This is a genomic window from Streptomyces sp. NPDC048442, from assembly GCF_040651475.1.
Taxonomy (GTDB): domain Bacteria; phylum Actinomycetota; class Actinomycetes; order Streptomycetales; family Streptomycetaceae; genus Streptomyces.
This window is the reverse complement of record NZ_JBEZKB010000013.1, coordinates 112,701-221,436: the sequence shown is the minus strand read 5'-3', so window position 1 is coordinate 221,436 and position 108,736 is coordinate 112,701. Positions and strand designations below refer to the sequence as shown.

Sequence of the window (108,736 nt, the reverse complement as noted above, 5' to 3'; positions counted from 1 at the left end):
GCCCACCCCTACTTCACGAGGTCGGCGAAGAAGATGATGTTGTCAGAACGGTGGCCGTCGCGGATCGGGCCCCCGCAAGTAAGGACCGGTAGCGAACAACGCGACGCGTGCGTGCGGCGCCCCGCAACGCAAATCAGGCCTGGTGTTTCAGCTGTCGGGGTGGCGGGATTTGAACCGGCTGGTCTCCGGTGGCCTGGGGGATCTTCAGACGGAAGATCATCTCCTAGGTTTCTCCCAGACCCATGTGTTCTCGGAGTGCGGTGTTGTTCCTGCGGGCCATTGCGTGAGCAAGTTTGCATGCGGCCATGGCGCTCGCTCTCTCTGCTGGATGGTGCTCTGAACAGGCTGGCGTCCCTTTCGGGCGGGAGCTGCTCCAGTGCCGCCTGGAGGCCATTGGCATGTCAGTCTTCGGGTGCCGCGGCCACGACGGGGCGCAGCGCAGGCCCTTCGAGTTCGACCTGCCGGCTCACCCATGCGTCGTCTGTCTGCCTCCGTTCGAACCTGAGCGACGGACTCTGGTGGGACCCCGCACCCACCCTTGTGCAACAACTTTTAGTCGACTGTCGCCGGCGCTCGCCTGACGATGTCGGCAAGCGGTCCCCGATATGTAGTGCCGAGTTTTCTCACCACGCCCAGCATGGGACCGGGGCCGTTGCGCAACCGGCTCAAATAGTTCTCGGGAAGCAGCACTCGATCACCGATCTTGAGCGGCTCGCTTCCGCACCAGCGGTAGGCATACCCGCCGACATCCACCACCTGATCGCCGGCGACTTCATACACGCGTTGGGCGTCATCCAGTTGTTTCTCAAGTTCTGTCACGCGTTGCTCCAGCCGTCGGATGCGCCGAGATCTCGAACGCGCTGTGGTTTGCTGCGACGGTGACGAGCACGTCCTCAACATCGGTGATCACGCGGCTGCGGGCCAGCCGGATCCGGTTCCACTCGGTGTCGTCCTCCCCGCTCACCCTGAGCAGCCCGAGGAAGAAGTCCCCCTTTGCCCGCCCGCTGTACTTCAGGTGGTAGCCCTCGGGCGCGCGCTGCCGTGCCGCGTCGAACGCCCGACGGTAGCGAGCACGCTCCGCCTCGCTGAGGTCCGGGATCCGGAGGAACCGTCCTGCTTGCTGGACCTCAGAGATCAACGCGGCGCCGACTTCCGCAGGCGATGACCGAGGGGGCTTCGCGCTGCGCCGAGGTGCCGGCTTCGGCTTGGACTCGACCAAGGATCGCTGCTGGGGCGGCGAAGGCGTCGCCTGCTGCTTGCGTGGTGTCGGATCCGGCCGGTCCGGATGGTGACCGTTCTCCAGATAGAAGCGCCCGGCCTCGGCGATCTGTGCCTGCCACTTCCCGCCCTGCCGGGGCATGGTGATCAGACCGCGCGCCTTGAGCGCCCGGGCGGTGACGGCCAGCTCGGGGTTGTCGGAGGTGACGGGCGTGGACCCGTCACCGATGCGGGTCAGGAGTGCGAGTTGGCGGTCGTTCAGCGGTGACCATGGATGCATGGCGGTTTCGTACCGGCTGGCACCTCCTGGGCACAAGCTGTGGGGTGCGATTCCGACTGAGTGAGCGCGGAGTCGCCGCTCGGGAGCCGGACCCTGGATTGGACTCCCCGATGGCTCCCAGAACCGCTGCTCGTTCAGATGCCGAGGCGCCCGTCAACGCTCTGCGGACGTACTGGACCCTTCCCCGACGGCGGCCTGCGCCATGGCGACAAAACGAGAGATCAGAGGGTGCGCGCCGTGCCGTGAGTAGACAAGGTTGAGGGGGACGCGTGGCGCGTCGGGGATGGTGAGGAAAGAGACGAAGGAATGGATGTGCTGCCGGCCGACGAACTCGGGGACCACCCCTACCCCTTTGTTTGCGGCAACGGCCTCCAGCCATTCATCGAAATTGCGGCAGACGGCAGACACTGTGGGTTGGTTGTCCGCAGGCCAATCGGTCAAATCGGTCGTGCCGCTCACCTCGTTGATGACCAGGCCAAGGTTGGCGATCTCCTGCCAGCCGATCTCCTCGCGCCCGGCGAGATCGGATCGCGTGGAGACCGCCGCCACTCTGCGTTCGTGCAGCAGGGGGACGATCTCCACGTCGGGGGCTACTATCCGGCCCCGCAGGATCGCAAGGTCGGTATCACCGCTATCGACTCCGGCGAGTTGGGCATCGTGTCGGTGCACGCGTACGGAGGTGCCGGTCTCTTCCTCGAAGCCCGCGATTACTTCTTGCGGCCAGTCTGTGGGGAAGCCCCAGGCGAATCCGACTCGGAACGTGTCGTCGCCGGCTTCGGGACGCAGTACTGCTTCCAACCTGGGTATGAGGAAGCGGAGTTGTTCGTGGAGGCTCTCGCCGTCTGGCGTGAGATGGACCTGGCGGGTGGTCCGTTCCAGTAGACGGCGGCCGAGCAACTCTTCGAGGCGCTGAATGTTACGGCTGAGAGTCGGCTGGGACACGTTCATCCGCTTCGCTGCCCGGGTGAAGTGCTTCTCCTCCGCCAGGGCCAGAAACCCGCGGAGGTGATGTAGCTCGATACTCATGGACAGCAGCATATGCAGTGCCGCGAAAGTGCTCTCAGCTCCTGGGCGCCCTCGACTCCACGATGCCGAACCCACCCGCGCCCACCTTCGCCTCTCCCGACGAAGAGCCCCGGGGCAGGCCCGGAGCTCCTCAGTACGACGCTCTCCTTGGGGCTCCCGGCCCTCGCGGGGTTGTGGTCAGCCCCGGTACTCCTCGTCCGTTACGTGTTCCTTCCACTCCGTAGGGCCGTCCGTGACCGCGATGTGCGTCATGAATGTGCCCGGAGTCGCGCCGTGCCAGTGCTCCTCGCCGGGGTGGCAGACCACCGTGTCACCGGCCCTGATCTCCTGGCGTTCGGCGCCACGGGCCTGTACATAGCCCACGCCTTCGGTAACGTGCAGCACCTGCCCTGCAGGGTGCCGGTGCCAAGCGCTGTGAGAGCCGGGTGTGAACAGCACGTTGCGTACCTCGGTGTTGGCGGTGGCGCCGATCTGGGGCCAAAGCCAGACATCGCCCAAGAACCGGTCCTCGGGTCCGTGGGTTGCGTCTCCGGGGTGACGGATGACGTCCATGGCGTTCTCCTTCGTGGTCATGCGTGGTGTGGGTTGGTTGTTTCGGGCTTACCGGCGAGCAGGATCAGCGCTGAGGCGGCGATCGATACCGCGGCCAGGATGGTGTTGGTGGTGGTGAAGGCAGCCTTCGGTGCCCCACTGCGCGTGACGAGGTCCAAGTAGACGGTCCCGAAGACGGCCACGCCGAGGGTGCCGCCGACCTGCAACGTCGTGTTGAACAGGCCGCTCACGTCAGGCGCGTACTCGGCTTCGACGGAATCGGTCAGACGGGCCAGGGATCCGCTGAACGCGGCGCCGTAGCCGACACCGCCGATGCCGAGGAGCAGGATGAGCCAAGCAGTGCTCTGGGCGCCGGCCGCCACTGCTGCGAAGCAGATCGCCATCAGCAGGCCGCCCACCGGTGCCGCGAGCCTCCGGGCACGGGCTCCCATCCGGCCGAGAGCCGGACCGACCATCGCGAATGTCGCCACCCACGCAATGGGGAGGAGGCCCGAGTAGACCGGGCTCTTACCGAGCCCTTGCTGCAGATAGAGCGCGAGGACAAACAGGATCGCGAAGTAGTTTGCCCGGGTCACGGCCTGGGAGACGAGCACCAGGGAGACCTGCCTGCGGGCAAGCAGTGAGACATTCATCAGTGGGTCGCCCGCACGCCGTGCTATGCCCCGCTCCACCTTGGCGAAGAGGACAAACACCGGCAGGGACCCGCCGAGGCACAGCCATGTCCACAAGGGCCACCCAGCATCCTGACCGAGCACCAGTGGCGTCACCAGCAGAAGCAGCCCGAGCGAGAGAAGTCCGACGCCGCGCATATCCAGCGTCTTCTGCCGCGAAATCACGTCGTCCGGGAGGAAGACGAACGAGGCGATCAGCAAGACGACACCGATCGGCACATTGATCAGGAAAATAGGCCGCCACCCCGAGCCGAGAATGTCCGCTGACACGAGGACGCCGCCCAGCGCCTGACCGACGACTGAACTCACCCCGAGGACACCGGTGTACGCCCCTAGGGCCCGTCGGCGCGCGCCGTCCTTGAAGTGCACTTGGATGCCCGTCAGGACCTGCGCGACCATCAGAGCCGCGCCAAGTCCCTGTACGACACGTGCGCCGACCAGGGCGGTGCTGGTGGGCGCGAGACCGCAGGCGAGTGACGACACTGTGAAGACGGAGAGTCCGAGCAGGTACGTCCACCGCCGTCCGCGGATCTCGCCGATCCTGGCTCCGGTGATCAGCAGAACCGCGTACGCGAGGGTGTACCCCGAAACAATGAGTTCCAGTTCGCCACTCGTTGCGTGCAGGTGATCGCGGATGGATGGGATCGCGACGTTCACCACCGCAATGTCGACGTTCCCGAGGAACATCCCGCCGAGCAGACAGACCAGTAGCCAGCCCGGCCTCCTGACGGCGAGGGCCTGCCGCCTCTCGGCCCGCGCCGGCTCAGTTGAAACAGACGTCTTCAAGAAACCCACCTGACTGTGACTGGGAACTACAGGGACAGGCGCTTAGACGGCGTCCCGCTGAACCAGCTGGAACTGGATCCCGTTGGAGGACTCGGGCTGGGTCCAAGCGTTGAGGTTCGGGCCGACGGGGACGGGTGCGCTCGTGGTGAGCTCGATGCCGAGTTGCTGGACCGCCTTCATAATCTGGGGCACGTCGTCGACCTCGACACCTATGTGTTCCAACCGGGCCTGGTTTCCCTCCCCGAGTCGGTTGCGGCGGGCTTCCTCGGTGGTGGGCTCGATGAGCTCGATGCGGCCGTCTCCGCAGTGGTAGAACGCGATCTTCACGTTCCTTTCGGGAACCTCCTGTGCCCGCTCCAGTTGCATTCCAAGGCTTTCCAGGAGCGCCCTTGCTGCGGTGATGTTGTCGACGACCACACCGATGTGATCAATCCTCTGGAACATTTCGCCTCCTATTTTCTCGGTTGTGATTACGCGTGCTCTTTTGAGAAGTTGTTGTGCAGGGCGGCCAGTTGGGGCAGGTTCGACATATTGAGAAGGAGCAAGTCCCCTGAATCTTCCTGATTCTCGAAGTAATGCACCTGCCAAGCCGGTATGAGCATGATGTCGTCCGTGCTCAACTCGACCGATTCCCTGGACTTTTCGAATACCACGGTGCCCGATCCGGCCCGTACGAAGTAGAGGTGCCACCAGGAGTGCGAGTGAGGGGTAGTACGCTCGCCGGGACGGACAGATTGAAAAGTCATGGAAGTTCCCGGGACAACTTCGTGGTTGCCGTCGGGGGTGGCCAGGGTCAGCGTGCCGTATGGAGTGTGCTCAGCCGCTTCGATTTCTTTGGCCAAGAAACCCCAGTTCCAGACGATGGGACTCTGTTCAACCCGTGCGTGGCGTTTACGGAATTCAGGGTAGGGAAACTGATTTCCGGTCTGAATTGGCATGCTGCTCCTCCGAGGTGGCAGTGCTTGCCTGTCGTATATGGGCGATCATGTCCCGCACGGAGACATCGGCATCGGTGCTGAATTGTGAGGGCATTCCCTGCCGGGGCAATGCATGGGTGTAGAACCTCGGGCCCTCGACGGGATAGCCCACTGCCCATGCAGTACGAAGCGGCTCGTTGGCTGCCGTGATCGGCCGGCCCCGCTCATCGATGTCCAAGCCGCCTGGCTTGAACGTGCCGTTGGTGTAGGGGCGGATGAGGCCGCGGCGGAGCAGGTTCGCGGTCAGTGGTGATCTGTCGCGCTCGGGGTGGCACGCGTCAAGCCGCGCAATGACCAGCGCGTCGGCGTGGCAGGTGGCTACCCCGTCCGGGTATTCGGTCCGGATCGCGAACCGCGCCGCGTCCCGGTCCAGGCTCACCCGGCTCCCCGGCCCCCCGGCCAGGTCCACGACCCCTGCCCGGAACAGTGCGAGGAGCTGGTGGTTGCGGTGCCGGGGCGGGCCGAACGAAACCCTGTTCATGACCGGGACGTACGTCGTGTTGAACGTCGCATGGGAGGCGGGGGTGAGCCGTGAGAACTCCACGGCCTCGCGCAGGCTTGCGCGGGTATCGCGGATAACGTCGGTAGCAGCCTTTACGGGACTCGTCATGTTGCCGAGCTCCGCATGCATCAGGTCACTCTCGACGTAGTCGAGGAAGAACTCTCTGAAGGCGTGCTGGTTCTTGAACTCCCGCCCACGCAATGGGTCGATGATCTCCTCGATAAGGCGCCGGTCGGTTGAGGTGACCTCGTACTCCTCGGGAGAAGCTGAGCCGCCCTCCTCTGCCGATCGGTAGGCGTACGCCATTTCCTTCAGCAGGAGCGGCAGGACCTCCTCCTCGAAGTCGAGTTGGGGGCTGCTCCGGTGATGGGTGGCTTTCTCCTGCAGGAGCCGCACGGCTTCCTTGGTGAAGAACTGCGCGCGGTGTCCGCCGGTGAGCCCCTTCTGGTTCACCCCCCGCGCGGCGAACGGCAGACATTGACGGGAGAACAGGTGGATCTGCGGCTCTCGCCCCGACGGGAGGTACTCCGTCCCCGAGCCGGCGCCGCGGAACTGACCACCGCGGCCGACGGTGAGTTCGGAGATGACATCGTGTGCGGTCAGCCCGAACCCCTGGACGGCTACGGAAGAGCCAGGGGCGATCTCCTGGAGCCGGTCAACCGGGTAGGGGGTGGGGCAGTAGACGAGCCGAGGGTTTCGGTCGGCGTACTGACCGGCGAACTCCTCGTATGCACGGTCCTCTTCGGTCGGAGTCCGCTCGCAGTGCCCCGTAGCCAGGAAAACGTAGTCGATCGAGAGGATGAATCCCTTCGCAAGATGGACGGCGAAGCTCTCGTCGTCCCGCGCTTCGATGTCCAGAGCCCGGTCGCGGTGGTGGATCACGCGGACCTGAGACGGTGCGGATCGCACTGTCCGATCGAAGACCTCACTGAGGTATGAGCCGAGGATCTGCCGTGGCAGATACGCATGTTCTCCTACTGGCTCGCCCCCGTCCCCGCCGGTGCGGTGGAACTCGGTATGGAACTCTCGGTAGCCGCTGCCCGCCGCCCATTCTGTGAACGAGGGCCCCTGGCCGCCGGCGAACATCGTCACCTGGCTGGCTACGGTGTTGGTCAGCAGATGTGCCGGCTGACGCGTGGAGTGGACGCCCTGGCCCCCGTCGCCCGGATCGATGAGATGCACGTCCAAGTCGGTGCCAGGGGGCAGTTGACCGGCGAGCTCGGAGATCCGCTGCAGGATACTCAGCCCACGTGGCCCCATGCCGATCACGGCCACCTGGAAGGCCTTCATCGCGCGGCCACGTGCACGGCTGCGGCGGTCTCGATGCTGTCCAGTGCAGGTTCGTGGAGGCAGACCCAGTCGTCCGCGCCGCTGAGCCGTGGGAAGCGCTGCGCCACCTGCGGATCATGTCCGGGGATGATGTGGTCGTCGCCGTCCGCCAGTGCCTCGATCTTGTCGTACCCGTCCAACATTGGCGTGAGCTGGTCGAGGATCGGAAAGGGGCTGCGCAGACGAATGTTTGCCCAAAGGTGACTGGCGTCGCTTGCCAGGACCACCCAGCCGCGCGCGGTCGGAACCCGGACGACTTGGGTGCCCGGTGTGTGACCCGGTACGGAGTGCACCGTCACACCAGGGAGAACCTCGGCCTCTCCGCGATGCAACACCAATTGGCCCTCGAACAGCCTTTGGACTGCGGCCTGGACGTTGACGGGCTCGAAAGGCTTGCGCACGATGTGGTGTCGCATCGCGGGCCCCGTGCAGAACTGGAGCTCCTCCTCCTGCAGATGAATGCGCGCGTGGGGGAACCGATCGAGGTTTCCCGCGTGGTCGTAGTGCAGGTGCGTGATCACGACGTCCGAGACATCGCCTGCTGCGACGCCGAGATCGGTCAGTGCGTCGACGGGGTCACGAAAGAGAGTCCGCCCTCGGCGCAGCGCCATCTCCTCGGGAAATCCGGTGTCCACCAGCAGGAAGTGCTGCTCGTTGCGGACCACCCAGAAATAGAAGTCCATGGGCATGTCCGTGCCCTGGGTGAACTGGCCTTCGTCGACAAGAAAGTTGTCGCGGGCGGGTCGGTCGGCGTGCGTGCCGAACCGGAGTGCCAGCACTTCGTACGTCGGAAACGTGCTCTCAGACATGCCCTCACACCCCTACGAGGTCAAGCGGTTGGCTGAGGACCGAGGGGTCGGCGGTGGCAGTCTCGTCCTCGAAAAAGAACCGAGGCTCACCGAAGGCCGGGACGAGCTGGTCGAACCATGTGGCTTGGGGGTCGAACTTTGCGTAGAAGGGACGGCGGACGAGGCCGCCCTCACGCGCCTGGAGGAACTGCAGGGCGAAGACCTTCTCGCCCCGAATCGTCGGCACGCCGTCGATGAGCACCTTGCCGGGGAACGCGCTCATCGAGGGGCCGCGCACCGTACGCGAGAGCCCGGAGACAGATCCATAGGCGGTCCGGAAGATGTCGTACGCCTCGACCAGCGGCAGCTCGAAGTAGGCACGAGCACCGGTGTCGCGCTCGACGAACATGTAGTACGGAATGGCGCCCAGCTTCACACCCTGAGTCCACAACTCGTGCCAGGCGCTGGGGTCGTCATTGATGTGCCGGAGAACGGGGGACTGCATGCGGACGACGGCGCCCGTTGCGGTGATGCGCCGCAGAGCCTCCTGCGCGATGGCAGGGCGCAGTTCGGCCGGGTGATTGTAGTGGCCCATCAGCGCAAGGTGCTTTCCAGCACCGACGACGCGCTCGAAGAGGCGAAGCAGGTCGTCGGCGTCCACGTCGCTGACGAATCGCTGCGGCCAGTAGCCCACGGCCTTGGTGCCGATCCTGATGTTCTGGATGTGGGCCAGGTCAGGCGACAGGAGCGGTTCGAGGTACCGCTCGAGGTTTGCCGTCCTCATGATCATGGGGTCGCCACCGGTGATCAAAACATCGGTTACCTCGGGATGACGCTTGAGGTACGCGGCCAGCCCTGAGGCGTCGCGAGCCGCGAAGTGAAGGTCTTCTTCACCGACGAACTGAGGCCACCGGAAACAGAACGTGCAGTACGCGTGGCACGTCTGGCCGGCGCTCGGGAAGAAGAGAACCGTCTCCGCATATTTGTGCTGGATTCCCGGGACGACTTCTCCGTCCAGTTCCGGCACGTTGTGTGTGAGCTGTCCGGCAGGGTGTGGATTCATGCTTGAACGAACTGCGTGGATCTGCTTTGCCAGTTGCTTCTTGTCGCCCGAGCGTAGGACATCACGCAACGTGGCGTAGTCGTCAGGGGCGAGCATCGACTCGTGCGGGAAATTGAGCCGGAAAATCGGGTCGTCCGGTATATGGTCCCAATCGATTAGCTCGTCGAGAACATACTGATTCGTCCTGAAGGGGAGGACATGGGACACCACGTCGACTGCTTCGCGCAGGTCACGTGGCATGCGCTCCCAGTGGGGCGTCCGCTGAATCGAGGAACGGTTGTAAGGCTTGTATTTGGCAGGGCCGAAACTATCCACGCGAAGTCCTTAGATGTCGGACGGAAAAGGTATCGACGATCACCGCAGTGTGAAAGGTGAGGTGCGAACTCGGAGGCTCCCGCGCATTTCTGCTCCTCGGCTCGCTGAGTCACCAGGCTATCCACGCGGCTGTGTCAGTGGGAAATAGACCGCAAGGGGAATTGATTCAGCTACTGCATTAATGGCTTCTATGGCTCCACCGAATGAATCTCCCGCCCGATGCATTAGTGCATTTGTCGACGGCTAGGCTCGGCAGCTGCTCGATCAGGCACAGAGGATGGGGATTTTCGTTGAACGGTCAGCTCAGTGTCGGCATCGTGGGGATGGGGCCACGCGGGCTCATCACGCTGGAGCGGCTATGCGCCAATGCGGCGGCGGACTTGAGTGCCGAACCGGTGACCGTACACACCATCGATCCGGCCCCGGCAGGGGCCGGCCGGGTCTGGCGGACGGATCAGCCCGTGCAACTGTTGATGAATACGGTCGCGGAGCAGATCACGGTGTTCACGGACGAGAGCGTCTCGTGCGCCGGTCCTGTGGTCCCGGGTCCCAACATGTACGAGTGGGCGGCGCTGCTCACCCTCATGGGCTCGTCGGAGGGGTACGCAGACGACGTGCTTGAGCAGGCGCGGACTTTGGGGCCGAACTCATATCCCACACGTGCTCTGTACGGGCACTACCTGCAGTGGGCTTTCCGTCGGGCCGTGGAGACCGCGCCCCAGCACGTGAAGATACGAGTCCACCGGGACACCGCGGTCGCACTGGACGAGCGCGGTGCACGTCAAGTGCTGCGGCTCGCCGGCGGTGACAACCTACTGCTCGACGCAGTTGTCCTGACACAGGGACACCTGCCGACCACGATGTCCTCCCGCAAGGCCCTGGCCCGCCGAAACAGCGCTCGCCGCATTGGACCGGGCAACCCAGCAGACGAAGACCTGAGCTCCATTGCCCCCGGGGAGCCAGTGGCGCTGCGCGGCCTGGGGCTCACCTTCTTCGACTACTTGATCCTGTTCACGCAAGGACGCGGCGGCACATTCGAGGAACGTGCGGACGGCTGCCTCGACTACCGAGCCTCGGGCCGGGAACCGCTTCTGCACGCGGGCTCTCGACGCGGGGTGCCGTACCAAGCACGGGGTGACAATCAGAAGGGCATGAGTGAACGCCACCAGCCGGTGCTGCTCACCGCGCCGAGGATCCGCGCTTTGCGGGAACGCGCAGCCTCACACGGCGACGTCCACTTCCGCAGAGACGTATGGCCGTTGATTGCCCGCGAGGTCGAGACCGTCTATTACCGCGCGTTGCTGCGTCGACGCGGCGTGCCGACCGAGGCCATAGCGTCCTTCCTTCGACACTTCCCACTCACTCTTGACGGCAGCCCGGAGGAGGAGCGACTACTGCAGTGCCACCATGTACCTGAGAATGATCGCTGGAGCTGGGAAGCCATCGAGAGTCCTTACGATGAGCAAGCTCTCTCCAGCGCAGAAGAGTTTAGGCTCTGGCTCATCGGACATCTTGAGCGCGATGCCAAGTTCGCCAAGGGCGGCAACGTCGATGACCCACTCAAGTCGGCGCTCGACGCATTGCGTGACCTGCGGAATGAGATCCGGCTGGTCGTTGACCACGCGGGGATCAACGGGAACTCCTACCGCGACGAACTGGACGGGTGGTACTCGCCGTTCAACGCGGGCCTCTCCATCGGCCCCCCGAGGCGCAGGATAGCCGAGATGGCCGCACTCATTCGTGCTGGAGTGCTCAAGCCCTTGGGGCCGGGAATGCGCGTGACGCCCCTGACGGAATCCAGAGGTTTCCTGGTCTCGTCGTCGGTGGTCTCGGGCCCGCCGATTGAAGTCACCACCCTCATTGAGGCTCGCATCCAGACTGCGGATGTCCGCGTGACTGCCGACCCGCTGCTGCGTGGACTTCTCGACAGCGGCAGGGCGGCGCCGTACCGCATTCCGAATCCGGACGGGAGCCACTACGAGACCGGGGCACTCGCGGTGACGGAGCGGCCGAGCCGGCTCCTGGACGTGGGCGGAAGAGCACACCCGCGACGATTCGCCCTCGGTATCCCCACGGAAGGCGTGCACTGGGCGACGGCTGCGGGTGTGCGGCCGGGCGTTGACTCCGTCACCCTGGGTGACGCGGATGCGGTGGCCCGCGCGGCTCTCGCTTGCGGGGTGGCCGATCCAGCCGAACAGGCGGAGGCACGCGTCTCGTGAACACGCTTGCTTTTGCCGGCCGTCGAGAACAGACACACTCGACACCCCCTGATCGGGCTGGTCTGTCCACGGCATTGCGCGTTGCGGCAGTCACCGTCCTCACGTCGTTGCCGGTCTTCCTGCCGGGGGCCGCCAATGGATTGATCTCCGCTGAATTCGGGTGGAGTTCGGTACGCATGGGCGCCATCCTTGCCGTGTACTGGCTGGCCTCTCTCTCGGGCGCTTTTGTCAGCAAACGGGCCGTGCTCCCTATGAACGGGGAACGCACTCTGGCCATGGCACTGTGCGTCACGTGTGTGGGGCTCTTCTCCGCAGCGCTGATGCCTGTCGTGGGCCTGTGGGTCAGCTCGGTCTTCGGAGGCGCCGCCTACGGATACACCCAGCCGCACACCAACGGCTTGCTGATGCGCCGATGCGCGCCGCGATTGCGTGCGCTCGCCTTTGGTATGAAACAGGCTGCGGTGCCAGCTGCGACCCTCCTCGCCAGTATGGCGATGCCCATGCTGGCCGGTCCGTCCGGCTGGCGACCAGTGTTCGCCGGTACTGCAGTGCTGTGCGGTGCCGGTGGTGCTCTCCTGATGCGAGGTACTCCCTCGGGTGTCAGCCCGGCGTCGACGACGAGGCGGCGCAATACTCCCCTGCGGGGACGCGCATTTTTGATCGCAGTCAGTTGCGCAGGCTTCTTTGGCGCGATGGTGGGCAATGGCCTGGGGGGTTTCCTGGTGATTGCTCTTACGGACCGTGGCGCATCGCTGACCGTCGCCGGCGCGGTGGCGACAGCGGGCGCCGCGCTGAACATCGCCGTTCGCCTGGCTGCGGGCTGGCTGGTCGGTCGCGTGCCTCAGGCCGCGTGGGTGGCGCTGACGGGCCTGTTTGTGGTCGGTGCAGCGGGCACGGCGCTCCTGGCAAGTACGGCGCTCACCGTAGCCGCTGTAGGGGCTCTGCTCGCTTACGGAGGAGGCTGGGGCTGGGCGGGCCTGCTGCACTATGTCATCGGCCTGCCCTACTCCGGTCAAGAGCAACGGGCAACGGCACACAGTCAGATGGGCGTCTCCCTGGGCGCTGCAGTCGGCCCACTGCTGTGTGGCCTCTTGTTCAGCATTCATCCGGCCTCGGCCTGGTGGACGCTAACCGGAGCGGGAGTTGCTGCCGCCGCCTGCGCGCTCGCGGCCAGGAGTTGCACTCCTGGGGAGAGGTAGTGCGCCGATTCTCGGTGGAGGTCGCCTGGTGTCTCAACTGGCGGGGTGGTGGCATGTGAACCTGTGGCCTGTTGCGATCACCCGATGCGGCGCTGACGCCGGCGCAGGGAGCTGATCCCGACTGCCTGCCGCTCGTGAGCGTTCCACCTGGGAGTTGTGACGAGATGAAAAGTGCCAATCTGTGCGGGACCGGCGGGATGACATATCTCGACCCGCCCCTCTTCACCGACCAGGGCATCGACGTCATCCCATTCCAGGTGCCGACTGGCGGCCTTTGGCAGCAGGCCCGCAGTCTCAGCGCCGTCCACACTCTGATGCAGCTCGGCCCCAACCGCCTCGCCGCCGAGCTGCGCGACATCACCTCTCGCTGCCTGAACCGCACCGCTTCAGCCGTCAACTAGGAGTCCCCGCGTGAGTGATCGGCCCAACCAGCAGGCCGAGAAGCTCTTCCTGTACGTCGTCGTGTGCGCGTCCGGCATCGCTGGTGATGTCGGCAAGCTGATCACCGCAGCCCAGGAGGCGAATCGGGATGCGGGCGTCATCGCTACCCCGCAGGGCCTCGGCTTCATCGACGCCGAGGCTGTGGAGACTCAGACGGGTTTCCCGATCCGCTCGGCCTGGCGTGCGCCTGGCGACCCACGCCCGCTGCCGCCTGCCGGCGCCATCGCGGTGGCGCCGGCCACCTTCAACACGATCAACAAGTGGGCCGCCGGGATCTCCGACCAGCCAGAGCCTTGCGCGGCTACGCGAGATGGGCGTCCTGATCGGCTCCTGCGAACCGCACCGGCCGAAGGCCGGCGGCGGAGCCGACCGCTTCCGCTGGGAGGAAGCGCTGGAACTGCTCACGCCCACGCTGTCCGCTCGGTCGTGAGCAGCGCCATCCCCACGCACATCAGGCCCGGTACTGATTTCTCAGTACCGGGCCTGACCTGCTGTTTTGGCTGTCGGGGTGGCGGGATTTGAACCCACGACCTCTTCGTCCCGAACGAAGCGCGCTGCCAAGCTGCGCTACACCCCGATGTCCACCGCGTTGCCGTGGCGACATCGATTACTTTAGCCCACCGGCGCGCGTAGGCGAAATCCGGTTTTCGCGGCTTCGTGGGCGGGGGCGGACGTGGTCCAGGGCGACCAGGGCCAGGGCGAGGGCGTAGAAGACCAGGCCGAGGACCAGGGCATTCGTGGCAATGCCGGCGTAGCCGTGGCGGGCGGCGTCCAGGAAGGGGTACGGGTAGCGGGCCTCGGCGTCGGGGGCGAGGGCGGCGCCGCGGATCAGGGCGAAGGCCAGATAGGCGGCGGGGTAGAGGAGCCACTGGGCCGCGTACCGGAAGAGGAGGCCGCCGGGGGCGGTGAGCAGGAGCCAGTCCAGGACCGCGCCGATCGGGGTGACGGTGTGGAGGAGCTGGTTGGAGACGCTGCGCCAGCCGGTGATCGTGTGCTCGGGGTCTCCGGTCATGGAGAAGCCGCTGGAGTCGTTGGCCAGGATCAGGTGGTAGACGAGGCCGGTGATGACGATGAAGAGGAGCGCGCCGCCGGTCAGCCGGGGGGAGAGGGGCGGGCGGCCCTGTCCGGCGCGGACCGCGGACCAGCCGAGGGTGAGTGCGAGCAGGGCGTTGGACTGGATCGTGAAGTAGACCGGGACGCGCAGGGGGTCGCCGATCGTCAGGTCGATCACGATGCCGGTGACGGCCGCCGCGCACAGGAGTGCGCGGAAGGCGGCGGCATACGGGCGGCGGTGGGGCGGCACGACAACGGAGGCGGGCACGCCCGTGGGGGTCGGGGCGGTCATGATCCCCACGGTAGGTCAGTTCGTCCGGATATGGGGTGGAGGGGGAAGCCCTCAGCATATGGGGCGGAGGGGGAAGCCTCCGGCCTGGAGGTCAGGTGCGGGGGGCCGGGCCCGGGGTCAGGGTCAGGAGGGTGGCCTCCGGGGGGCACGCGAAGCGGACCGGGGTGTAGCGGTTGGTGCCGCAGCCCGCCGAGACGTGGAGGTACGAGCGGTGGCCGCCCGCCTCGTGCGTGGAGAGGCCCTTGACGCGCTCGGTGTCCAGGTCGCAGTTGGTGACCAGGGCGCCGTAGAACGGGATGCAGAGCTGGCCGCCGTGGGTGTGACCGGCGAGGACGAGCGGGTAGCCGTCGGCGGTGAAGGCGTCCAGGGTACGGAGGTACGGGGCGTGGACCACGCCGATCGAGAAGTCGGCGGAGGCGTCCGGGCCGCCCGCGACCTCGGCGTACCGGTCGCGCTTGATGTGCGGGTCGTCGAGGCCGGTGAATGCGAGGTCGAAGCCGTCCGCGGTGGGGAGCTTGAGGCTGCCGCGGGTGTTGGTGAGGTTGACCCAGCCGGCGGCGTCGAAGCCGTCGCGGAGGCCTTCCCACGGGTTGTGGACGGCGCCGGTGACGGGCTCGTTGCCGTTCAGGCCGTGCTTGCCCTGGACCTTTTCGATCAGGTAGCGGGCGGGGTTGCGCAGCTTCGGCCCGTAGTAGTCGTTGGAGCCGAAGACGTACACGCCGGGGAACTGCATGAGCGGACCGAGCGCGTCCAGTACCTCCGGCACGCCCTCCGGGTCGGAGAGGTTGTCGCCTGTGTTGACCACGAAGTCGGGGCGCAGACCGGCGAGGGACTGGAGCCAGCGCTGCTTCTTGCGCTGCCCGCTCACCATGTGGATGTCGGAGACCTGGAGCACGCGCAGTGGCTTCGCGCCCGGCGGCAGGACGGGGATCGTCACCCGTCGGAGCCGGAAGGACCGGGCTTCGAACCCGGCTGCGTAGGCGAGGCCGGCCGCGCCAACGGCCGTGATTCCCAGGGGTACTCCGTAACGTGCGCGCATGCGCCCATCGTCGCAGACCGGTGCGGGGCCGGGCACCGAGCGGGGCCGCCGGTGGAAATGTGCGGGCGGCAGGGCCGTATGACCTGCCACACTTGCGCCATGACCACGCCCAAGTCCCCGCTCAAGGCCCAGCTCCACGAAGACCTCACCGCCGCGATCCGGGCGCGTGACGGACTCCGTTCCTCCACGCTCCGGCTCACCCTCGCCGCCGTCCAGGTCGAGGAGGTGTCCGGCAAGGAGGCCCGCGAGCTCTCCGACGCCGAGGTGGAGAAGGTGATCGCCAAGGAGGCGAAGAAGCGCCGCGAGGCGGCCGAGGCTTTCGCCAAGGGCGGCCGGGCCGAGTCGGCCGCGCAGGAGAAGGCCGAGGGCGAGATCCTCGCTGAGTACCTCCCGCAGCCGCTGGGCGACGACGAGTTGACCGCCATCGTGGCGCAGGCCGTCGCGGAGGCGAAGGCGCAGGGCGCCGAGGGGCCGCGTGCGATGGGCGCGGTCATGAAGATCGTCAACCCGAAGGTCGCGGGCCGCGCCGAGGGCGGCCGGGTCGCCGCCGCGGTGAAGCAGCTCCTGGCGGGCTGAGCGGCGGATAGCCGTGCGCGGCTCGCACCGCGCGGCTCGGGCCTCGTAGTACGCGGCTCTTGGCTGTCGCTCGTAGCCGTCGCTCGTAGCTGTAGCTCGTAGCTGTACGAGGAGGGGGCTCCACCCGACACCGGGTGGAGCCCCCTCCTCTTCTGCTTGCGCTGCGGCACGCCTACCGGCTCACCGGCTTACGGCCAGTCGCCGCCCAGGAGGTCGCCCCAGCCGCCGTCGCCGTTGCCCCCGCCGTGGTCACCGTTGTCGCCACCGGGGCCCTGGCCCGGGTCCGTTTTCGGGGGCTTGTTGTCGCCCGGACGGTTCTTGTCCCGGTCCTTGTTCTTGTCCTTGTTCTTGTCTTTTTCCTTGTCCTTCTCGGGGTCCGGGATGTCGATGATGTTGAAGCCGGGGGCCTCCTTGCCGTCCAGCGCGTTGCTCATCGCGTCGCGCCAGATCGGGCCGGGGACCTGACCACCGAAGACCTTCTCGTGGTACTGCCCGCCGATGTTGATGGACTCCATCCGCTTCGCGTGCTGGGGGTCGCCGACCCAGACCGCACCGGCCATGTTCGGGGTGTAGCCCACGAACCAGGCCGCGTACCGGAAGTCCGTCGTACCGGTCTTGCCCGCGCTGGCCCGCCCACCGCCGAGGCCGGCCTCCTTGCCCGTGCCGTCCTCGACGACGCCCTTCAGCAGCGTGTTGATGGTGTCCGCGGTGGTCTCGGCCATCGCCCGCGAACACTGCGACTTCGGGACGGGCATCGGCTTCTTGTCCGGACCGATGATGTTCTCGATGGCGACCGGGGTGCAGTACGTGCCCCGGCTGGCGAACGTGGCGTACGCCGACGCCATGGTCAGCGGCGACATCTCCTGCGTGCCGAGCGTGATCGACGGCACCTGCGACATCTGCTTGCCGTCGGCCCGCTTGAGCCCCATCTTCGCGGACATCTCGGTGACCGGGCAGATGCCGATCTGGCTGATCAGCTGCACGTAGTAGGTGTTGACCGACTTCGCGGTCGCTTCCTTCATGGCGTACGGGCCGACCTCGGAGTCGTTCTCGTTCTCCACCGGCACGCCCTTGTCGGACCACGGGCCCTTGCAGGTCTGCACCGGGCTCGGGTACGTCATCTTGTACGGCGAGGAGTACTGCTGGGTCGGCTGGATGCCCTGCTCCAGCGCGGCCGCCGCGACGATCGGCTTGAAGGTCGACCCCGGCTGGTAGCCCGCGCCGCCGCCCATCCTCTGGTCGACGGACAGGTTGATCTGGGTCTCGTTCTTCTCGAAGCCGTACGGGCGGGACTGGCCCATCGCGAGGATCTTGCCGGTGCCGGGCTGGACGATGGACATCGCGGTGGCCACCGGGTCCGACTTGTAGACGTGCTCCTTCACCGAGGCCTGGAGCGCCTTCTGCGACTGCGGTTCCAGGGTCGTACGGACCGTCAGCCCGCCCTGGTTCCAGACCTTGGCCCGGTCCTCCTTCGTCTTGCCGAAGACCGGGTCGTTGAGGAAGATCTCGCGGACGTAGTCGCAGAAGAAGCCGGCGCCGTTGACGGAGGTGATGCAGCCGTTCTTGGCCTTGCTGACCTTCAGCTTCAGCGGGGCGGCCTTGGCCTTGGCCGCTTCGGCGGGCGAGATCTCGCGGATGTCGGCCATCCGCTGGATCACGATGTTGCGGCGCTTGGTGGCCTCCGCCGAGTCGTTGACCGGGTCGTACCTGGTCGGCGACTGGACGAGTCCGGCCAGCACGGCGGCCTCTTCGAGCTTCAGGTCCTTGGCGTGCTTGCTGAAGTACCGCTGCGAGGCGGCCTCGACGCCGTACGCCTGCTGCCCGAAGAAGGTGATGTTGAGGTAGTTCTCCAGGATCTTCTTCTTGCCGAGCTCCTCCTCGACCTGGATCGCGTACTTGAGTTCGCGGATCTTGCGGCCGAGGGTCTGCTGGGTGGCCTGGGCGACCTTGTCGGGGTCGTCGCCGGCCTCTTCGACGAAGACGTTCTTCACGTACTGCTGGGTCAGGGTCGAGGCGCCCTGCGCCGTGCCGCCCGACTGCACGTTCCGGTTGAGCGCGCGCAGGATGCCCTTGAGGTCGACCGCGCCGTGCTCGTAGAACCGGTTGTCCTCGATCGCGACGATCGCCTTCTGCATGTACGGCGAGATGTCCTTGAGCGGGACCACCGTCCGGTCGCGCGAGTACACCGTGGCGATCCTGCCGCCCTGGCTGTCGAGGATGGTGGTGCGCTGGCTCAGCGGCGGGCGCTTGAGATTCGCCGGAATCGTGTCGAACCCGTCGACCGTTCCCTTGGCCGCGAGGCCCAGCGCTCCGGCGGCGGGCAGGGCGATGCCCGCCAGCACGGCTCCGGAGAGCACGCTGACACCGAGGAATTTGGCGGCCTGCTGGGTCCGTGTGAGACCCCCGCCCGAGCGCGTTTTTGCCATGGGGCGAAGCCTACGTTCTCATTCGCCGGACACATGTAAAGGCTCTGGCCTAAGCTGCTCTCAACTGTCACAGCAGTGAGGTTCCGCATCAAGGTGCGGGAGCCGATTCGAGAGACCCCGCGGTGGGCCCCGAGGCCGCCGCGACCCAGCTGAACTGTCCCGCTTTGTCGGGAAGGTGACGCATGTCCCCAGGTCACTCCGTTGGGTGATCTGCCGCATACGCATAGTCCGTTCGGGCCATTCAAGATTGGGCCCGAAGGGGGTGTTGCGCTGTGCCCACCTTCCGTAACGTCCTCAACTGGCACCGGTGAATATGCCGCTGCCGCCGTGGGGGAGCCTCGATTCGGGAGAGGACGGCGCCGGGATGGGCTGGGTAACCGACTGGAGTGCGCAGGCAGCCTGCCGCACTACCGATCCGGATGAACTGTTCGTACAAGGAGCAGCGCAGAACCGGGCCAAGGCGGTGTGCACCGGATGTCCGGTGCGTACCGAGTGCCTGGCCGATGCGCTGGACAACCGCGTCGAGTTCGGCGTGTGGGGTGGCATGACGGAGCGGGAGCGCCGCGCACTGCTGCGCAGGCGGCCAACGGTCACCTCGTGGCGCAGGCTCCTGGAGACCGCGCGCACGGAGTACGAGCGCAGTGCGGGGATCCTGCCCGCGGTGCTCGAAGACGCCGAGGTCTACGAGGAGACGTACGCCGCGGTGGGCTAGCCCAATCGTGGCGTGCTGCGCCGAGTGGTGTAGCAGACCGATCGGCGTAGCAGGCCGAGTGGCGTGGCAGGCCGATCGTCGGTCGGCGGATGACGTCGGTCGGTGGACTAGGCCGAAGGCGACGGCGTGGAAGGTGACGGATCGGGCGGGGATGCCTGACCGGTCGCCAGTCGCTCGCCGATGGTCCGAAGTCCGGCCAGATCGTGTACGTCTCCGGGAAGGGCGGCGACCTCGGTCACTGCCACCTCGGGGTGGAGCGCCGTGAAGCGGTCGCGCGTTCGCTGTTCACGCGCGAGGACCTGCATGCGTTCGGCATGCAGCCGCAGCAGGCCCGCGGTCAACTGCTCGACGCCGTTGACCGCGCTCGGGCCATTGACCGCGTCCGGGCCGTCGCCCGTGCTCGGACCGTCGACCGCGTCCGGATGCTGGGGAGTTCGGGGTGTCTCGGGAGAAGGCGTCCCGGGAGAGGGTGTCTCGGAAGAGGCGGCCGTGGAGCCACGAACTCCAGCATTCCCGTCCCCCTGATCCACAATGCCGTGCTCTCCAAGATTTTCTGCGGCGGCGAGCGCCCGCTCGGCCGACAGCTGAGGGGCGCCGCTGCCGTGCACCCGGTTCAGTACGAGACCGGCCAGCGGCATCTCCTCCGCCGCGAGCCGCTCGACGAAGTACGCCGCCTCGCGCAGCGCGTCCCGCTCCGGGGCGGCGACCACCAGGAACGCCGTACCCGGCGCCTGGAGCAGCCGGTACGTGGCGTCCGCACGCGTCCGGAACCCGCCGAACATCGTGTCCATCGCCGCCACGAACGTCTGGACGTCGCGCAGCAGTTGGCCGCCCATCAGCTTGCTGAGCGTGCCCGTCATCATCGACATGCCGACATTGAGGAACTTCATCCCGGCCCGGCCGCCCACCTTCGCCGGCGCCATCAGCACCCGGATGAACTTCCCGTCCAGGAAGGACCCGAGGCGCTTGGGGGCGTCGAGGAAGTCGAGTGCGGAGCGGCTCGGCGGGGTGTCCACGACGATCAGGTCCCACTCGTCGCGCGACCTGAGCTGTCCGAGCTTCTCCATCGCCATGTACTCCTGCGTACCGGCGAACCCGGCCGACAGGGACTGGTAGAAGGGGTTCTCCAGAATGGCGCGGGCCCGGTCCGAGTCCGCGTGCGCCTCGACGATCTCGTCGAAGGTGCGCTTCATGTCGAGCATCATGGCGTGCAGCTCGCCACCGGCCGCGTCGTCGACGCCCTTCACCTTGCGCGGCACGTTGTCGAGGGAGTCGATGCCCATCGACTGCGCGAGCCTGCGGGCGGGGTCGATGGTCAGCACCACCGCGCGCCGCCCGCGCTCCGCGGCCCGTACGCCCAGGGCGGCGGCCGTCGTCGTCTTTCCGACCCCGCCGGACCCGCAGCACACGATGATGCGGGTCGCCGGGTCGTCCAGCAGCGGATCGATGTCCAGCAGCGGCGCCGTGTCCATGCCAGAGGCCGCGTCCATGCCAGGGGCCGCGTCCATGCCCGGCGCGGGATTGCCTCCCGGTGCTGTGTTCGTCCCCGGCGACTTGTCCGTGCTCATGCCGTCCTCCCTGCCCGGTCCGTACCCAGGTGGGTGCGGAGTGCCGCCGCCAGCCGGTAGAGCCCGGCCAGGTCCAACCCCTCGCCGAGGAGCGGGAGTTCGTACGTGTCCAGGCCGAGCCCGGCCAGGGCCGCCCGCTGCTCCCGCTCCAGCTCGACCCGCTGCGCGTGCTCCGCCGCCTGCTCCAGGAGCGGGTCCACCAGGCGCTCCGCGAGCCCGCCGCGGCGTGCCCCGCCCAGGCCCGCCCGGGACAGCGCCTGTGCCACCGCGGTGCGCTGCTCGCCGGCCGCCGAGCGCAGGGCGTCCTCGTCCACCAGGTGCGGGCGGACCATGTTCACGATGACCTTGCCGACGGGCAGTTCGGCGGCCCGCAGTTCGGCGATGCCGTCGGCGGTCTCCTGGACCGGCATCTCCTCCAGGAGGGTCACGAAGTGCACTGCCGTCTCGGGGGACTTGAGCACCCGCATCACGGCCTGCGCCTGGTTGTGTATCGGGCCGAACTTCGCCAGACCCGCGACCTCGTCGTTCACGTTCAGGAAGCGGGTGATGCGGCCGGTCGGCGGCGCGTCCATCACCACGTAGTCGTAGACGTACGCGTTCTTCTTGTCCCGCCGGCGGACCGCCTCGCAGGCCTTGCCGGTCAGCAGGACGTCCCGCAGTCCCGGTGCGATGGTCGTCGCGAAGTCGATCGCGCCGAGTTTCTTCAGCGCGCGGCCGGCGCCCCCCAGCTTGTAGAACATCTGGAGGTAGTCGAGGAGCGCGCGTTCGGCGTCGATCGCGAGGGCGTACACCTCCCCGCCGCCCGATGCGACAGCGATCTTGCGCTCCTCGTACGGAAGGGCTTCCGTCTCGAAGAGCTGCGCGATGCCCTGTCTGCCCTCGACCTCCACCAGGAGGGTGCGTTTGCCCTCGGTGGCGAGGGCGAGCGCGAGTGCTGCGGCGACCGTGGTCTTGCCGGTACCGCCCTTGCCGCTGACGACCTGGAGCCTGCTCACGGCACCGAGCCTAACCAGTCGCCCGGCGGCCCAATCAGGAGGCCGTCCTTCCGTCGTCCCCGCACCGACTACAGTCGGCCGCATGACCAAGTGGGAATACGCGACCGTGCCCCTTCTCGTGCACGCGACGAAGCAGATTCTGGACACCTGGGGCGAGGACGGCTGGGAGCTCGTCCAGGTCGTCCCCGGGCCGAACAACCCGGAGCAGCTGGTGGCCTACCTCAAGCGGGAGAAGGCCGCATGAGCGCCGTCGAGGAGAAGCTCGCCTCGCTCGGCCTGACCCTTCCGGAAGTGGTCCCGCCGCTCGCCGCGTACCAGCCGGCCGTGCAGTCCGGCGTGTACGTCTACACCGCGGGCCAGCTCCCGATGGTGGACGGCTCGCTTCCGGTCACCGGCAAGGTCGGCGCGGAGGTCACCCCCGAGGAGGCCAAGGACCTGGCACGGATCTGCGCGCTGAACGCCCTGGCCGCCGTGAAGTCCGTCGTCGGTGACCTGGACCGCATCGCGCGCGTCGTGAAGGTCGTCGGCTTCGTCGCCTCGGCCCCCGACTTCACCGGCCAGCCCGCGGTGCTCAACGGTACGAGCGAGCTGCTCGGCGAGGTCCTCGGCGACAAGGGCGTGCACGCCCGCAGCGCCGTCGGCGTAGCCGTCCTGCCGCTGGACGCACCGGTCGAGGTCGAGATCCAGGTGGAGCTCGTCAGCGCCTGATCCCCTCGGCCCCGGGTACGTGCAGGACGCAACTGCCTCTCGAACATCGAGGCGGTTGCCCGTAGCATCCGGCCATGTCCAATGGTCAGTGGTACCCGCCCGAATGGCCCGACCGCATCCGCGCGCTGGCGAGCGGCGAGCTCCTTCCCGCGGCCCCGAAGCGGGCCGCGACCGTGCTGCTGCTGAGCGACAGCGCCACGGCCGGCGGCCACGGCGGACTGTCCGTACACATGCTGCGCAGACGCGCCTCCATGGCTTTCGCCGGAGGCGCGTACGCGTATCCGGGCGGCGGCGTCGACCCCCGGGACGACGACTCGTCGGTGCGCTGGGCCGGGCCCTCCCTGGCCCGGTGGGGCGAGCGGCTGGGCCTGCCCGACGACCTGGGCGCGGCCCAGGCGGTGGTCTGCGCGGCGGTCCGCGAGACCTTCGAGGAGGCGGGCGTCCTTCTCGCCGGGCCCACCGCGGACACGGTGGTCGACGACACCACGGGCGAGGACTGGGAGGCGGACCGGCGGGCCCTGGTCGCCCGGGAGCTGGCCTTCGCCGAGTTCCTCGACCGGCGGAAGCTGGTGCTCCGCTCCGACCTGCTGGGCGCGTGGGCACGCTGGATCACCCCGGAGTTCGAGCCCAGGCGGTACGACACCTGGTTCTTCGTGGCCGCGCTGCCGGCCGGACAGCGGACCCGCAACGCCTCCACGGAGGCGGACCGCACCGTGTGGATCGCCCCCGCCGAAGCGGCCGCCGGATACGACAGGGGCGAGCTGCTGATGATGCCGCCCACCATCTCCACGCTGCGCCGCCTCCAGCCGTACGGGACGGTGGCGGAGGTCCTGGCGGGCGCACCCGGTCAGAACATGGCGCCCGTGCTCGCCCAGGCACGCCTCGTGGACGGCGAGCTGGTGCTGAGCTGGCCGGGACACGACGAGTTCACCAAGCACATCCCGGCGGGAGACGCTGGGGAGGCTCCCGCCGCAGGAGGCACCCAGTGACGGACGCGGCCGCCCTGCCGGGCCAGCCGAGGGGCGGGGTGCTGTCGGGGCGGGCCACCGCGCGCGCGGTCAACGTGCTCGCCCCCAACCCGTCGGCGATGACGCTCGACGGCACCAACACCTGGATCGTCTCCGAGCCGGACTCCGACCTGGCCGTCGTCGTGGACCCGGGCCCCCTGGACGACGTACACCTGCGGACGGTGATCGCCACGGCGGAGAAGGCGGGCAAGCGGGTCGCGCTGACCCTGCTGACGCACGGGCACCCCGATCACGCGGAGGGCGCCGCACGGTTCGCGGAGCTGACCGGGACGTCGGTGCGGGCGCTGGACCCCGCGCTGCGGCTGGGGGACGAGGGGCTGGGCGCCGGTGATGTCATCACCACCGGCGGACTCGAAATGCGGGTGGTGCCCACGCCGGGGCACACCGCCGACTCCCTCAGCTTCCATCTCCCGGCCGACCGGGCGGTGCTGACGGGGGACACGGTCCTGGGGCGCGGCACGACGGTGGTGGCGCACCCGGACGGGCGGCTGGGGGACTATCTCGACTCGCTGCGGCGGCTGCGGTCGCTGACGGTCGACGACGGGGTGCGTCTCGTCCTGCCGGGGCACGGCCCCGTACTCGACGACGCGCAGGGCGCGATCGAGTTCTACCTGGCGCACCGGGCGCACCGGCTGGCGCAGGTGGAGACGGCCGTGGAGAGCGGGCAGGTGAGCGCGTCCGAGGTGGTGGCGCGGGTGTACGCGGACGTGGACCGGTCCCTGTGGCCGGCGGCGGAGCTCTCGGTGCGGGCGCAGCTGGAGTACCTGCGCGAGCACGGCCTGATCTGAACGTGCACGACCTGCTCTGAACGACCCTCTACGACCCTCTACGACCCTCTACGACCCTCTACGACTCTGTACGACTCTGTACGACTCTGTACGACGACGGGGCGCCCCCTCCGCAAAGGGGGCGCCCCGTCGTCGTGCGTACGGGAGAAGCCGTCAGCGGCCCTCGTGCGTACGGAAAAGCCGTGTCAGCGTGAGCGCTTCGCGAGGCGCTCCACGTCCAGCAGGATCACGGCCCGCGCCTCCAGGCGCAGCCAGCCGCGGCCCGCGAAGTCCGCGAGGGCCTTGTTGACCGTCTCGCGGGACGCGCCGACCAGCTGGGCCAGCTCTTCCTGCGTGAGGTCGTGCACGACGTGGATGCCCTCTTCGGACTGCACGCCGAAGCGGCGCGACAGGTCCAGGAGCGCACGGGCCACCCGGCCGGGCACGTCGGAGAAGACCAGGTCGGACATCTGGTCGTTGGTCTTGCGCAGCCGGCGGGCCACCGCGCGCAGCAGCGCGGTCGCGACCTCCGGGCGTACGTTCAGCCAGGGCTGGAGGTCGCCGTGGCCGAGGCCCAGCAGCTTGACCTCGGTCAGGGCCGTCGCGGTGGCGGTGCGCGGGCCCGGGTCGAACAGCGACAGCTCGCCGATCAGTTCACCGGGGCCGAGGACGGCCAGCATGTTCTCCCGGCCGTCGGGGGAGGTGCGGTGAAGCTTCACCTTGCCCTCGGTCACCACATAGAGGCGGTCACCGGGGTCGCCCTCGTGGAAGAGGGCGTCACCGCGTGCGAGGGTCACCTCGCTCATGGAGGCGCGCAGCTCCGCGGCCTGCTCGTCATCGAGCGCCGCGAAGAGCGGGGCGCGCCGCAGAACGTCGTCCACGTGTTCTCTCCTTGTCGACCTGCTCAGGGGACCGTGGTCCCCATGATGCCGGACGGTAAAACAGTGCGATCAATCACTAAGGATGACTTACCGCAGGGCCTGGTCGTGCTTCAGGGGGCCGATTGGGTAGGCATCGGGTCGTGACCAAGGTGGATGTCGGTGCCTGCCTCTAGGCTGGACGGGTGTCCAACAAGCCGGTGAGAGCGCAGGTCAAGGGGGCTGGACAGGTGGCAGCAGACCGTAATTCCGCCGTGGGCGAACAGGCTGCGGAGACGCCCGAGAAAGTTGTGGCGAAGACGAAAAAAGCCGTGAAAACGGCCGGGAAGACGCCGGCCAGGACCAAGCCGGCCAAGCCCGAGTCGGTCCCGGCCAGGACCAAGTCGGCCAAGCCTGAGTCGGTGAAGTCGGTCAAGCCCGAGTCGGTCCCGGCCAGGACCAAGTCGGCCAAGCCGGAGTCGGTGAAACCGGTCAAGCCGGCCAAGCCCGAGTCGCACCTCGCGATGGTCCGGCGGGCCCGCAGGATCAATCGCGAGCTTGCCGAGGTCTATCCGTACGCGCATCCCGAGCTGGACTTCGAGAACCCCTTCCAGCTGCTGATCGCCACGGTCCTCTCCGCCCAGACCACCGACCTGCGGGTCAACCAGACCACCCCGGCCCTCTTCGAGAGGTACCCGACGCCCGAGGACATGGCGGCGGCGGTGCCGGAGGAGCTGGAGCAGATCATCCGGCCGACGGGCTTCTTCCGCGCCAAGGCGAGGTCCCTGCTCGGGCTGTCCGCAGCACTGCGGGACAACTTCGGCGGGGAGGTGCCCGGCCGGATCGAGGACCTGGTGACGCTGCCCGGAGTGGGCCGCAAGACGGCGAACGTCGTCCTCGGGAACTATTTCGGGGTCCCCGGCATTACTGTCGACACGCATTTCGGCCGCCTGGTGCGCCGCTGGAAGTGGACCGACGAGGAGGACCCGGTGAAGGTCGAGGCGGTGGTCGCCGAGATCTTCCCGAAGAGCGAGTGGACGATGCTCTCGCACCGCGTCGTCTTCCACGGCCGCCGGATCTGCCACTCCCGCAAGCCCGCCTGCGGCGCCTGCCCGATCGCCACGCTCTGCCCTTCGTACGGTGAGGGCGAGACGGACCCGGAGAAGGCCGAGAAGCTGCTGAAGTACGAGAAGGGCGGCTACCCGGGGCAGCGGCTGAAGCCCCCGCAGTCCTTCCTGGACGCCGGTGGCAAGCCCGCGCAGCCGATGGGAGCGGGACCGGCCGGAAAGTGACCCCGGCCGGGCTCCGGATTCCGAAACGGCGGCGGAGTCCTGAACGATATTTCCGAACGCCGGCGGAGTCCGGAACGATCGTGGCGGGGGCGGACGTTGGGAACGTACGGGGGTGGGCCATGAGACAGACAGGCGCGGCAAGTACTGCGGCGGTGAGCGCGGCGAGTGAGACGTACAAGAGCAGCGGGACGTACAAGAGCAGCGGGACGTACGAGAGCAGGGCGGCGACCGGAGTGACGGCAGAGGCAGCACAGGACACCGTCAGCGACCGGGGCCTGCCCGCCTGGCTGGACCCGGTGGCGGAGGTCGCCCGCAGTGTCCGCCCCGAGCAGCTCAGCAAGTTCCTGCCGCCGGAGAGCGGGTCCGGCCGGCAGTCCGCCGTTCTCGTGCTCTTCGGCGAGGGGGCGGAGGGTCCCGAGCTGCTCCTGATGGAGCGGGCGAGCAGCCTCCGCTCGCACGCCGGGCAGATCTCCTTCCCCGGTGGAGCCCTCGACCCCCAGGACGGCGATCCGGAGACCACCGGTCCGCTCCGGGCCGCCCTGCGGGAGGCCGAGGAGGAGACCGGACTGGATCCCTCCGGTGTGCAGGTCTTCGGCGTGCTGCCCCGGCTCTACATTCCCGTCAGCAGCTTCGTGGTGACGCCGGTGCTGGGCTGGTGGCGCGAGCCGAGCCCGGTCGGCGCCGTCGACCAGGGCGAGACCGCGAGCGTCTTCACGGTCCCCGTGGCGTACCTCACGGACCCGGCGCACCGGGCGACGAGCGTGCACCCGCGCGGCCACCGCGGTCCCGCCTTCCTCCTGGAGTCCGGGCTGCTGTGGGGATTCACCGCAGGGGTGGTCGACAAGGTGCTGCACTTCGCGGGCTGGGAGCGGCCCTGGGACCGCTCCCGCGAGGTCCCGCTCGACTGGCACGCATGACGGACATGACAGGGTGGCGGGCGTGAACGTCCTGGACATTGTGTTGCTGGTCGCGGCGGTGTGGTTCGCGGTCATCGGGTACCGCCAGGGATTCGTCGTCGGCGTGCTGTCGGTGATCGGATTCCTCGGCGGCGGACTCGTCGCGGTCTATCTGCTCCCGGTGATCTGGGGGTGGTTCTCCGACGGCTCGTCCCTCGGCGACTCCACGACCGGGATCCTGGTGGCGGTCGTGATCGTGATCGTCTGTGCCTCGGTGGGGCAGGCCTTCACCACCCACCTGGGCAACAAGCTGCGCAGACACATCACCTGGTCCCCGGCGCGCGCCCTGGACGCGACCGGCGGCTCGCTGGTCAACGTCGTCGCGATGCTGCTGGTGGCCTGGCTGATCGGCTCGGCCCTCGCGGGCACCTCGCTGCCCACCGTCGGCAAGGAGGTGCGCAGCTCCAAGGTGCTGCTCGGGGTGTCCCGGGTGGTGCCGGGCGAGGCCAGCACCTGGTTCGCCGACTTCAGCTCCGTCCTCGCGCAGAACGGCTTCCCGCAGGTCTTCAGCCCGTTCTCCAACGAGCCGATCACCGAGGTCAAGCCGCCGGACCCGAAGCTCGCGGGCAGCCCGGTCGCGGCCCGCGCCAAGAAGTCGATCGTCAAGGTCGTCGGCACGGCGCCGGGCTGCGGCAAGGTCCTGGAGGGCACCGGCTTCGTGTTCTCCGAGCGCCGCGTGATGACCAACGCGCACGTCGTGGGCGGGGTCAGCGAGCCGACCGTCCAGATCGGCGGCGAGGGCAAGCTGTACGACGCGAAGGTCGTGCTCTACGACTGGAAGCGCGACATCGCCGTGCTGGACGTGCCGGACCTGCGGGCCGAGCCGCTCCGGTTCACCGAGGGCGACGCCCGCAGCGGCGACGGGGCGATCGTCGCCGGCTTCCCGGAGAACGGTTCGTACGACGTCCGCTCCGCCCGCGTCCGCGGCAGGATCAACGCCAAGGGTCCCGACATCTACCACCGGGACACGGTCCGCCGCGATGTGTACTCGCTGTACGCGACGGTCCGCCAGGGCAACTCCGGCGGCCCGCTGCTGACCCCCGACGGCAAGGTGTACGGCGTCGTCTTCGCCAAGTCCCTGGACGACCCGCAGACGGGGTACGCACTGACCGCGGACGAGATCCAGAACGACATCAGGGCAGGCCGCGCCGCCAACCAGCAGGTGGACACCCAGGGCTGCGCGCTCTGAGACGGCCCCGCTCCCTGGCGGGCTGCGGACTGCGACCGTTCGGAGACTGCGATCAACCCGTGGGTGGAGGCCGAAAGCCAACCCGCGGGTTGATCCGTACCGGCGCCCCGACCTGAGAGGCTGAAGCATGCGACTGACGATCCTGGGCGGCGGCGGATTCCGCGTCCCTCTGGTGTACGGAGCGCTGCTGAGCGACCGTGCCGAGGGCCGCGTCACCCATGTCACCCTGCACGACCTCGACCCGGCCCGGCTGGCCGCCATCGCCCGGGTCCTCACCGACCAGGCGGCCCGTGCCCGTGCCGAGGGCGTCCCCGACGCGCCCCCGGCACCCGAGGTCACGGTCACCACCGACCTGGACGAGGCGCTGCGCGGCGCGGACTTCGTCTTCTCGGCGATCCGGGTCGGCGGCCTGGCGGGCCGCGCCGCCGACGAACGGGTCGCCCTGGACGAGGGCGTGCTCGGCCAGGAGACCGTCGGCGCGGGCGGCATCGCCTACGGACTGCGTACGGTCCCGGTCGCCGTCGACATCGCCCGCAGGGTGGCCCGGCTGGCTCCCGACGCCTGGGTCATCAACTTCACCAATCCGGCCGGTCTGGTCACCGAGGCCATGTCCCGCCACCTCGGGAGCCGTGTCATCGGCATCTGCGACTCCCCGGTGGGCCTGGCCCGCCGGGTCGCCCGCACCCTCGGCGTGGCGGACCCCGCCGCCGCGCGCGCCGACTACGTGGGCCTCAACCACCTGGGCTGGCTGCGCGGGCTGTACGTCGACGACCACGACGTGCTCCCGGAGCTGTTCGCCGACACGGACCGGCTGGCTTCCTTCGAGGAGGGCAGGCTCTTCGGCACCGACTGGCTGCGCTCGCTCGGCTCGGTGCCCAACGAGTACCTGCACTACTACTACTTCAACCGCGAGGCGGTGACCGCCTACCGGCAGGCGAAGCAGACCCGCGGCGCCTTCCTCCGCGACCAGCAGGCCCGCTTCTACGACGAGCTTGCGCCCGGCCACGGTCCTGCCGCACGCGAAGTACGGGAAGGCGCGGCCTGGGACGCCTGGGACCGTACGAGAGCCGAGCGCGAGGCGACGTACATGGCGGAGAACCGGGAGGCGGCGGGCGCGGGCGAGCGCACTGCCGACGACCTGGAGTCCGGCGGGTACGAGTACGTGGCGCTGGCCCTGATGCGGGCCATCGCGCGCGACGAACGCACGACGCTGATCCTCAACGTCCGTAACAGCGGTGTGCTGAGCATCCTCGACGAGGCAGCCGTCGTCGAAGTCCCGTGCGTGGTCGACGCGACCGGTGCCCGCCCCGTCGCGGTGTCGCAGCTCACCGGCCACGAGGCGGGCCTGGTGACCGCCGTGAAGGCCGTGGAGCGCTGCGTGCTGGCAGCGGGGGAGAGCGGGTCGGCACAGGAGGCGGTCAAGGCGTTCGCCCTGCACCCGCTCGTCGACTCGGTCCAGGTGGCGCGCAGGCTGCTGGAGGGCTACCGAGGCGCACACCCGGGACTTGGCTACCTCAGGAAGGACTGACCCGCGGCGGGCCCGCCCTCGAAGGAGCGTCAGCTCCGCTGATGCCTCAGCCGCGCCGACATCCACCGGGCGCGTCGCCGGAGGATGTGTGGAATGCCGATCGCCCGACCGGGATGGTGGCGGCCCTCATGGGGGCGTCCCCTCTCGTAGGCGATCGGCGCTGTGGCCGAGTGGCGGTTGCGTGCTGCGTCACCGTAGTCGTGCGTCCAGCCCATACCCCGACGTGTGCCCGGGGTCCAAGGTCGGTAATCACCTGACGGGCCGCCAATTGGCCTATGCGGGAGGCATTGGCTGTTCGTAGTACAAGAGTTCCGGTGGAGGGTGCCCCCCCTGTCCCGGAGCCAGGTGTTTACCGGTCCGGCTCCGGGTCCTTCAGCCACTCCACCAGCTCGGTGGAGAAGGTCTCCGGGTCCTCCTCGTGCGGGAAGTGCCCGAGCCCGTCGAGCAGCCGCCACTGGTACGGCGCCTCGACGTACTCGCCGGAGCCCGCCGCGCTGCGGGCGCGCAGTACCGGGTCCAGCGACCCGTGCAGATGCAGCGTCGGCACCCGCACCGGCGTCTTCATCCGCCGGTTGAACTGCAGCCCGTCGGGCCGCGCCATCGACCGCACCATCCACCGGTACGGCTCGATCGAGCAGTGCGCCGTCGAGGGGATCGTCATCGCCCGCCGGTAGGCGTCGATCGTCTCGTCGTCCGGCTGCCGGGGCCCCGACCAGTCCCGGATCAGCCGCCCGGTCAACGCCGCGTCGTCCGCGACGAGTTGACGCTCCGGCACCCACGGCCGCTGGAATCCCCAGATGTACGATCCGGCCCGCGACTGCGAGAAGTCCGACAGCATCGCCGAGCGCCAGCGCCTCGGGTGCGGCATCGACGAGACCACCAGCCGGCGCACCAGCTTGGGCCGCATCGCCGCCGCCGTCCACGCCAGGTACCCGCCCAGGTCGTGTCCGACGAGCGCCGCGTCCGGCTCGCCCAGGGACCGTACGACGCCGGTGATGTCCAGCGCGAGGTTCGCCGGGTCGTAGCCACGGGGCGTACGGTCGCTGCCGCCCACCCCGCGCAGATCCATCGCCACCGCCCGGAAACCGGCGTCGGCGAGTGCCGTCAGCTGATGCCGCCAGGTCCACCAGAACTGCGGGAACCCGTGCAGCAGGAGTACCAGCGGGCCGTCTCCCATTTCCGCGATGTGGAAGCGTGCGCCGTTGGCCGCCACGTCCCGGTGCGTCCAGGGGCCGTCGAGACGTACGACGGAGGAGGTGGACGTCGGGGACGGGAAGGAGGCGGACGAAGCGGAAGTACCGGAGCCGTTGGTATCAAGGGCGGTCATACGGACGAGCGTGCCACAACGGCCGTGTTGTCCTGCATCTGGCGGGGGTGCGGCTTCGCATTACCGAGAACGGCGGCCGTCTCCTTGGCGGCCGCGGCGGCCTTCTGCGGACCCCGGCCCTTCTTGGCCTTCTTCGCGAAGACGACGCCGACCAGCGCGAACAGGCCCGCGACCAGTACGTTCGCGGCGAAGGAGAGCAGGAAGCACACGGCGAGGTTCCAGTCGCTCCACGTGTGGATCCCGTACGCCAGTGCGAAGCTCAGCATCGGCAGCGAGAAGATCAGCACGGCACCTGCCGCGCCGAACGCCCCGCCGCCGACCGCACCGCGCTTCACGTCCTGCCGGATCTGGATCTTGGCCAGCGCGATCTCGTCGTGCACGAGCGCGGACATCTCGGTGGTCGCCGTGGCGACCAACTGACCGAGGCTGCGCTCGGCGCTCTCGACGCCGTGGGCGTTGCGGGCGGGGTCGCTCATCGCTCTCTCCCTCTTTTGTTCAAGCTCTTCTGTTCAAGCTCATCGGATCTGCAGTCAGATCATGCCGGACCGGTGCCGTCGTCGCGCGACGCCCCCAGCACTTCTCCGTTGTTCCCGCTACCCGCGCACTGCGCGGCCAGCCGTCGGTGCTCCGCGGCCTTCGCGTCGTAGATCTCGGCCATCCGCAGGTGGTAGTCCGGCTTGCCCACCTCGTAGATGTCCGGGATACCGTCCATGTCCTCGTCGCGCTCTTCCTCGTCGTAGAGCGCACGGTACTTGCGGACCCGCAGTTTCAGCAGCACGCCGGACAGGATCGCGGCGATCAGCGAGCCGATCAGGACCGCCGCCTTGACCTCGTCGGCCAGCGCCAGGTCCTCGGTGAAGGCGAGTTCGCCGATCAGCAGCGAAACGGTGAAGCCGATTCCGGCCAGTGAGGCGATCGCGAAGACGTCGGGCCAGACCAGGTCTTCGTTGAGTTCCGCCTTGGTGAAGCGGGCCGCCAGCCACGTACCGCCGAAGATGCCGAGCGCCTTGCCGACCACCAGACCCAGCACCACACCGAGCGTCTCCGGCTTGGTGAACACATCGGCGACCGCCCCGCCCGACACCGACACACCGGCCGAGAACAGGGCGAACAGCGGCACCGCGAGGCCCGCCGACACCGGCCGCACCAGGTGCTCGATGTGCTCGCCCGGCGAGTGGTCCTCGCCCTCGCGCCGGCTGCAGCGCAGCATCAGGCCCATCGCGACACCGGCGATCGTGGCGTGCACGCCGCTGTTGTACATCAGGCCCCAGATCACCAGGGCCAGCGGCACGTACACGTACCAGCCGCGCACATTCGCGCGCAGCAGCAGCCAGAAGACGGCCAGGCCCACGACGGCCCCGCCGAGCGCCGCGAAGTTGAGGTCGTTGGTGAAGAAGACCGCGATGATCAGGATCGCGAAGAGGTCGTCGACGACGGCGAGGGTGAGCAGGAAGGCCCGCAGCGCGGACGGCAGCGAGGTGCCGATGACGGCGAGGACCGCGAGCGCGAAGGCGATGTCGGTCGCGGTCGGGACCGCCCAGCCGTCGGTGTTTCCGTCGCCGATGACGTTCACGAGTACGTAGACGAGGGCCGGGGCCGCCATGCCGCAGAGGGCGGCGATCACGGGGAGGGCGGCGGCCTTCGGGTCGCGCAGTTCGCCCGCGACGAGTTCGCGCTTGAGCTCGATGCCGGCGACGAAGAAGAAGATCGCGAGGAGGCCGTCGGCCGCCCAGTGCTGGACGGACAGGTCGAGGCCGAGGAAACCGGGGCCGAAGTGCAGGCCGCGCAGCGACTCGTAACTCGCTCCGAAGGTGTTCGCCCAGATCAGCGCCGCGACGGCGGCCACGAGGAGCAGGACGCCGCCGACCGTCTCGGTGCGCAGGGCGTTGGCGACGTACGTCCGCTCGGGGAGCGGGAGCCGTCCGAGGAACGTGCTCTTGGTGGGGGGAGTGGGCGCGGCCACGGGGGAATACCTCCGGTCGGTGGGCAGCATGAAGCACATTGCCGACCAGACTTCCCGGCGCACCTGTTGAGTTTTGACGCGTTCCTGACGCGTAGGCAACTCTACCGGTGGTGCGCAAGGGCGTATCCGGCGATCTTCACTTTACGAGCGAAAAGGGCACCCGGCGCGGGGAGCGCGGGGTGCCCTTGAGCTGTTCAGGGGGCCGGAATCAGTCCTCGTCGCCGGCCGGGCTCGGCAGCTTCGCCTGGATCAGCCCCATCACGGACGCGTCGGTGAGCGTCGAGACGTCGCCCAGCTCCCGGTCCTCGGCGATGTCGCGCAGCAGCCGGCGCATGATCTTGCCCGAGCGCGTCTTCGGCAGCTCGGCCACCGGCATGATCCGCTTCGGCTTGGCGATCGGGCCGAGTACGGCACCGACGTGGTTGCGCAGCTCGGCGACCAGGGTCTCGGTCTCGGACGCCGTACCGCGCAGGATCACGAACGCCACGATCGCCTGACCGGTCGTCTCGTCCGCCGCACCGACCACGGCCGCCTCGGCGACCGCGGGGTGCGAGACGAGGGCCGACTCGACCTCGGTGGTCGAGATGTTGTGACCGGACACCAGCATCACGTCGTCGACCCGGCCAAGCAGCCAGATGTCGCCGTCCTCGTCCTTCTTCGCGCCGTCACCGGCGAAGTACTTGCCCTCGAAGCGGGACCAGTAGGTGTCGATGAAGCGCTGGTCGTCGCCCCAGATCGTACGGAGCATGGAGGGCCACGGCTCCGTCAGCACGAGGTAGCCGCCCCCGCCGTTCGGCACCTCGCGCGCCTCGTCGTCCACGACCGTCGCGGAGATTCCGGGCAGTGCGCGCTGCGCCGAACCCGGCTTGGTCTCGGTGACGCCCGGCAGCGGCGAAATCATCATCGCGCCGGTCTCGGTCTGCCACCAGGTGTCCACGATCGGGCACTTGTCGGCGCCGATGTGCTTCCGATACCACATCCAGGCCTCGGGGTTGATCGGCTCGCCGACCGACCCGAGGACGCGCAGCGACGACAGGTCGAACTTCGCGGGGATGTCGTCGCCCCACTTCATGAACGTACGGATCGCGGTCGGCGCGGTGTAGAGGATCGTCACGCCGTACTTCTGCACGATCTCCCAGAAGCGCCCCTGGTGCGGGGTATCGGGGGTGCCCTCGTACATGACCTGCGTGGCGCCGTTCGCGAGCGGCCCGTAGACGATGTACGAGTGGCCGGTCACCCAGCCGATGTCGGCGGTGCACCAGTAGACGTCGCTCGAAGGCTTGAGGTCGAAGACCGCCTGGTGGGTGTAGGCCGCCTGGGTGAGGTAGCCGCCGGAGGTGTGCAGGATGCCCTTGGGCTTACCCGTCGTGCCCGACGTGTACAGGATGAAGAGCGGGTGCTCGGCGTCGAATGCTTCGGGGGTGTGCTCGGCCGACTGGCGGCCGACGATGTCGTGCCACCACACGTCACGGCTGTCGTCCCACGCCGTCTCCTGCTTGGTGCGCTGTACGACGAGTACGTGCTCGACCTGCGGACACTTCGTCACGGCCTCGTCGATCGCGGGCTTCAGCGCGGACGGCTTGCCGCGCCGATAGCCGCCGTCGGAGGTGATGACGAGCTTGGCGTCGGCGTCCTGGATGCGGGAGGCGACGGCGTCGGCGGAGAAGCCGCCGAAGACGACCGAGTGCGCGGCGCCGACACGGGCGCAGGCCAGCATCGCGATCGCGGCCTCGGGGATCATCGGGAGGTAGACGGCGACGCGGTCGCCCTTGCGTACGCCCAGCTCGGTCAGGGCGTTCGCGGCGCGCGACACCTCGTCCTTGAGCTCCGCGTACGTAAGGGCGCGGCTGTCGCCCGGCTCGCCCTCGAAGTGGATGGCGACGCGGTCGCCGTTGCCGGCTTCGACGTGGCGGTCCACGCAGTTGTACGCGACGTTGAGCTCGCCGTCCGCGAACCACTTCGCGAAGGGCGGGTTCGACCAGTCGAGCGTCTCGGTGGGCTCGGTCGCCCAGGTGAGCCGGCGTGCCTGCTCGGCCCAGAAGCCGAGGCGGTCGGCCTTGGCCTGCTCGTACGCCTCCGCGGTGACGTTGGCGTTTGCGGCCAGCTCGGCGGGAGGAGCGAATCGACGCTCTTCCTTCAAAAGATTGGCCAAGCTCTCGTTGCTCACGACATCTCCCATTCCCAGGGCGCCCGATGTGTCCCGGGACCTAGCTCATCAGTCCGGGGCCCTGGTGACAAGAGCCATCCGGAAATTGGTTTAGACCTATCCGGCCAGTGAGCTGCTGCGCCTTGGCTGCGTGAGCTGCTGGGACGCCCGTACGGCCCCCTCCGCGGCAGTGCGCGAAGAGGGCCGTACGGTCTCACGGACGTACACCCCGTCCACGGACGTACACCTGGGTCCACGGACGTACACCCGGAAAGGTTCAGGCGCTCAGGCCCTCCAACTCCGTGTGCGACGAGGGTGCGACCCGGTCGAAGACCTCGCTGGTCTCCCCGATCCGTGCCCCGTCGACCAGCAGGTATGCCTGTGCCTCGGCCACGTGGAAATACATCCCGTGCAGTTCGAGCGTCCCTTCGGCGAGGCGGCGCTTCACCGATTCGTGCTGGCGCAGATGCTCCAGCTGCTGCACCACATTGGTCAGGCACAGCTGCTCCACGGCGTCGGTGGGCAGCCGCCCGGAGATCCGCGCCCATGAGTGGTGACGGCTCTTCATCCGGCGCAGGCTCGGCGCGCCGTGCCGCAGCCAGCGCCGCAGCGGGGTGCTCTCGCCGCCCTCCGCGGGCCCGTTGAGCAGGGCCTGCATCGCACCGCACCCGGAGTGCCCGCAGATGGTGATCGACTCGACCGCCAGCACGTCCACCGCGTATTCGATGGCCGCGGCGACCGAGTCGTCCGCGGCCTCGGCGCCCGGCGGCGGAACCAGGTTTCCCACATTTCGTACGGTGAAGAGGTCGCCGGGGCCGCTCGACGTGATCATGCTCGTGACCAGACGGGAGTCCGCGCAGGTCAGGAAGAGCTGCGAGGGGCTCTGGCCCTCCCGGGCGAGGCGTGCCAGCTCGTCGCGCACCAAGGGTGCGGTGTTGCGCTGGAACGCGCTGAGCCCGCTGGCCAGTTGACGCGCCGGGCGCGCCTCGGGAGTGGTGACGGGTGCGGTGTGCTCGCCGCAGTGGTGGTTGCGCCAGGCCGTCCAGGGCCGGCAGCAGGTGTGCGCGGCGCTGGTCACGGGCCCGGCGACCCGGATCCCGGACCTGCCGGTGACCTCGACCCTGCCGCCCTGGGCGACGTGGCCGTCCTGCCAGCCCTGCAGCGCTTCGTACGCCGCGTGGTCCATGAAGGAGCCGTCCAACTCCACGACGGCATGCGCCCCTTGGGGCACCTGGCCCAGGATCCGGGTCAGCCGGGGAACGGCCAGGAAGGTCAACTGCCCGCGCGCCCGTACGTGATGGACGCCGCCGGAAGTCGTCTCGGTGACGATGCGGGTCCTGGCCAGCCGGTGCAGGGCGACGGCGACGGCGACCGCGACCCCCAGGGCCACGCCCTCCAGCACGCCGAGCAGTACGACACCGGCGACCGTGGTGCCGTAGACCAGGAATTCGCGGTGCTTATGGACATTGCGGATGTGCGCGAAACTCACCATCTGGATGCCGACCATCATCACCAGGGCGGCCAGTGCCGCCAGCGGAATCCACTCCAGTACGCCGACGAGCAGTCCGGCGGCGAGCAGCACCCACACGCCGTGCAGCACGGTGGCGGCCCGGCTGACCGCGCCCGTACGGACGTTGGCGGTGGAGCGGACGGCGCCGCCGGAGATCGGCAGTCCGCCGAGCAGCCCGGACACCATGTTGGAAATGCCCTGGCCGCGCAGCTCGCGGTCCAGGTCGGAGCGCGGTGGGGGCGCCGCGCCTGGCGCTCGGGAGCGCTCGGCGGCCAGCTTGTCGACGGCGACCGCGGACAGCAGCGACTCCAGGCTCGCCACCAGCGTGACCGTCAGCACCGCCGCGGCCAGTGCGAGCACCGGGCCCTGCGGCATCTCGGGCAGTGCGTGACTGCGCCAGGACGGCAGGTCGACCCGGGCGATCGAGGGGGCCGCGACGGCGGCGACCGCGGTGGCGATCGCGACAGACGCGAGCGCGGCGGGGGTCTTGCGGAGGAATCTCCCCGTACGCCCCGGGAGGCGCGGCCACAGGATCAGTACGGCGATGGTGAGCGCGCCGATCAGGGGTGCGGCCGGGCCGAGGTGGGCCAACTGCGCGGGCAGTGCGAGGGCGTTGGCGGTGGCCGAGCTCTGTGGGGAGCCGCCGAGCACGATGTGCAGCTGGGCGAGCGCGATGGCGACGCCGATGCCGGCGAGGGTGCCGTGCACGATGGCGGGGCTGACGGCCAGGGCGTTGCGCGCGGCCCTGAGTGAGCCGAGCAGGATCTGCACCAGGCCGGCGCAGATGACGATGGAGCAGGTGGTGCGCCAGCCGTAACGCTGGATCAGTTCTGCGGTCACGACGGTCAGTCCGGCCGAGGGGCCGCTGACCAGGAGGGGCGAGCCGCCGAGCAGTCCGACGACGATGCCGCCGACGGCGGCGCCGATCAGGCCCGCCGCGAGGGGCGCGTCGATGGCGACGGCCAGTCCCAGCGACATGGGGACGGCGATCAGGAACACGGTGATCGAGGCGGTGAGGTCGCCTCCCGCGATCTTGAAACGGGTCCGGTGGGGCCGGTGGGGCTTCCCGCCCTCACCGGACGGCGGGCTGTGCGGCCGTTGGAAGCGTGAGGCTCGGGTGGTGCGAGAGGTGTGGTCGGGGCGAGTGGGTACGCAAGCAGACATCGCTCTTGTCTCCTCCGGGGCAGCGCGGTCGCGGAACGAGGGGTCGCGGCCGTGGATCACGGCGTGCAGCGGGGGGAACTTAAAACTCTCGGTAAATGAATCGTAATCCAGAGTAAAGATCGAGGTGGGTCTTTGCGGTCAAATGGGGCAATCCTTCACCCGAATTGGTGAATAAGCATTTATGGCGGCTTGTCGCATCTATGGGTTTGTAGGTGCATGCGAGGTTTGCCGCGCCGTTCAGGCCGTCCCGGCCCCGGCCGCTCAAACAAGCCGATCGAGGAAGAGGTGGGCGGATGATGGCCGCCACGAAGAGAATCACCTTCGGCGTCACCGCCGCCGCACTGTCCCTGGCCGCCCTGGCGGGCTGTTCCGGCCAGACATCGAACCCGGCCGAGACCAGGGAAGGCGCACACGGCGCCAAGAAGAACGCGGCCGCCGCCGCTCCCAACAGTCCGGTCCGGCTGATCGGCGACGGCTCCACCGCGTACACCGGAGCACAGCCCCTCCAACCCGTACCGGAGAAGCTGGCGCCCGGCCAGAAGCCCCCGCAGTTCGTGGTCTTCTCCTGGGACGGCGCGGGCGAGGACAGCCAGCGGCTCTTCTCCCACTTCCGCAAGGTCGGGCAGAAGTACGACGCGACGATGACGTACTTCCTCAGCGGGGTCTACCTCCTGCCCGAGGACAAGAAGGACCTCTACACCGCGCCCAAGCACTCCGCCGGGCGCTCCGACATCGGCTTCAACGACGTCAAGGGAATCAAGGACACCGTGGAGCAGATCCGCGGCGCCTGGTTCGAGGGCAACGAGATCGGCACCCACTTCAACGGCCACTTCTGCGGCAACGACGGCGGCGTCGGCACCTGGTCGAAGGAGGAGTGGAAGAGCGAGATCGCCCAGGCCAAGTCCTTCGTCAAGAACTGGAAGTCCAACGCCGCGCTGAAGTCGCTCAAGCCGCTGCCCTTCGACTACGAGAAGGAACTCGTCGGCGCCCGTACACCCTGCCTCGAAGGCCGCAAGAACTTCATGCGCGCGGCGAGCGAGATGGGCTTCCGCTACGACACCAGCGGCGTCAACGACCAGATCTGGCCGGAGAAGCAGGGCAGTCTCTGGGACCTGTCGATGCAGCTGGTGCCGGTGCCGGGCCGGGCCTTCCAGACCCTCTCCATGGACTACAACTTCTACATGAACCAGTCGGGCGCGACCCGGGGCGACGAGGACAAGCACGAGTACTGGGGCAACCAGATGCGCGACGGCCTGGTGCAGGCCTTCGAGCGCTCCTACCGGGGCAACCGCGCGCCGCTGATCATCGGCAACCACTTCGAGTCCTGGAACGGCGGCACGTACATGCGCGCCATCGAGGACACCATCAAGACCGTCTGCACCCAGCGCGACGTGAAGTGCGTGTCGTTCCGCCAGCTCGCGGACTGGCTGGACGCACAGGACCCGCAGGTCCTGGCCAAGCTGCGCACCCTGAAGGTCGGCCAGGCACCGAAGACGGACTGGGCGACCTTCCTGAGCCCGGCCACTCGGCCCGCCGCACACGCCCCGTCGGCTCCGGGAGCTGCTCAGCGGCACTGACCGTCAGTCGTTCGTCGAGCACGAAGGCCGGGTCGACCTGGGCGGCCGGGGCGGTGCCGCCGTCTGCGCCCCTCGCACCGCTCGGCGCCTGGGGCGCCTCTCGGGCTTCGGGGCGCTGCGCCGGACTCCGTCCGACGTGCCGGCTGCGGGTGTGACCGGCGCGGTTGCGGTTGCGGGGTGGCGCCGACGGCCGGTTCCTGTGGCAGCTAAGCCGGTTGAGCGGCACTGACCGCCAGGCGTTCGTCGAGCACGAAGGCCGGGTCGACCTGGGCGGCCAGATCGGCGCCGGTCTTCGCGTTTCCCCAGCTCTCCGCGTTCCTCAGGTGGAAGTGCACCATCTGGCGTGTGTAGCGCTCCCAGTCGCGGTGTGCGTAGCTGTCCTCGGCGGCGTCCTGGAGGACCTGCAGGGCCTGGCGGTTGTCCGCCTCCAGGAGCTCGAAGCGGGCCGGGCGGCCCTTCTCCATGCCGCGCACCCAGTCCGAGTGGCCCATGGTGACCAGCAGGTCGTCGCCGACCTCCGCGCGCAGGAAGTCCAGGTCGTCCTGGCCCTGCACCTTGTTGCCGACGACCTTGAGCGCGATGCCGTAGTCCCGGGCGTACTCCTTGTACTGGCGGTACACGGAGACGCCCTTGCGGGTCGGCTCGGCCACCAGGAACGTCATGTCGAAGCGGGTGAACATGCCCGATGCGAAGGAGTCCGAGCCCGCCGTCATGTCGACCACCACGTACTCGTCGGGGCCGTCGACCAGGTGGTTCAGGCACATCTCGACCGCGCCGACCTTGGAGTGGTAACAGGCCACGCCCAGGTCCGACTCGGTGAAGGGGCCGGTCGCCATCAGCCGGATCGTGCCGTCGTCGAGGGCCACCGGGCGGGCGCACGCGTCGTACACCGGGTTGTCCTCGCGGACCCGCAGCAGCCGGGAGCCCTCGCCGGGCGGAGTCGTCTTGATCATCGTCTCGGCGGAGGCGATACGGGGGTTGGTGCCGCGCAGATAGTCCTTGATGAGCGGGAGGTGCGCGCCCATCGCGGGCATCGCGGCCGACTCGTCGTCCGAGAGGCCGAGCGCCGCGCCCAGGTGCTGGTTGATGTCGGCGTCGACGGCGACGACCGGAGCTTCGTTGGCCGTGAGGTGGCGGATGAAAAGCGAGGACAGCGTGGTCTTGCCACTGCCGCCCTTCCCGACGAAAGCGATCTTCATGTTCACCAAGGGTAATCGAATGAACGCGGTGGGTGTGCGCGGTAAGTGAAGAAGACCACTCCAAGGTGGGGCGCGGAGGGGTGCGCGGGAACGGTGCGTACGCTCCTTACTTATGAGTACGAACGCTGATCCGCTCGCGGCGCTGGGTGCGCTGCCCGGCGTGCCCGAGGCCGTGGATTCCGTACGCAAGGCCGTGGACCGGGTCTACGGACACCGCGTCATGCGGCGCCGCAGCAACGAGATCACCGGGGAGGCCGCGCTGCGTGGTGCGCGCGGCTCGGCGGCGCTCTCGGGTGCCGACTGGGCGCTGGAGGAGGTGCGGCGCCGCACCGACTTCAGCGGCGACGAGGAGGCCCGGGTGGTCGGCGGGGCGCTGCGGCTGACGGCCGAGGCCGGGCAGCTCCTGTCCATCTGGCGGCAGTCGCCGCTGCGGGTCCTGGCGCGGCTGCATCTGGTGGCGGCCGGCGGCGCGGGCATCGCGGACGAGCTGGTGGGGCGGCCGAGACTGGCGGGCGAGTCGGTGGACGAGCCGCTCATCGAGCTTCCGCTGCCGGGCGCGGGTGAGGTGGCGGCGCGTCTTGAGGGGCTGTCGCAGCTGATCATCGCCGGGGGCGCGGCCGCTCCCGCGCTGGTGACGGCGGCGGTGGTGCACGGTGAGCTGCTGGCACTGCGGCCGTTCGGCTCGCACAACGGGCTCGTCGCGCGTACCGCCGAGCGCATCGTGCTGATCAACAGCGGGCTCGACCCGAAGTCGGTCTGCCCGGCCGAGGTCGGCCACGCGGAACAGGGCCGGGCGGAGTACGTCACGGCGCTGGAGGGCTACATGTCCGGTACGCCGGACGGCGTGGCTGCCTGGATCGCGCACTGTGGTCGTGCGGCGGAGCTGGGGGCGCGGGAGTCGACGGCGGTCTGCGAGGCGCTGCAGCGCGGCGCGGCCTGAGAAGGCTGTCGGCCTGGTTGCCGGACCTGGACAAAGACCTGGTTGCCGGACCGGACAAAGACCTGGTTGCCCGACCCGGACAAAGAGATGCGGCGGTACCGGAATCGGTACCGCCGCTGGCATGTCCGCCGGGTTACCAAGCGTCCTCGGATTTTTGCCCATCAGGTCGGGATCTTCGCCCGTGGCCTGGTGCGGCTGGCCCGTAATCGACGGGTCGACGTCGCGTGGGTGCTCGGCTTTCATGCGCGGTCCGTGGGCCGTACTGCGTAGAAAGGTGATCCTCTCGGATGTCCCTGGTCTCGCGGGCCGTTGAATCCTTTGTACTCCCGTTGATGAGGAAGCGGAACCCCTGGAAACGCTTCTTTACTTTTACTCTCAAACAAGGGCAAAAAGTCAGCCGAGGACTCAGCAGAGGATGCAGTCGAGGACTCAGCCGAGGGCTCAGCCGGTGACGGTGGCGCGGCGGCGGCTCGCGTACCAGACGAGGCCTGCCGTGGCGGCTGCCGCTCCCACCGCTGCCGCCGCCATCAGTGCGGGGCGGGCCGGCATCGAGAGGGAGGGCAGTCGCTGCTTCAGCCGGACCGGCCGGCTGAAGACGAGAATCGGCCATTCCCTGGCGGTCGCCTCTCGGCGCAGCGCGCGGTCCGGATTGACCGCGTAGGGGTGGCCGACCGACTCCAGCATCGGCACGTCGGTCGCCGAGTCGCTGTAGGCGAAGCAGCGGGCCAGGTCGTACCCCTCGGAGGCGGCCAGGTCCTTGACGGCCTCCGCCTTGGTCGGTCCGTACGCGTAGTACTCCACCTCGCCGGTGAAGCAGCCGTCGTCGCCGACCACCATCCTGGTGGCCACCACCCGGTCGGCGCCGAGCAGCTCGCCGATCGGCTCGACCACCTCGGCCCCGGACGTCGAGACGATCACGACGTCACGGCCGGCGGCGTGGTGCTCCTCGATGAGGGAGGCGGCCTCGTCGTAGATGATCGGGTCGATCAGGTCGTGCAGGGTCTCGGCGACGATCTCCCGCACCTGCTGGACGTTCCAGCCTTTGCAGAGCGCGGAGAGGTATTCGCGCATGCCCTCCATCTGATCGTGGTCCGCTCCGCCCGCCAGGAAGACGAACTGTGCGTAGGCCGTTCGGAGAACGGCTCGGCGGTTGATCAGTCCGCCTTGGTAGAAGGACTTGCTGAAGGTCAGCGTGCTCGACTTCGCAATGACGGTCTTGTCCAGATCGAAGAAGGCAGCGGTGCGGGGCAGCGAGCGGTTTTCCACGAGCCGAGCATAGGCGCCCACCATTCGGCGTACGCTGGGGCGCGTGGGTTTGCCTGAGAAGCCTCTCGGGTACACCATGGAAGTCACGGATCGTTCGCGACCGTGCTACCCCGGTTCGGCTCCTCCCCCCCCCGAGTCGAACCGTGGCAGACGACCCCCGCTCTCCCCCCCGGCGGGGGTCGTCGCATGTCCGGATGCTTTTTCGGGCCCCTCGGCGGCCCCTGGTCCGTGTGCATCGGTGGGTCCTTTCTCTGGTCCATTGCAGGCAGCGATCCCTCGTACGTTCTCAACTCGTCACGCTGTGTAGTCGTTCCGTTCCCCTTGGAAGTCACTGGTAAGGGTGAGCGGAATATTCACATTCGCTGAGCCGTCCACAGTTTTCGACCAAGATCCACACGGTTTTCCGGATCGCTGCACGGTGATTCCAGCCGCGAAGTTCGCGGATCTCGGAATCGCTTGAGGGCGCAGTGAGAGGGGGCGGGGATCGTGGCTGTACCGATCACACCCGACCGGTTGTCGGCTGCCGATGGGCGGCGGGGCGGACCGCTGATCGTCACCGAAGATGTGGAACTGCTCGACGATCTGCTGAGATTGTGCGCCGCAGCGGGGGCGGAGCCGGAAGTTCATCACGGATTGCCGGAACGGCACGGAAGTTGGGAAGCGGCGCCGCTGGTGCTCGTCGGGGACGACGCGGCGGCCCGGGTGCGCGGAGCCGTGCGCAGACGCGGCGTGATGCTCGTCGGGCGCGACCAGGACGACCCACTTGTGTGGCGGCGGGCGGTGGAGATCGGCGCGGACTACGTGCTGCGCCTGCCGGACGCCGAGACCTGGCTGGTGAACCGGATCGCCGACGCGACGGAGGGCGTCGGCCGTCAGGCACTCACCGTCGGAGTGATGGGCGGACGGGGCGGAGCCGGAGCCTCCACCCTGGCGTGCGCACTGGCCGTGACGGCGGCGCGGGCCGGCCGGCGCACGATGCTCATCGACGGTGACCCGCTCGGCGGAGGACTCGACGTGCTGCTCGGCGGGGAGACCGTTCAGGGCATGCGCTGGCCGGATTTCGCCTCCTCGCGGGGGCGGGTCGCCAGCGCCGCACTGGAGGAGTCGCTGCCCCGTCTGCACGAGTTGAGGGTGCTGAGCTGGGACCGCAGTGACGCGGTGGTCATCCCGCCTGAGGCGATGCGGGCCGTGCTGGCCGCAGCCCGCAGGGCCGGCGGAGTGGTGGTCGTGGACCTGCCGCGCAGGGTGGACGAGAGCGTGGCGGAAGCCCTGGCCCAGCTGGACCTCGGGCTGCTCGTGGTGCCCGGGGAATTGCGGGCCGTGGCTGCGGCCCAGCGGGTCGCCGCCGCGGCGGGCATGGTGCTGGAGGACCTGCGGACCGTCGTGCGGGGGCCGTACGCGGCCGGGCTCGACGAGGAGTGGGTGGCCAAGGCGCTCGACCTTCCCCTGGTGGGTGAACTTCCGGCCGAACCTGGACTGTTGGAGGCGCTCGCGGACGGCGATCCGCCGGGGAGCAGTGCGCGGGGTCCGCTGGCCCGGTTCTGCACCGCGTTCTGGGAGCGGGCGCTGGTCGGAGGTGCGGCCGGATGAACGCGACCGTACTGCTGAACGCGGTGCGCATGCGCCTCGCGGAGAGCGGGGCCGAGCCGACACCGGCCCGGGTGGCCGCCGTGCTGCGGGAACAGGGGCGGCTGTTGGGGGATACCGAAGTACTGGGCGCTGCGGACGAGTTGAGGTCCGAGCTGGTGGGGGCGGGGCCGCTGGAGCCGCTGCTCGCCGACCCGTCGGTGACCGATGTGCTGGTGTCCGCGCCGGACCGGGTCTGGGTGGACCGTGGGGCGGGTCTGGAGCTCGCGCCGGTGTCCTTCCAGGACGCGGCGGCGGTGCGCAGGCTGGCGCAGCGGCTCGCGGCCGTGGCGGGACGGCGTCTCGACGACGCCAGGCCGTGGGTGGACGCGCGGCTGCCGGACGGGACGCGGATGCATGCCGTGCTGCCGCCGGTGGCCGCCGGGTCGACGTGTCTGTCGCTGCGGGTCGTGCGGCCCAAGGCGTTCCGGCCCCAGGAGCTGGTGGCGGCGGGGACGGTGCCGCCCGGCGGGGACGTACTGCTGCGGGCGCTGGTCGAGGCCCGGCTGTCGTACCTGATCAGTGGGGGTACGGGGGCGGGGAAGACGACCTTGCTTTCGGCGTTGCTGGGGCTGGTCGGGGAGCGGGAGCGGATCGTGCTCGCAGAGGACTCGGCGGAGCTGCGGCCCGACCATCCGCATGTGGTGCGGCTGGAGTCCCGGCCGCCGAACCAGGAGGGCGCCGGGCGGGTCACCCTGCAGGACCTGGTGCGGCAGGCGCTGCGGATGCGGCCCGACCGGCTGGTGGTCGGTGAGGTCCGTGGGGCCGAAGTGACCGAGCTGCTGGCCGCGTTGAACACCGGGCACGAAGGCGGGTGCGGCACTGTGCACGCCAATGCGGCGGCGCAGGTTCCGGCCCGGATGGAGGCCCTGGGGACGGCTGCCGGGCTCGACCGGGCGGCGCTGCACAGCCAGTTGGCGGCGGCTCTGTCGGTGGTCCTGCACCTCGTACGGGACCGGGAGGGCCGGCGGCGGCTCGCCGAGGTGCACGTGCTGGAGCGGGATCCGGCGGGGCTGGTGGTGACGGTGCCCGCGCTGCGGTGGGGCGCCGGCGGATTCGTACGCGAGCGGGGCTGGCCGCGGCTGCGGGAGCTGATCGGGGGCGCGCTGTGACGGCCGGACCGGCCGCGTACGCGGCGATGGTGTGCGCGGGGCTTGCGGCCTGGCTGCTGGTCGGCTGGGACCGGGGGATGCGGCGGGCCCGGCTGGTGGTGGCCGGGGGCGTGGCGGACGAGCGGGAGGCGCCCTGGGAACGGCTCTGGCCGCTGTTGCGGGAGCGGGTGCGGCCCGAGTGGCTGTGCGTACCGGCGGCGGGGGTGGTCGCCGCGCTGGCGGAGTCGGTGATTCCGCTGGTGCTGGGGGCGGTGGCGGTGCCGCTGGTCGGACGGCGGCTGCGGGCCGGGGAGTCGGAGCGGGCGCGCGGGCGACGTACGGACGAGGTGATCGCGCTGTGCGGGGCGGTGAGCGGGGAGCTGCGGGCCGGCAGCCAGCCGGGCCAGGCGCTGTGCGCGGCGGTCGCGGACACGGGCGTACTGGGGGATGCGGCGGCGGAGGTACTGGCGGCGGCCCGGTTCGGGGGCGACGTACCGGTGGCACTGCACCGGGCCGCACGGGAGCCGGGGGCGGACGGGCTGGTCGGGGTGGCGGTCTGCTGGCAGGTGTCGGTGGGCAGCGGGGCCGGACTCGCGTCCGGGCTCGACCGGCTGGAGGCCGCGCTGCGGGCCGAGCGGGACCGGCGGGAGCACCTGCGGGCCCGGCTGGCCGGGGCCTGGTCGACGGTGGCGCTCCTGGCGGTGCTGCCGGTGGTGGGCGTGCTGATCGGCAGTGCGATGGGCGCCGACCCGTTGAGGGTGCTGCTGCACACACCGCTGGGGCTCGGATGCCTGGTGGCGGGAGGACTGCTGGAGACCGGAGGGCTGCTGTGGGCCCGCCGGATCGTACGGAACGGAGAGGGGGAGGACGCGTGAACGGGGAAGTTGTCCACAGGCTGGGGGTGGTGGTGTGCGCTGCCGCGGCTGTGGGTTGCCTGGCCTTTGCGGTGGCGGGCCGGCGCAGGGAGCGGGAGGCCCGGCGGCGGCTGGCGACGCTGCTGGCGGTCGAGGCGGCGATGTACGGGGAGGGGCGGCGGGGGCGTTTTCGTGGTGGGGCCGAGTGGGCGCGGGTCTTGGGAGCGCCCGCAGGGGCTGTGGTCGCGGGATATGTGCTGGTGGGTGGGGTGTGGGGGTGCCTGGCCGGGGCGGTGGCCGCGGTCGGCGTGCGGCGCTGGCAGCGGGGGCGGCAGCCGCGGGGCGAGGCGGCGGCGGAGGAAGCCGCCGCAGGACGTCAACTGCCGCTCGCGGCTGATTTGTTGGCGGCCTGCGTGGCCGCAGGGGCGGGGCCGCGGGAGGCTGCCGAGGCGGTCGGGGAGTCACTCGGCGGGCCGGTCGGGGAGCGGCTGGTCCGGGCGTCGGCGGAGCTGCGGCTCGGCGGTGAACCGGCCGAGGCGTGGGGGCGGTTGGCGGCGATACCGGGCGCCGCCGGTCTGGCCAGGTGCCTGGAGCGGGCGGGGGCCAGCGGGGCTCCGGCGGCCGGGGCGGTCGGGCGGGTGGCGGACGGGCTCAGGGCGGACCGGGCGCGCCGGGCCGAGGCCGCGGCGAACAGGGCCGGAGTGCTGATCGTGGTGCCGCTGTCGCTCTGCTTCCTGCCCGCCTTCCTGGTGGTGGGCGTGGCACCGGTGGTGATCGGACTGGCGGAGGGGCTGCTGGCGGGTGGATGAAGCGGGTCGAAGCGATTCGGGTCGAAGCGGAGTGAACCGGTCCGAAGCAAGAAGTGAGCGGAATCAACGGGAGGTTGAGATGTGGAAGTGGATGAAGGTCCAGGGCTGGCGCCGGCGTTGGAGCCGGCGTTGGGGCCGGAGCTTGGATCGGATGCGGGCGCGGGTGCAGGGGCGGCTGGCCGGTGACTCCGGGATGACGACCTCCGAGTACGCGGTGGGGACGATCGCGGCGTGTGCCTTTGCGGCGGTGCTCTACAAGGTCGTCAGCAGCGGCGCCGTCTCAGCGGCGTTGCAGTCGGCGGTGGAGAGGGCGCTCGATGTGCAGTTCTGAGGGGGCGGGGACAGCTCGTCGTAGAGCTGACCGGGGGTACGTGACCGCCGAGGCGGCGCTGACCCTGCCGGTGCTGATGCTGTTCGGGCTGGCGCTGGTGTGGGCGCTGATGGCGGCCTCCGCGCAGATCCAGTGTGTGGACGCCGCCAGGGCCGGGGCGCGGGCGGCAGCCCGGCAGGAACCGCAGGCGGCGACCGAGGCGGCCGCCAGGCAGGCGGCGCCGGACGGGGCGAAGGTCGGGTTCCGGCGGGAGGGCGACCTGGTGCGGGTGCTGGTGGAAGCGCCCGTGCCGGGGCCCGGCCGGCTGGGGCTGACGCTGCGGGCCGAGGCGGTCGCGCTGGCGGAGGAGACGGTGGGGGTGGGGGTGTGAGGGCGGGTGGCCGGAAGCGGCCGGGCGTGTTCTGCCGGCGGCGGGCGGAGCGGGGGTCGGCGACCGTCTGGGCGCTGGGAGTTGTCGCGCTGCTCGGGGTGGTGTTCACCGGAGTACTGGCGATGGGGCAGGCCGTGGTGGCCCGTCACCGGGCCGGGAGCGGGGCGGACTTGGCGGCCCTGGCGGCGGCCGGGGAGTGGACGCGGGGGGAGGGAGCGGCGTGCGGGAGGGCGGAGGAGGTGGCGGGGGCGCAGGGGGTGCGGGTGGTGGGGTGCGTGGTGCGGGGGGAGGTGGCGGACGTTTCGGTGGCGGCGGGGGTGGGGCCGTACGAGGCGGTGGTGAGGGCTCGGGCGGGCTGGGGCCCCTCCCCGCCCCTAGACGCCGGACGGACTGGATGAGCCGGGCGGGCCGGAGGTGTCGGACGGGCCGGGTACATCGGGCGGGGAGGTGGCGTCGGGTGGGCCGGGTGCATCGGGCGGGGAGGTGGCGTCGGGTGGGACGGGTCTGTCGGGCGGGGAGGTGGTGTCGGTGGGGGCGGCGTTGAGGAGGGTGGTGAGGAGGCGGAGGGCGCCCCGTTTGTGGAGGGGGTCGTTGCCGTTGCCGCACTTGGGGGACTGGATGCAGGACGGGCAGCCGGCGTCGCACTCGCAGGAGGCGATGGCTTCGCGGGTGGCGGTGAGCCAGGCGCGGGCGGTGTGGAAGCCGCGCTCGGCGAATCCGGCGCCGCCCGGGTGGCCGTCGTAGACGAAGACCGTGGGCAGCAGCGTGTCCGGGTGGAGGGGGATCGAGACGCCGCCGATGTCCCAGCGGTCGCAGGTGGCGAAGAGCGGGAGGAGGCCGATGGAGGCGTGCTCGGCGGCGTGCAGGGCGCCGGGGAGGATCTCCGGGGTGAGACGGGCGGCGTCGAGGTCGTCCTCGGTGAGGGTCCACCAGACAGCCCGGGTGCGCAGGGTGCGGGGCGGGAGATCGAGTTTGGTCTCGCCCAGGACTTCGCCGGTGATGAGTTTGCGGCGGAGGAAGGAGACGACCTGGTTCGTGACCTCGACGGAGCCGTAGTGCAGGCGGGCCGTGCCCCAGGGGACGGTGGTGTCGGTGGAGAGGATGGAGATGGCGGTGGTGTCGCGGGCGGTCGTGGAGTAGGGCGGGTTGGCCTCTTCGACGAGGGCTGCGGAGTCTTCCAGGTCGAGGCGGCGGACCAGGTAGGTGCGGCCCTGGTGGAGGTGGACGGCGCCCTCGTGGACCGCGGTGTGGGCGGCTTCGGCGTCGACCGTGCCGAGGAGGCGGCCCGTCGACTCTTCGACGATCTGGATGGGGTTGCCGCCGCCGCCCCGGATGTCGGCGAGGTCGGCGGCCCGTTCGCGGCGGGTCCAGTACCAGGACTTTCCCCGGCGGCGGAGCAGGTTGGCCGCTTCGAGGGAGGGGAGCAGGGGGGCGGCGGCCGGGCCGAAGAGGGCGAGGTCGGGGGCGGTGAGGGGGAGTTCGGCGGCTGCCGCGCAGAGGTGGGGGGCCAGGACGTAGGGGTTGTCGGGGTCGAGGACCGTCGACTCGACGGGCTGGGCGAAGAGGGCCTCGGGGTGGTGGGCGAGGTAGGTGTCCAGCGGGTCGTCGCGGGCGACGAGGATCGCGAGGGCGCCCTCGCCGGAGCGGCCCGCACGGCCTGCTTGCTGCCAGAGGGAGGCGCGGGTTCCCGGGTAGCCGGCGATCAGGACGGCGTCGAGGCCCGAGACGTCGATGCCGAGTTCGAGGGCGGTGGTGGCGGCCAGGCCGAGCAGTTCGCCGGAGTGCAGGGCGGCTTCGAGGGCGCGGCGTTCTTCCGGGAGGTAGCCGCCCCGATAGGCAGCCACCCGGTCGGGGAGGGTGCGGTCGATCGAGGCCAGGCGTTCCTTGGTGATGAGGGAGATCAGTTCGGCGCCGCGGCGGGAGCGGACGAAGGCGACTGTGCGGATCTTGTGAAGGATCAGGTCGGTGAGGAGGTCGGCGGTCTCGGCGGTGGCGGTCCGGCGGACGGGCGCCTCCCGCTCGCCGTGCAAGTCGGTGAGCGGGGGCTCCCAGAGGGCGAAGACCAGTTCGCCGCGGGGAGAGGCGTCGTCGGCGACTTCGTGGACGGGCAGGCCGGTGAGGCGGCTCGCGGCGACCGCGGGGTCGGCGGCGGTGGCGGAGGCGAGGAGGAAGACCGGGTTCGCGCCGTACCGCTCGCACAGGCGGCGCAGACGGCGGATCACCTGGGCGACGTGCGAACCGAAGACGCCCCGGTAGGTGTGGCACTCGTCGATGACGACGTAGCGGAGGGCCTTGAGGAAGGAGGACCAGCGGGCGTGCGAGGGGAGGATGCCGCGGTGCAGCATGTCGGGGTTGGTGAGGACCAGGTTGGCGTACTGGCGCACCCACTCGCGTTCCTCGACGGGGGTGTCCCCGTCGTAGACCGCCGGGCGGATCGCGTTGCCGAGGGGGGCCGCGAGGGACTTCACCGCGCGGCGCTGGTCGGCGGCCAGGGCCTTGGTGGGGGCGAGGTAGAGGGCCGTGGCCCCGCGCCCGTTGGGGGCCTCCGAGCCGTCGAGGAGGGCGGTGAGGACCGGGGCCAGATAGGCGAGGGACTTGCCGGACGCCGTTCCTGTGGAGATCACCACGGATTCGTCGTCCAGCGCGTGCTCCGCTCCCTGCGCCTGGTGGGTCCAGGGGTGCTCGATCCCGGTTTCGCGGATGGCCGCGATCACTTCCGTACGGATGCGGTCGGGCCAGACTGCATGGCTGCCCTTCCTCGGGGGCAAGTGCTCCGTATGAGTGATGCGAGCGGCCCGGCTCTCCCCTGCGGCGAGACGGGCGAGGACCTCGCCGGGAGACGGGGTCTTGACCCTGCTCTGGGGCGGTCGTCCGGGACCGGGTTTCTTGGCCATCACCGCCGAGTGTGTCACTGGCGTGACGGACAATGGGCCCAAGGCGTCGTGCTCGCCTGCTGGTAAGTGATTGAATGCGTTTCGCGGCTGGCGTTCCGTCCTCTGGCTCCGCCGGGGAGACCTCAGGGGGGCGGCCGCTCGATAGCAAGGTGCTGGAGGATCCGTGGACCTGTCCCTGTCGACTCGCAACGTGACCGGACCTGCCGGCGACCGTACGGTCGTCGAGGTCGGTGGCGAGATTGATGTGTATACCGCGCCCAAGCTGCGCGAGCAGTTGGTCGAGTTGGTGAACGACGGCAGTTACCACCTGGTCGTCGACATGGAGGGCGTGGACTTCCTCGACTCCACCGGTCTCGGCGTGCTCGTGGGTGGACTGAAGCGTGTGCGTGCCCATGAGGGTTCGCTGCGCCTGGTCTGCAACCAGGAGCGCATTCTCAAGATCTTCCGGATTACCGGACTGACCAAGGTGTTCCCGATCCACACCACGGTCGACGAAGCCGTCGCGGCCACCGACTGACGGTTTCCGGTCTCCGGAAGCGATACAGAATCAAAGAGCAGTACAACGTGGGGTGCCGGGCTTCGTGCCCGGCTTCCCGCGGATGCACGCCCGTACGTCAAGGGGGAGCGCAATGGCCACCGTGGAACTCCGTTTCAGCGCCCAGCCCGAACACGTCAGGACGGCCCGCCTCGTGGCGGCCGCCGTGGCGCGTCGGGCCGGGGTCGACGAGGCGGTGCTGGACGAAGTCCGGCTCGCGGTGGGCGAGGCGTGCTCCCGGGCCGTGGGGCTGCACCGTACGAACGGCATCACGGCTCCGGTACGGGTCGCGCTGACCGAGGAGGAGAAGACCTTCTCCATCGAGGTCGGCGACGAGGTTCCCGGACCGGCAGGTGCGGTGCCGGGGGCGCGCAACACACCGGAGTCGGTGCCGGGTGCTGTGGATCTCGACTCCGACGGCGAGGACGACATGGGCCTCGCCGTGATCAGTGGACTCGTCGACGACCTCGAAGTGGTCGACGGGGAGAACGGCGGAATGATCCGCATGAGCTGGCCCACCGCTTCCGCGGTGGCAATGCCCTGAGGTCCCTGGGACCCCTGGGGTAATGCTTCTGCCGCATTTCCGTAAGTGATATTCGTGAGGCCCTGCTGAGCAGGGCCTTTCGTTTTTTCCAGGCCGTTTCAAAATCATTTCGAGAGATCGATTTCACTGCGGTCTGTTGAGATCAGCTTCCGCTACCTACAATCCGTCCACGTCTTGAGCTCTGTGCGTCAAGGAGGACGAATGGCGGGACTCTTCAACTCCCCACAGTCCGAACACTTCTCGAACCTCGCGGTTTCACTCACCGACAACAACCGGCTCATCGTGATCGTCATCGCGGCCGTCGCGATCGCCGCACTGATCGTCGCCCGCCTGCTGACACGGCAGGTGCTGGCGGCCGACGAGGGCACCGACTCCATGAAGGAGATCGCCGCCGCCGTACAGGAGGGTGCAAATGCCTATCTGATGCGGCAGTTGCGTACTCTCGGGATCTTCGCGGTGGTGGTGGTATTCCTGTTGCTGCTGCTTCCGGCGGACAACACCTCGCAGCGGATAGGGCGTTCGCTGTTCTTCCTCGTCGGCGCGGTATTTTCCGCGGCCACCGGATACATAGGTATGCGTCTTGCCGTACGAAGCAATGTGCGTGTTGCGGCGGCAGCGCGGGAAGCGACTCCTGCGGAGGGTGAGGCGGAAAAGGATCTCACCACCCCGTCCGGCGGAGCCGGCTCAAAGGCCGCGTCCCACAAAGCAATGAAGATCGCTTTTCGTACGGGTGGCGTCGTCGGCATGATCACCGTGGGCCTCGGCCTGCTCGGTGCGGCCGTCGTCGTCCTCGTGTACGCCGACCACGCCCCCAAGGTCCTGGAGGGCTTCGGGCTCGGCGCCGCGCTCATCGCGATGTTCATGCGGGTCGGCGGCGGCATCTTCACCAAGGCCGCCGACGTCGGCGCCGACCTGGTCGGCAAGGTCGAACAGGGCATTCCGGAGGACGATCCGCGCAATGCCGCGACCATCGCCGACAACGTGGGCGACAACGTCGGCGACTGCGCGGGCATGGCTGCCGACCTCTTCGAGTCGTACGCCGTCACGCTCGTCGCCGCGCTGATCCTGGGCATGGCGGCCTTCGGCGACGCCGGACTCGCGTTCCCGCTGATCGTGCCCGCGATCGGCGTGATCACCGCCATGATCGGCATCTTCGCCGTCGCACCCCGGCGCAGCGACCGCAGCGGCATGACCGCGATCAACCGCGGGTTCTTCATCTCCGCCGCGATCTCGCTGGTGCTCGTCGCCGTGGCCGTCTTCGTGCACCTGCCGTCCTCGTACGCCGAACTCGACGGCGTCGCGGACAAGTCGGTGCTCGGGCACAGCGGCGATCCGCGGATGCTGGCGCTGGTCGCCGTCGCCATCGGAATCGTGCTGGCCGCGCTGATCCAGCAGCTCACCGGGTACTTCACGGAGACGACGAGGCGGCCGGTGCGCGACATCGGCAAGTCGTCGCTCACGGGACCCGCGACCGTGATCCTGGCGGGCATCTCCATCGGGCTCGAATCCGCCGTCTACACCGCGCTGCTCATCGGGCTCGGCGTGTACGGAGCGTTCCTGCTCGGCGGTACGTCGATCATCCTGGCCCTCTTCGCGGTCGCGCTGGCCGGGACCGGGCTGCTCACCACCGTCGGCGTCATCGTCGCCATGGACACCTTCGGGCCGGTCTCCGACAACGCGCAGGGCATCGCCGAGATGTCCGGCGACGTGACCGGCGCTGGTGCCCAGGTCCTCACCGACCTGGACGCGGTGGGCAACACGACGAAGGCCATCACCAAGGGCATCGCCATCGCCACGGCCGTCCTCGCGGCGGCCGCGCTCTTCGGCTCGTACCGGGACGCCATCCTGGGCGCTGCGCGGAAGGCGGGCATCGTGACCGGCGGCGAGGGCACCCCGGTCAACCTCTCCATGGACATCTCGCAGCCGAACAACCTGGTCGGGCTGATGCTCGGCGCCGCGGTCGTCTTCCTGTTCTCGGGTCTTGCGATCAACGCGGTGTCCAGGTCGGCGGGGGCCGTGGTCTTCGAGGTGCGGCGGCAGTTCCGCGAGCACCCCGGGATCATGGACTACACGGAGAAGCCGGAGTACGGGCGGGTCGTCGACATCTGCACGAAGGACGCGCTGCGGGAGCTGGCGACGCCGGGACTCCTCGCCGTCATGGCACCGATCGCGGTGGGCTTCACCTTCGGCGTCGGCGCGCTCGGCTCGTACCTCGCGGGTGCGATCGGGGCCGGCACGCTGATGGCGGTCTTCCTCGCGAACTCCGGCGGGGCCTGGGACAACGCCAAGAAGCTCGTCGAGGACGGGCACCACGGCGGCAAGGGCAGCGAGGCGCACTCCGCGACCGTGATCGGCGACACCGTCGGCGACCCCTTCAAGGACACCGCGGGGCCCGCGATCAACCCGCTGCTGAAGGTGATGAACCTGGTGGCGCTGCTGATCGCACCCGCTGTGGTGCAGTTCAGCTTCGGCGTCGACGCGAATCCATGGGTACGGGCCGTGGTCGCGGTCATCGCCTTCGGCGTGATCGTCGGCGCGGTGTACGTGTCCAAGCGGCGCGGCATCGTCATGGGTGACGAAGCGGGTGGTGACGGTGGACACAGCGACGGTGGACACAGTGCCGGCGGAGACGGTGCCGGCGGGCACGGTGACGAAGGCAGCTCCGGGGGTGTCCCCGAGCAGGCCGGGCCGCCCATGACGACGAAGGCGGTGCCGTAGCAGATCGGGTAACGGCAGCTCAGAAGGCGGGCGGGCGACACGCGTTGGCGTGCCGCCCGCCCCTTCGTACGCGGGCGCGGGAGAGGGGCGTGAGCCGTCTCTCTCTTGGTGCAAATGGCTTCAATGCCGGGTGAATGGGATGCCCGGCACGCGGTGGTAGCCCACTTGGCGTGTATGTTCCGGGGCCGACGACCTTGGAAGGGACCAATCCGGTGAACAAGAAGCTTGCAGCCGCACTGTCCGGCGGTGCGGTACTCGTGATGATGGCGACGCTGTCCGGCTGCGGAGACGACGCCGAGGACAAGAAGGCGGAGTGGTCCAAGGCCTTCTGCCCGAAGGAGAAGACCGCGCTCGACAAGCGGAGCAAGGCCGAGCAGCTGATCGTCGCGACGGCGGCCGACGGCAAGCCCGAGGACATCAAGAAGGCCGATGTGGCCGCCTTCCAGCAGGTCGCGGAGTCGAACCGCGCGCTGGCCGAGGCGCTGCGCACCTCGGGCGTGCCGCCGATCGACAAGGGAGAGCAGCTCCAGAAGGACGGCATCAAGCAGCTTGAGGCGCAGGCCGCCGCGTACACCGCGCTGAAGAAGAAGGCCGAGGCCCTCGACCCGAAGAACGGTGACTCGTTCGCGAAGGGCCTGAAGGAGATCGGCGCCGACATGGAGAAGGCGGACAAGCTGCTCAGCAAGGCGCAGCCGACCTGCCAGAAGCCGAAGGACGGGGCCGGGAGCCCGGCCGCGGGCCAGTAGCGGCCGGCTTGGGGCGCGGCGCGCAGCGGGCCGGCGGATCCCGCGCCCGGAGCGCCGCGGCATGGGCTGACGATCCGCGACCGCAACGTGTGGAGCGGGCCGGCGGATCCCGCGCCCGGAGCGCGGTGCCGTGTCCCGGGGCGGGGTGCTTTCGTGGGTACGCCGATTGTCAGTGGCAGCGGTGACAATGGCGGGGTGAGTCAGACCAGCCTTTCCGCGCCCCTGCCCGAGTCCCTGCCCGCTCCCGAGAGCGCGCCCCGATTGCGGGACGCCCTGCTCGCCGCGGCCTTCACCGCCGACGGGCTGCTCGACCTGCTCGGTGCGCCCGCGTACAGCGCGCTGGCCCGCGGTGAGACCGTGCCCGCGCTGCGGGCGACCCGCGGCGAAGGCCCGCTGGAGACGCTGGTGCGGCTCTTCCTGCTCCAGGAGTCCGTGCCGGCCGCGCGGGCCGCCGCCGTGCTGCCGGTGGAGCTGTGTCTGGCCGACGGCTGGCTGGAGGCCGATGGCGATGACGTACGGGCGCGGGTCGACGTGCGGCCGTACGGCGGGGACGAGGGCCAGGACTGGTTCATCGTGTCCGACCTGGGACGCGCGGTCGGCGGCGCGGGCGGTGCGGGCACCCGCGAGGAGGGCGTCGTGCTCGGGGTCGGCGGCGCGTCCACCACGCTCGCCGGAATCACCGTACGGACGCCGGTCGGCTCCGCCCTCGACCTCGGTACGGGGTCCGGAATCCAGGCGCTGCACGCCGCGCAGCACGCGGTGCGGGTCACCGCCACCGATCTGAACCCGCGCGCGCTCGCCTTCACCCGGCTCACCCTCGCGCTGTCGGGGGCGGCGGCCGCCGAGCTGCTCGAAGGCTCGCTGTTCGAGCCGGTCGGGGACGCCTCGTACGACCTGATCGTCTCCAACCCGCCGTTCGTCATCTCGCCCGGCGCCCGGCTGACCTACCGGGACGGCGGGATGGGCGGGGACGATCTGTGCCGCACGATCGTTCAGGGAGCAGGGGAGCTGCTGAACGAGGGGGGATACGCCCAGTTCCTCGCCAACTGGCAGCATGTGGAGGGCGAGGACTGGCAGGACAGGCTCCGCTCCTGGGTGCCGCGCGGCTGCGACGCGTGGATCGTGCAGCGTGAGGTGCAGGACATCACGCAGTACGCCGAGCTGTGGCTGCGCGACGGCGGCGACCACCGCACGGACCCCGCCGACTACGCCGCGCGGTACGAGGCGTGGCTGGACGAGTTCGAGGCCCGCAAGACCACCGGGGTCGGCTTCGGCTGGATCACCCTGCGCAAGTCCGCGGCCGCCGAGGAGGCGCCGTCGATCACCGTCGAGGAGTGGCCGCACCCCGTCGAGCAGCCGCTCGGCCCGGTGATCCGGGCGCACTTCGAGCGTCAGGACTATCTGCGCGGCCACGACGACGCGGCGCTGCTCGCGGACCGTTTCAAGCTGGCCGACGAGGTCGTCCAGGAGCAGATCGGACTGCCGGGGGCCGAGGACCCGGAGTACGTGGTGCTGCGCCAGAACCGGGGGATGCGCCGGGCGACGAAGGTCGACACGGTCGGCGCGGGCTTCGCGGGCGTGTCCGACGGGGCGCTGACCGCCGGGCAGATCCTGGACGCGATCGCCCAACTCATCGAGGAGGACCCGGTGTTGCTCTGGGACCGGACGCCGGAGGCCATCCGGTCGCTGGTGGAGCAGGGGTTCCTGGAGCCGCTGGAGAACGGGAGGGGCTGAAGCGACGGCATTTGCCCGGTAAGAGTCTCTGTACCGCCCCGGGGGCGCGGCTACCGTCGAGGGAGTACGTGACGACGCGCGTCGTCACGTACGGGAGAGCAGTGGTCTCGGGTACGCGGTCTCGGGGGAGGCGCCATGGCGGGAGGCACGCCGGAGCGGGGCGGACGGCAGGGCGGGCCGAGGGGCGGACGACGGATCGTCGCGGGCCGGTACCGGCTGGTGCGCAAGCTGGGCGTGGGCGGCATGGGGCGCGTGTGGCTGGCGTACGACCAGGAGCTGGCCATTGAGGTCTCCATCAAGGAGATCGTCATGCCCGAGGGTGTGGACGACGCCCCGGTCGACGACGGCGAGCGTGCCGAGCGGATCGCCCGGGCGCGCAGCGAGGCCCGCAACGCGGCCCGGCTGCGCGGCCATCCGCATGTGGTGACCGTGCACGACGTGGTCGTGGACGACGGACTGCCGTGGATTGTCATGGAGTTCGTGCCGGACGCCGTCGATCTCCAGGCGGTGGTACGGAGTTCGGGCCCGCTCTCGCCAGAGGAGACCGCGCGGATCGGGCTCGCGGTGCTCGACGCGCTCGCCTTCGGGCACCGGATCGGCATCCTGCACCGGGACGTGAAACCGGCCAACATCCTTCTCGCGCCGGACGGTTCGGACCCGTACGGGCGTGTGCTGCTGGCCGATTACGGGATCGCGCTCCAGCCGGGGTCGAACGAGCCCCGGCTGACCGCCACCGCCGGAATCCTCGGTACACCCGGGTACTTGGCCCCGGAGCGGGCGCGCGGCGACCCGCCGACCCCGGCCGCCGACTTCTTCTCGCTCGGCGCGACGCTCTACTCGGCGGTCGAGGGCCGGGGCGCCTTCGACCGGTCCGACGACTACGCGATGCTCACCGCCCTGCTGACGGAACCTCCGGCTCCGCCCGTACGGGCCGGGGAGCTGCTGGGTCCTGTGCTGCTGGGACTCCTGACGAAGAACCCGGCCCGGCGGTCCGCGCCCGAGACGGTGGCGCGGGGGCTGGAGCGGGCGCGGCAGGGGCCGGTGGCGGGATTCGGCCCTGTGCTGCCGTACGGAGGCGGAGGCGTGGGCGGAGGGATTGGCGGAGCTATTGGTTCCGGTGGGCCGCCGGGTGGGACGGTGCCGCTGGTCAGGGGGGAGTTGACGCCGGGTGGGGGCCGGGGCGGGACACCGCCGAGAGGTCCTTACGACCTGTCGAGCCCGCATCCCTACGAGCCGAATCCGTACGCGGCGATGGGGGTGGAGAGGGGGAGCGGAGGGCCCGGCCGGGGAACGCCGTCGACGCCCGGCGCTCCGGGCGACGGGGCGTCAGGGGCGCCAAGGGCGTCAGGGGAGCCACGAGCACCAGAGGCGGCCGGGGCATTAGGGACGCCCGGGACCCCAGGGACCCCGGGGACCCCGGGGACCGCCAGAACCTCAGGGGCCCCAGGGACCCCGGGGATACCGGTCCCGCCCGGTCCCTCGGACGCCGGGCGGCGAAAGCATCGGCGGGTCGTCGTGCTGGGGGCCGTCGTCGCGGCCCTGCTCGCGATCGGCGGCGGGACGTGGGCGGTGCTCGCCCTCCGCGGGGACGAGAAGGGTGGGGCAGGCGCGGGCGGAGCCAAGTCGTCGGATTCGGCCGCGGCCTCTGTCTCTCCCTCAGCGAGCGATTCCGGCGGAGGCTCGGGCGAGCTCTATCCGTACGGAGAGTCCATCGGGCTGAGCAAGCCCCTCGGGGTCGGTGACTGCGTCAATGCCGTGTGGTCCAGCAAGCCGTTCACGGGGCAGCCCAACATCGGGACCGTGGACTGCGCGACGAGCCTGCCGGACGGGCAGGCGATGACGGTGGAGAAGTTCGACACCGCGCAGGACGCCAAGCGGGAAGGGGCCGCGCGGTGCCGGAGCCAGACCCGCTCGGTGGTGGCGGCGCTGCCCGACGCGGCGACGTATCCGCTGATTCCGACGGCGCAGGGGTTCGACACGGCGGGCGGGCAGGTCGTCTGTCTGGTGCTCGGGCGGCACACCGGGATCGGCAGTGAGGTGGGGAGATTCCGTGACACGGGTCTCGATCTGCCGGTGTCCGGGATGGCGGTCGGCGACTGCTGGACGTACAAGAAGCTCAAGGACAACTGGGCCGCACTGCTGACCGACTGTGCGAATCCGCACACGGACCAGGTGGTCGGCTCGCTGGGTGCGCCGGCCGGAATGGCGTACCAGCGGGTCGTCGACAACGCGCACAAGCTGTGCAGCAACAAGTTCGAGTCGCTCTGGGCGCCGGGCGACAAGCTGTCCGTGAACGGCAGCATCGCAGCCGACGAAGAGTGGAAGGTCGGCTTCACCAAGCTCGTCTGCACGGTGGGCCGGGCGGACCGGAAGGTGGAGTCCGGGACGGTCTCGCCGACGGGCGGGTGACGGGCGGGTGAGGGGCAGGTGACGGGCGGATGCCGGTCCCAGGGCCGGGCGCTGGAGCGGTCGGGCCGGTGGGCCGGGCGGGGTCCGGGCCACCGGGACCGCACGGGCGGGCCCCGGTCCGGCCCTTCGCCCGGACCCCGCCGGTCGGCGGACCCGTAAGGGGTGGTGTGTCGGTCCGGGCGGCAGGAATGGCGATTGTCGGGTTACCGTCTCCGAGTGGCCGTTGCGGGCTTTCGGGCTTTTGCCGTTTGACACGAGGGCGGGTTGTACCGTCACACTCCGCAGCGTTATGCGTCCGGCACAGCCGTGCCGGACGGGCATCGACCACCACTTGTGACCACCGAGTGTCGACCGGAGAGAAGAGCCAAGTTGTCCCCGACCAGCGAGACCGCACATGGCGGCCGCCGACTCGTCATCGTCGAGTCGCCTGCCAAGGCGAAGACGATCAAGGGCTACCTCGGCCCCGGATACGTAGTCGAGGCGAGCGTCGGGCACATCCGCGACCTCCCGAACGGCGCCGCCGAGGTGCCGGACAAGTACACCGGCGAGGTCCGTCGTCTCGGGGTCGACGTCGAGAACGACTTCCAGCCCATCTACGTCGTGAACTCCGACAAGAAGGCGCAGGTCAAGAAGCTCAAGGAGCTGCTGGCCGAGTCGGACGAACTCTTCCTGGCCACCGATGAGGACCGCGAGGGCGAAGCCATCGCGTGGCACCTCCAGGAGGTCCTGAAGCCCAAGGTCCCGGTCCACCGGATGGTCTTCCACGAGATCACCAAGGACGCGATCCGCGAGGCGGTCTCGAACCCCCGCGAGCTGAACAAGCCGATGGTCGACGCGCAGGAGACCCGGCGCATCCTCGACCGGCTGTACGGCTACGAGGTGTCGCCGGTCCTGTGGAAGAAGGTCATGCCGAAGCTGTCGGCGGGCCGTGTGCAGTCCGTCGCCACCCGACTTGTGGTCGCCCGGGAACGCGAGCGCATCGCTTTTCGTTCTGCTGAGTACTGGGACCTCACCGGTACGTTCTCCACCGGACGCACCGGGGACGCCTCCGACCCGTCCTCTCTGGTCGCCCGCCTGACGACGGTCGACGGCAGGCGCATCGCCCAGGGCCGTGACTTCAGCTCGGTCGGACAATTGAAGAGCGACGTCCTGCACCTCGATGAGGCGAATGCACGGGCCCTGGCCGCCTCCCTCGCCGACTCCTCCTTCGCGGTGCGCTCGGTCGAGTCCAAGCCGTACCGCCGTTCGCCGTACGCCCCCTTCCGTACGACGACCCTCCAGCAGGAGGCGTCCCGCAAGCTGGGATTCGGCGCGAAGTCGACCATGCAGGTGGCCCAGAAGCTGTACGAGAACGGCTTCATCACCTACATGCGTACGGACTCCACGACGCTGTCCGGCACCGCGATCACCGCCGCCCGCGCCCAGGTGACGCAGCTGTACGGCGCCGACTACCTGCCGGACAAGCCGCGCACGTACGCCGGAAAGGTCAAGAACGCGCAGGAGGCGCACGAGGCGATCCGCCCGTCGGGCGACCGTTTCCGCACCCCTGCCGAGACCGGTCTGACCGGCGACCAGTTCCGGCTCTACGAGCTGATCTGGAAGCGGACCGTCGCCTCCCAGATGAAGGACGCGGTCGGCAACTCGGTGACCGTGAAGATCGCGGGCCAGGCCTCGGACGGCCGCACCGCCGAGTTCTCGGCGTCCGGCAAGACGATCACCTTCCACGGCTTCATGAAGGCGTACGTCGAAGGCGCCGATGATCCGAACGCGGAGCTGGACGACCGCGAGCGGCGCCTCCCGCAGGTCGCCGAGGGCGATGCGCTCGGCGCCGAGGAGATCACGGTCGACGGCCACGCGACGAAGCCGCCGGCCCGTTACACCGAGGCCTCGCTGGTCAAGGAGCTGGAAGAGCGCGAGATCGGGCGTCCGTCCACCTACGCCTCGATCATCGGCACGATCCTGGACCGCGGTTACGTCTTCAAGAAGGGCACGGCACTGGTCCCGTCCTTCCTCTCGTTCGCCGTGGTCAACCTGCTGGAGACGCACTTCGGCCGGCTCGTCGACTACGACTTCACCGCGCGGATGGAGGACGACCTCGACCGCATCGCGCGGGGCGAGGCGAAGTCCGTGCCGTGGCTGAGGCGCTTCTACTTCGGCGAGGGCGAGGCGACGGGCGTCGCGTCCGACGCGGGCAACGGCGACGGGGACCACCTGGGTGGTCTCAAGGAGCTGGTGACGGACCTCGGCGCGATCGACGCGCGGGAGATCTCGTCCTTCCCGGTGGGCGACGGGATCGTGCTGCGGGTCGGCCGTTACGGGCCGTACGTCGAGCGGGGCGAGAAGGACGCGGAGAACCACCAGCGTGCGGACGTCCCGGACGACATGGCGCCGGACGAGCTGACCGTGGAGTACGCGGAGGAGCTGCTGGCCAAGCCGAGCGGCGACTTCGAGCTGGGTGCGGACCCGGAGACGGGCCGGCAGATCGTCGCGAAGGACGGCCGTTACGGGCCGTACGTCACGGAGATCCTGCCCGAGGGCACCCCGAAGACGGGCAAGAACGCGATCAAGCCGCGGACTGCTTCGCTGTTCAAGTCGATGTCGCTGGACACGGTGACGCTGGCGGACGCGCTGAAGCTGATGTCGCTGCCGCGGGTCGTGGGTGTGGACGCGGAAGGCGTCGAGATCACCGCGCAGAACGGGCGGTACGGGCCGTACCTCAAGAAGGGGACGGACTCGCGGTCGCTGGAGACCGAGGACCAGCTCTTCGCCATCACGGTGGAGGAGGCGCTGGCCATTTACGCCCAGCCGAAGCAGCGTGGGCGGGCCGCGGCCAAGCCGCCGCTGAAGGAGCTGGGCACGGACCCGGTGAGCGAGCGTCCGGTCGTCGTCAAGGACGGTCGTTTCGGTCCGTACGTGACGGACGGCGAGACGAACGCGACGCTGCGGTCCGGCGACAGCGTGGAGGAGATCACGCCCGAGCGCGGGTACGAGCTGCTGGCGGAGAAGCGGGCCAAGGGGCCGGCGAAGAAGACGGCCAAGAAGGTGGCCAAGAAGGCTCCTGCGAAGAAGGCTGCCGCTAAGAAGACGGCGGCCAAGAAGACGGCGTCTTCGGCGACGGCGGCGAAGAAGACTGCTGCCGCGAAGAAGGCTCCGGCCAAGAAGGCGGCGGCTCCGTCCGAGTAGGGCGCGTCGGCGGTCGTGAGGGGGCGTGCTCCGCGTGGGGGCCGCCCCCTTGCCCACCCGTTCCGCCCCCGGGGGCGGCCCCGCTGCCCAAGGAGGCTAGGGGGCTGAGGGGCAGGCTTTTAGGGGCGCGGGGAACTGCGCGATCAGCCACGACCCACCCGCACGTGCCCGCCGCCCAGCCACGACGCACCCGCACGACGCACGCCGGCCCGCGCGTGTGGGCCCGTCCAGACGTCAGTTCGAGTACCCGCGCATGCTGTCCCGGGACTGCGGATAGGCTGGCGGGATGACGCGAGCCGAGCAGCCAACGGTCGTGAGCCCCACCTCCGACGCACTAGCCGCAGACTCACGCGAGCGAGCCGTACGGGCTCTTCTGCGCCATCAGCCGTTGAAACGGCTGTGGAGCGCACAGCTCGTCGGCGGTGTCGGGGATGCTCTCGCCCTCCTTGTCCTCCTCCTGCTGACGCTGGAGGCATCAGGCCTCCGGGATGTCTTCGGAGGTGACTATCGGGCCGACGCCTTCGCCGTGGCCGCCGTGTTCGGTGCGCGCATTCTCGCCACGCTCCTGTTCGGGGCCGTACTGCTCGGTCCCGTCTCCGCGCTCGTCGCGCCCGGCGGGCCGCTGGACCGGCGCTGGGCGATGCTCGCCGCCGACGGTCTGCGGCTCGCGCTGCTGGTCGTCGCCCCCCTGTGGGTGGTCTGGGTGCCGTCGAACGCGACGGCGATGCTGCTGGTGACCGTGTTCGTGACAGGCGTCGCCGAGCGGCTCTGGACCGTGGCCAGGGAGAGCGCCGCACCCGCGCTGCTGCCCACGCCGCCCATGGAGGGCGCTGCGGTACGGCCGCTTCCGGATCACCTCGACGCGCTGCGGAGGCTGTCCCTCCGTACGAGCTTCGCGGCGATCCCGCTGGCCGCTGCCGCGCTTCTCGTCGCGGTACTGCTCGCGCGGCTGCTCGGCACCGGCATCGACTGGTTCGCGCACCACCAGGCGGCGCTCGGTTCGTACTTCGCCGCAGGGCTCTTCGCCGCTTCCGTATCCACGCTCGTACTGCTGGAACTGCCCGATGTGCAGACGCCGCGGGCGCGTTCCCCACTGGAGGGGCTGCGCCGTCCGAGCACCGGGAACGGGCCCGACAAGGGGCGTACCGGAGCCATCGCACTTCTCGTTCTGGCGTGCGCCGCCGTCACCATGTCGGTCGCTGCCGCCGGAGCCGTCTTCGTACTGCACGCGCGTGATCTCGGACGCGGGCCCGCCGTGTTCGCACTGCTCGTCCTCGCCCTCGCGGCGGGAGTGGGCATCGGCATCCGCAGTGCCGCCAAGATCCTTCCGACGCTGTCGCGCCGCCGTCTCCTTGCTCTCGCGATCGCCGTCACCGGGGTCGCGCTGCTGGCCATGGGGCTGGTCCCGGACACCACCACCGTGCTGCTGCTCGCGCTCCTCGCGGGCGTCGCGGCGGGCGTCGCCGCGAACACCGGGCACACCCTGCTCGACCTGGAGACCGAGGACTACCGCCAGGCCCGTACGACGGAGCACCTGCAGGCGGTCGTACGTGTCTGTGGTGCGATCGGCGTGCTCGCGGGACCGCTGCTGGCCGCTGCGATCGGTCTGCACCGGCTGGAGAGCGGAAGCTTCGTCTTGGTCCAGGGCGGCGGGGCCGCGTACACATTGATGCTGGTGGGAGCGTTGCTGCTGCCCGTGGCCGCGCTCGTGCTCGCCAAGGCGGACGACCGGCAGGGGGTGCCCCTGCGACGTGATCTGCGCGAGGCGATCCGCGGTGGGGAGCCTGCGCAGGCGCCGTCCGCGACCGGCTTCTTCATCGCTCTGGAGGGCGGCGACGGCGCGGGGAAGTCCACCCAGGCCAAGGCGCTCGCCGACTGGATAAGGGCCAAGGGCCACGAGGTCGTGGTGACGCGGGAGCCGGGTGCGACGCCGATCGGCAAGCGGCTGCGGTCGATCCTGCTGGACGTGTCGAGCGCGGGACTTTCGAACCGTGCGGAGGCGCTGCTGTACGCCGCGGACCGTGCGGAGCACGTGGATTCGGTCGTACGGCCCGCGCTGGAGCGCGGCGCGATCGTCATCACCGACCGGTACATCGACTCGTCGGTGGCGTACCAGGGGGCGGGCAGGGACCTGGCTCCGACCGAGATCGCGCGCATGTCGCGGTGGGCGACCCACGGTCTCGTACCGCATCTGACGGTTCTGCTGGACGTGTCGCCCGAGACGGCGCGCGAGCGCTTCACGGAGGCGCCGGACCGGCTGGAGTCGGAGCCGCCGGAGTTCCACGCGCGCGTGCGGGCCGGGTTCCTGACGCTGGCGGCGTCGGACGCGAGCCGCTATCTGGTGGTGGACGCGGGCCAGGAGCCCGAGGCGGTGACCACGGTCGTACGGCACCGGCTCGACCGGATGCTGCCCCTGTCCGAGCAGGAGATCGCCGCCCAGGAAGCCGCCCGCAAGGCCGCCGAGGAAGAGGCGCGACGCCTCGCCGAGGAGGAGGCCGCGCGCAAGGCCGAGGAGGAGCGGGTTGAGCGCGAGCGGCAGGAACACCTCGCCCGGCTGCGTGCCGAGGAGGAGGAGCGCAAGCGCCGCGAGATCGAGGAAGCGCGGCTGCGCGAGGCGGAGCGGCAGGCCGAGGAGGCCCGTCAGCGTGCCGAGGAGGCGCGCCGGCAGGCCGAGGAGGAGCGGGTACGCCGCGAGGCCGAGGCCAAGGCGCGGGCGGCGGAGCAGGAACGGCTCCGCAAGCAGGCCGAGGAGGAAGCCCGGCTGCACGCGGAGGCGGAGGAACGCCGCCGCGAGAAGCAGCGCAAGGCGGAAGAGGCGCTGCTGCGGGCGGAGGAGGCGCGGGCAGCCGCGTCGGCGGCAGCGGCGGCCTCTGCGGCGGCGGCAGCTGTCCGGGTGCCGGAGCCCGACAACGAGACGACGCTGCAGACTCCGGTCGCACGGCTGGATCTGACGAAGGCGGACGAGGCGCCGAAGCCGCCGGCGGACGGGGCGCCGAAGCCGCCGGCGGACGGGGCGCCGAAGCCGCCGGCGGACGGGGCGCCGAAGCCGCCGGTGGGCGGGGCGGCGGACGAGACGACGGTGCTGCCGGCGGTACGGGACTCGGACGAGACGGCGGTGCTGCCGGCGGTACGGGATGCGGGGGAGGGCTCGGGCGCAGGCTCTCGCTCCGGCGCAGGCTCTCGCTCGGGTGCGGGCTCGGGTGCGGGCTCGGGTGCGGCCGACCGGGTTCCGCCGGGGTACTTCCGCGACGAGGCGGGGGAGGGCCGGACGCAGGAGCTTCCCCAGTTCGACCCGGCCAACCCGCAGGGTGGCGGACCGGAGCGTTCGGAGCGCTCCGACCGGGACCGGCCGCGTCGTCGGTCGGACTGGGCGGAGGAGACGCCGCTGGACGACCTGCCGTCGCTGGCGGACGAGCTGCTGGGCGGCCAGGACGAGGCGGACGAGGGCAAGCGCCGTCCCTGACGGGGCGGGCTGAAACGGGGGCGGGCCGGAATGGGGGGGCAAGCTCCCGGACCCCCTGCACGGTCTCCGTCCGTGCGGACGCCGGACGGGCTGAAGAGCCACCGGTCACCGTTGTCAGTGGCGTCGCCCACAATGGAGACCGGGCCCCGCACCGGGGCGGTGAGGTCGTGAGGTGGGAGCGGTATGACCGTATGGGACGACCTGGTCGGGCAGGAGCGCGTCCAGGAGCAGCTGGCCGGTGCGGCCAGGGACGCCGATGCGCAGGTCACCACCCAGTCGGCGGGCGGGACCGCCGCCGACGCGTCGAAGATGACGCACGCCTGGCTGTTCACAGGACCGCCCGGCTCCGGCCGTTCCACCGCCGCCCGCGCCTTCGCGGCCGCCCTCCAGTGCACCAGCCCCGACCGGGCGATGGGCGGCATTCCCGGCTGCGGGTTCTGCGACGGCTGCCACACCACCCTCATCGGGACGCACGCCGACGTGGAGATCGTCCGCACCGATCTCCTCTCCATCGGTGTGAAGGAGACCCGCGACCTGGTCCGCCGCGCCCAGCTCTCTCCGGCGGTCGGCCGCTGGCAGGTCATCGTCCTGGAGGACGCCGACCGCCTCACCGAGGGCGCGGGCAACGTACTCCTGAAGGCCGTCGAGGAGCCCGCTCCCCGTACGGTCTGGCTGCTCTGCGCGCCCTCCCTCGAAGACGTACTGCCGACGATCCGCTCCCGCTGCCGGCACCTCACGCTCAGCACGCCGTCCGTGACGGCCGTCGCCGACGTTCTCGTACGGCGGGACGGAATCGACCCCGAAGCGGCGATGACCGCCGCCCGAGCGACCCAGGGCCACATCGGCCGCGCCCGCCGCCTGGCCACGGACGAGCGCGCCCGCGACCGCCGGGCCACGGTGCTGCGCTTCCCCCTCCGAGTGGACGACATCGGCGGCTGCCTGAAGGCCGCCCAGGAACTGGTCGACGCGGCGGGCGAGGACGCCAAGCAGGTCGCCGAGGACGTGGACGAGAAGGAGACCGAGGACCTGAAGCAGGCCCTCGGAGCCTCGTCCGGCGGCCGGATGCCGCGCGGTACGGCGGGTGCGATGAAGGAGCTCGCCGACCGCCAGAAGCGCCGCTCCACCCGTACGCAGCGCGACAGCCTCGACCTCGCCCTCACGGACCTGACCGGCTTCTACCGCGACGTTCTCGCCCTTCAGCTCCGCTCGTCGGTGGCCCTCGCCAACGAGGACGTACGGGACTCGCTGGACCGCATCGCCCGCGACTCCACTCCCGAGCGGACCCTCCGCCGCATCGAGGCGATCATCGCCTGCCGCCAGGCCCTGGATCGGAACGTGGCGCCGCTGCTGGCGGTCGAGGCGATGGCGGTGTCCCTGAGGGCGGGCTGAGGAGGGGAGGGGGGAGAAGGGGCCTGGACACGGAGCGGTCCAGTACGGCCGTGCAGTCCTGCCGGGCCGCAGGGCTCAGCAGGGGGCCGAACCTGGTGAACAGCTTCAGGAGGTCTGCTCCGCAGCGCTCGCGGAAGGCGTCGTCGATGCGCGCGATGTCGAGTTCGTTGGCCGCGGTGAGTTCCGCGAAGTCCTGCTTCTCCTGGCGGGCGGGGACGCGGCCGATGCCGGTGAACCTGTCAGTGAAGCGCATGGCGGGGTCGGTGAGCACGGGGTACGTGGCCCGCCGGTCGCAGCTCGCGTAGAAGTGGACGACGGCCTCGGCCTCGGGGCCGATCGCGGCCCGCAGCGGTTCGCGCCGGTCGGGTGGCAGCAGGACGGGGGCGAAGCCGTCGGTGCCGTAGAACGCATGGCACAGGCCCGCGAGTTGCAGTGCAGGGCGGGCGCCCCAGCGGGCCAGTTGTTGCTGTACGCGCTCCAGGTGGGCCAGGAGGGTGCCGCCGGGGTGGTCGAGGGTGTCGGCACCGTGCTCGCGCAGGAGCCGCAAGGCGGCGCGGACGGCCTGATCGGGGTGGCCGGCGTGGTGGGTGTGACTGGCGTGTCCGGTGCGTTCGGTGTCGGGGTTCATCGGTGACTTCCTTTCCGACGGCCGGAGTTCACACGGGTACGGGCACGGATACGGGCGCGGATACGGGCGCGGATACGGGCACGGGCACGGATGCGGATGCGGTGCCGCACGGCAAGTGGGCCGGCCGGGGGTCGGCACCCGGCCGGCCCCCGCCCACCGTCCGGAGCAGTGCGAGGGAGTCAGCCGGGTTGCCGCCTTGGGCCCGGAAAGGATCGTCCCGCCCGCCCCACACTCAAGTCAATCCTCGGGTTTCCTTCCCCACCCCCAAGCTGTAGCTTCACCGCCCATGACCCTCGACGACCTCCGCGTCTTCGTCGCCGTGTGCCGCAGCGGCAGCCTCAGCGCCGTTGCCCGCGAGCTGTGCTGCACGCAGTCCGCGGTGAGCCAGCACATCAAGCGCCTGGAACGGGAGACCGGCATCGCGCTGCTGGAGCGCCATCCGCGCGGAGTGGTGCCGACCCCCGCCGGGCAGCTCCTGCACAGCGCGGCGGCCGGCGGGCTCGGCGACATCGACCACGCCCTGCGCCGCCTGCGGGACCTGGTGCGAGGTGAGGGCGGCTCGGTGCGGATCACCACCGGTGCGACCACGGTCCGCCACTTCATGTCCGCTGCCGTGGTCGCCTTCCGCCGTCAATTCCCGCACGTCAGCCTGGAGTTCCAGACCACGCACTCCAGCCGCGGCTGCTTCGACGCGCTCCTCGCGGGCGGCCTCGATCTGGCCTGGATCACCCTGGGCGAGCCGGTCCGCGGCATCGAGCAGCGCCCCGTCGTCGAGCTTCCCTGGGTGCTCGCCGTGGCCGCCGACGACCCGCTCGCCGCCAAGTCCCGTATCGACATGGCCGACTTGGCGCACATCAGGCTGATCGGCCTGCCCGAGAACGCCACTTCCCGCTCCCGCCTGGACACCTGGTTCGCGGCGTCCGGCATCGAGCCGACCTCCGACACCAGCGTCGCCGACTGGGACACCGCGATCCTGCTGGCCGAACTCGGCCTGGGCCACGCGATCGTCCCCGACCTGCCCGGCTGGCACGGCCCCGCCCACCCCCACCTGCGGCTGATCCCCGTCCCCGAACTGCCCACCCTCTGGACGGGCTGGGCCGTGCGCCGCTGGGAAGCCCTGTCCCCACTCGCCCGCGCCTTCGCCGACACGGTGGAGGCAAGCTGCGACGAGGTCTTCCCGTCCGGCCACGGAGCCCACGGTTGACCGCCTCACTCGTACGGGCAACCGCACCCGGCCGAGGTACACCCCGAGTAACAATCCCACTACGCTCCGGACATGGATACCAGGCGCCTGCTCCTCACCTCCGCCACCCTGTTCGCCACGACCGGCCTTCTGCTCGGCTCCTTCGGCTGCTCGTCCGGTACGACGTCGTCCCCGTCGCCGAGCCGCACCGTGTCCACCTCTGCGCAGGGGAAGGTCCAGGGCGAGGACCGGGCGGCCCTTGCCCCGTACTACACGCAGAAGTTGAGCTGGCGGGCGTGCGGCGTCCCCGGCTTCGAGTGCTCGACCATGAAGGTGCCGCTCGACTACGCCAAGCCAGGCGACGGGAACGTCGGCAGCGGCGACATCAAGCTCGCCGTCTCCCGCAAGAAGGCCACGGGCCCCGGCAAGCGCATCGGATCGCTGCTGGTCAACCCGGGCGGACCGGGTGGTTCCGCGATTGGCTACCTCCAGGCGTACGCCGCCCTCGGCTACCCCGCGCCGGTGCGCGCCCGCTACGACATGGTCGCCGTCGACCCCCGCGGCGTCGCCCGCAGCGAGCCCGTCGAGTGCCTGACGGGGCCGGAGATGGACGCGCACACGCAGGTCGACCAGACCCCGGACGACGCGGCCGAGATCGCCAGGCTCTCGACCGCGTACGACACCTTCGCCGCAGGCTGCGAACAGCGCTCCAAGCGCGTCCTGCCGCACGTCTCCACCGTCGAGGCGGCCCGCGACATGGACGTCCTGCGCGAGATCCTCGGCGACGAGAAGCTCCAGTACGTGGGTGCCTCGTACGGCACCTTCCTGGGAGCCACGTACGCCGAACTCTTCCCCGACCGCACCGGCCGCCTGGTCCTCGACGGCGCCATGGACCCGTCCCTGGCCTCCCGCGACATGAACCGCGACCAGACCGCGGGCTTCGAGACCGCCTTCCAGTCCTTCGCCGCCGACTGCGTCAAGCGGCAGACCTGCCCCCTCGGCACCGGCACTCCGGCGCAGGCCGCCACCCGCCTCAAGGAGCTCTTCGCCGCGCTCGACGCCAAGCCCGTCCCCACCAGGGACAAGAGCCGCCCGCTCGGCGAGGCCCTCGCCACCACGGGCGTGATCGCCGCGATGTACGACGAAGGGGCCTGGCCGCAGCTCAGCGCCGCGCTCACGGCCGCCCAGGGGGGCAACGGCAACGGCCTCCTGGCCCTCGCCGACAGCTACTACGAGCGCGACTCGCACGGCAAGTACGCCAACCTCATGTACGCCAACACCGCCGTCAACTGCCTCGACCTCCCCCCTGCCTTCACCTCCCCCGCCGACGTCAAGTCCGCCCTCCCCTCCTTCGAGAAGGCCTCCCCGGTCTTCGGCGAAGGACTCGCCTGGGCCTCCCTGAACTGCGCCTCCTGGCCGGTCGAGGCCACCGGCAAGCCCCACCGCATCGAGGCGAAGGGAGCCGCCCCGATCGTTGTGGTCGGCACCACGCGCGACCCCGCCACCCCGTACAAGTGGGCCAAGGCCCTCGCCGGCCAGCTCGCCACCGGCACCCTCCTCTCGTACGACGGCGACGGCCACACCGCGTACGGCCGCGGCAGCGACTGCATCGACACGACGATCAACACCTACCTCCTGGAAGGCACCCCTCCCAAGGAAGGCAAGCAGTGCTCCTGACCCCTTCCCCGACCCGTCCCCGACCCCCCTCCTGACCTGCACGGAGTCCACTGTTCCGGGGGTGTGCGGAGCACCCCCGGAAACTGTGTAGACTTGGCTCCGCTGCTGATCGCACCATGGTGTGAACGGTAGCGATGCCGCCTTAGCTCAGCTGGCCAGAGCAACGCACTCGTAATGCGTAGGTCTCGGGTTCGAATCCCGAAGGCGGCCCGGATCAGCCCCAGGACTCACTCGCCGTGACCTGGGGCTTTTTCATGCCCGGAGGCGGCGTCTACGTCGGGCGCGGGCCTCACGGGTGTCTGCGGTCTCAGTTTTGGTCTCATTCGTGCCTGATCACGGGGGAGCGAAGAACTCGCCCATGCGTCGCATCGCGTTCTTCGACAGGTGGGATCGGCCCTTCACGTACCGCCGGGTCTGACTGATCTGGGTGTGCCGCAGGATCTCCATGATGGTGGGCATGTCGACGCCCAACTCGTTCAGGATCGTGCTGCTACGGGCCCTCCACGCGTGACGGTCTTGAAAACCGTCATGGCAGCGATGTCACCGTGGGTTCAAATCCCACACCCACCGCAGGTGAACGGCCTCTGACCTTGTGAAACGGCCAGGTTCCGTTCTCGTGCACGCTGCCGTCAGCATCCGTGGTTCCCCGTCAGATACCGGTCGATGGGGTACGGGTGGGGCACAACGATGGTGCGAACTTCGAGACGTGCGAAGACTCTGGCGAGCATCATTCGACTATGAACTATCAGCCGATGGCAGCAGCCGTTGTGGCGGTATGCGGTGTTGTAGCTTTGATTATTCAAGGGCGTCGCGCTCGACACGTGATGGATGACGTCAAGCGCGATCTTGAGGTGTGGGTACTCCTGCCGGAGGCCAGTGAGCAGCGCCCTGCGTTGCAGAACAGCATTGAAGAGGCTGTGGCCAGCTACGTTGCGGATCAGCGTGACAAGACGCGCGACCTATCCGGAATGGTCCTGGCTGTCCTTCTAGCCGTGGCCGGATCGTTTCTCTGGTGGCTTGCCGCAAGTAATGGCGGCTACTGGTGGTGGTGTGCTGCCGGAGCGGCGCCTTTCTCCCTGCTTGGCGTCGGAGGGTTCTTCGAGTCGTCTGCTCGCACTCGCCGTGATTCAAAGGGCAACCGAATCCGCGCTGTTGAGGGCCATGGCGCTGCGCAGTAGTCCTTAACTCACCACCCTCCCCAGCTCCCATCTCGTACGCCGTTGACCACACCCCGATGGCGCGGCCTAGTCGACGGTCCGTCTCTGGTCTCAGTGTTGGTCTCAGACAGCGCTATTTCCGGGAGGGTCCGATGACGTCTGCGAGCGTTCGCCACCGCTCTGACCTGGGGTGAAGTACCCGGCCAGGATGCGAGCGGACGCCCTCGGAACAAGGTCGGACAACTCGTAATGCGTAGGTCTCAGGTTCGAATCCCGAAGGCGGCCTGGATCAGCCCCAGGACTCACTCGCCGTGACCTGGGGCTTTTCCATGTCCAGGGGCGTGACGGATACACGGCGGGGGTGCCGTGGAAGTGCCTGCGTGAGCGGGGAGGGGCCTACAGCCTACTTGTCGGGCTTCTGACGTCCACACTTCTTCTTGCCGTTGGCCGGGTCTTTCGCCTTGGCCTCGGCCTTCGCCCTCTTGGCGGCCTTTCGGTCTGTCTCTTCCGCCTTGGGCCCTGTGCTGGAGCGGGACCAGCTTGGCGGTGGCCTCGGCGGTGTTCTTCCCCGACGTGAGGGAGGGGGACCAGGCTCGTCTTCCCTTTTCTGCCTATTGTCCAGGCCCAGGGGGTGTGCCGAGGGCCTTCCGCGCCATGCTCGTGAAGCGTTCCCGGCTGAGCTCCCGTCCTTCCTTGTTTCGCTCAAGTACGCCCACCATTGCAAATGCCTCGTCCATGGTCGCGGACAGTCGTTCGACGTTCTCCGACAGCGCTCCGCGCGCTTCCCTGGAAATTTGCTGGTACTGCTCGATGCTCGCCATCACCTCTCTCAGCAGAGGATGGCCATCAAGGTCCCGTAGGCCCCGCCCTTGGTCCCGATAAGTACTGACGAGCTCCCTGAGCTGTTCCGTACGTAGCCTGTACTCCTCAGTCGCCTCAGCCATGACATCGGCACGAACTGGACGGCCGTCGACTGCCGCTATCGCATCCTGGGCTGCCTTAATGAAACGAGTGGAGACCTCGACATCCTCCTGCATGGTCACCGTCAAGTCCTCAGCCGCGTAAGTGACTTCATCAGGCCCCAAGATTGCTATGCGCCGCGCACGCTCGGCCATACGGTCCGCGGCTGTTCGTAGTTCCTCCATGCCTGTTGAATCTGGGTCGTCCGCACGCCCCGAAGCCCGGGTGAGGCGAAGACATTCGTCCCAGGCTTCCAGGAAGGTCTCGTACGTAATGAGCCGCTGTTGCCTCAGCCAGTGGCCGTGCTCCACAGCGCCCTGGTCCTGCACTTGGCGCCGTACCGTTTCGGCGTTCCTCTCGGCGCCGAATCTCGCTGCTCGCGCTCCAACGATGGCGCCCAGCCCAGTTGCAGCCAGCCCGATCACTGCGATGACGAGAGGAATCACGAGGTCCTTCACGACAGCCCATCATGTCGGTCGAGCCGCCAATGGGAAACAGTGCGTTTCGCCTACGAGACCGGTAGCCCCAGCGATCTGTTCGCCCACTCACGCGCCCTTGCCAAGTGCTCGGGCTCGATGCCGATGTACGGGTCGGGCTGTACGAGCAGTGTCGGGGAGCCGTGGGCGGTGCGGGATGCCGCCCACTCGTGGTCGAGGCGGGTGAAGTCGTCGTCGATCCACACCACAGAAGTGTCTCCGAGCCAGGCACTCACAAAGTCGCGCTTCCAGAGGTAGCCGTTGGGGTGGCTGGTGGTGATCCGGGGGCGCGGCAGTTCGACGTACGGGAAGGTTGGCAGCCCGAGGAGGGGGCCGACCATGGTGGTCGCGTCCTGCCGCCAGCTCGTGCACCAGAGCGGTGTGACCAGGCCCGCCCTCAGTACGTCGGTGAGGAGGGGCCCGTGTGCGGGGTCGAGCCAGATCGTCACCGGCGAGGCCGGATCGTGGCCGGTGGGGACGACGTTGTGGCGGGTGTGGGTCGGTGGGGTGCTCCCGTCCTTTGCCGGGAAGGGTACGAGGACTCCGTCGATGTCCAGCAGGAGGTAGGGCGTCGTACGCATCGTTCCTCCGGGGTCGGGTCGGTCAGGTCTTGTGGGCGGTGATGAGGAGGGTCGCGGGCCAGCGGTGCTGCCGGGGGTCGTGCAGCTCGCGGACTGTGGTGACGTTGAGGCCGGTTCGACCGAGGTGACGGGCCCAGCGTTCGGCGCCGTACTCCCAGCGCACGAGCGGCACTTGGGTGCGGTCGGGGAGCGTGACGTGGTCTCGGCACGGGCGGTCGTTTCCGGAAGGGCGTCGCCCTCCGCGTCTCGGGTGGGGGACGGAGAAGGCGACTACGCCTCCGGGGAGCAGGTGCTGTGCGAGTGCGGGCAGCAGGAGTTGCGGGGCGATCAGGCCGATGGCGCCGAAGACGGAGTAGATCGCGTCGTAGCGCTGGTCGGTAGCTTGCAGGTGGTGGAGGGCGTGGCTGGCGACGAAGGAGGCCCCGCCCAGGTGTCCGTAGTGGGAGCGGGCGCGGCGGACCTGGAGCCCGATCACGTCGACGCCGGTGACGTGGGCGGCGTGATGGCCGGCGAGGTGGGCGACGTTGTGTCCCGTACCGCAGCCGAGTTCGAGCAGGCGTCTGCGTCGCAGGTCGGGGCCGAGGACTTCGGCGCCGGGACCGTTTCCGGGGTACGTGCTCCACTCCATCCGGAGCGGTACGGGGAGGGCTTCGGCGGGCCCGGCCGCGACGCGTTGCAGGGCGTGTGCGAGCCAGGGGGACGCCTGGGTGATGGTCACGACTAGATCTCCAGGAGGTGGGCGACATCGGTGAGGTGGCGGCGTACGACCTTGATGTACGTGGGGTCGGTGGCCGGGTCGTTGATCCAGCGGACGGCCTGCTCCATGAACCACTCGACGGCCCACATCCGGTGCCAGCCCAGCGCCCACGCCTGGGCGCTGAGCCCGCCCCGCTGGGCCAAGGCATCCGGGGTACCGCCCGCGGTGACGTACTGCTCCAGGAAGATGCGGAGCACGACGGTGTCGGGGGCGTCGACGGTGCCGTGCCAGCTGGCGAGGTCGAGGAGGCCGGGACCCGTGAAAGCGCGGGCGAAGTCGAGCAGCCGCCAGCCGTGCGGGCCGATGTGCAGGCTGGTGGGGTGGAACTCGGAGTGCACCCAGCCGAAAGGCGCGATAGCCGCTCCGGCCGCTCGCGAGTCGGCGGCCAGTGCGATCTGGCCGAGGACGGTTTCCAGGTCGTCGGTTTCCTGCCAGCGGTCGGCCTTGCGGAGGTGGTGCAGGTGATCCAGGGCTCGACCGGGCAGGGATCGGAGCACCTGCCGGTCGAGCAAGGGCAGGGAGGAGGCGGCGCGGGTGCTGTGCAGGACGACGGCTGCGGCGGCCCCGTCGATATCCTCGGCACCCCGTACCGGTTCGCCGAGGTCTTCGAGGAGCATGCCGAGCCAGCCGTCCCGTACGGCGGAGGCATCGAGCTGCGGCACCGGCACCCCGAGCGTGTGGGCGAGGCACAGGGCCTGGTCCTCGCTGTCGAAGGGCCTGGTGGCGTACTTGAAGACGCCCGTGCTGCCGTCCGGGAACGTCAGTCGCTCGACGCCGGACATCGACCACACCCGTACGCCCTCCCGGGTGGGCAGGGGGCGTCCGGCGAGGTCGCACAGGTCGGCGAGGAGCGCGGTGCTGAGGTCTGCGGTCATGGGGTTCATGCGGGAATCGCCTTACGTGGGTGGCACCCGGGGCGGGCGATGACGCCGACCCGCCCCGGAGCCGTACGGGGGTTACCGGGGGAGCGGTTACGGGCCGGGCGTCACGCGGTGGGAGTAGACCCGCGCGATCCAGTCCGCCTTGAACTCAGCCAGGTCCTCACGGAAGTTGGCCATCGAAGCGCCGTACGGGGCGACGACCCCGCCGGTCTGGTCGGGCACCGACTGGCAGCCGTGCACAAGCCGCCCGCCGAGCGTGGCGTGTGCCTTGATGGCCTCGATCCGGCGGTGCTCGTTGAACCAGCCCCCGTGGTAGACCTCGTCGAGCATGCCGCCGGTCGCGTCGTCCAGGTCGAAGACGACGGAGGTGGCGGCGGGGAAGAACCAGCACGGCCCGACGTTGGAGATGTGCCCGTCCAGCTCGACCTTGTTGAGGGCCATGAGCGTGGCCGCCTCCCGCAGCATCCGCTGATGCTCGGCGGTGACCTGCGGCAGGCCCAGGCCGGCCAGGTGCTCCTCGCGGAAGAGGTACGCGTACACCTCGTACGCGATGCCCAGCACGCGGCCCGCGTCCGAGGTGGACTCGCCGTGCCGCTTGATGAAGTCGAGCGCGAGCTGCTCGACGGCGCTCTCGGTGGTCTCGTCCGCCGCCAGGAGCTGATCCTTGACCAGGTTCCAGTCTGCGACGAGCCAGGTGTGCGACTCGAAGCGGAAGAAGTACTCGGCCGGGTCGACCGTGAGGCGTCGGCCGTCGACCTGAACGCCGGGCAAGCGGCTCCAGCGCGCGTCGAACGCCTCGGGCAGCTCGACCGTGATGGCCGTGGTGTCGATGGTGGTCACCGGTTTCTCCGTCTCTCTTCGGCCGGACCCGGGGCACAGGAATGCCCGGGCCCGGAACAGGGCGTACGGAACGTGAGGGCCGCCCGGACCAAGGGGGAACCTGGATGACAGTGGGACCGTTTCCGGGCGGCTGATGATTAGTGAACCGCCGGTCACGCTCAGTGGGTACGGTGAGAGCGAGTCCAAGCGGTATACGCGGTTTACAGCTCTGGGACGGAGGTGATCGTGGCAGCGCACAGAGCCCCCAACTCCCGCCTGCGCGACGTCATTGCAGAGGCGCGCTGCTCCTTCGAGTCCCTCGCCAAGGATGTCTGCCGCATCGCCGCCGAGAACGGCGAGATCACCCAGACCAACAAGTCCGCCATTTGCCACTGGGTCAACGGCACCCGCCACCCCACCGGCCAACGCGGCCAGTACGTCGCCGAAGCCCTCTCCCGCCGGACCGGCCGCACCGTCACCCAGACCGAGATCGGGCTGCGCACCCCCGACGACGCCGCTGCGTCCGACGAACCCGACCCCGTGCTCGCGGCGACCGACCTGGGTCGCGCGGACGTCGAACGGCGCCGCTTCCTCGCCGTCGCCGCCTTCACCACGGCAGGCGTGGCGATGCCCCTCGCGTACAACCGCGAAGCCACCGCCCGCATGCTCCGCGCCCGTACCGGAACCAGTCTGGTCGGCACGGAGGACATCGACGTCGTACGTCACATCACGGCGGCCTTCAGTGCCGCCGACGAACGCCTGGGCGGCGGCCACGGCCTCACCACCGTCTCCGCCTACCTCGCCGACACGGCAGCCCCGATACTCCGTGCCCGATTCCCCTCCGAAGCCCTACGCGCGTCCGCCTTCGGCGCGGTCGCCGAACTCGCCTACCTGGCAGGCTGGAAACACCACGACCTCGGCCACGAAGGTGCCGCCCAGCGCTACTACCAGGTCGGCTACCAACTCGCCTGCGAAGCCGACCCACACGGCCATGCCGCCTGGATGATGCGCGCCCTCGCCCACCAGGCCCTCAGCCTCAAACAGCCCCACCACTGCATCGCCCTCACCGAAGGCGCCCTGGCCACCGGCCTCGGCCATGTCGACGGCCAGACCGAAGCCCTCCTCCACATCGCCCACGCCCGCGCGTACGCGGTGACCGGCGAGAAACCATCCGCCGCCCGAGCCCTCCTCGCCGCCGAGGACGCCCTGCTCCGCGAAGACGGCCCCCAGCCCAGCTACTCCCGCGTCAGCGGCCCGGCCGCCGGCACCGTTGCCAGCCACACCGCCCGCACCCTCACCGACCTCGCCGACCACACCGGCACCGAACATCAACACCGCGACGCCCTCACCCGCTGGGACCCGGTGAAATACAAACGCGTCCACGCCCTCACCCACGCCGACCTCGGCGACAGCCTCGCCGCCCAGGCCCGCGCCGACGAAGCGGTAGCCGCCTGGTCCCAGTCCCTCACCCTCATGGAAGGCATGACCTCCGACCGCACACGCAAAGCGATCACCTCACTGCGCTCCACCCTCGCCGTCTACCAACGCCGTAAGGTCCCCGGCGCCACCGAACTCGCCCGCCGAGCCCGCGAAGCACTCGCCTAACATGCCCAGCTACCGGCCCGACGAAGGGAATCCCGTGGCCCAGCTCCACACCGAAGACCACCCCAAGGCCCTCAAGCCCGCCCTCGAATCCATGACCCTGCTGGTCGCCGCCGTCATCGTCCATGACAAGGCCACCAACCGCGTCGTCCTCCTCCAGCGCAGCGAGAACGCCAAGTTTGCCCAGGGCATGTGGGACCTCCCTGTCGGCAAGAGCGAACCGGGCGAGCCGATCACGGAGACGGCTGTGCGGGAGCTGTACGAGGAGACGGGCCTGACGGTGAAGCCTGAGTCCCTCAAGATCGCGCACATCATCCACAGTGCGTGGGGCGTCGAGGCACCCAACGGATTCCTCACGGTTGTCTTCGCCGCTGACGAATGGACCGGCGAACCCGCAAACCGAGAGCCCCGCAAACACTCCCAAGTACGCTGGACTGAAACCGCATCGATCCCCGAGAGCTTTGTGGACACAACTGCTGGCGCGCTCCGCGCTTACCTCTCCAACGGGCCGCAGGTCTCTCTGGACGGGTGGATCTGAACCTCTTCATGACGATTGCGCGGGTCAATGTTAAGGCCCGACCACACTTGGTGGTCGGGGCCTTCACTCTTTTGAGACTAAACACTCTTTTGAGACTAAAGTTGCCACATCCAGCAGTTGGAGTAACACGCGCATTCCGTCCGGTGTGGCCTGCAGATGGGTTTCAAGGTAACCGACTTCGAGGCGACCTATGACGCTCGCAAAACCGGATGGGTGACCCTCGACCGCCACCAGCATCGGAGCTATCACTCGTCTTCCCAGAGCCAGGCTTTCAGACTTCCACTGACGCTGAAATTCTCGGCGATCTAAGGCAAGCGCAGCTGATCGTCTACTGGCACAGTAGCCGGGGGGAGCGTAGTGATTAGCAATTCCTCGGCAGATCTTTTACCCGACCGTCCACCTGCCGAGTAGCGTGTAGCAACCAACCGCTTACTGATTCGCCACTGACGCACCCCAAGGGTCTCCCGATCGGCATCTGAAGGCGTCATTCTAGATTTCCCATAAAGCCATTTACTCTGCATGAGCAGGGGGTAATTGTCATAGCTGAGTAGCCACCGGAACTGCGCTTTTGTTCGCAGGTATCCGGCTAGGTCGAGGTGGAGTGCTTCAATCCCAGGACGGGTGCCTGAAGAGCGCCTGCTGTCTCCGTAGCCACCGTGGGGATCAAAGGACGTCCGATACAGAAGCGAAGACTTTTCGATGTACGGAGGGTCCAGATAGGCAACTACCCGGGAAGGTAGGAGCTGTGGGTATTGCTCAGGCACGTCTTCGAGAGTTTGTCGCCAATCCTTGCACCATACGTCTACAAGGCGCCCGACGGCATATAGGTGGCCGACATACCTGATTCGCTCCGCAAGCGCTTCTGGGTTCCAGCGGCACCCGATCGGGTAGTTGCTGACTTGGGCGCGCCCGCCAATGGGTCCCGCCTTGCCGTGCAGGATTCCCGAAAAGGTGGTCCGGTTAAGGAACAGGCATTGCATCGCCACACTCATACGGCGATCGCGTGGATCCATCTCTGGTCGTGGTGCCCAAGCCCGCCAGTAATCCCATCGTTCCACGCCTGACACGCCGCCATTGCGAATGTATTGGTTCCACTCGTCATACATTCGGTCGATTAGCTGCTCGGTGTCATCGGCAGCTGCTTGCCAAAAGGCTGTGACTAGCGGGTCAACGTCTGCGAGCAGGATACGGTCTGCAATTCCCTCACCAATCGCGCGAAGTGATGCTGACGCACCGCCGGCGAACGGCTCCACTAGAAGATTTACTTCGGGAACCTCCCGAGATTGCTTCGCGGTAGTTATCACCCGTGCGATCACGGGGGCCAACGACGACTTCGCCCCTGGGTAACGCAAGGGGGACTGGTAACGGCCGCGGGAGAGCGCATGAGAGATGGGCTCAAGCTGTTGGGGCAGGGACCGCGCCTGAGCGTGGATCGCCTTGTCGGCACCGAACGGGTTGGTAACCCGAGCAGTGGTGCTTGCGCTGATGGCAGTCGCCGACGAGGTCACTGATGTCACCACCCCATCTTGCCGGATGGCAGTTGTGATCCGGAACATGATCGAGCCTAGTTCTTGAAGTAAGTCGGCGGGTGCACCGCTTGGAGGTCAAGTTTCAGCCCTGGGATGTTCTGCTGAGCCATCATCGTCAAGACAGAGCGCCCCACGCCGAGGGGCAGAGCGGCTGCTGAGTGTGCGAGGGCGATGGGCACGACAGCATGCTGGTACATGCGGGTCCTAAGCGAGTCAAGAATCTCGCATATCAGGCGAAGCGTCGGATATGCATCCCAACCTTCAACCTCCGACCTGCCGCCGTCGTATGGCGAGAGTCCTGCCTGGGGAGGGACTGTAATTACCAGAGGGTCCCCTGTCCGAGTGCGATAGATGAAGCGACGTCCGTAAAACTCATCTACGCCGTAGTGATTACCCTCAGGCCGCCCGGAAATCCTATTGATGTAAGCGTTCGTTAGCCGCATCACATGGCCCAACGGGATTAGATCTTTGATCAGCTCGGCGTGCTCGACGAAGGCGCCAGATTTCTCGATTCCTACGATTAGCGGGGCGACAAGATTCCGCTTGGCGCACCAGGCGCCGAGGTCGCCAAGGTGCTCCTCAAACCTACGCTTGAGCGGGGCGAGAGGGCCGAACAGCGCCAGCGGTCCGTCAGTAATGAATAGTGTATGCCGAAGAACTTCAGGTGCGGTATCGGCAAAGAAATTCAAGTAGCATACAGACATTAGCCTCTCAGCTGCTGTCATGACGCGCCCAAGAGGAGTAAAATTTGACCCTTCGTCGTTATATTCCTCATGAGATCGCAAGATATCCGCAAGATGGAGGTGGGTATTGCACGACTGGCACGATCCACCTTCCTTGGTAACTGTAAGCGTGAGGCTACTGGTCGCCTTAATCCCGCATCCCGGGCAAACGCGAAGGCTGATTTCGGTCGCAGGTTTGCCCCGAGTGCCGTGCAGTGCGAGGAGCGCATCTGCGAGGGTCATCTCCGTGGTGGAGTCGAAACGTGAACTGCGGAGAAAATCTTCGAGTTCCGCGCGCCAGGTTTCTACGCCACTCATCCCTGGCCGAGTCAGTTGAGATCCAGGGAGAGCTACGTCGAAAGCGTATTCAGAGTGGGAGTTACGGACCGCACGTGGGTCGATGTGCCTTTCTCGCGCAAGATTACGAAAGGCGTCGAGTCGTACCACCGAGCTGGCAACTCTCAGATAGCCAACCTTCACCGTGGGGTGGTTTCGAGTAGCCTCGACTTCGGTGTCTGATCCGTCAACCGTGATTGAGAATTCGACCTCCTCGAGTTTGCCTGAGAGCGGCAAATCTACGAGAGGCGAGCACAGTTCGGTGATCTCCTTTCCGCTGTCGGGGCGAGCGCTAGTGATGGACCAGCGTTGAAGAGCAGCGCGAACTGCTTCATTCCTCACTGTATCCACGTGTCCTAGCCTTGAAGCCTTTTCTCCTTCGTAGGGCACGACCTACTCGCCTTCGTTCGCGATATCAACGCCTGTCAGGCCAGCGGCGATTCGGGCCTTATTGACCATCGAGTGATCGAACTTGGAAATCTGCACCGGGACGATGTATTTTCCTGAATAGGTTTTCATCCGCACAAAACCGACGTCCTCTGCGCGGATGATACTCGGAGTCCATACCTTGAAATCGTAATAGTGCGCCAACTCGCGTGTTTCGTGATCGGAGTTGAGGTGCGCGATCAGCCAATTCGATGTGTTTGACAGCATTCGCTTGTCGACGGAAGTGACTTCTTGTGTCGCGTAGATCAGCCCCATGCGGTATTTTGCTGCCTCTTTCGACAGACGTACCCAGGGGTCGTCGGCCACGTCGCGTCCACTACGCTCAAAGAGGTTGTGTGCCTCTTCGACGACAATCTGCATGTCTACCGGATCGTGGTCGGTGCGGAACCGTTCACTTGCACGGTTCAAGAGATGGGTGACGATGCGTTCGGACATGACCTTCGCGACCATGTCGTTTCCGCTTGAAAGGTCCACGATTGAAAGTCGCCCTGCCAGCATGTCATTCCAAAGATGCTCCCCGACGTCTCCTGCCGATTCGGGCCCGTGGAACGGGCGGATGGTGTGAATGGACGAAGTCACACCCGTGTACTTATAAACACTCCAGATGGCGGTGAAATGACAGTCCTTAGTGTCATGCCACTTGGGGAAGTCACTTTCTCGCTCGCCGACCCATTCGGCAAGTGCCAGCGCGCCTGCAGGGCTGAGGACGCGGTAGCTCCCCGCCCGACCAGCCTGTGCGACTGCATTTGGATGGGAGGACATGAAGTCCGTCATCGGGCCTGATGGTGCAGGAACGACAAGAGCTTGCGGCAAATTCGGCGCCGAGAATCCGCACTTAGCCAGAAGGCCGTAAAAGGCGACCGTAGCCCACCCCCAGCGGGCGTGCCTACTGCGATCACTTTCATCGGGTTCATCTAGGACCGCAGACCGGAAGGTCTTTCCGTAGTTGGTATTGACCGGCGCAGTGGCTTCGCTTACCAGGCTCCAGGCCGCTTCGAGTACCTCACGGTCATAGAAGTTAATCCGAAGGGGCTGCTCCCGGCTGTCCACTGCGCTGGGTTCTACCTTGTAGATCCGCACAGTACTTGAGTCGTCGCCGAGCAGGCGTAGACCGGTGCGGTCCTGCTTATTTACGTTGGCATATTCGCCCTGTGGATCAAAAATAAGCTGACCGATGGAACGGCCATGGTCCGAGCCGTACTGATGGACCGCTGTAACCAGAGTCTTGATGGTGTTCGATTTACCGGTACGGGTCATTCCGAAAACAGCAGTTTTTCGACCGACGAAGTCGGATATGTTGATATGGACACGCGCCTGGTCAGTTCCGGAGACCAGGGCTTTACGTCGTGTGGCGGCGAATCGGACCTTACCGATCGCGAGGGCGTCCTTCTTGTCAGCAGGCGCAGGGTAGGAGGCCAGCCACGACAACACCTCAGTTGATGGCAGGAATACTTGGTAGCGAGCAGATACCACCACGTTGTCAATATCCGCCCCATATTCGATCAGGGCGTCGCGGGAATCGGTCTCGGTATAAAAGGTGCCCAAAACCTCACAGTCGAAGGCTGACTGTTGGAGTTCATTCCGCGTTAGTACATCCGTGACGTCGTCGAATCCGACCCCTGATGCGCCGGCATCGCGGACGACAGCGAGGCGGGTTTGAATGAGCTCTGACTCGTTCGGCAGTGGCGCAGTGCCGCGGACTCGGAGCAAAATAACTTCCTGGTCCTCAAGTATGAACCCAGAAGGCGTGTTATCACCCGCGACGGCGAGGAGGAAACCGCCCCTTGGAACCCCGCCAGCCTTCTCTTTTTTGAAGTCATCGGTCAACACCACGGCCGAGTCGTAGTCGAGACGATAGACGCCGCCGACTGGTACGCACCCCCTGTTGACTAGCGCAGTCAGTGGCTTCTTGAGTTCGACCGACTGTGAGAGTCCCTCAGTGATACTCAACGCGCCTTGCCCCCTCTACCAGTCACGCAAGGCAGGGCGCGACCGCAGTGTGGTTGTGGTCCAGAGTCACTCGGACGCTACACGGAGCCACTGACAGAAGTGGGCCGTATCGACGAAGTTGACAGGCACTCAGGTAGCGGGTGATGAGCGGTGGGCTGGCCACCTGGGGCGGAGGGGTGCGTGCTCGATCTCGCTCAAGAGCGTGAGGCCAAGGCGCTTCTAGGTTGAGATTCCGGTGTGCAGCGTCAGTTTCGTGCGTGAGCGGTGCGTGAGCGGACGGGGTGGCACAGGGTGGATTGGGTGGCATGTGGGGGTCGGGTCGTACCTTGCTGACCTGGGGAAACGGGACTCGGTGGCACGGTCCGGCACCAGGCTAGATGATCTTGCAGGCCCTCGTAATGCGTAGGTCTCGGGTTCGAATCCCGAAGGCGGCCCGGATCAGCCCCAGGACTCACTCGCCGTGACCTGGGGCTTTTTCATGCCCGAATGCAGCCCGGATGCTGCCCGGACCGCTGCCCGGATGCTGCCCGGATGTCGCCCGACCCCCGCGCGCGCGGGCGGAACTCGACGGTCTTCGCACCCTCCCGCTTGCCCCTTGCTCGCCCTCTCTGGCCGTCCCCTCCGTAGGCCACCCGACTTGACACTAAAGTGCATGATCGTGCAACCTTCTGGACGTCCTGGTCTCTCCTGACGACCCGTCGGGGGATGTCATTGTGTGTGCGATCAAATATCCGGAGGCCTGCATGGCTGATCCCGTGAAGATCAAGATCTGGTCCGACTACGTCTGCCCCTTCTGCATGCTGGCCGAAGGCCCCCTTGAAGAAGCGGTCAAGGATGTCGGCGTCGACGTGGAGATCGAGTGGATGCCCTTCGAGCTGCGTCCCCATCCTCAGCCCACCCTGCGGCCGGAGGACGACTACCTGCCCAATATCTGGAAGAGCGCCGTCTACCCCATGGCCCGTCGCCTGGGCGTCGACATCACGCTCCCCGACGTGTCCCCGCAGCCCCACACGGCCCTCGCCTTCGAGGGCTACCAGTACGCGGCCGAGAAGGGTCTGGGGGCCGAGTACAACCGGCGGATGTTCCGCGCCTTCTTCCAGGAGAGCCAGGACCTGGGGGAGATCGACGTCCTCACGACCCTGGCCGGCGAGATCGGCCTGGACGAGGCCGGGTTCCGGGCCGCGCTGGCGGACGGCAGCTATCGCGCCAAGCACCAGGACGCCCTGCGTGAGGCCGCGGCCCACCGGGTGCAGGCGGTTCCCACCATCCTCATCGGTGACACCCGGATCGAAGGCGTCCCGCGCACCGCGCAGTTGCGCAAGGCGATCCTCGACGCCCAGGCGCAGCAGGCCGATGACACCGTTTACGGTGCCGCCTGCGGTATCGACGGAGGCTGCTGAGTTGTCCCGTACCCATCCAGCCCTCGCCGCCATCCGGTTCGCCGGGCTCGAGCTGCGCAACAGATTTGCCGTTGCCCCCATGACGCGGGTGTCCGCGACCGAGGACGGCAGAGCCACGCAGGAGATGGCCGAGTACTACGCGGCCTTCGCCGAAGGCGGTTTCGGTCTCCTGATCACCGAAGGCACCTACACCGACACCGCCTTCAGCCAGGGGTATCTGCATCAGCCGGGCATCACGGACGAGGCGCAGGCCGCTGCCTGGCGGCCCGTCGTCGACAGAGCCCATGCCGCCGGCGCGCGCGTCGTCCTGCAGCTGATGCACGCCGGGGCCGTCTCGCAGGGCAACCGGTTCCGCGACTGGTCCGTGGGCCCTTCGGCGGTTCAGCCGCTGGGCGAGCAGCTGGCCAAGTACCGGGGCAGTGGCCGCTGGCCCGTACCGGCCGAAATGACTCGCTGTCAGATCGGAGAGGCGGTCGACGGGTTCGCGGCCGCTGCGGTCCGGGCCCGTACGGCAGGCTTCGACGGCGTGGAGATCCACGCGGCCAACGGCTATCTGCTCGACCAGTTCCTCACCCCGTACACAAATCTGCGGGGCGATGAATACGGAGGGGACGCCGAGGAGCGCTTCCGGCTCGTACGGGAAGTGATCTCCGAGACCAGGAGCGCGGCCGGGCCCGGTTTCCCGATCGGCGTCCGGCTCTCGCAGGGGAAGATCAACGATCCCTCGTGGCAGTGGCCCGGAGGACATGCCGAGGCGAGCGCCACGTTCCTGGCGGCTGCCACGGCCGGCGCGGACTATCTGCACCTCGCGGGCAGCCGACGGGACTGGCTCCCGCTCGCGCCGGCGTTTCCTGACGCTCCGTCGCGTCCTGAGGAGCCGACGCTTCCCGCGCTCGCCCGGAAGGTCACCGGGCTTCCCGTCATCGCCAATGGCGGGCTGCAGGAGGACGCGGTGGCACGGCGCGTCCTGGACGAGCAGCACGCCGACGTCCTGGCGCTCGGGACGGCCGCGCTGGCCAACCCCGACCTGCCGCGCAGAGTGGCCGCGGGCGAGGCCCTGGCGCCGTTCGATCCTCAGGTGCTGGAGCCGCTGGCGACATTGGGCAACGCCCGCGCCAGTGCGCACGCTTGACAGTCGTTACTTGCACATGCAAGATTAATGCCCTCGGGCCGGTTCTTCGGAGGCGGCTTCCTGAGGGTGTGTGCTTGCATGTGCAGGCAAGTCGTAGTGAAGTAACTCGGGAGACGGACTGCTCATGCAGACACATGAAAGCGAACTGATGGACTACGCCCACGAAGCGATCCGGCTCAGCCGCGAGCATGTCGCGCAGGGCGGTATCCCCTTCTCCGGCGTGGTCGTGGGCCACGGACGGATCCTGGGGACCGGCTTCAACCGAGTCGGCGAGGACAACGACCCGACCGCTCACGCCGAGGTCGTCGCCCTCCGGGAAGCCACCACCAAGCACGGGCTCCGCTCCGTGGCAGGAGCCACCCTGATCGCCTCCGGCGAACCCTGCGCCCTGTGTTACATGGCCTCGCTGTACGCCGGCATCGGCCACATCGTGCACGTCGCCGACCGCCATACCGCTGCCCGGTACGGCTTCGACTACACCAGCTCGTACTCCATCTTCGCCGAGGACCCGGCGAACTGGTCCCTCAAGGTCACGGCGCTGCAACTCCCCGAAGCAGAACAGCCGTTCCAGGACTTCCGCACCATGAGCCGCGCTGGGCGCTGACGCGCTCGGCTCTGACGCGCTCGCCGCTGACGCGCTCGGCGTTACGGCCCCCCTTCACCCCCACTCCCCATCATTCACCGCACGGAAGGACCACCCCATGCACTGGCTCTACCTCGCGATTGCTGTCGGCTTCGAGACCACGGTGGCCATCGCCGCCGGAAAGGCCGAGGGCTTCAAGAACCGCAAGTGGACCGCCATCACCCTGCTCAGCGGGGCGGCCGCGACCTTCTTCCTCAGCAAGGCGCTGCTGACCTTCGAGGTCGGCGTCGGCTACGCCCTGTGGACGTCCGTCGCCGGTGTCGGCATCACCGTCCTCGGAGCGCTGTTCTTCGGCCAGCGACTGAACCTGAACAAGGTGATCGGCATCGCCCTCGTCATCGGCGGCGTCGTCGGCCTGCAGCTGAGCGGTTCCGCCTGAGCCCAGGCGGATCTCCCGGCCTCGCATTCCGCGCACCGCGCAACCACCTGACGACATCCCACGAGAGGACTCAACCCCCATGTCCAACGCCCCCCGGAGCTCCGCCAACGCCTGGCTCATGCTCCTTCTCGCCGGAGGCTTCGAGATCGGGTACGCGCTCGCCGTCGGCGGCAGCGAAGGCTTCAGCCGCCTGACCTGGTCCCTGGTCGCCGTGGTGTTCTTCCTGTTGACGCTCTACGCACTGAGCCTCGCCCTGCGCACGATCGACGTGAGTGTCGGCTATGCGGTCTGGGCGGGTATCGGAGCGGTCGGCGCCGCGGTCTTCGGCCCGCTCTTCTTCGACGAGACCCTCACGGTGACCAAGGGCATCTGGCTGGCCGTCATCATCGTCGGGGTCATCTGGCTCAAGCTCGCCGACCGTACGAAGCCCGCCGAGGTGCCTGCCGAGACGCGGGAGTCCGAGCGTCTCGCGGACAGGTCCGCAGCGCTTCAGGCCTGACGTCCGCCGACCGTACGCCACAGGCGCATGCTGCCCTTTCTCGACAAGGGCAGCAGGCGCCTGTGGCGTTTCCCGTGGGGTGTCCTCCCGTGCGGTGTTCCCGTCACTTCGCGGCCACATGGGCAGCCGAGGCGGAAGTGGTGCGTACGCCCGGACGCTGGAGGTGTTGAGTGGTGCGTACGCCCGCGACGCCGGAGGTGTTGACGATCGAGCAGGCGCCGGCCGGGTCCTGATCGTGGTGTTCGCCGCGCGGGTGCACAGGTTCCCGGCACCACGCGTGGCCGACCCCGTCCGATCCGGAACCCAACCATCGCGCCGGGCCACTGCCCTGCTGGGCAGCGAAATCGGCCCGCACACCCGAGAGTTGACGCCCAGTGACAACCTCATCGACTCAACCGGAACAGCGAGGCTAAGCGCTGTGGCGATCCGTCTCGGCCAAGTGTCTCCGATACCAGTCGGCCGCATCAGTGAGCCAGGACAGCGGTTCGGGGGCGGGGGCGACGCCGAACGCGTTCCACACATCCTCGCTCAGGTACCAGTGGTCCTCGGCAAGCAAGCGGAACTGACGCTCGCTCACCCAACCGGGCCGTTCGCCGAGCGCGGCCAGGCACCGGTCGAGCGGCCAGTCCTCGGTCGGGTCCACCACAAGTCCGCGCGCGGCCAGCGAGGAGATCAAGTCGGCGATCGGCACGGGGCGCGGATGGTTCGCGTGAAAGATGCGCCCTTCCGTTTCCGGGGTGGGCTGTACGACCGTGATCCCGGCGATCAGCCGGGCCAGGTCGTGTACGGAGATCAGGGAGAGCAGTGCCTGTCCGCCGCCCCAGTGTGCAGGCACCCTGCGGAGAGCGTCCGCGAGTGCGGGCACCACCCATCGGTCGCCTGCGCCGACCACCAGACCGGGCCGCAGCACCACCCCGTGGGCATCAAGGACCGACTGCTCGGCGGCACGACGACTTGCGCTGGCCACCGAAAGCGGGCCGGGCGTCACCTGTCCGACAGCGATCCCACGGTGCACTCCGGCCCCGTACGCGGCAGCCGTCGACAGCAGGACCGTGCGCCGGATTCCGGAACGCTCGGCTTCGCGCACCGCCTCACGAGTGCCGAGTGTGTTGACGCGGTGACAACGTTCCGGGTCGGACCCGATGTACGAAGCGAGTTGCAGCAGTACGTCACTGCCCCTGCACAGACCGCGCAAGGAGGGCGGCTCCGCAAGATCGGCTTCGACCCACTCGACCCCCGCCCGCTCCTCGACGGCCGGGGCGTGGCGCCCCACGGCTCTGACCTCCACCCCGAGGCGGAGGAGTTGGTCCACTACGGCGCCACCGATGAAGCCGGTCGCGCCGATGACTGTGGCCCTCACGCGCTCTGCTTGGCCGGCGGGGCATCGTCGATGACGATCGATCTCCTGGCCTGCGGGGTCGCCACGGACGGGAGGAGGTAGCGCCACAACATACGGATCCGGGCAGGCAGGTCAGCACGGTGGGTGGTGATCTGGGAGAAGAGCTGCATTCCGGTGAACGAACCCACCAGGAGCCAGGACACCTCGTCCACCAGCGCGTCGAGGGCCAGTTCGCCATTGGAGCGGGCGGCAAGCAACTGTTCGTCGAAGACCTGGATCCATCCCTGATAGGCCTTGTCGTCCTGCAGGCCGAACTCACCCTGCTCCACGGCGAGCCGTACGCCGCCACGCAGAAGCGGGTCGACCTGCAACTGCCGGGCCAAGTACAGGGTGATGTGCACGAGCCGCTGCAACCCGTCCGGGCCGCCTGGCAGTTCGAGGTAAGCACCTTGCTCGATCATCACGGCCTTGGCGAGGTCTTCCTTGGAGCCGAAGTGGAAGTAGAGCGCCCCCGCCGTCACGCCGGCGCGTTTGAGGATGCGGGTGATGCTGGCCCCCGCGTAGCCGGACTCGTCGAAGACCTCTGCTGCTGCGAGCAGGAGTGTGCGGCGGGTCTGTTCCGCTCGCTCCTGTTTCAGTTGCGCCATGTCTCTCACCTTCTCAAAAAGAACGCTCCTTACGTTATCCGAGGGTCCCCCGGTCTGGGCAAGTCCGGTTTATGCGCCTTGAGTTACTAATATCCCCTAATCCCCTCACGGGAAAACAAAGAGATTGAGCCCCCTTGACTTGAGAAAACAAAAAGATCATTATTTTTGTATCGGGTACACGGAGTGGGCCTCGGGCACCTCTGTGTAGCCGTTCGCAAATGACTACCGATCGTGGGGGCGGAAAGTTGTCTGTTTCGGTGCTGGATCTTGAGACGCAGTCGGTCCATCAGTGGCAGGTGCACAAGCTTCGGGGTGAGGAAGTGCTGCTCAAGGCGTGGGCCGAACCGTCCCAGGGGCAATACGTGATCACCGCACGGTGGCCGCAGGGGCACGACTTCTACCGGCCGTCGAAGGGTATGTACGACCCGCTGCTGCTCGCCGAGAGCGTGCGCCAGGCGGTGCCGCTGCTGTCGCACGCCGTGCACGGCGCTCCGCGGGAGTACAAGCAGGCGTGGGAGGGCTTCAGCTTCTCGGTCGAGCCGCTGGCGTCGCTGGTGACCACCGCCGAGGAGGAGGTGCGCCTCGTGGTGTCCTGCTCGGACGTGGTCCGCCGCGGCGCCAGGTTCGCCGGCATGACGATGGACATCGACGTCCACCTGGGGGAGCGGCTGATGGGCACCGCGCACACCCGCTTCAACAACCAGCCCGCGGCCATATACCAGCGGCTGCGCGGGAGTTACGCGGACATAGGCGCCGCGCTCGCGCACTGCCTGCCGCCCGGCCCGCCCGTGGAGCCGCATCTGGTGGACCGGAGCTCCCCGGACGACGTGGTGCTCTCACCGGATCCGGCCGGTGTGCCCGGACAGTGGATGCTGCGGGTGGACCCCGGGCACCCGGTGCTGTTCGACCACGCCGTCGATCACGTGCCCGGGATGCTCCTCCTCGAAGCCGCCCGGCAGGCGGCGCACGCCGTCGGTGACGGCGCTTCGGTGGTCACCGGGATGAAGACGGACTTCGCCCGGTACGTCGAGTTCGACGTACCCGCCTTCGTCCTGGCGGGCGAGCCGGTCCGGGACGGCACGGGCCGGCGCCGCGTGGAGGTGTCGATCGAGCAGCGCGGCGTCCGGGTCTTCCGCTCCGAGGTGACCGTCGAGCCGACGATCGGCCTGTAGGTCTGTAGGACGCATTTCGGAAACGACGCAGTACGCAGCGCGGCGGGCGGCCCGTATCCCTTGGAAGGGATACGGGCCGCCCGCCGTCGGGTCAGACCTGCACCGGCTCCAGCGTCCGCGCCGGCTCCGGCATCGGCTCCGGAAGCTCGTCGTGCATCGTGACGTCGACGTGCACCGAGGCCGGGACCGCGAAGCTGGCCTCGTACCCGGGTGGTGCGAGCAGCTGCCGCACCCGCCAGCCGAGCGGCTGGTTGGTGAGATCCAGCCGGTTCATGATGGCGGCCATGCCCTGGCCCGTCGCCTTGGCCATGGCCTCCTTGCGGGTCCACAGGCGGGCGAAGTCCCGGACGAGTTCGTCGTCCGGACGGCCGCCCAGCCACTGCTGTTCCTTCGGGTGGAGGAACGGCAGGTAGCCGGCGACGGATTCCGGGGTCGGCCAGGACTCGATGTCGATGCCGATGGTGGCCTCGGCGACCCCGATGGCAACGTGGTCACCGCTGTGCGACATCGAGAACTCCAGCGCTTCGCTGTCCGGGCCCGGGTCGCGGATGGCCGGTCTTCCGTGTGCCCCGCCACAGCCGGGACACGGCTGCCGCAGGAAGCCGACGCTCCTGGGTGAGCAGTCGAGCGAGGAGCCGAGAACGCTCCGCAGCGCCCAGTGGGCGAAGACGTAGGCCTCCCGGCCGGCCGGCTGCGGTATCGAGGCCAGCCGGCGCCTTTCCTTCTCGTCGAACCAGTCGGGCGGAGCCCCGTCGTCCGCGAGGTGCTGCCCTGCCGGAGCCCGGACAATCCAGATGCCGACCGGATCGCGGACCTCCCCCGGGGGTGCGTCGGACCACTTGAGGTCGTGTGTCATGTCGATACGGCTCCTGATGCGACGGGGACCCGGCCGGTCCCCGCCACGGGTCGGATCAGGCGGTGGCTGCGAGCAGGGACCACGGACCGGTCGTGGCGTACTGCTCGAGGTCCTCGTGGGCGAGATAGCGCCGGAATCCCGGCACCTGCTCCGCCGGGCGCAGCGATCCGCGGTGCAGCACCAGGCCGCGCACGCTGGTCCCGTCGTCGTGCCAGCACACGAGCGGGACGAAGTACTCCGGCGTGTCGCAGGTTTCCTGTACGGCGGCCTGGTAGCCGTACGCGGGCAGCATGCTCATGCGGCCGCACCCACCGCCACGCCCATGCCCGCGCCCTCGGACTCGGGGCGGACGGCGAACAGGGATCCGTACTCGGTGATCCGCGCGGCTGCCTCGCTTCCGCCGGCGAGGTGCAGCGCGTGCCAGAAGAGCACCTGGTTCGCGGTGAGTACGGGGAACCCGAGCCGCTCCTCCAGGCCCGCGATGGTGCCCACCGCGCGAATGCCGTTGCCGGCGACCAGTACCGCCTGCGGCTGGTGCGGTGCGACGGCTGTCTCGATCCAGTGCACCAGCGCCTCCGGGGTGATCAGTTTCTGGTTGCTGGGGAGGCCGCAGGGGGCGTGGTGGACGACATTGAAGCCGCGCTCGCCGAAGTACGAGGCACCCAGGGCCGACAGCTCGTCGTCGAACCACGGCGGGTTGACGAGCGCGATCCGCTCGGCGCCCAGGGCGGTGAAGCCGGCCGTGGCCGCGTGGGTCGTGCCGGTGAGCGGGATGCCGCGGGTCCGCTCGGCGAGCCGCTCGAACAGCATCTGCTCGCCGTCGGCGCCCAGCACGTAGGCCGAGCTGGTGAACCCCAGGGCGATGGAGTCCAGCGGGGAGGCGGCAAGCAGCTCGACGGCGTCGTCGATGAAGGGCGGGTCGATGAAGGCGCGCACCGGATCGTGCGGGATCTTGGGATCCATTTCCCCACCGGGGCGCATCGCCCCGAAGTGGACGCGTGAACCGTGGATGTAGACGTCGCGCGGCGCCATCGCCTGAAGCTCGGACTCGGGCCCGACGTCCGCATGCGGAACGACGACGCCGACGCGGGCGGTCGTGGCCCAGCCGTCCTCGCGGGCCTGGAACTGAGTCATGGGCTGCTTCTCCTCTTCTGCTGTGCGTTACGGGTACGGCTTCTGCGGTACGGATGCGGCGTTACGGATGCGGCGTTACGGATACGGCGTTACGGATACGGCGTGAGGGATGTGGCGCCGCGGCTCAGGCCGCTTCGTCGGCGAGCGAGCCGCCGCTGACGGTGCCGGTGCCGTCCTTGTCCAGGAACTTCGGGTGCTTGCGGCGCATGTTGCCCATCACGAACTCGTACGGGACGTCGTCGAAGTCGCCGTGGTCGGTGAGGAACTCCATGTTCTGCCGCCCCTGCGCGTCGAAGGGGTGATAGAGACTGTCGGAGCGGCCGTCGAACTCCAGCGGAGTCATGCCGTACAGCCGGCACAGGAGCTTGTTGAAGACCGGGGTCACCTTCATCCAGCGCCCGTTGAGATACACGGTGGCCAGGCCGTGGAAGAAGACGTCGCCGCCTATGTACGAGCGCAGCCGGTCGGAGGCGAGGTGGTTGCGGACGTCGCTGTAGTGCAGCCGGGCGGGGATGCCCACGGCGCGGCAACAGGCGGCGTAGAGCACGGACTTGTGCAGGCAGAAGCCCTTGCGGGCGTCGATGATGGAGGACGCCTGCAGGCCCTGCGGCGACAGGCTGGCGCCGTAGACCTCGTAGTGGATGCCGTCGCGCACCGCGTAGTAGAGGGCGACGGCGAGGTCGACCGGGTCGGCGGTTTCGCGGTCGACCCCGACCAGGGCCTTGTCGACGAAGGCCTTGACGGTCTCGTGCTCGTAGTTGAGGAAGTCGGTGGCCGCCGTGAGGTGTGCACGGTCGTCGGCGGTCAGCTGCTCGGACGTGGCGTCGGCCAGGGTGTCGGTCATGGTGTCGGTCATGCGAGTGCCTCTCGTCACAGGCCCATCAGGGCGGCGATGCAGTTGCGCTGGATTTCGTTGGTGCCGGAGTAGATGGAGCCGGCGGCGGCGTTGCGGAGCTCGCGCTCGATGCCCGTGTCGGTCAGGTAGCCGCGCGCGCCGAAGATCTGGATCGCGTCCTGGGCGGTGCGCTGGTTGGCCTCGCTGACCACGATCTTGGTGGCGGCCACGTCCAGCGAGGCGTCCTTGCCGACCTCGACCTTGCGGCCGGTCTCGTACAGCCACTTGCGGGCCGTCTCCACGGCGATCTTCATGTTGGCGATCTTGTGGGCGACCGCCTGGTTCTTGCCGATGGCGCTGCCGAACTGCTGCCGGGTGTTGGCGTGTTCGACTACTCGCTTCAGACGGTGGGTCATCTCGCCGAGGTTGACGGCGAAGGAGAAGAGGACCTCCCGCTTCATCACGTAATCCATGATCAGGAAGCCGGCGCCCTCGCTGCCGAGACGGTTGCCGACGGGCAGCCGGACGTCCTTCAGCGTGACCTCGCTGATCGGGGAGGTGCGCAGCCCCATCGTCTCCAGCGGCTCGCCGATCGTCAGGCCCGGCGTGTTGCGCTCGGCGAGGAAGGTGCTCAGCCCGAAGGCGCCCGGCTTGCCGGTACGGACGTACAGGAGGAAGAGGTCGGCGACCGGGGCGTTGGTGATGAACAGCTTGCCGCCGTTGATGACGTACTCGTCGCCGTCGCGGACGGCCGTGGTCTGGATGTTCATCACGTCCGAGCCGTGGCCGGCCTCGGTGATGGCGTGCGCGGTGATGGCCTGCCCGGAGGTGACCTGCGGCAGATAGCGCTCGCGCAGGTCGTCGGAGCCGAACGACTGCAGCGGTATGCCGACGCTGACTATCTGCGTGGATGCCGAGAAGTTCAGGCCGGCGTCCCGGCTGGTGTAACCGAGGCCCTCCAGCGCCGCCATGGTTTCGGTGAGCGTCCGGCCGGCGCCGCCGTACTCCGGGGCGAAGGGGAGAGTGAAGAGCCCGGACTGCTGCAGGGGCTTCCACTTCTCGTGCGGGAACTCGGCGGCGCGGTCCCAGCGGGTGACGTCGTCGTTCAGCTCGTCGGCGTAAGGGGCTGTGACGCCGTAGGTGTCTGAGGCCTTTTCAACTGCCATGCGTGTGCTGCCTTGCCTTTCGCTGGGCGCCGTGCGGGCGCTGGGTGCCGGGCGCCGGTGCGGGGCGCTGGACGCTGGGCGCCGGGTGCAGGGCCGCGCCGTCGCGGCCCTGCACCCGGGGTGGTGGATCAGTAGCGGGAGAAGCCGTCCTCGGAGAGCGAGTGCTTCTCGTCGCCACGCAGCGCCGGGCTGAAGACGGAGACGAGCAGGAGGTCCTCGTCGTCGGAGGCGAGCAGGTGGTGGGCGTCGTTCATGTCCAGGGCGTAGATGGTCCCGGTCTTGATCTTGTGACGGACGCCTTCCGTGGTGACGACCTCGCCCGAGCCGCCGATGCAGTAACAGGCCTCCAGGTGGCCGAGGTACTGCAGCGCGCTGGAGGTGCCCTGACGGACCAGCGTCTCGCAGACGGTGAAGCCCATCCCGTCGGCCTCGGTGAGCAGGCGGTGGCTGGTGCCGCTGCCCCACTCGATCGCGGGGACGTCGGAGAGGGAACGGACGATCATGGGGAGACTCCTGTCATCGCTGTGTTCTGGGCGGATGCTGCGTGTACATGCATGTATGCATGTGTACGGGCGTGTACTTCCGGTACTTGCGGGTGCTTGCTCGTGCGCCGCGGCCGCTGTGCGTGCGTCGCGGGGTGTGGTCTGGTGCGGGGGAGAGGAAGGTCCGTCAGACCGCGGCCGGAGCGGCCTGGCCGACGAAGTTCCGGATGTCCGCGAGCGTGCGGTAGACGGCCGGCTCCAGCGGGATGTCGTCGACGGGGATGCTGTACGTCTCGGATATCCAGGAGATGAGGCGGACCAGGCCGAGGCTGTTCACGACGGTGCTCTCGATGAGGTCGAAGTCGTCGGTCAGGTCCTCGGTGTCCTCACCGGCCAGGAACTCCTGGACGATGTAGTCGCGGATCGGGTCGTTGTTGTCGGCGCTCATCAAGAGGCTCCGTTCAGTTGGGTGTTCTTGATCGAATTACGGTCGGGCTTGCCGGTCGGGGTCTTCGGCAGCGGAGTGCCACCGAGCCCCACCGAGCTGGGCACGGCGTGCCGCGGCAGGTGCTTCGCCGCGTACGCCCGCAGTCCCAGCGAGCTCAGGGTGGTGCCGTCCCGGCGCACCACTTCGGCGTGCAGCCGGGTGCCCGCCTCGGGGCAGGGCAGCGCGACGACTGCGGCCTCGACGATGTCCGGGTGTGCCTCCAGGACGGTCTCGACCTCCAGGGTGTTGGTGCGCACGCCGCGCACCTTGACCTGGAAGTCGGTGCGCCCCTGGAGGTAGTAGTGGTCGTAGGCGTCGCGGTGGACGAGGTCGCCGGTGCGGTAGAACATGGCGCCGCCGCCGCGCGGGTCCGGTATGAAGGCGTGCGCGTTGCGGGAGTGCTCCAGATAGCCGCAGGTCTGGAAGGGGGTGTGCACCAGGAGTTCGCCGGTGCCGGGACCCTGCAGGACCTCGGTCCCGTCGGGCCCTTCGATCAGCAGCACGGCGTCGGTGCCGTCGATCGGGGTGCCGATGGGCAGCGGGTGCACGTACGCGCCCGGATCGATGTCGTGGACGAAGCTGTCGTTGGTCTCCGTACAGCCGAAGACGTTGTGGAAGCGGGCGGCCGGACAGGCGGCGAAGGCGTCCTGCAGTCCCTGCTCGGAGACGGCCTCCCCGGTGAAGACGACCGTGCGGACCGACGGGTAGCGGGCGCCGCCCGCTGCCAGCAGCCGGTGCAGCAGCGGCACCCCTTGAACCAGGGTCACCTCGTTGCTCTCCGCGAGGTCGCGCAGATAGCCGGCGTCCCCGCTGGCCCCGGCGTCGGCCAGTACGACCGTGCCGCCGGCCTGCAGCACCGTCCACACGTCCAGGAGTGCCAGGTCGAAGTTGAGCGGCGAGAAGCTCAGCGACCTGGTGTCGCTGTCGAGCCCGAACTTCTCCGTGGCCCAGGCGTCGAAGCGGTCGAAGGCCTCGATGCGGACCGGGACGAGCTTGGGTATTCCGGTGGACCCGGAGGTGGTGAGGGTCAGCAGCGACTCCTCGGGGTCGGGGGCGCTGAAGCCCTCCGACAGTGCGGGGTCGCCCTCCTCCCTCGACAGGATCACGCCGCCACCGGGGACCGCGGTGGCCGACAGCGGGCCGTGGGCCTGGGCGGTGAGCGTGGACAGGGCGGCGGCGCCCAGTCCGGGCGACGGGACCAGGGTGTTGATCCCCTGCCGCCATGCTGCCAGCAGCAGTGCGACGGTCTCCGGCGACTTGTGGGCCGGGACGCACAGGGCGCGTACGGAGCCGAAGCCGGCGCCGTCGAGGTCCGCGGCGGCGCGGTGGGTCAGCTGGTCGAGATCCGCGTAGGTGACCCGTTCGCCTGCGAAGACGAGCGCGGTGCTGTCGGGCTGTTCCTGTACGTGCCGACTGATTGCCTGCAACAGGCGAGGCGAAGGCAACGGTCCCCCCTCGGTGGTTTTGGCTTCTTGGCTACGAGAGAGAATCTACGGGTCTTTATTTGCATGGTCAAGCATATAAATCTGGTGGAGGAGTGATCCAGGTCACTACCCCGCGCGCCGGAAAAAGAGCCCGAACATGCAAAAGACGGCGGGAGGCCGGGTCACCCCGGGCGCATCCCGCCGTCTGTCGTGATCAGCGTCAGGCGGCACTCCGCAGCGCTTGCACCGCACGGGCGAACTGATCGTCGGCGCTCGCGGTGTTGAGGGCCGAGCTGAGGACGTCGGCGTACGTGGAACGGGCGTCCTGGTAGCGCTTGCGGCCCTCTTCGGTGATGACGGCGAAGACGCCGCGCCTGTCGTCGGCGCAGTTGTCCTTGTAGGCATAGCCGGCGCTGTCCAGCCGCCCCACCAGGCGTGTTACCGAGCTCTGGCCCAGACCGATGTGGTCCGCGAGCTCCTGCATGCGACGCTCGCCCTTCTCTGCCTGGGTGAGGACTTCCAGGGCCCGGTACTCGGACAGGCCGACGCCGTGACGGCGCTGCAGGGTGTGGGCGAGCTGACGCTCCACGAAGGCGTGCAGGCCGAGAACGGCCTCCCACATGGCCTGGTCGGAGGCGGCGCGCGGCTGTTGGTGGATCGTCATGGAACGGCTCCCCTTCTCGACTGCGATTAACAACAAGATACATGCCCATGCAATCATCTGGGGAGTGCTCGGGCCCGTAAGGATGGGCTCCGTCCGCTATGTACTTGTATACGCAATCAAGGGGTCAGTGTTCCCAGTCCTCCAGGGTGCTGCAGGCGTAGGCGGCCGAGACGAGCGTCATGTGCCGGTGCCAGCCGGGGAAGGAGCGGCCCTCGAAGTCGAGGAGGCCGAAGTGCTCGCCCAGGCGGTTGACCGTGGCCTGCGCCCCGTGGGGCGAACGGGCCAGTTCCAGCAGTTCGGCCGGGTGGCGGTCGGTGATGTTCGTCAGCCAGATCCGCCCCGGACGCCCGGTGCTCGCGTCCCACTCGGCCAGCAGCCGGCCGGCCCCGCGCACGCGCTCGCCGTCCGGGCGCAGTCCGCGCACCGGTGTGTCGTACGAGACGACCTGCCGGCCCGCCCCCGTCGGGTGCCGTACGCCCCGGCGCAGCAGCAGGCCGCGCACCGACTCCCGTTCGCCGGGCGGCAGTTCCGGATCGGCGAGGGTGGTCTGGCCCGGGAGGGCAAGGACGAAGCTGTGCCCGCTGCCGTGCAGTCGCTGCGCCAGCGGTGCGGTGTCGCACAGGGCCGTCAGGTCGGCCACCACCGGCGCCGTCTGCCCGTCCGACCATGACGTCATCTCCTGGACCAGGCCCAGGGCGTGGGCCCACAGCGGCTGGGCCTGCGTCGTCCCGGGGATCTTCACCCGGTCGCGCACCGCCTGGTCGCCGGTGAACCGGGGGGGCAGGAAGAGCCGCCAGTCGACCGGCAGGTGCGCCTGCCCGGCGTCCAGGAACAGGCCCAGGCCCAGCTGGCAGTTGACGGTCCGCCCGGACTCCGGAAGGAAGCGCTGGTGCACACCGGCCGAGTAGTTGCCGCGCTTGGGCAGTACCGCCGGCGCCAGTGTCCAGGCCCGTACCGGCAGTGACTGGGCGGCCCAGCGGGTCAGTTCGCCGCGTACCGGGGCCCAGTCCCACGGGCTGGCGTTGACGAACTGATGCAGCGAAGCCGACGCCGCCTCCGAGCCGGTGACGGCGGCCGCCATCCGGCGCACGGTCTTCTTTCCGTGTGTCCGCAGCAGCCCCTGCAGATACGCATGCCCCCAACGCTGCTGGTCAGAGCGGTGCAGATGGCCGAACAGGCGCCGGGAAAGGTCCCCCAGCGGCCGGCCCGCCACCACGTCGGGCGTCTCGTGCATCGTCGTCACTGCAGGTCCCCTCCCAGGTGAGCGTTCGCTGCGTACACTAACAAACATAGAGAACGTTCGTTATATTTTTCTTCGATGGTTCGACTACTTGCCAAAGTTCAAGGAGAAAGTGCATGCAGGAACGGGCGGCAAAGACCCGCCAGGCCGTGCTGGAAGCGGCCGCCGAGGAGTTCGCCGAGCGCGGCTACGAAGGCGCTTCCCTCCAGCGGGTGGCCTGGCGGGCGGCGACTTCGATCGGCTCTCTGACCTTCCACTTCGGGCCCAAGACCGTCCTGGCCGAGGAGGTGTTCACGGCCGGGCGCGCCCGCTTCGGCTGCCTGGAAGGCCTCGCGGCCGCCGCCGATCCGTTGAGGGGACTGTGCACCCTGATCAGCTGTCTGGCCCGGCTGGCGCACGAGGACACCTTCGTGCGCGCCGCGCGCCGCCTGGAAGCCGACCGCCCCAAGGGCGCACCGCCGTTGGCCGAGGCCTGGCTTCCCGTGCTCCGTGGCCTGCTCGACCGGGCCTGCGGCGCGGACCGGCTCCGGGCCGGCGTGTCTCCCGAGGACGCCCTGACCCTGCTGGGGCATCTCGCGGAGGGCGCCATGGCCGCCGATGACGCGACCCGGGAATCGGTCTGGGACTCGGTCTGGGACGTCGTCCTGTACGGCCTCGCGGCCGACCGGCCGGGCCGGGCGGACCGTGCGGACCGTGCGGACCGTGCGGGCTCGATGTGGTGCGAGTCGGAACTCACCTGAAGAAGGGTTCCGACCCGCACCGCACGGGCGGTGGCTCAGGCGACCCGCACCGCACGGGCCGTGGCTCAGGCGGTCCGCACCGCACGGGCGGTGGCTCAGGCGGTCCGCAGCGCACTCGCCACCGCGCCCGCCACCTCGTCCAGGACGCCCGCGCCAGGGCCTGCCGCCAGCCGGCTACAGACCCAGGCGGCCCCGGCCCCGGCCTGCGGCCAGGCCTGGTAGGCGACTGAGCCGGGGCCCTGGTGGCCGAAGGCGCCGGAGCAGACGGCCGGGTGGAGGCCCTCGTCGAGGAGCTGCAGGCCGCCCTCGCCGTACGCGCTGATCCCGCCGAGCAGCGGATCCAGGCCCTCGACCCAGAAGCTCCGTGCCTGGTCGAGGGTGCGGCGCGACAGCAGCAGCGGTTCCTCGCCCGGGGCCCGTACGGCGTCCGCGGCCAGGATGCCCTGGAGCCGGGCCAGGCCGCGGGCCGACGCGTACGCCCCCAGCGAGGGGATGAGCGCGTAGCGCCGCCGGTTCTCGCTCCACACCCCGGCGTCCGCGGGGAACGGGGACGGGTTGTTCCACACCCGCCCGAAGAGGTCCGCCTCGCTGCTGTCCGCCCCGTGGCCCAGTGCCGGGACACGGGCGGAGAAGTCCGCGTCGTACGAGATCCGTGCGGCGTGCGGCAGTTGGTCGGGGACGAGGCCGAAATGGATGTCGAGGCCCAGCGGGCCCGCGATCTCCTCCAGGAAGAACAGGTCGAGATCGCGGCCGTCGACCCGGCGGATCACCTCGGCGGCGATCCACCCGGCGGTCCACGGCCCGTACAGCACGCCGCCGGCCCGCGGGTCGTCCTCCAGGCTGTGCAGTTCGAGCAGCGCGGCCATCATGTGCGGGTTCTCGATGTCCCGCTGGTCGAGGCCCGCCTCCATGCCGGGGAGACGGGCGGTGAACGTCAGCACGTCCCGCAGCGTCACCTTGCCCTTGCCGCGGATCGCGAACTCCGGCCAGTAGTCGGCGACGGGCCGGTCCAGTGCGAGCGCGCCCATGTCGGCGAGCAGGAGGACCGCCGTGGCCAGGATTCCGTGGGAGCCCGTCAGTACCGGCTGGAGGGTGTCGCCGGTCCACGGCGTCCCGGTGACCGGGTCGGCGGTGCCGTGCCACAGGTCGACGACCAGTTCACCGTCCCGTACGACCGTCAGCGCGGCACCCTGGGAACCGGGTGCGCCCGCGTCCCGGCAGGCCCGCTCGAAGGAGCGGCGCACGGAGGCGAACCCGGGCGCTGTGGTTCCGTAAACGTCGGTCGTCGTCGCCCGCGGCCGCGGGAGGACCTGCCGTACCAGAGAGGTCGTCATGGGGAGAACTCCAGAAGTGGTGGGGAGTCAGGGACAGTGGTGTGCGCGGTACGAGCCCGGGTTCGGCTCATGCCTCGGGGGCACCCGCCGGGTAGGGGAGGAACTCCAGGTCGGTCAGGTCCTGTTCGGTGAGGCGAAGCCGGTCACTGCCGAGGTTTTCCGCGAGGTGGTACGACGCCCTCGTGCCCGGCAGCGGCACCACGTGATCGCCGAGCCGCAGCAGCCACGCCAGGGCGACCTGTGCGGGGGTGACCTCGTGCCGGGCGGCCACGTGGGCGACGGCCTGCGTGAGCGCGTAGTTGTGGCGGATGGCGCGCGGGGCGAAGCGGGGCTGGGTGCGCCGCCAGTCGTCCAGGGGCAGGTCGTCGAACTGGGACAGCGCACCCGTCAGCAGGCCGCGGCCCAGCGGGGCGCCGGCAAGGAGTGCGATCCGGCGCTCCACCGCGTACGGCACGACGTCGTCGAGACCGCAGCGCGTGAACAGTGACACCTCGGCGGCCATCGCCGCCGCCTCGTGCACGGCTTCGGCGGCGCGGGCCTCCTGCACGGTGACGACGGGCAGCCCCAGCATGCGGATCTTTCCCGCCCAGACCTGCTCGGCCAGCGCACCCCAGCTCTCCTCCAGCGGTACGGCGGGATCGACGCGGCGCAGCAGGTAGAGGTCGATGTGGTCCACGTGCAGCCGGCGCAGGCTGTCGTCGACCGCGGTCCGCAGCGCCTGCGGACCGCCGGCCGGCCGCAGCGCGCCGTCAGCGTCGCCGAGCAGGCCGCCGCCGGTGCACAGCACCACCTCGTCGCGGCGCCCGCGGATGGCCTCACCGATCAGCCGCTCATTGTCCCCGGCCGCGTAGGCACCGGCCGTCTCGACGAGGTTGACCCCGAGGTCCACGGCCTCCTGGACCAGCGAAACAGCCTTGGTCTTGTCCCTCAGTGCTGGGGCGTAACGGTACGAAAGGCCCATGGCCCCGAGCCCCAGCCGGCCGACGACCGGCCCGTCCCTGCCCAATGTTGTGGTCCGCATGCTGCGAGAACTCCCTTCTGCAAGGAGGAAAGGCGACCACCTCATGGCAACAGCCCGGGGCGCCGAAGCACAGCAACCCGTTCCTACTTGCCGAACTTGGACGACTTCGGGAGGTTGTGACTTCGGGATGTCGGGCAGCGAAGGGCAAATGACACCGGCCCCCGCCCGCCGGGTGCGGCGGACGGGGGCGAAGGCTTCGGGAAGGTCTAGCGGCCGGCGGTCGGGCGCGGCTTGCGCAGCACCGTGAAGGCGACGGCGAAGGCGGCGGTGATGAGGCCCGCGCCGACCGCGAAGGCCAGGTGGTAACCGCCGGTCAGGGCCTCGCCGGTGGAGCGGCCCGCCTCGGTGAGGGACTCGGTGCGGGAGGCGGCCAGGGTGGAGAGGACCGCGACGCCGAGGGCCATGCCGATCTGCTGGGTGGTGTTGAAGAGGCCGGAGGCCAGGCCCGCGTCCTCCTCCTTCGCACCGGACATGCCCAGCGCGGTCAGGGCGGGCAGCGCGAGGCCGAAGCCGGCGGCGAGGAGCATCACGGGGAGCAGGTCGGTGAGGTAGTCGGCCTGGTCGGCCTGGCCGGGCACCCGGGTCAGCAGGCCGAGTACGCCGACGAGGAGCACCAGACCGGCCAGCAGGACGTTGCGCTCTCCGAAGCGGGCGTTGAGGCGGGCCGAGACTCCCAGCGAGACCACGCCGATGACGAGAGCGGCCGGGAGCATCGCGAGGCCGGTCCTGGCGGCGCCGTAGCCGAGGACGTTCTGCATGTAGAGCGCGACGAGGATCTGGAAGGAGAAGAGCGCGGCGATCATCAGCATCTGGACCAGGTTCGCGCCGACGACGCTGCGGGAGCGGAAGATCCGCAGCGGCATGAGCGGGTTCTCCGCCCTGGCCTGGCGGACGAAGAAGCCGGCGAGCAGGGCGAGTGCGAGGCCGCCCAGGACGAGCGTGTGGGCCGAAGCGGCCCCGTACTCCTCGACCTTGACGACCGCGTAGATCCCGGTCATCAGACCGGAGGTGACGAGCAGCGCGCCGAGGGTGTCCGCGCCGGCCCTGAGGCCGAGGCCGCGGTCGCCGGGCAGGGCGGGCAGGGCGACGAGGAGGGCTGCGACGCCGATGGGCAGATTGATGAAGAAGATCCAGTTCCAGGTGAGCGCCTCGGTGAGGACACCGCCGAGTACCTGCCCCAGCGAGGCGCCGGCCGCACCGGTGAAGCTGAACACGGCGATGGCCCTGGCCCGATCGCGTGGCTGGGTGAAGAGCGTGACGAGGATGCCGAGACTGACGGCGGCGGCCATCGCGCTGCCGATGCCCTGCAGGAACCGGGCGGCGATCAGGACGGCGGGGGAGGTGGCCAACCCGGCGAGCAGTGAGGCGGCGGTGAACACCCCCGTCCCCGCCAGGAACATCCGTTTGCGGCCCACCAGATCGCCCAGGCGGCCGGCCAGCAGGAGCAGCGAGCCGAAGGCGATCAGGTAGGCGTTGACGACCCAGCTCAGTCCGGCCGGGGTGAAGCCGAGGTCCTTCTGGATGGCCGGCATCGCGACGGTCACGATGCTGCCGTCGAGGACCGTCATCAGCATTCCGGTGGAGAGGACGCCGAGGGCGAGCCAGCGGGAGGGCGAGGGGGCGGGGGTGGCGGGGGCGGGGGCGGAGACGGGGGCAGTGGTGGTGGCAGACATCGCGGACTCTCCTGGCTCGGGCGGGCAACAAGAGAGACGCTAGCAGATGGTTTCGTTGCGGACTATCTTTTACGGATCGGGATTGGGGTCCGGGGGCCAGCTGAGGGCTGGGGTCGGGGGTGGGGTCATCCCTTCTGGCGTGCCCGCCGGACCGGCCTGGATCCTTCTTCCGGGACCTTCAGGTCTCCCGCGACCAGGCGGTTCAGTGCCCTGAGCAGCACCTCGCGCTCATCGTCGGGCAGGGTGTCGAGAGCGCTCTCGTGGACGCGGTCGACGATCTTCTGGCTCTGCTTCGCGACCTTCGCGCCCTCCGTGGTCACCGCGATGATCCGGGCCCGCCGGTCGGTGCTCGAAGGCTTGCGCTCGGCGAGGCCCGCCTTCTCCAGTGCGTCGACGGTCACCACCATCGTGGTCTTGTCCATGTCCCCGATCTCGGCGAGCTGCGCCTGGGTGCGCTCCTCTTCGAGGGCGTGGACGAGTACGCAGTGCATGCGCGGGGTGAGCCCGATCTCGCCGAGCTGCGCGCTCATCCGGGTCCGCAGGGCGTGACTGGTGTGGTCCAGGAGGTAGGACAGGTCCGGCTCGGTGCGTGTGGGTGTCATGGCTGTCATGCTCGCCAGGGTAACGGAATCCGATCCGTAGCGGACTATCCGCAAGTGGACTACTGGGGTTCCGGAGGGGGTTGGCGGGGTTCGCCAGCCGGGCAGTACGGGGCCCGTCAGTCTGCTGTCTGCTGGGTGCGGCGGGCGTACGCGCGGGCGGCGCGGGCGCGGTCGCCGCAGCGCGTGGAGCACCAGTGGCGCCGGCCGTGCCGCAGCAGGTAGCGGGTGCAGGGAGTGGAACCGCAGCTGGTGAGGCGGTCGGCGTCGGGCCCGGTGAGGAGGTCCGCGGCGTTGGCCGCGAGAGTCGCGAGCGCGCGGCCGAGGATCTCGTTGGTGGGGCACGGTGCCGCGCGGTAGGGGCCGTTCTTCTCGTCCCAGTACAGCAGGGGGGTCGTGGCAGCTCCGCTCAGCGCGTCGTTGACGGCGGACAGGGTCGAGGGCAGGGCGGGCAGTCCGTCGACGCGGGCGGCGAACAGCGCCCTGAGGTGTTCACGCAGCGAGCGCAGCTGTGCGGCGCACATCTCCCGCACCCCGGCGTCGGCCGGCGCGAGGCCGTGGTCGGTGAGCCACTGGCCGGCGGCCTCGGGGGTGCCGAGGAAATCGATGAAGTGCCCGCCGGGCAGCGCGACGGTGCTGTTGACGAAGTCGAGGGCGAGGTGGTCCGCCGCCCCCGGCGCGGGTGGCAGTACGGACTCGGAGGGCAGGGTCTCGCTCATGGATCTCATGGTACGGCTTGCCTTCATCCGTGAGGGACCGCTACCGTACTTCACGGATGAACCACTCTCTATCCGTGAGGTTTTGATGGCTGGCACCAGGACGACTCCCGAGCAGTTCCCCATCCGTGTCTTCGGCGGCCCGACCGCCCTTTTCGAATACGGCGGCCTGCGATTCCTGACCGACCCGACCTTCGACGCGCCCCGGGACTACCGCACGCCGGGCGGCCGGTTGACCAAGACGGCGCCCGCCTCCGCCTCGCCGGCCGACATCGGCCGCATCGACGTGGTCCTGCTGTCCCATGACGAGCACCCCGACAACCTCGACGATTCCGGCCGGGCACTCCTCGCCGACGTCCCGCTCACCCTCACCACCCCGGGCGGCGGGCAGCGCCTGGGGGCGGGCGCCAGGGGACTGGCCGACTGGGAGTCGGTCGACCTCGACCGCCCCGACGGCGGCACGGTCACCGTGACGGGCGTGCCCGCCCTCCACGGCCCCGGGGCCCGCGAGGAGGTCGAACCGTTCACCGGCCAGGTCGTCGGTTTCGTTCTGACCGGGGAGGGCCTGCCCAGCGTCTACGTCAGCGGCGACAACGCCTCGCTCGACCTGGTCAAGGAGATCGCCGGGCGCTTCGGCCCGGTGGACACCGCCGTCCTGTTCGCCGGGGCTCCCCGCTTCCCGGTGCTCTTCGACGGTGCGCCGATCGTCCTCGACAGCGCACAGGCCGCCGAAGCCGCCGGGATCCTCGGCGCCCGCCGGGTGGTTCCCGTCCACTACGACAGTTGGGCCCACTTCACCGAGGGCCGGGACGAACTGACAGCCGCTTTCGCCGACGCGGGGCTGGCCGACCGCTTGGACCTGGGCCGACAGGTCTGACAGGGGTGAGCGGGGTGACGGGCTGACAGGGGTGACCGGAACTCCCCGGTGACCCCTTGCGTTTGCCTGTCTTTGGCGCGGAGGATACGTTCTCCGACGCTGAGGAACGGTGCCGTCCGGGGTGGCTCGCTCCCCTGAGGGAGTGGAATGAGGCTCACGGACGCGGACCACGCGGGGCTGGTCGTGGCGGCGCAGGCCGGTGACGACCGGGCGCGCGAGGAACTGATCGCCGCGTACCTGCCGTTGGTCTACAACATCGTCGGGCGAGCGCTGAGAGGACATGCCGACGTCGACGACGTCGTCCAGGAAACCCTGCTGCGCGTGGTGCGTGACCTGCCTGCTCTGCGTACCCCGGAGAGCTTCCGGTCCTGGCTGGCGGCGATCACGCTCCGCCAGATCAGCACCCACAGGCAACGGCAGCACGCCTTCGCCCACCGGACCGCGGCCATCGACGAGGCAGAGCAGATACCGGACGCCGGTGCCGAACCCGACGACGTGACGATCCTGCGACTGCATGTGTCGGACGAGCGCCGGCGGGCCGCCGAAGCCGGCCGGTGGCTCGATGCGGACCATCAAGTGCTGCTGTCGCTGTGGTGGCAGGAATGCGCCGGCTCGCTGACCCGTGACGACATCGCCGCAGCGACGGGGCTCACGGTCGCCCACGTCGGAGTGCGGGTGCAACGCATGCGCGAGCAGCTGGAACTGAGCCGGACGATCGTCGCCGCACTGGAGGCCGACCCGCGCTGTCCGCAGTTGGCCGAGACCGTCACAGGCTGGGACGGTTCCCGTGCTTCGGTGTGGCGCAAGCGGATCGCGCGGCACACCCGTGAATGCCCGCTCTGCGCGGCGACCACGGCAGAACGGATTCCGGCCGAACGACTGCTCCTCAGCCTCGCGCCGCTGACGGTCCCGGCTGGGCTCGTCACCGCGCTGGTCGCCAAGGGCCTGCTGTCGGGTACGGCAATGAGTACCGCCGGACTGGCCACGGCACACGCCGCCGTCGGCACGGCGGCCGGGGGAAGTGGTCTGTACGGCGCGCTGGTCGGCAAGCTCTCCGCGGTGACTGCTCATCCGCTGATGAGCCTCGCCGCCGGCGCGGTGGTCGTCGCCGGGACCGCCACCTATGTGACCTGGCCCGAACCTTCGCACCGGGCGCCCGGCGTCCACGCCGCTCCCACGGCCGGCAGTCCCACGCCGGTCCCGTCGCGCACCACCTCGCCGGCCGGACCGCCCCCGGCGAGTCCGTCCGCCGTCGCAGGAACCGTTCCGCTGGGTGCACAGTCGCTGGAGTCCGTGGACGAGCCCGGCCTGTACCTCACGTACGCCGGTGACTTCGCGACGCTCGCCACGGCCTCCGCGTCCAGCAGCGCGCAGACACGGCAGCGGGTCACCTTCCTGGTCGTCCGGGGGCTGGCCGACACCCGGTGCGTCACCTTCCGCGCCGCCGACGGCCGCTATCTGCGCCACCGTGAACTGCGGCTACGGCTGGGCGCCCACGACGGCAGTGAACTCTTCCGGGAGGACGCCACCTTCTGTCCGAGCCCCGGGGCGGTCGCCGGATCGGTGACCCTGCACGCGCACAACTACCCGGGCTCGGTCCTCCGCCACCGCGGCGGTGGCATCTGGCTCGACGGCTCCGACGGCACTCGGGCCTTCGCAGGCCAGGCTTCCTTCACCGTGCGCGGGGCCCGGGGCTGAGAACCGCGAATCCGTAGCGACGACGGGGCCGCAGGGCCTGGCATAACGCTTTTCGCCCGCGAGATGGATCACTGGGCAATCGTCCTGGCGGCGCGACTTTTCCGTTACGGGAGCGGGAGTCCGGGAGCCTCCACTCAGTGACGCATCCCCTGAAGAGAGCCGCTCCCATGACGCGACACATCCCCCGGACCAGAGT

97 protein-coding genes, 3 tRNA genes and 2 pseudogenes are annotated in these 108,736 nt (G+C 69.2%); 48 read left to right on the top strand and 54 right to left on the bottom strand.

Annotated elements, in window-relative coordinates; genetic code table 11:
• Positions 1-552: 552 nt before the first annotated feature.
• The 10 genes from AB0D18_RS21420 to AB0D18_RS21375 form a co-directional block, all read right to left on the bottom strand.
• Positions 553-819, bottom strand: coding sequence for a hypothetical protein (locus AB0D18_RS21420; RefSeq protein ID WP_362420689.1), 267 nt, complete (start codon positions 817-819; stop codon positions 553-555).
• The gene (locus AB0D18_RS21415) at positions 806-1,498 is read right to left on the bottom strand and encodes a hypothetical protein (RefSeq protein WP_362420686.1); all 693 of its coding nucleotides are present in this window, start codon (positions 1,496-1,498) and stop codon (positions 806-808) included. The genes AB0D18_RS21420 and AB0D18_RS21415 overlap by 14 nt, the downstream gene beginning before the upstream one ends.
• Before the next feature lie 153 nt (positions 1,499-1,651).
• On the bottom strand, positions 1,652-2,524 hold the full coding sequence (locus AB0D18_RS21410) for a LysR family transcriptional regulator (protein WP_362420684.1): 873 nt from the start codon (positions 2,522-2,524) through the stop codon (positions 1,652-1,654).
• Between the two features lie 177 nt (positions 2,525-2,701).
• Positions 2,702-3,097, bottom strand: a complete 396-nt coding sequence (locus AB0D18_RS21405) for a cupin domain-containing protein (RefSeq protein ID WP_362420681.1) — start codon at positions 3,095-3,097, stop codon at positions 2,702-2,704.
• Complete coding sequence (locus AB0D18_RS21400; RefSeq protein ID WP_362420678.1) at positions 3,094-4,533, bottom strand: MFS transporter; 1,440 nt, start codon at positions 4,531-4,533, stop codon at positions 3,094-3,096. The genes AB0D18_RS21405 and AB0D18_RS21400 overlap by 4 nt, the downstream gene beginning before the upstream one ends.
• 42 nt (positions 4,534-4,575) lie before the next feature.
• The gene (locus AB0D18_RS21395; RefSeq protein WP_362420675.1) at positions 4,576-4,977 is read right to left on the bottom strand and encodes a VOC family protein; all 402 of its coding nucleotides are present in this window, start codon (positions 4,975-4,977) and stop codon (positions 4,576-4,578) included.
• Between the two features lie 26 nt (positions 4,978-5,003).
• Positions 5,004-5,471, bottom strand: coding sequence for a cupin domain-containing protein (locus AB0D18_RS21390; protein ID WP_362420672.1), 468 nt, complete (start codon positions 5,469-5,471; stop codon positions 5,004-5,006).
• Positions 5,434-7,302 carry an FAD/NAD(P)-binding protein gene (locus AB0D18_RS21385; RefSeq protein ID WP_362420669.1) on the bottom strand — a complete coding sequence of 623 codons (1,869 nt, stop codon included), beginning with the start codon at positions 7,300-7,302 and terminating at the stop codon, positions 5,434-5,436. Before AB0D18_RS21385 ends, AB0D18_RS21390 begins: the two co-directional genes overlap by 38 nt.
• The gene (locus AB0D18_RS21380; protein WP_362420666.1) at positions 7,299-8,150 is read right to left on the bottom strand and encodes an N-acyl homoserine lactonase family protein; all 852 of its coding nucleotides are present in this window, start codon (positions 8,148-8,150) and stop codon (positions 7,299-7,301) included. Before AB0D18_RS21380 ends, AB0D18_RS21385 begins: the two co-directional genes overlap by 4 nt.
• A 4-nt stretch (positions 8,151-8,154) precedes the next feature.
• Positions 8,155-9,507: a lysine 2,3-aminomutase gene (locus AB0D18_RS21375; RefSeq protein ID WP_362420663.1), complete on the bottom strand. Its 1,353-nt coding sequence runs from the start codon at positions 9,505-9,507 to the stop codon at positions 8,155-8,157.
• Positions 9,508-9,797: 290 nt separating this feature from the next.
• Between AB0D18_RS21375 and AB0D18_RS21370 the strand changes: the two genes are divergently transcribed.
• The 4 genes and pseudogenes from AB0D18_RS21370 (at position 9,798) to AB0D18_RS21355 (ending at position 13,796) form a co-directional block, all read left to right on the top strand.
• Positions 9,798-11,726 (top strand): FAD/NAD(P)-binding protein, encoded by a 1,929-nt coding sequence (locus AB0D18_RS21370; RefSeq protein ID WP_362420660.1) that lies wholly within the window; start codon positions 9,798-9,800, stop codon positions 11,724-11,726.
• Positions 11,723-12,925, top strand: a complete 1,203-nt coding sequence (locus AB0D18_RS21365; RefSeq protein ID WP_362420657.1) for an MFS transporter — start codon at positions 11,723-11,725, stop codon at positions 12,923-12,925. The genes AB0D18_RS21370 and AB0D18_RS21365 overlap by 4 nt, the downstream gene beginning before the upstream one ends.
• Before the next feature lie 197 nt (positions 12,926-13,122).
• On the top strand, positions 13,123-13,326 hold the full coding sequence (locus tag AB0D18_RS21360) for a hypothetical protein (RefSeq protein WP_362420654.1): 204 nt from the start codon (positions 13,123-13,125) through the stop codon (positions 13,324-13,326).
• Positions 13,327-13,336: 10 nt separating this feature from the next.
• Positions 13,337-13,796: pseudogene (locus tag AB0D18_RS21355) on the top strand (flavoprotein).
• 73 nt (positions 13,797-13,869) lie between these two features.
• Here AB0D18_RS21355 and AB0D18_RS21350 read toward each other — a convergent pair.
• From AB0D18_RS21350 to AB0D18_RS21340, 3 genes are all read right to left on the bottom strand, one after another.
• A tRNA-Pro gene (locus tag AB0D18_RS21350) sits at positions 13,870-13,943 on the bottom strand.
• A gap of 30 nt (positions 13,944-13,973) precedes the next feature.
• The gene (locus AB0D18_RS21345; RefSeq protein ID WP_362420651.1) at positions 13,974-14,711 is read right to left on the bottom strand and encodes a Pr6Pr family membrane protein; all 738 of its coding nucleotides are present in this window, start codon (positions 14,709-14,711) and stop codon (positions 13,974-13,976) included.
• A gap of 91 nt (positions 14,712-14,802) precedes the next feature.
• Positions 14,803-15,750, bottom strand: a complete 948-nt coding sequence (locus AB0D18_RS21340; protein ID WP_362420648.1) for a metallophosphoesterase — start codon at positions 15,748-15,750, stop codon at positions 14,803-14,805.
• A gap of 99 nt (positions 15,751-15,849) precedes the next feature.
• Between AB0D18_RS21340 and AB0D18_RS21335 the strand changes: the two genes are divergently transcribed.
• The gene (locus tag AB0D18_RS21335; RefSeq protein ID WP_362420645.1) at positions 15,850-16,326 is read left to right on the top strand and encodes a GatB/YqeY domain-containing protein; all 477 of its coding nucleotides are present in this window, start codon (positions 15,850-15,852) and stop codon (positions 16,324-16,326) included.
• Positions 16,327-16,514: 188 nt separating this feature from the next.
• On the opposite strand, the gene AB0D18_RS21330 is transcribed toward AB0D18_RS21335, so the two are convergent.
• Positions 16,515-18,752 (bottom strand): transglycosylase domain-containing protein, encoded by a 2,238-nt coding sequence (locus AB0D18_RS21330; RefSeq protein ID WP_362420642.1) that lies wholly within the window; start codon positions 18,750-18,752, stop codon positions 16,515-16,517.
• A gap of 364 nt (positions 18,753-19,116) precedes the next feature.
• On the opposite strand from AB0D18_RS21330, the gene AB0D18_RS21325 reads away from it, so the two are divergent.
• On the top strand, positions 19,117-19,464 hold the full coding sequence (locus AB0D18_RS21325; RefSeq protein WP_362420640.1) for a WhiB family transcriptional regulator: 348 nt from the start codon (positions 19,117-19,119) through the stop codon (positions 19,462-19,464).
• 107 nt (positions 19,465-19,571) lie between these two features.
• Here the strand turns inward: AB0D18_RS21325 and AB0D18_RS21320 are convergent, their stop codons facing one another.
• Together AB0D18_RS21320 and AB0D18_RS21315 are read right to left on the bottom strand one after the other, a co-directional pair.
• Complete coding sequence (locus tag AB0D18_RS21320; RefSeq protein WP_362420725.1) at positions 19,572-20,954, bottom strand: ArsA family ATPase; 1,383 nt, start codon at positions 20,952-20,954, stop codon at positions 19,572-19,574.
• A gap of 74 nt (positions 20,955-21,028) precedes the next feature.
• Positions 21,029-22,027 (bottom strand): ArsA-related P-loop ATPase, encoded by a 999-nt coding sequence (locus tag AB0D18_RS21315; protein ID WP_362420637.1) that lies wholly within the window; start codon positions 22,025-22,027, stop codon positions 21,029-21,031.
• An 82-nt stretch (positions 22,028-22,109) separates the two neighbouring features.
• Here AB0D18_RS21315 and AB0D18_RS21310 point away from each other — a divergent pair, with 82 nt between their 5' ends.
• From AB0D18_RS21310 to AB0D18_RS21295, 4 genes are all read left to right on the top strand, one after another.
• Positions 22,110-22,271: a DUF4177 domain-containing protein gene (locus tag AB0D18_RS21310; RefSeq protein ID WP_014178397.1), complete on the top strand. Its 162-nt coding sequence runs from the start codon at positions 22,110-22,112 to the stop codon at positions 22,269-22,271.
• A complete protein-coding gene (locus tag AB0D18_RS21305) occupies positions 22,268-22,735 on the top strand; it encodes a RidA family protein (protein WP_362420633.1) in 468 nt (155 codons plus the stop codon). The genes AB0D18_RS21310 and AB0D18_RS21305 overlap by 4 nt, the downstream gene beginning before the upstream one ends.
• Before the next feature lie 74 nt (positions 22,736-22,809).
• Positions 22,810-23,724 carry an NUDIX hydrolase gene (locus AB0D18_RS21300; RefSeq protein ID WP_362420630.1) on the top strand — a complete coding sequence of 305 codons (915 nt, stop codon included), beginning with the start codon at positions 22,810-22,812 and terminating at the stop codon, positions 23,722-23,724.
• Entirely contained in the window at positions 23,721-24,551 is an 831-nt protein-coding gene (locus AB0D18_RS21295; RefSeq protein ID WP_362420627.1) for an MBL fold metallo-hydrolase, read from the top strand. Before AB0D18_RS21300 ends, AB0D18_RS21295 begins: the two co-directional genes overlap by 4 nt.
• Before the next feature lie 185 nt (positions 24,552-24,736).
• Here the strand turns inward: AB0D18_RS21295 and AB0D18_RS21290 are convergent, their stop codons facing one another.
• A complete protein-coding gene (locus AB0D18_RS21290) occupies positions 24,737-25,411 on the bottom strand; it encodes a Crp/Fnr family transcriptional regulator (protein ID WP_123460131.1) in 675 nt (224 codons plus the stop codon).
• Positions 25,412-25,869: 458 nt separating this feature from the next.
• Between AB0D18_RS21290 and nth the strand changes: the two genes are divergently transcribed.
• The 4 genes from nth (at position 25,870) to AB0D18_RS21270 (ending at position 30,352) form a co-directional block, all read left to right on the top strand.
• Entirely contained in the window at positions 25,870-26,679 is an 810-nt protein-coding gene (nth, locus tag AB0D18_RS21285) for an endonuclease III (RefSeq protein ID WP_362420722.1), read from the top strand.
• A gap of 119 nt (positions 26,680-26,798) precedes the next feature.
• Positions 26,799-27,596 carry a CoA pyrophosphatase gene (locus AB0D18_RS21280; protein ID WP_362420623.1) on the top strand — a complete coding sequence of 266 codons (798 nt, stop codon included), beginning with the start codon at positions 26,799-26,801 and terminating at the stop codon, positions 27,594-27,596.
• A 22-nt stretch (positions 27,597-27,618) separates the two neighbouring features.
• Positions 27,619-28,824 (top strand): MarP family serine protease, encoded by a 1,206-nt coding sequence (locus AB0D18_RS21275; RefSeq protein ID WP_362420620.1) that lies wholly within the window; start codon positions 27,619-27,621, stop codon positions 28,822-28,824.
• Between the two features lie 127 nt (positions 28,825-28,951).
• Complete coding sequence (locus AB0D18_RS21270) at positions 28,952-30,352, top strand: 6-phospho-beta-glucosidase (protein ID WP_362420617.1); 1,401 nt, start codon at positions 28,952-28,954, stop codon at positions 30,350-30,352.
• A 29-nt stretch (positions 30,353-30,381) separates the two neighbouring features.
• Here AB0D18_RS21270 and AB0D18_RS21265 read toward each other — a convergent pair whose 3' ends face one another.
• From AB0D18_RS21265 to AB0D18_RS21240, 6 genes are all read right to left on the bottom strand, one after another.
• Positions 30,382-30,567 carry a hypothetical protein gene (locus AB0D18_RS21265; protein ID WP_362420614.1) on the bottom strand — a complete coding sequence of 62 codons (186 nt, stop codon included), beginning with the start codon at positions 30,565-30,567 and terminating at the stop codon, positions 30,382-30,384.
• A 134-nt stretch (positions 30,568-30,701) separates the two neighbouring features.
• Positions 30,702-31,679, bottom strand: coding sequence for an alpha/beta hydrolase (locus AB0D18_RS21260; protein WP_362420611.1), 978 nt, complete (start codon positions 31,677-31,679; stop codon positions 30,702-30,704).
• Entirely contained in the window at positions 31,676-32,155 is a 480-nt protein-coding gene (locus AB0D18_RS21255) for a phage holin family protein (RefSeq protein WP_362420608.1), read from the bottom strand. The genes AB0D18_RS21260 and AB0D18_RS21255 overlap by 4 nt, the downstream gene beginning before the upstream one ends.
• Positions 32,156-32,214: 59 nt before the next feature.
• On the bottom strand, positions 32,215-33,681 hold the full coding sequence (nhaA, locus tag AB0D18_RS21250; RefSeq protein WP_362420719.1) for a Na+/H+ antiporter NhaA: 1,467 nt from the start codon (positions 33,679-33,681) through the stop codon (positions 32,215-32,217).
• A 169-nt stretch (positions 33,682-33,850) separates the two neighbouring features.
• On the bottom strand, positions 33,851-35,821 hold the full coding sequence (gene acs, locus AB0D18_RS21245) for an acetate--CoA ligase (protein ID WP_362420605.1): 1,971 nt from the start codon (positions 35,819-35,821) through the stop codon (positions 33,851-33,853).
• Between the two features lie 244 nt (positions 35,822-36,065).
• On the bottom strand, positions 36,066-38,462 hold the full coding sequence (locus AB0D18_RS21240; protein WP_362420602.1) for a SulP family inorganic anion transporter: 2,397 nt from the start codon (positions 38,460-38,462) through the stop codon (positions 36,066-36,068).
• Between the two features lie 293 nt (positions 38,463-38,755).
• Between AB0D18_RS21240 and AB0D18_RS21235 the strand changes: the two genes are divergently transcribed.
• Positions 38,756-40,039, top strand: a complete 1,284-nt coding sequence (locus AB0D18_RS21235; RefSeq protein ID WP_362420599.1) for a hypothetical protein — start codon at positions 38,756-38,758, stop codon at positions 40,037-40,039.
• Between the two features lie 206 nt (positions 40,040-40,245).
• Here AB0D18_RS21235 and AB0D18_RS21230 read toward each other — a convergent pair whose 3' ends face one another.
• A complete protein-coding gene (locus tag AB0D18_RS21230) occupies positions 40,246-41,238 on the bottom strand; it encodes an ATP-binding protein (protein WP_362420596.1) in 993 nt (330 codons plus the stop codon).
• Between the two features lie 112 nt (positions 41,239-41,350).
• Between AB0D18_RS21230 and AB0D18_RS21225 the strand changes: the two genes are divergently transcribed.
• On the top strand, positions 41,351-42,178 hold the full coding sequence (locus AB0D18_RS21225; protein WP_362420593.1) for an oxidoreductase: 828 nt from the start codon (positions 41,351-41,353) through the stop codon (positions 42,176-42,178).
• Between the two features lie 441 nt (positions 42,179-42,619).
• Here the strand turns inward: AB0D18_RS21225 and AB0D18_RS21220 are convergent, their stop codons facing one another.
• On the bottom strand, positions 42,620-43,468 hold the full coding sequence (locus tag AB0D18_RS21220) for an HAD-IB family hydrolase (protein WP_362420590.1): 849 nt from the start codon (positions 43,466-43,468) through the stop codon (positions 42,620-42,622).
• 462 nt (positions 43,469-43,930) lie between these two features.
• On the opposite strand from AB0D18_RS21220, the gene ssd reads away from it, so the two are divergent.
• The 7 genes from ssd (at position 43,931) to AB0D18_RS21185 (ending at position 48,923) form a co-directional block, all read left to right on the top strand.
• On the top strand, positions 43,931-45,034 hold the full coding sequence (ssd, locus tag AB0D18_RS21215) for a septum site-determining protein Ssd (protein WP_362420587.1): 1,104 nt from the start codon (positions 43,931-43,933) through the stop codon (positions 45,032-45,034).
• On the top strand, positions 45,031-46,182 hold the full coding sequence (locus tag AB0D18_RS21210) for a TadA family conjugal transfer-associated ATPase (protein WP_362420584.1): 1,152 nt from the start codon (positions 45,031-45,033) through the stop codon (positions 46,180-46,182). Before ssd ends, AB0D18_RS21210 begins: the two co-directional genes overlap by 4 nt.
• Positions 46,183-46,208: 26 nt before the next feature.
• The gene (locus tag AB0D18_RS21205; RefSeq protein ID WP_362420716.1) at positions 46,209-47,036 is read left to right on the top strand and encodes a type II secretion system F family protein; all 828 of its coding nucleotides are present in this window, start codon (positions 46,209-46,211) and stop codon (positions 47,034-47,036) included.
• A complete protein-coding gene (locus AB0D18_RS21200; protein WP_362420581.1) occupies positions 47,033-47,824 on the top strand; it encodes a type II secretion system F family protein in 792 nt (263 codons plus the stop codon). The genes AB0D18_RS21205 and AB0D18_RS21200 overlap by 4 nt, the downstream gene beginning before the upstream one ends.
• Positions 47,825-47,975: 151 nt before the next feature.
• Positions 47,976-48,155, top strand: coding sequence for a DUF4244 domain-containing protein (locus tag AB0D18_RS21195; RefSeq protein WP_362420578.1), 180 nt, complete (start codon positions 47,976-47,978; stop codon positions 48,153-48,155).
• Positions 48,142-48,525 (top strand): TadE family type IV pilus minor pilin, encoded by a 384-nt coding sequence (locus AB0D18_RS21190; RefSeq protein ID WP_362420575.1) that lies wholly within the window; start codon positions 48,142-48,144, stop codon positions 48,523-48,525. Before AB0D18_RS21195 ends, AB0D18_RS21190 begins: the two co-directional genes overlap by 14 nt.
• The gene (locus AB0D18_RS21185; RefSeq protein WP_362420572.1) at positions 48,522-48,923 is read left to right on the top strand and encodes an Rv3654c family TadE-like protein; all 402 of its coding nucleotides are present in this window, start codon (positions 48,522-48,524) and stop codon (positions 48,921-48,923) included. The genes AB0D18_RS21190 and AB0D18_RS21185 overlap by 4 nt, the downstream gene beginning before the upstream one ends.
• On the opposite strand, the gene AB0D18_RS21180 is transcribed toward AB0D18_RS21185, so the two are convergent.
• A complete protein-coding gene (locus AB0D18_RS21180; protein ID WP_362420569.1) occupies positions 48,900-51,419 on the bottom strand; it encodes a DEAD/DEAH box helicase in 2,520 nt (839 codons plus the stop codon). The two genes, AB0D18_RS21185 and AB0D18_RS21180, sit on opposite strands and share 24 nt — an antisense overlap.
• A 163-nt stretch (positions 51,420-51,582) precedes the next feature.
• On the opposite strand from AB0D18_RS21180, the gene AB0D18_RS21175 reads away from it, so the two are divergent.
• The 9 genes from AB0D18_RS21175 (at position 51,583) to AB0D18_RS21135 (ending at position 68,140) form a co-directional block, all read left to right on the top strand.
• On the top strand, positions 51,583-51,936 hold the full coding sequence (locus AB0D18_RS21175) for an STAS domain-containing protein (protein WP_185033884.1): 354 nt from the start codon (positions 51,583-51,585) through the stop codon (positions 51,934-51,936).
• A 112-nt stretch (positions 51,937-52,048) separates the two neighbouring features.
• The gene (locus AB0D18_RS21170) at positions 52,049-52,498 is read left to right on the top strand and encodes an ATP-binding protein (RefSeq protein WP_362420566.1); all 450 of its coding nucleotides are present in this window, start codon (positions 52,049-52,051) and stop codon (positions 52,496-52,498) included.
• A 201-nt stretch (positions 52,499-52,699) separates the two neighbouring features.
• Positions 52,700-55,216, top strand: a complete 2,517-nt coding sequence (locus AB0D18_RS21165; RefSeq protein ID WP_362420562.1) for a sodium-translocating pyrophosphatase — start codon at positions 52,700-52,702, stop codon at positions 55,214-55,216.
• A 212-nt stretch (positions 55,217-55,428) separates the two neighbouring features.
• Complete coding sequence (locus AB0D18_RS21160; RefSeq protein ID WP_362420559.1) at positions 55,429-55,962, top strand: small secreted protein; 534 nt, start codon at positions 55,429-55,431, stop codon at positions 55,960-55,962.
• Positions 55,963-56,157: 195 nt separating this feature from the next.
• The gene (locus AB0D18_RS21155) at positions 56,158-57,696 is read left to right on the top strand and encodes a methyltransferase (protein ID WP_362420556.1); all 1,539 of its coding nucleotides are present in this window, start codon (positions 56,158-56,160) and stop codon (positions 57,694-57,696) included.
• Between the two features lie 135 nt (positions 57,697-57,831).
• Complete coding sequence (locus AB0D18_RS21150) at positions 57,832-60,105, top strand: protein kinase (RefSeq protein ID WP_362420553.1); 2,274 nt, start codon at positions 57,832-57,834, stop codon at positions 60,103-60,105.
• 369 nt (positions 60,106-60,474) lie between these two features.
• Entirely contained in the window at positions 60,475-63,288 is a 2,814-nt protein-coding gene (gene topA / locus AB0D18_RS21145) for a type I DNA topoisomerase (RefSeq protein ID WP_362420550.1), read from the top strand.
• A 286-nt stretch (positions 63,289-63,574) separates the two neighbouring features.
• Positions 63,575-66,751 carry a dTMP kinase gene (tmk, locus tag AB0D18_RS21140; protein ID WP_362420547.1) on the top strand — a complete coding sequence of 1,059 codons (3,177 nt, stop codon included), beginning with the start codon at positions 63,575-63,577 and terminating at the stop codon, positions 66,749-66,751.
• Positions 66,752-66,934: 183 nt separating this feature from the next.
• Positions 66,935-68,140, top strand: coding sequence for a DNA polymerase III subunit delta' (locus AB0D18_RS21135; RefSeq protein ID WP_362420544.1), 1,206 nt, complete (start codon positions 66,935-66,937; stop codon positions 68,138-68,140).
• Here the strand turns inward: AB0D18_RS21135 and AB0D18_RS21130 are convergent.
• Positions 68,055-68,768, bottom strand: a complete 714-nt coding sequence (locus tag AB0D18_RS21130; protein ID WP_362420541.1) for a DUF6817 domain-containing protein — start codon at positions 68,766-68,768, stop codon at positions 68,055-68,057. The two genes, AB0D18_RS21135 and AB0D18_RS21130, sit on opposite strands and share 86 nt — an antisense overlap.
• Before the next feature lie 286 nt (positions 68,769-69,054).
• Between AB0D18_RS21130 and AB0D18_RS21125 the strand changes: the two genes are divergently transcribed.
• The 3 genes from AB0D18_RS21125 to AB0D18_RS21115 all read left to right on the top strand — a co-directional run bounded on the left by AB0D18_RS21125 (position 69,055) and on the right by AB0D18_RS21115 (position 71,838).
• A complete protein-coding gene (locus AB0D18_RS21125; RefSeq protein ID WP_362420538.1) occupies positions 69,055-69,972 on the top strand; it encodes a LysR family transcriptional regulator in 918 nt (305 codons plus the stop codon).
• Positions 69,973-70,044: 72 nt separating this feature from the next.
• Entirely contained in the window at positions 70,045-71,628 is a 1,584-nt protein-coding gene (locus tag AB0D18_RS21120; RefSeq protein WP_362420535.1) for an alpha/beta hydrolase, read from the top strand.
• 136 nt (positions 71,629-71,764) lie between these two features.
• Positions 71,765-71,838 (top strand) — tRNA-Thr (locus AB0D18_RS21115).
• Positions 71,839-71,880: 42 nt separating this feature from the next.
• On the opposite strand, the pseudogene AB0D18_RS21110 reads toward AB0D18_RS21115, so the two are convergent.
• A pseudogene (locus AB0D18_RS21110) lies at positions 71,881-72,114 on the bottom strand (integrase); the annotation flags it as partial.
• Between AB0D18_RS21110 and AB0D18_RS21105 the strand changes: the two are divergent.
• Positions 72,079-72,198 (top strand) — tRNA-Ser (locus tag AB0D18_RS21105). The pseudogene AB0D18_RS21110 and the gene AB0D18_RS21105 overlap by 36 nt on opposite strands.
• Positions 72,199-72,365: 167 nt before the next feature.
• Positions 72,366-72,806, top strand: coding sequence for a hypothetical protein (locus AB0D18_RS21100; RefSeq protein WP_362420532.1), 441 nt, complete (start codon positions 72,366-72,368; stop codon positions 72,804-72,806).
• 590 nt (positions 72,807-73,396) lie between these two features.
• Here AB0D18_RS21100 and AB0D18_RS21095 read toward each other — a convergent pair.
• The 5 genes from AB0D18_RS21095 to AB0D18_RS21075 all read right to left on the bottom strand — a co-directional run bounded on the left by AB0D18_RS21095 (position 73,397) and on the right by AB0D18_RS21075 (position 77,280).
• A complete protein-coding gene (locus AB0D18_RS21095) occupies positions 73,397-74,203 on the bottom strand; it encodes a hypothetical protein (protein WP_362420529.1) in 807 nt (268 codons plus the stop codon).
• Between the two features lie 50 nt (positions 74,204-74,253).
• Complete coding sequence (locus AB0D18_RS21090; protein ID WP_362420526.1) at positions 74,254-74,802, bottom strand: HAD domain-containing protein; 549 nt, start codon at positions 74,800-74,802, stop codon at positions 74,254-74,256.
• A gap of 22 nt (positions 74,803-74,824) precedes the next feature.
• The gene (locus tag AB0D18_RS21085) at positions 74,825-75,520 is read right to left on the bottom strand and encodes a class I SAM-dependent methyltransferase (protein ID WP_362420523.1); all 696 of its coding nucleotides are present in this window, start codon (positions 75,518-75,520) and stop codon (positions 74,825-74,827) included.
• 2 nt (positions 75,521-75,522) lie between these two features.
• Positions 75,523-76,434, bottom strand: coding sequence for an aminoglycoside phosphotransferase family protein (locus AB0D18_RS21080; RefSeq protein WP_362420713.1), 912 nt, complete (start codon positions 76,432-76,434; stop codon positions 75,523-75,525).
• A gap of 96 nt (positions 76,435-76,530) precedes the next feature.
• Entirely contained in the window at positions 76,531-77,280 is a 750-nt protein-coding gene (locus tag AB0D18_RS21075; protein WP_362420520.1) for a hypothetical protein, read from the bottom strand.
• A 225-nt stretch (positions 77,281-77,505) separates the two neighbouring features.
• Between AB0D18_RS21075 and AB0D18_RS21070 the strand changes: the two genes are divergently transcribed.
• Both AB0D18_RS21070 and AB0D18_RS21065 read left to right on the top strand, forming a co-directional pair.
• Positions 77,506-78,864, top strand: a complete 1,359-nt coding sequence (locus AB0D18_RS21070) for a tetratricopeptide repeat protein (RefSeq protein ID WP_362420517.1) — start codon at positions 77,506-77,508, stop codon at positions 78,862-78,864.
• A 1-nt stretch (position 78,865) separates the two neighbouring features.
• Entirely contained in the window at positions 78,866-79,399 is a 534-nt protein-coding gene (locus tag AB0D18_RS21065) for an NUDIX domain-containing protein (RefSeq protein WP_362420514.1), read from the top strand.
• A 305-nt stretch (positions 79,400-79,704) separates the two neighbouring features.
• Here AB0D18_RS21065 and AB0D18_RS21060 read toward each other — a convergent pair whose 3' ends face one another.
• The 3 genes from AB0D18_RS21060 to AB0D18_RS21050 all read right to left on the bottom strand — a co-directional run bounded on the left by AB0D18_RS21060 (position 79,705) and on the right by AB0D18_RS21050 (position 84,383).
• Positions 79,705-80,955, bottom strand: coding sequence for a DNA adenine methylase (locus AB0D18_RS21060; protein WP_362420511.1), 1,251 nt, complete (start codon positions 80,953-80,955; stop codon positions 79,705-79,707).
• A gap of 8 nt (positions 80,956-80,963) precedes the next feature.
• Entirely contained in the window at positions 80,964-81,653 is a 690-nt protein-coding gene (locus AB0D18_RS21055) for a hypothetical protein (RefSeq protein ID WP_362420508.1), read from the bottom strand.
• Between the two features lie 726 nt (positions 81,654-82,379).
• Positions 82,380-84,383 (bottom strand): DUF87 domain-containing protein, encoded by a 2,004-nt coding sequence (locus AB0D18_RS21050; RefSeq protein ID WP_362420505.1) that lies wholly within the window; start codon positions 84,381-84,383, stop codon positions 82,380-82,382.
• Positions 84,384-85,126: 743 nt separating this feature from the next.
• Here AB0D18_RS21050 and AB0D18_RS21045 point away from each other — a divergent pair.
• The 5 genes from AB0D18_RS21045 (at position 85,127) to AB0D18_RS21025 (ending at position 88,436) form a co-directional block, all read left to right on the top strand.
• On the top strand, positions 85,127-85,783 hold the full coding sequence (locus AB0D18_RS21045; protein ID WP_362420502.1) for a DsbA family oxidoreductase: 657 nt from the start codon (positions 85,127-85,129) through the stop codon (positions 85,781-85,783).
• Positions 85,737-86,915, top strand: coding sequence for an NADH:flavin oxidoreductase (locus AB0D18_RS21040; protein ID WP_362420500.1), 1,179 nt, complete (start codon positions 85,737-85,739; stop codon positions 86,913-86,915). Before AB0D18_RS21045 ends, AB0D18_RS21040 begins: the two co-directional genes overlap by 47 nt.
• Before the next feature lie 124 nt (positions 86,916-87,039).
• Complete coding sequence (locus AB0D18_RS21035) at positions 87,040-87,519, top strand: nucleoside deaminase (RefSeq protein ID WP_362420497.1); 480 nt, start codon at positions 87,040-87,042, stop codon at positions 87,517-87,519.
• A 97-nt stretch (positions 87,520-87,616) separates the two neighbouring features.
• On the top strand, positions 87,617-87,937 hold the full coding sequence (locus AB0D18_RS21030; protein ID WP_362420494.1) for a multidrug efflux SMR transporter: 321 nt from the start codon (positions 87,617-87,619) through the stop codon (positions 87,935-87,937).
• A gap of 79 nt (positions 87,938-88,016) precedes the next feature.
• On the top strand, positions 88,017-88,436 hold the full coding sequence (locus AB0D18_RS21025) for a multidrug efflux SMR transporter (protein WP_362420491.1): 420 nt from the start codon (positions 88,017-88,019) through the stop codon (positions 88,434-88,436).
• A gap of 103 nt (positions 88,437-88,539) precedes the next feature.
• Here AB0D18_RS21025 and AB0D18_RS21020 read toward each other — a convergent pair whose 3' ends face one another.
• The 3 genes from AB0D18_RS21020 to AB0D18_RS21010 all read right to left on the bottom strand — a co-directional run bounded on the left by AB0D18_RS21020 (position 88,540) and on the right by AB0D18_RS21010 (position 90,422).
• Positions 88,540-88,695, bottom strand: coding sequence for a hypothetical protein (locus AB0D18_RS21020; RefSeq protein ID WP_362420488.1), 156 nt, complete (start codon positions 88,693-88,695; stop codon positions 88,540-88,542).
• 150 nt (positions 88,696-88,845) lie between these two features.
• On the bottom strand, positions 88,846-89,796 hold the full coding sequence (locus AB0D18_RS21015; protein ID WP_362420485.1) for an NAD(P)-dependent oxidoreductase: 951 nt from the start codon (positions 89,794-89,796) through the stop codon (positions 88,846-88,848).
• Complete coding sequence (locus AB0D18_RS21010) at positions 89,793-90,422, bottom strand: ScbR family autoregulator-binding transcription factor (RefSeq protein WP_362420482.1); 630 nt, start codon at positions 90,420-90,422, stop codon at positions 89,793-89,795. Before AB0D18_RS21010 ends, AB0D18_RS21015 begins: the two co-directional genes overlap by 4 nt.
• Before the next feature lie 218 nt (positions 90,423-90,640).
• Here AB0D18_RS21010 and AB0D18_RS21005 point away from each other — a divergent pair, with 218 nt between their 5' ends.
• Positions 90,641-91,594: a ScbA/BarX family gamma-butyrolactone biosynthesis protein gene (locus tag AB0D18_RS21005; RefSeq protein WP_362420479.1), complete on the top strand. Its 954-nt coding sequence runs from the start codon at positions 90,641-90,643 to the stop codon at positions 91,592-91,594.
• 91 nt (positions 91,595-91,685) lie between these two features.
• Here the strand turns inward: AB0D18_RS21005 and AB0D18_RS21000 are convergent, their stop codons facing one another.
• The 10 genes from AB0D18_RS21000 to AB0D18_RS20955 all read right to left on the bottom strand — a co-directional run bounded on the left by AB0D18_RS21000 (position 91,686) and on the right by AB0D18_RS20955 (position 99,876).
• Entirely contained in the window at positions 91,686-92,450 is a 765-nt protein-coding gene (locus tag AB0D18_RS21000; protein WP_362420476.1) for a 4'-phosphopantetheinyl transferase superfamily protein, read from the bottom strand.
• A 55-nt stretch (positions 92,451-92,505) separates the two neighbouring features.
• Positions 92,506-92,748 carry a DUF6253 family protein gene (locus tag AB0D18_RS20995; RefSeq protein WP_362420474.1) on the bottom strand — a complete coding sequence of 81 codons (243 nt, stop codon included), beginning with the start codon at positions 92,746-92,748 and terminating at the stop codon, positions 92,506-92,508.
• A complete protein-coding gene (locus tag AB0D18_RS20990) occupies positions 92,745-93,584 on the bottom strand; it encodes a maleate cis-trans isomerase (RefSeq protein ID WP_362420471.1) in 840 nt (279 codons plus the stop codon). The genes AB0D18_RS20995 and AB0D18_RS20990 overlap by 4 nt, the downstream gene beginning before the upstream one ends.
• Positions 93,585-93,708: 124 nt before the next feature.
• Entirely contained in the window at positions 93,709-94,440 is a 732-nt protein-coding gene (locus AB0D18_RS20985) for a transglutaminase family protein (RefSeq protein WP_362420468.1), read from the bottom strand.
• Positions 94,441-94,454: 14 nt separating this feature from the next.
• Positions 94,455-95,585 carry an acyl-CoA dehydrogenase family protein gene (locus AB0D18_RS20980; protein ID WP_362420465.1) on the bottom strand — a complete coding sequence of 377 codons (1,131 nt, stop codon included), beginning with the start codon at positions 95,583-95,585 and terminating at the stop codon, positions 94,455-94,457.
• 128 nt (positions 95,586-95,713) lie between these two features.
• Positions 95,714-96,088: an ectoine synthase gene (locus tag AB0D18_RS20975; protein WP_362420462.1), complete on the bottom strand. Its 375-nt coding sequence runs from the start codon at positions 96,086-96,088 to the stop codon at positions 95,714-95,716.
• A 166-nt stretch (positions 96,089-96,254) separates the two neighbouring features.
• Positions 96,255-96,515 carry an acyl carrier protein gene (locus AB0D18_RS20970; RefSeq protein ID WP_362420459.1) on the bottom strand — a complete coding sequence of 87 codons (261 nt, stop codon included), beginning with the start codon at positions 96,513-96,515 and terminating at the stop codon, positions 96,255-96,257.
• On the bottom strand, positions 96,515-97,981 hold the full coding sequence (locus tag AB0D18_RS20965) for an AMP-binding protein (RefSeq protein WP_362420456.1): 1,467 nt from the start codon (positions 97,979-97,981) through the stop codon (positions 96,515-96,517). The genes AB0D18_RS20970 and AB0D18_RS20965 overlap by 1 nt, the downstream gene beginning before the upstream one ends.
• 217 nt (positions 97,982-98,198) lie before the next feature.
• Positions 98,199-98,642 (bottom strand): MarR family transcriptional regulator, encoded by a 444-nt coding sequence (locus tag AB0D18_RS20960; protein WP_362420453.1) that lies wholly within the window; start codon positions 98,640-98,642, stop codon positions 98,199-98,201.
• Between the two features lie 124 nt (positions 98,643-98,766).
• On the bottom strand, positions 98,767-99,876 hold the full coding sequence (locus tag AB0D18_RS20955) for a transposase (protein WP_362420710.1): 1,110 nt from the start codon (positions 99,874-99,876) through the stop codon (positions 98,767-98,769).
• A gap of 122 nt (positions 99,877-99,998) precedes the next feature.
• Between AB0D18_RS20955 and AB0D18_RS20950 the strand changes: the two genes are divergently transcribed.
• Complete coding sequence (locus AB0D18_RS20950) at positions 99,999-100,622, top strand: TetR/AcrR family transcriptional regulator (RefSeq protein WP_362420450.1); 624 nt, start codon at positions 99,999-100,001, stop codon at positions 100,620-100,622.
• Positions 100,623-100,717: 95 nt separating this feature from the next.
• On the opposite strand, the gene AB0D18_RS20945 is transcribed toward AB0D18_RS20950, so the two are convergent.
• From AB0D18_RS20945 to AB0D18_RS20925, 5 genes are all read right to left on the bottom strand, one after another.
• On the bottom strand, positions 100,718-101,956 hold the full coding sequence (locus AB0D18_RS20945) for a serine hydrolase domain-containing protein (RefSeq protein ID WP_362420447.1): 1,239 nt from the start codon (positions 101,954-101,956) through the stop codon (positions 100,718-100,720).
• A 67-nt stretch (positions 101,957-102,023) separates the two neighbouring features.
• Complete coding sequence (locus AB0D18_RS20940; RefSeq protein WP_362420444.1) at positions 102,024-102,977, bottom strand: aldo/keto reductase; 954 nt, start codon at positions 102,975-102,977, stop codon at positions 102,024-102,026.
• A 206-nt stretch (positions 102,978-103,183) separates the two neighbouring features.
• On the bottom strand, positions 103,184-104,650 hold the full coding sequence (locus tag AB0D18_RS20935) for an MFS transporter (protein WP_362420442.1): 1,467 nt from the start codon (positions 104,648-104,650) through the stop codon (positions 103,184-103,186).
• Between the two features lie 125 nt (positions 104,651-104,775).
• On the bottom strand, positions 104,776-105,261 hold the full coding sequence (locus tag AB0D18_RS20930; protein WP_362420440.1) for a MarR family winged helix-turn-helix transcriptional regulator: 486 nt from the start codon (positions 105,259-105,261) through the stop codon (positions 104,776-104,778).
• Positions 105,262-105,368: 107 nt separating this feature from the next.
• Positions 105,369-105,968 (bottom strand): ABATE domain-containing protein, encoded by a 600-nt coding sequence (locus AB0D18_RS20925; RefSeq protein WP_362420437.1) that lies wholly within the window; start codon positions 105,966-105,968, stop codon positions 105,369-105,371.
• Positions 105,969-106,053: 85 nt separating this feature from the next.
• Between AB0D18_RS20925 and AB0D18_RS20920 the strand changes: the two genes are divergently transcribed.
• Both AB0D18_RS20920 and AB0D18_RS20915 read left to right on the top strand, forming a co-directional pair.
• Positions 106,054-106,842 carry an MBL fold metallo-hydrolase gene (locus tag AB0D18_RS20920; RefSeq protein ID WP_362420434.1) on the top strand — a complete coding sequence of 263 codons (789 nt, stop codon included), beginning with the start codon at positions 106,054-106,056 and terminating at the stop codon, positions 106,840-106,842.
• A 147-nt stretch (positions 106,843-106,989) separates the two neighbouring features.
• Entirely contained in the window at positions 106,990-108,540 is a 1,551-nt protein-coding gene (locus AB0D18_RS20915) for a sigma-70 family RNA polymerase sigma factor (protein WP_362420431.1), read from the top strand.
• The last annotated feature ends 196 nt before the right edge of the window (positions 108,541-108,736 follow it).

Bases quoted from the DNA above. Each gene is read 5' to 3' on its own strand.
- AB0D18_RS21390 (WP_362420672.1), bottom strand. From the start codon at position 5,471: ATGCCAATTCAGACCGGAAATCAGTTTCCCTACCCTGAATTCCGTAAA.
- AB0D18_RS21345 (WP_362420651.1), bottom strand. From the start codon at position 14,711: ATGACCGCCCCGACCCCCACGGGCGTGCCCGCCTCCGTTGTCGTGCCG.
- AB0D18_RS21135 (WP_362420544.1), top strand. From the start codon at position 66,935: ATGACCGTATGGGACGACCTGGTCGGGCAGGAGCGCGTCCAGGAGCAG.
- AB0D18_RS21035 (WP_362420497.1), top strand. From the start codon at position 87,040: ATGCAGACACATGAAAGCGAACTGATGGACTACGCCCACGAAGCGATC.
- AB0D18_RS21415 (WP_362420686.1), bottom strand. From the start codon at position 1,498: ATGCATCCATGGTCACCGCTGAACGACCGCCAACTCGCACTCCTGACC.
- AB0D18_RS21410 (WP_362420684.1), bottom strand. From the start codon at position 2,524: ATGAGTATCGAGCTACATCACCTCCGCGGGTTTCTGGCCCTGGCGGAG.
- AB0D18_RS21130 (WP_362420541.1), bottom strand. From the start codon at position 68,768: ATGAACCCCGACACCGAACGCACCGGACACGCCAGTCACACCCACCAC.
- AB0D18_RS21385 (WP_362420669.1), bottom strand. From the start codon at position 7,302: ATGAAGGCCTTCCAGGTGGCCGTGATCGGCATGGGGCCACGTGGGCTG.
- AB0D18_RS20955 (WP_362420710.1), bottom strand. From the start codon at position 99,876: ATGCACGAGACGCCCGACGTGGTGGCGGGCCGGCCGCTGGGGGACCTT.
- AB0D18_RS21100 (WP_362420532.1), top strand. From the start codon at position 72,366: ATGAACTATCAGCCGATGGCAGCAGCCGTTGTGGCGGTATGCGGTGTT.
- AB0D18_RS20995 (WP_362420474.1), bottom strand. From the start codon at position 92,748: ATGAGCATGCTGCCCGCGTACGGCTACCAGGCCGCCGTACAGGAAACC.
- AB0D18_RS21300 (WP_362420630.1), top strand. From the start codon at position 22,810: ATGTCCAATGGTCAGTGGTACCCGCCCGAATGGCCCGACCGCATCCGC.
- AB0D18_RS21305 (WP_362420633.1), top strand. From the start codon at position 22,268: ATGAGCGCCGTCGAGGAGAAGCTCGCCTCGCTCGGCCTGACCCTTCCG.
- AB0D18_RS21165 (WP_362420562.1), top strand. From the start codon at position 52,700: ATGGCGGGACTCTTCAACTCCCCACAGTCCGAACACTTCTCGAACCTC.
- AB0D18_RS21025 (WP_362420491.1), top strand. From the start codon at position 88,017: ATGTCCAACGCCCCCCGGAGCTCCGCCAACGCCTGGCTCATGCTCCTT.
- AB0D18_RS21010 (WP_362420482.1), bottom strand. From the start codon at position 90,422: ATGGCGCAACTGAAACAGGAGCGAGCGGAACAGACCCGCCGCACACTC.
- AB0D18_RS21045 (WP_362420502.1), top strand. From the start codon at position 85,127: ATGGCTGATCCCGTGAAGATCAAGATCTGGTCCGACTACGTCTGCCCC.
- AB0D18_RS21120 (WP_362420535.1), top strand. From the start codon at position 70,045: ATGGATACCAGGCGCCTGCTCCTCACCTCCGCCACCCTGTTCGCCACG.
- AB0D18_RS21360 (WP_362420654.1), top strand. From the start codon at position 13,123: ATGACATATCTCGACCCGCCCCTCTTCACCGACCAGGGCATCGACGTC.
- AB0D18_RS21150 (WP_362420553.1), top strand. From the start codon at position 57,832: ATGGCGGGAGGCACGCCGGAGCGGGGCGGACGGCAGGGCGGGCCGAGG.
- AB0D18_RS20990 (WP_362420471.1), bottom strand. From the start codon at position 93,584: ATGACTCAGTTCCAGGCCCGCGAGGACGGCTGGGCCACGACCGCCCGC.
- AB0D18_RS21235 (WP_362420599.1), top strand. From the start codon at position 38,756: ATGATGGCCGCCACGAAGAGAATCACCTTCGGCGTCACCGCCGCCGCA.
- AB0D18_RS21195 (WP_362420578.1), top strand. From the start codon at position 47,976: ATGCGGGCGCGGGTGCAGGGGCGGCTGGCCGGTGACTCCGGGATGACG.
- AB0D18_RS20980 (WP_362420465.1), bottom strand. From the start codon at position 95,585: ATGGCAGTTGAAAAGGCCTCAGACACCTACGGCGTCACAGCCCCTTAC.
- acs (WP_362420605.1), bottom strand. From the start codon at position 35,821: ATGGGAGATGTCGTGAGCAACGAGAGCTTGGCCAATCTTTTGAAGGAA.
- AB0D18_RS20950 (WP_362420450.1), top strand. From the start codon at position 99,999: ATGCAGGAACGGGCGGCAAAGACCCGCCAGGCCGTGCTGGAAGCGGCC.
- AB0D18_RS21060 (WP_362420511.1), bottom strand. From the start codon at position 80,955: ATGTTCCGGATCACAACTGCCATCCGGCAAGATGGGGTGGTGACATCA.
- AB0D18_RS20920 (WP_362420434.1), top strand. From the start codon at position 106,054: ATGGCTGGCACCAGGACGACTCCCGAGCAGTTCCCCATCCGTGTCTTC.
- AB0D18_RS21310 (WP_014178397.1), top strand. From the start codon at position 22,110: ATGACCAAGTGGGAATACGCGACCGTGCCCCTTCTCGTGCACGCGACG.
- AB0D18_RS20985 (WP_362420468.1), bottom strand. From the start codon at position 94,440: ATGACCGACACCATGACCGACACCCTGGCCGACGCCACGTCCGAGCAG.
- AB0D18_RS21030 (WP_362420494.1), top strand. From the start codon at position 87,617: ATGCACTGGCTCTACCTCGCGATTGCTGTCGGCTTCGAGACCACGGTG.
- AB0D18_RS21205 (WP_362420716.1), top strand. From the start codon at position 46,209: ATGGTGTGCGCGGGGCTTGCGGCCTGGCTGCTGGTCGGCTGGGACCGG.
- AB0D18_RS21210 (WP_362420584.1), top strand. From the start codon at position 45,031: ATGAACGCGACCGTACTGCTGAACGCGGTGCGCATGCGCCTCGCGGAG.
- AB0D18_RS21225 (WP_362420593.1), top strand. From the start codon at position 41,351: ATGAGTACGAACGCTGATCCGCTCGCGGCGCTGGGTGCGCTGCCCGGC.
- AB0D18_RS21265 (WP_362420614.1), bottom strand. From the start codon at position 30,567: ATGGGCTGGACGCACGACTACGGTGACGCAGCACGCAACCGCCACTCG.
- AB0D18_RS21395 (WP_362420675.1), bottom strand. From the start codon at position 4,977: ATGTTCCAGAGGATTGATCACATCGGTGTGGTCGTCGACAACATCACC.
- AB0D18_RS21065 (WP_362420514.1), top strand. From the start codon at position 78,866: ATGCCCAGCTACCGGCCCGACGAAGGGAATCCCGTGGCCCAGCTCCAC.
- AB0D18_RS20935 (WP_362420442.1), bottom strand. From the start codon at position 104,650: ATGTCTGCCACCACCACTGCCCCCGTCTCCGCCCCCGCCCCCGCCACC.
- AB0D18_RS21270 (WP_362420617.1), top strand. From the start codon at position 28,952: ATGCGACTGACGATCCTGGGCGGCGGCGGATTCCGCGTCCCTCTGGTG.
- AB0D18_RS21230 (WP_362420596.1), bottom strand. From the start codon at position 41,238: ATGAAGATCGCTTTCGTCGGGAAGGGCGGCAGTGGCAAGACCACGCTG.
- AB0D18_RS21405 (WP_362420681.1), bottom strand. From the start codon at position 3,097: ATGACCACGAAGGAGAACGCCATGGACGTCATCCGTCACCCCGGAGAC.
- AB0D18_RS20940 (WP_362420444.1), bottom strand. From the start codon at position 102,977: ATGCGGACCACAACATTGGGCAGGGACGGGCCGGTCGTCGGCCGGCTG.
- AB0D18_RS21170 (WP_362420566.1), top strand. From the start codon at position 52,049: ATGGCCACCGTGGAACTCCGTTTCAGCGCCCAGCCCGAACACGTCAGG.
- AB0D18_RS21090 (WP_362420526.1), bottom strand. From the start codon at position 74,802: ATGCGTACGACGCCCTACCTCCTGCTGGACATCGACGGAGTCCTCGTA.
- AB0D18_RS21040 (WP_362420500.1), top strand. From the start codon at position 85,737: ATGACACCGTTTACGGTGCCGCCTGCGGTATCGACGGAGGCTGCTGAG.
- AB0D18_RS20960 (WP_362420453.1), bottom strand. From the start codon at position 98,642: ATGACGATCCACCAACAGCCGCGCGCCGCCTCCGACCAGGCCATGTGG.
- AB0D18_RS20975 (WP_362420462.1), bottom strand. From the start codon at position 96,088: ATGATCGTCCGTTCCCTCTCCGACGTCCCCGCGATCGAGTGGGGCAGC.
- AB0D18_RS20970 (WP_362420459.1), bottom strand. From the start codon at position 96,515: ATGAGCGCCGACAACAACGACCCGATCCGCGACTACATCGTCCAGGAG.
- AB0D18_RS21255 (WP_362420608.1), bottom strand. From the start codon at position 32,155: ATGAGCGACCCCGCCCGCAACGCCCACGGCGTCGAGAGCGCCGAGCGC.
- AB0D18_RS21190 (WP_362420575.1), top strand. From the start codon at position 48,142: ATGTGCAGTTCTGAGGGGGCGGGGACAGCTCGTCGTAGAGCTGACCGG.
- AB0D18_RS21280 (WP_362420623.1), top strand. From the start codon at position 26,799: ATGAGACAGACAGGCGCGGCAAGTACTGCGGCGGTGAGCGCGGCGAGT.
- AB0D18_RS21005 (WP_362420479.1), top strand. From the start codon at position 90,641: ATGACTACCGATCGTGGGGGCGGAAAGTTGTCTGTTTCGGTGCTGGAT.
- AB0D18_RS20930 (WP_362420440.1), bottom strand. From the start codon at position 105,261: ATGACAGCCATGACACCCACACGCACCGAGCCGGACCTGTCCTACCTC.
- AB0D18_RS21335 (WP_362420645.1), top strand. From the start codon at position 15,850: ATGACCACGCCCAAGTCCCCGCTCAAGGCCCAGCTCCACGAAGACCTC.
- nhaA (WP_362420719.1), bottom strand. From the start codon at position 33,681: ATGTGCTTCATGCTGCCCACCGACCGGAGGTATTCCCCCGTGGCCGCG.
- AB0D18_RS21220 (WP_362420590.1), bottom strand. From the start codon at position 43,468: ATGGTGGGCGCCTATGCTCGGCTCGTGGAAAACCGCTCGCTGCCCCGC.
- tmk (WP_362420547.1), top strand. From the start codon at position 63,575: ATGACGCGAGCCGAGCAGCCAACGGTCGTGAGCCCCACCTCCGACGCA.
- AB0D18_RS21240 (WP_362420602.1), bottom strand. From the start codon at position 38,462: ATGTCTGCTTGCGTACCCACTCGCCCCGACCACACCTCTCGCACCACC.
- AB0D18_RS21080 (WP_362420713.1), bottom strand. From the start codon at position 76,434: ATGACCGCAGACCTCAGCACCGCGCTCCTCGCCGACCTGTGCGACCTC.
- AB0D18_RS21330 (WP_362420642.1), bottom strand. From the start codon at position 18,752: ATGGCAAAAACGCGCTCGGGCGGGGGTCTCACACGGACCCAGCAGGCC.
- AB0D18_RS21340 (WP_362420648.1), bottom strand. From the start codon at position 15,750: ATGCGCGCACGTTACGGAGTACCCCTGGGAATCACGGCCGTTGGCGCG.
- AB0D18_RS20945 (WP_362420447.1), bottom strand. From the start codon at position 101,956: ATGACGACCTCTCTGGTACGGCAGGTCCTCCCGCGGCCGCGGGCGACG.
- AB0D18_RS21320 (WP_362420725.1), bottom strand. From the start codon at position 20,954: ATGGACGCGGCCTCTGGCATGGACACGGCGCCGCTGCTGGACATCGAT.
- AB0D18_RS21180 (WP_362420569.1), bottom strand. From the start codon at position 51,419: ATGGCCAAGAAACCCGGTCCCGGACGACCGCCCCAGAGCAGGGTCAAG.
- AB0D18_RS20915 (WP_362420431.1), top strand. From the start codon at position 106,990: ATGAGGCTCACGGACGCGGACCACGCGGGGCTGGTCGTGGCGGCGCAG.
- AB0D18_RS21260 (WP_362420611.1), bottom strand. From the start codon at position 31,679: ATGACCGCCCTTGATACCAACGGCTCCGGTACTTCCGCTTCGTCCGCC.
- AB0D18_RS20925 (WP_362420437.1), bottom strand. From the start codon at position 105,968: ATGAGCGAGACCCTGCCCTCCGAGTCCGTACTGCCACCCGCGCCGGGG.
- AB0D18_RS21125 (WP_362420538.1), top strand. From the start codon at position 69,055: ATGACCCTCGACGACCTCCGCGTCTTCGTCGCCGTGTGCCGCAGCGGC.
- AB0D18_RS21055 (WP_362420508.1), bottom strand. From the start codon at position 81,653: ATGACAGCAGCTGAGAGGCTAATGTCTGTATGCTACTTGAATTTCTTT.
- AB0D18_RS21380 (WP_362420666.1), bottom strand. From the start codon at position 8,150: ATGTCTGAGAGCACGTTTCCGACGTACGAAGTGCTGGCACTCCGGTTC.
- AB0D18_RS21325 (WP_362420640.1), top strand. From the start codon at position 19,117: ATGGGCTGGGTAACCGACTGGAGTGCGCAGGCAGCCTGCCGCACTACC.
- AB0D18_RS21000 (WP_362420476.1), bottom strand. From the start codon at position 92,450: ATGACACACGACCTCAAGTGGTCCGACGCACCCCCGGGGGAGGTCCGC.